The sequence below is a fragment of the Streptococcus oralis genome (genome assembly GCF_019929345.1).
In the GTDB taxonomy this organism is placed as follows: domain Bacteria; phylum Bacillota; class Bacilli; order Lactobacillales; family Streptococcaceae; genus Streptococcus.
Window position 1 is genome coordinate 1 of the sequence record NZ_JAHZPJ010000010.1, and the last position, 84,031, is coordinate 84,031.

84 protein-coding genes are annotated in these 84,031 nt (G+C 39.9%); 71 read left to right on the forward strand and 13 right to left on the reverse strand.

Annotated features, from left to right (window positions below):
* From K1I97_RS06995 to K1I97_RS07125, 27 genes are all read left to right on the forward strand, one after another.
* A partial coding sequence (locus tag K1I97_RS06995; protein ID WP_263284072.1) for an FtsK/SpoIIIE domain-containing protein occupies positions 1-1,293 on the forward strand: 1,293 nt, incomplete at its 5' end.
* Positions 1,294-1,313: 20 nt separating this feature from the next.
* Positions 1,314-1,988 (forward strand): hypothetical protein, encoded by a 675-nt coding sequence (locus tag K1I97_RS07000; protein WP_223332018.1) that lies wholly within the window; start codon positions 1,314-1,316, stop codon positions 1,986-1,988.
* Positions 1,981-2,370 carry a hypothetical protein gene (locus tag K1I97_RS07005; RefSeq protein ID WP_223332017.1) on the forward strand — a complete coding sequence of 130 codons (390 nt, stop codon included), beginning with the start codon at positions 1,981-1,983 and terminating at the stop codon, positions 2,368-2,370. Before K1I97_RS07000 ends, K1I97_RS07005 begins: the two co-directional genes overlap by 8 nt.
* Positions 2,371-2,382: 12 nt before the next feature.
* Positions 2,383-2,715 (forward strand): hypothetical protein, encoded by a 333-nt coding sequence (locus tag K1I97_RS07010; RefSeq protein ID WP_223332016.1) that lies wholly within the window; start codon positions 2,383-2,385, stop codon positions 2,713-2,715.
* Positions 2,712-3,374 (forward strand): hypothetical protein, encoded by a 663-nt coding sequence (locus K1I97_RS07015; protein WP_223332015.1) that lies wholly within the window; start codon positions 2,712-2,714, stop codon positions 3,372-3,374. The genes K1I97_RS07010 and K1I97_RS07015 overlap by 4 nt, the downstream gene beginning before the upstream one ends.
* A 1-nt stretch (position 3,375) precedes the next feature.
* Positions 3,376-3,819 (forward strand): hypothetical protein, encoded by a 444-nt coding sequence (locus tag K1I97_RS07020; RefSeq protein ID WP_223332014.1) that lies wholly within the window; start codon positions 3,376-3,378, stop codon positions 3,817-3,819.
* Positions 3,816-4,226 carry a hypothetical protein gene (locus tag K1I97_RS07025; protein WP_223332013.1) on the forward strand — a complete coding sequence of 137 codons (411 nt, stop codon included), beginning with the start codon at positions 3,816-3,818 and terminating at the stop codon, positions 4,224-4,226. The genes K1I97_RS07020 and K1I97_RS07025 overlap by 4 nt, the downstream gene beginning before the upstream one ends.
* A complete protein-coding gene (locus K1I97_RS07030) occupies positions 4,198-5,904 on the forward strand; it encodes a hypothetical protein (RefSeq protein ID WP_223332012.1) in 1,707 nt (568 codons plus the stop codon). Before K1I97_RS07025 ends, K1I97_RS07030 begins: the two co-directional genes overlap by 29 nt.
* Positions 5,905-5,920: 16 nt before the next feature.
* A complete protein-coding gene (locus tag K1I97_RS07035; protein ID WP_223332011.1) occupies positions 5,921-6,397 on the forward strand; it encodes a hypothetical protein in 477 nt (158 codons plus the stop codon).
* Positions 6,398-6,491: 94 nt separating this feature from the next.
* The gene (locus K1I97_RS07040; protein ID WP_399557017.1) at positions 6,492-6,743 is read left to right on the forward strand and encodes a YwqH-like family protein; all 252 of its coding nucleotides are present in this window, start codon (positions 6,492-6,494) and stop codon (positions 6,741-6,743) included.
* Positions 6,744-6,809: 66 nt separating this feature from the next.
* The gene (locus K1I97_RS07045) at positions 6,810-7,160 is read left to right on the forward strand and encodes a hypothetical protein (protein WP_223332009.1); all 351 of its coding nucleotides are present in this window, start codon (positions 6,810-6,812) and stop codon (positions 7,158-7,160) included.
* Positions 7,161-7,179: 19 nt separating this feature from the next.
* Positions 7,180-7,530 (forward strand): hypothetical protein, encoded by a 351-nt coding sequence (locus tag K1I97_RS07050; protein ID WP_223332008.1) that lies wholly within the window; start codon positions 7,180-7,182, stop codon positions 7,528-7,530.
* Positions 7,531-7,709: 179 nt separating this feature from the next.
* Complete coding sequence (locus tag K1I97_RS07055; RefSeq protein WP_223332007.1) at positions 7,710-9,344, forward strand: hypothetical protein; 1,635 nt, start codon at positions 7,710-7,712, stop codon at positions 9,342-9,344.
* Positions 9,345-9,361: 17 nt separating this feature from the next.
* Positions 9,362-10,006, forward strand: coding sequence for a DUF6572 domain-containing protein (locus tag K1I97_RS07060; RefSeq protein ID WP_223332006.1), 645 nt, complete (start codon positions 9,362-9,364; stop codon positions 10,004-10,006).
* A gap of 159 nt (positions 10,007-10,165) precedes the next feature.
* Entirely contained in the window at positions 10,166-11,929 is a 1,764-nt protein-coding gene (locus K1I97_RS07065) for a hypothetical protein (protein ID WP_223332005.1), read from the forward strand.
* An 11-nt stretch (positions 11,930-11,940) separates the two neighbouring features.
* Positions 11,941-12,672 carry a PoNe immunity protein domain-containing protein gene (locus K1I97_RS07070; RefSeq protein WP_223332004.1) on the forward strand — a complete coding sequence of 244 codons (732 nt, stop codon included), beginning with the start codon at positions 11,941-11,943 and terminating at the stop codon, positions 12,670-12,672.
* A 465-nt stretch (positions 12,673-13,137) separates the two neighbouring features.
* Positions 13,138-13,461 (forward strand): hypothetical protein, encoded by a 324-nt coding sequence (locus K1I97_RS07075; protein WP_223332003.1) that lies wholly within the window; start codon positions 13,138-13,140, stop codon positions 13,459-13,461.
* Positions 13,462-14,100 carry an NAD glycohydrolase inhibitor gene (locus K1I97_RS07080; RefSeq protein WP_223332002.1) on the forward strand — a complete coding sequence of 213 codons (639 nt, stop codon included), beginning with the start codon at positions 13,462-13,464 and terminating at the stop codon, positions 14,098-14,100.
* A gap of 192 nt (positions 14,101-14,292) precedes the next feature.
* The gene (locus K1I97_RS07085; protein WP_223332001.1) at positions 14,293-15,108 is read left to right on the forward strand and encodes a hypothetical protein; all 816 of its coding nucleotides are present in this window, start codon (positions 14,293-14,295) and stop codon (positions 15,106-15,108) included.
* A 13-nt stretch (positions 15,109-15,121) separates the two neighbouring features.
* Entirely contained in the window at positions 15,122-15,637 is a 516-nt protein-coding gene (locus K1I97_RS07090) for a hypothetical protein (protein WP_223332000.1), read from the forward strand.
* Positions 15,638-15,651: 14 nt separating this feature from the next.
* Positions 15,652-16,194 carry a DUF3592 domain-containing protein gene (locus tag K1I97_RS07095; protein ID WP_223331999.1) on the forward strand — a complete coding sequence of 181 codons (543 nt, stop codon included), beginning with the start codon at positions 15,652-15,654 and terminating at the stop codon, positions 16,192-16,194.
* 772 nt (positions 16,195-16,966) lie between these two features.
* Positions 16,967-17,821 (forward strand): TPM domain-containing protein, encoded by an 855-nt coding sequence (locus K1I97_RS07100; protein ID WP_223331998.1) that lies wholly within the window; start codon positions 16,967-16,969, stop codon positions 17,819-17,821.
* Positions 17,822-18,380: 559 nt separating this feature from the next.
* Positions 18,381-19,088, forward strand: a complete 708-nt coding sequence (locus K1I97_RS07105; RefSeq protein WP_223331997.1) for an IspD/TarI family cytidylyltransferase — start codon at positions 18,381-18,383, stop codon at positions 19,086-19,088.
* A gap of 4 nt (positions 19,089-19,092) precedes the next feature.
* Complete coding sequence (locus K1I97_RS07110; protein ID WP_223331996.1) at positions 19,093-20,115, forward strand: ribitol-5-phosphate dehydrogenase; 1,023 nt, start codon at positions 19,093-19,095, stop codon at positions 20,113-20,115.
* Between the two features lie 16 nt (positions 20,116-20,131).
* The gene (locus K1I97_RS07115) at positions 20,132-20,989 is read left to right on the forward strand and encodes a phosphotransferase (RefSeq protein ID WP_223331995.1); all 858 of its coding nucleotides are present in this window, start codon (positions 20,132-20,134) and stop codon (positions 20,987-20,989) included.
* 1 nt (position 20,990) lies between these two features.
* Positions 20,991-21,869, forward strand: coding sequence for a DMT family transporter (locus K1I97_RS07120; RefSeq protein ID WP_223331994.1), 879 nt, complete (start codon positions 20,991-20,993; stop codon positions 21,867-21,869).
* Positions 21,870-21,880: 11 nt separating this feature from the next.
* Positions 21,881-22,570, forward strand: a complete 690-nt coding sequence (locus K1I97_RS07125; protein WP_223331993.1) for a sugar phosphate nucleotidyltransferase — start codon at positions 21,881-21,883, stop codon at positions 22,568-22,570.
* Positions 22,571-22,767: 197 nt separating this feature from the next.
* On the opposite strand, the gene K1I97_RS07130 is transcribed toward K1I97_RS07125, so the two are convergent.
* From K1I97_RS07130 to coaB, 3 genes are read right to left on the reverse strand one after another with little or no spacing between them, the layout of a single operon-like run.
* Positions 22,768-23,331, reverse strand: a complete 564-nt coding sequence (locus K1I97_RS07130) for an ECF transporter S component (RefSeq protein WP_223331992.1) — start codon at positions 23,329-23,331, stop codon at positions 22,768-22,770.
* Positions 23,315-23,866 (reverse strand): phosphopantothenoylcysteine decarboxylase, encoded by a 552-nt coding sequence (gene coaC, locus K1I97_RS07135; protein WP_223331991.1) that lies wholly within the window; start codon positions 23,864-23,866, stop codon positions 23,315-23,317. The genes K1I97_RS07130 and coaC overlap by 17 nt, the downstream gene beginning before the upstream one ends.
* A gap of 11 nt (positions 23,867-23,877) precedes the next feature.
* Complete coding sequence (gene coaB, locus K1I97_RS07140) at positions 23,878-24,567, reverse strand: phosphopantothenate--cysteine ligase (protein ID WP_223331990.1); 690 nt, start codon at positions 24,565-24,567, stop codon at positions 23,878-23,880.
* 229 nt (positions 24,568-24,796) lie between these two features.
* Between coaB and K1I97_RS07145 the strand changes: the two genes are divergently transcribed.
* From K1I97_RS07145 to radC, 3 genes are all read left to right on the forward strand, one after another.
* Complete coding sequence (locus tag K1I97_RS07145) at positions 24,797-26,467, forward strand: formate--tetrahydrofolate ligase (protein ID WP_223331989.1); 1,671 nt, start codon at positions 24,797-24,799, stop codon at positions 26,465-26,467.
* 181 nt (positions 26,468-26,648) lie between these two features.
* On the forward strand, positions 26,649-28,940 hold the full coding sequence (gene pcrA / locus K1I97_RS07150) for a DNA helicase PcrA (protein ID WP_223331988.1): 2,292 nt from the start codon (positions 26,649-26,651) through the stop codon (positions 28,938-28,940).
* 42 nt (positions 28,941-28,982) lie between these two features.
* A complete protein-coding gene (gene radC, locus K1I97_RS07155) occupies positions 28,983-29,663 on the forward strand; it encodes a RadC family protein (protein WP_223331987.1) in 681 nt (226 codons plus the stop codon).
* On the opposite strand, the gene K1I97_RS07160 is transcribed toward radC, so the two are convergent.
* The 7 genes from K1I97_RS07160 to K1I97_RS07190 all read right to left on the reverse strand — a co-directional run bounded on the left by K1I97_RS07160 (position 29,660) and on the right by K1I97_RS07190 (position 34,384).
* Positions 29,660-30,349 (reverse strand): gamma-glutamyl-gamma-aminobutyrate hydrolase family protein, encoded by a 690-nt coding sequence (locus tag K1I97_RS07160; RefSeq protein WP_223331986.1) that lies wholly within the window; start codon positions 30,347-30,349, stop codon positions 29,660-29,662. The two genes, radC and K1I97_RS07160, sit on opposite strands and share 4 nt — an antisense overlap.
* A 15-nt stretch (positions 30,350-30,364) precedes the next feature.
* Entirely contained in the window at positions 30,365-31,006 is a 642-nt protein-coding gene (locus tag K1I97_RS07165; RefSeq protein ID WP_000653419.1) for a redox-sensing transcriptional repressor Rex, read from the reverse strand.
* Between the two features lie 88 nt (positions 31,007-31,094).
* On the reverse strand, positions 31,095-31,304 hold the full coding sequence (locus tag K1I97_RS07170; protein ID WP_223331985.1) for a DUF4649 family protein: 210 nt from the start codon (positions 31,302-31,304) through the stop codon (positions 31,095-31,097).
* A 6-nt stretch (positions 31,305-31,310) separates the two neighbouring features.
* Positions 31,311-31,658 (reverse strand): DUF1831 domain-containing protein, encoded by a 348-nt coding sequence (locus tag K1I97_RS07175; RefSeq protein WP_000863524.1) that lies wholly within the window; start codon positions 31,656-31,658, stop codon positions 31,311-31,313.
* 4 nt (positions 31,659-31,662) lie between these two features.
* Positions 31,663-32,778, reverse strand: a complete 1,116-nt coding sequence (locus K1I97_RS07180) for a cysteine desulfurase family protein (RefSeq protein WP_223331984.1) — start codon at positions 32,776-32,778, stop codon at positions 31,663-31,665.
* A 9-nt stretch (positions 32,779-32,787) separates the two neighbouring features.
* Positions 32,788-33,747: a ribose-phosphate diphosphokinase gene (locus K1I97_RS07185; protein WP_223331983.1), complete on the reverse strand. Its 960-nt coding sequence runs from the start codon at positions 33,745-33,747 to the stop codon at positions 32,788-32,790.
* 67 nt (positions 33,748-33,814) lie between these two features.
* Positions 33,815-34,384 carry a CYTH domain-containing protein gene (locus K1I97_RS07190; RefSeq protein WP_223331982.1) on the reverse strand — a complete coding sequence of 190 codons (570 nt, stop codon included), beginning with the start codon at positions 34,382-34,384 and terminating at the stop codon, positions 33,815-33,817.
* Positions 34,385-34,512: 128 nt separating this feature from the next.
* Here K1I97_RS07190 and K1I97_RS07195 point away from each other — a divergent pair, with 128 nt between their 5' ends.
* The 9 genes from K1I97_RS07195 to K1I97_RS07235 all read left to right on the forward strand — a co-directional run bounded on the left by K1I97_RS07195 (position 34,513) and on the right by K1I97_RS07235 (position 43,026).
* Positions 34,513-35,184 (forward strand): GTP pyrophosphokinase, encoded by a 672-nt coding sequence (locus K1I97_RS07195; protein WP_223331981.1) that lies wholly within the window; start codon positions 34,513-34,515, stop codon positions 35,182-35,184.
* Positions 35,168-35,986 carry an NAD kinase gene (locus K1I97_RS07200; RefSeq protein WP_223331980.1) on the forward strand — a complete coding sequence of 273 codons (819 nt, stop codon included), beginning with the start codon at positions 35,168-35,170 and terminating at the stop codon, positions 35,984-35,986. Before K1I97_RS07195 ends, K1I97_RS07200 begins: the two co-directional genes overlap by 17 nt.
* The gene (locus K1I97_RS07205) at positions 35,983-36,879 is read left to right on the forward strand and encodes an RluA family pseudouridine synthase (protein ID WP_223331979.1); all 897 of its coding nucleotides are present in this window, start codon (positions 35,983-35,985) and stop codon (positions 36,877-36,879) included. The genes K1I97_RS07200 and K1I97_RS07205 overlap by 4 nt, the downstream gene beginning before the upstream one ends.
* 42 nt (positions 36,880-36,921) lie before the next feature.
* The gene (gene pta, locus K1I97_RS07210; protein ID WP_000451592.1) at positions 36,922-37,896 is read left to right on the forward strand and encodes a phosphate acetyltransferase; all 975 of its coding nucleotides are present in this window, start codon (positions 36,922-36,924) and stop codon (positions 37,894-37,896) included.
* 85 nt (positions 37,897-37,981) lie between these two features.
* Positions 37,982-39,160, forward strand: coding sequence for an A/G-specific adenine glycosylase (gene mutY / locus K1I97_RS07215; protein WP_223331978.1), 1,179 nt, complete (start codon positions 37,982-37,984; stop codon positions 39,158-39,160).
* A gap of 56 nt (positions 39,161-39,216) precedes the next feature.
* Positions 39,217-39,924 (forward strand): response regulator YycF, encoded by a 708-nt coding sequence (gene yycF / locus K1I97_RS07220; RefSeq protein WP_000723165.1) that lies wholly within the window; start codon positions 39,217-39,219, stop codon positions 39,922-39,924.
* Complete coding sequence (vicK, locus tag K1I97_RS07225) at positions 39,917-41,266, forward strand: cell wall metabolism sensor histidine kinase VicK (RefSeq protein ID WP_223331977.1); 1,350 nt, start codon at positions 39,917-39,919, stop codon at positions 41,264-41,266. The genes yycF and vicK overlap by 8 nt, the downstream gene beginning before the upstream one ends.
* A gap of 1 nt (position 41,267) precedes the next feature.
* Positions 41,268-42,077 carry an MBL fold metallo-hydrolase gene (locus tag K1I97_RS07230; RefSeq protein ID WP_038806131.1) on the forward strand — a complete coding sequence of 270 codons (810 nt, stop codon included), beginning with the start codon at positions 41,268-41,270 and terminating at the stop codon, positions 42,075-42,077.
* Positions 42,078-42,093: 16 nt separating this feature from the next.
* Positions 42,094-43,026: a hypothetical protein gene (locus K1I97_RS07235; protein ID WP_223331976.1), complete on the forward strand. Its 933-nt coding sequence runs from the start codon at positions 42,094-42,096 to the stop codon at positions 43,024-43,026.
* Positions 43,027-43,449: 423 nt separating this feature from the next.
* Here the strand turns inward: K1I97_RS07235 and K1I97_RS07240 are convergent, their stop codons facing one another.
* Positions 43,450-43,797: a PedC/BrcD family bacteriocin maturation disulfide isomerase gene (locus tag K1I97_RS07240; RefSeq protein WP_070800487.1), complete on the reverse strand. Its 348-nt coding sequence runs from the start codon at positions 43,795-43,797 to the stop codon at positions 43,450-43,452.
* Positions 43,798-43,908: 111 nt separating this feature from the next.
* Entirely contained in the window at positions 43,909-45,627 is a 1,719-nt protein-coding gene (locus K1I97_RS07245; protein WP_223331975.1) for a phospho-sugar mutase, read from the reverse strand.
* A gap of 531 nt (positions 45,628-46,158) precedes the next feature.
* Between K1I97_RS07245 and K1I97_RS07250 the strand changes: the two genes are divergently transcribed.
* From K1I97_RS07250 to K1I97_RS07310, 13 genes are all read left to right on the forward strand, one after another.
* Positions 46,159-47,316 carry a DUF4352 domain-containing protein gene (locus K1I97_RS07250; protein WP_223331974.1) on the forward strand — a complete coding sequence of 386 codons (1,158 nt, stop codon included), beginning with the start codon at positions 46,159-46,161 and terminating at the stop codon, positions 47,314-47,316.
* 79 nt (positions 47,317-47,395) lie between these two features.
* Positions 47,396-49,297, forward strand: a complete 1,902-nt coding sequence (abc-f, locus tag K1I97_RS07255) for a ribosomal protection-like ABC-F family protein (protein WP_223331973.1) — start codon at positions 47,396-47,398, stop codon at positions 49,295-49,297.
* A 3-nt stretch (positions 49,298-49,300) separates the two neighbouring features.
* The gene (locus K1I97_RS07260; protein ID WP_223331972.1) at positions 49,301-50,164 is read left to right on the forward strand and encodes an Rgg family transcriptional regulator; all 864 of its coding nucleotides are present in this window, start codon (positions 49,301-49,303) and stop codon (positions 50,162-50,164) included.
* Between the two features lie 80 nt (positions 50,165-50,244).
* Positions 50,245-51,423, forward strand: coding sequence for an MFS transporter (locus tag K1I97_RS07265; protein ID WP_223331971.1), 1,179 nt, complete (start codon positions 50,245-50,247; stop codon positions 51,421-51,423).
* 89 nt (positions 51,424-51,512) lie between these two features.
* Complete coding sequence (ligA, locus tag K1I97_RS07270) at positions 51,513-53,471, forward strand: NAD-dependent DNA ligase LigA (protein ID WP_223331970.1); 1,959 nt, start codon at positions 51,513-51,515, stop codon at positions 53,469-53,471.
* A 65-nt stretch (positions 53,472-53,536) separates the two neighbouring features.
* Positions 53,537-55,822 carry a type I pullulanase gene (gene pulA / locus K1I97_RS07275; protein ID WP_223331969.1) on the forward strand — a complete coding sequence of 762 codons (2,286 nt, stop codon included), beginning with the start codon at positions 53,537-53,539 and terminating at the stop codon, positions 55,820-55,822.
* 196 nt (positions 55,823-56,018) lie between these two features.
* Positions 56,019-57,443 (forward strand): NADP-dependent glyceraldehyde-3-phosphate dehydrogenase, encoded by a 1,425-nt coding sequence (locus K1I97_RS07280; protein ID WP_223331968.1) that lies wholly within the window; start codon positions 56,019-56,021, stop codon positions 57,441-57,443.
* 274 nt (positions 57,444-57,717) lie between these two features.
* Positions 57,718-59,646, forward strand: coding sequence for a 1,4-alpha-glucan branching protein GlgB (gene glgB, locus K1I97_RS07285; protein WP_223331967.1), 1,929 nt, complete (start codon positions 57,718-57,720; stop codon positions 59,644-59,646).
* On the forward strand, positions 59,636-60,778 hold the full coding sequence (locus K1I97_RS07290; RefSeq protein ID WP_223331966.1) for a glucose-1-phosphate adenylyltransferase: 1,143 nt from the start codon (positions 59,636-59,638) through the stop codon (positions 60,776-60,778). Before glgB ends, K1I97_RS07290 begins: the two co-directional genes overlap by 11 nt.
* On the forward strand, positions 60,768-61,907 hold the full coding sequence (gene glgD / locus K1I97_RS07295; RefSeq protein ID WP_223331965.1) for a glucose-1-phosphate adenylyltransferase subunit GlgD: 1,140 nt from the start codon (positions 60,768-60,770) through the stop codon (positions 61,905-61,907). Before K1I97_RS07290 ends, glgD begins: the two co-directional genes overlap by 11 nt.
* Positions 61,904-63,337: a glycogen synthase GlgA gene (gene glgA, locus K1I97_RS07300; protein WP_223331964.1), complete on the forward strand. Its 1,434-nt coding sequence runs from the start codon at positions 61,904-61,906 to the stop codon at positions 63,335-63,337. The genes glgD and glgA overlap by 4 nt, the downstream gene beginning before the upstream one ends.
* A 61-nt stretch (positions 63,338-63,398) precedes the next feature.
* Positions 63,399-64,043 (forward strand): phosphoserine phosphatase SerB, encoded by a 645-nt coding sequence (serB, locus tag K1I97_RS07305; protein ID WP_223331963.1) that lies wholly within the window; start codon positions 63,399-63,401, stop codon positions 64,041-64,043.
* A 9-nt stretch (positions 64,044-64,052) separates the two neighbouring features.
* Entirely contained in the window at positions 64,053-65,168 is a 1,116-nt protein-coding gene (locus K1I97_RS07310) for a glycerate kinase (protein WP_223331962.1), read from the forward strand.
* Here K1I97_RS07310 and K1I97_RS07315 read toward each other — a convergent pair.
* On the reverse strand, positions 65,165-65,611 hold the full coding sequence (locus tag K1I97_RS07315; protein ID WP_125441000.1) for a DUF1694 domain-containing protein: 447 nt from the start codon (positions 65,609-65,611) through the stop codon (positions 65,165-65,167). The two genes, K1I97_RS07310 and K1I97_RS07315, sit on opposite strands and share 4 nt — an antisense overlap.
* 162 nt (positions 65,612-65,773) lie before the next feature.
* Here K1I97_RS07315 and eno point away from each other — a divergent pair, with 162 nt between their 5' ends.
* From eno to K1I97_RS07410, 19 genes are all read left to right on the forward strand, one after another.
* Entirely contained in the window at positions 65,774-67,078 is a 1,305-nt protein-coding gene (eno, locus tag K1I97_RS07320; protein WP_000022821.1) for a surface-displayed alpha-enolase, read from the forward strand.
* A gap of 175 nt (positions 67,079-67,253) precedes the next feature.
* Positions 67,254-67,748, forward strand: a complete 495-nt coding sequence (locus tag K1I97_RS07325) for a YkgJ family cysteine cluster protein (RefSeq protein ID WP_223331961.1) — start codon at positions 67,254-67,256, stop codon at positions 67,746-67,748.
* Positions 67,749-67,950: 202 nt separating this feature from the next.
* On the forward strand, positions 67,951-68,787 hold the full coding sequence (locus tag K1I97_RS07330; RefSeq protein WP_223331960.1) for an AraC family transcriptional regulator: 837 nt from the start codon (positions 67,951-67,953) through the stop codon (positions 68,785-68,787).
* 184 nt (positions 68,788-68,971) lie between these two features.
* Positions 68,972-69,886: a peptidase gene (locus tag K1I97_RS07335; protein WP_223331959.1), complete on the forward strand. Its 915-nt coding sequence runs from the start codon at positions 68,972-68,974 to the stop codon at positions 69,884-69,886.
* Positions 69,887-70,017: 131 nt separating this feature from the next.
* The gene (locus K1I97_RS07340; RefSeq protein ID WP_223331958.1) at positions 70,018-70,560 is read left to right on the forward strand and encodes a ClbS/DfsB family four-helix bundle protein; all 543 of its coding nucleotides are present in this window, start codon (positions 70,018-70,020) and stop codon (positions 70,558-70,560) included.
* Between the two features lie 284 nt (positions 70,561-70,844).
* A complete protein-coding gene (locus K1I97_RS07345) occupies positions 70,845-71,348 on the forward strand; it encodes a hypothetical protein (RefSeq protein WP_223331957.1) in 504 nt (167 codons plus the stop codon).
* Positions 71,349-71,434: 86 nt separating this feature from the next.
* Complete coding sequence (locus K1I97_RS07350) at positions 71,435-71,851, forward strand: Imm70 family immunity protein (protein WP_223331956.1); 417 nt, start codon at positions 71,435-71,437, stop codon at positions 71,849-71,851.
* Positions 71,852-71,917: 66 nt separating this feature from the next.
* Positions 71,918-72,610: a YjjG family noncanonical pyrimidine nucleotidase gene (locus tag K1I97_RS07355; RefSeq protein ID WP_223331955.1), complete on the forward strand. Its 693-nt coding sequence runs from the start codon at positions 71,918-71,920 to the stop codon at positions 72,608-72,610.
* A gap of 23 nt (positions 72,611-72,633) precedes the next feature.
* Positions 72,634-72,927, forward strand: coding sequence for a hypothetical protein (locus K1I97_RS07360; protein ID WP_044020765.1), 294 nt, complete (start codon positions 72,634-72,636; stop codon positions 72,925-72,927).
* A gap of 122 nt (positions 72,928-73,049) precedes the next feature.
* A complete protein-coding gene (locus tag K1I97_RS07365) occupies positions 73,050-73,805 on the forward strand; it encodes a DUF4336 domain-containing protein (RefSeq protein ID WP_044020767.1) in 756 nt (251 codons plus the stop codon).
* 11 nt (positions 73,806-73,816) lie between these two features.
* The gene (locus K1I97_RS07370; protein ID WP_223331954.1) at positions 73,817-74,470 is read left to right on the forward strand and encodes a uracil-DNA glycosylase; all 654 of its coding nucleotides are present in this window, start codon (positions 73,817-73,819) and stop codon (positions 74,468-74,470) included.
* 9 nt (positions 74,471-74,479) lie between these two features.
* Positions 74,480-74,944: an NUDIX hydrolase gene (locus K1I97_RS07375; RefSeq protein ID WP_033629751.1), complete on the forward strand. Its 465-nt coding sequence runs from the start codon at positions 74,480-74,482 to the stop codon at positions 74,942-74,944.
* 12 nt (positions 74,945-74,956) lie between these two features.
* Positions 74,957-76,225, forward strand: a complete 1,269-nt coding sequence (locus K1I97_RS07380) for a dihydroorotase (protein WP_223331953.1) — start codon at positions 74,957-74,959, stop codon at positions 76,223-76,225.
* Between the two features lie 41 nt (positions 76,226-76,266).
* Positions 76,267-77,607: an MATE family efflux transporter gene (locus K1I97_RS07385; RefSeq protein ID WP_223331952.1), complete on the forward strand. Its 1,341-nt coding sequence runs from the start codon at positions 76,267-76,269 to the stop codon at positions 77,605-77,607.
* Positions 77,608-77,786: 179 nt separating this feature from the next.
* Positions 77,787-78,755: a thiamine pyrophosphate-dependent dehydrogenase E1 component subunit alpha gene (locus K1I97_RS07390; protein WP_000105349.1), complete on the forward strand. Its 969-nt coding sequence runs from the start codon at positions 77,787-77,789 to the stop codon at positions 78,753-78,755.
* Between the two features lie 16 nt (positions 78,756-78,771).
* Complete coding sequence (locus K1I97_RS07395) at positions 78,772-79,764, forward strand: alpha-ketoacid dehydrogenase subunit beta (RefSeq protein ID WP_223331951.1); 993 nt, start codon at positions 78,772-78,774, stop codon at positions 79,762-79,764.
* A 335-nt stretch (positions 79,765-80,099) separates the two neighbouring features.
* Positions 80,100-81,143, forward strand: coding sequence for a dihydrolipoamide acetyltransferase (locus K1I97_RS07400; RefSeq protein ID WP_223331950.1), 1,044 nt, complete (start codon positions 80,100-80,102; stop codon positions 81,141-81,143).
* A gap of 44 nt (positions 81,144-81,187) precedes the next feature.
* The gene (gene lpdA, locus K1I97_RS07405) at positions 81,188-82,891 is read left to right on the forward strand and encodes a dihydrolipoyl dehydrogenase (RefSeq protein WP_263284073.1); all 1,704 of its coding nucleotides are present in this window, start codon (positions 81,188-81,190) and stop codon (positions 82,889-82,891) included.
* Between the two features lie 58 nt (positions 82,892-82,949).
* Positions 82,950-83,939: a lipoate--protein ligase gene (locus K1I97_RS07410; RefSeq protein ID WP_223331949.1), complete on the forward strand. Its 990-nt coding sequence runs from the start codon at positions 82,950-82,952 to the stop codon at positions 83,937-83,939.
* Positions 83,940-84,031 lie beyond the last annotated feature (92 nt).

The following is an 84,031-nucleotide window of genomic DNA, read 5'->3' on the forward strand; positions in this document are numbered from 1 at the left end:
GCGCCCTTGTCCAAGCTTCCGCAGGTGGCAGACACCATGCTTTTGGATCAGGCAGAGAAGATTTCTAAGTTTGTGCGAATCATGGAGCGCGAGCTCAACCGTCGTAAGAAACTCCTTGCGGACTATGGTGTAGGGACCTTGGAGCTCTACCGAGAGGCTAGTGGACAGCAAGAGCCGGCTATCGTTATTCTCTTAGACAGCTATGAGGCCATCAAGGAGGAGGCTTATGAGGCAGAACTCTTTAAACTCTTGGTGCGCATCTCTCGTGAAGGTCTCAGCATCGGGGTGCATCTCTTGATGACAGCGGGTCGACAGTCCAACCTTCGGGCTCAACTCTACTCGAACTTCAAGCACCAGTTGAGCCTTCCACAGAATGATGTGAGCGAGGTGCGGGCAATCGTGGGCTCTACGCCCCTTGCCATGACCATGGAAGACATCAAGGGACGGGCACTGATGAAGCGTGACGAGGTTGATGTCATCCAGCTAGCTCTGCCAGTAGCGGGTGCCAATGATGCGCAAGTCCTCAACAACCTGCGTCAAGAAGTCGCTTCTCTCCAAGAAGCTTGGACCGGACAGCGCCCAAGTGCCATTCCGATGGTGCCAGAGGAGTTGACCATGGATGTATTTCTCAATTTGCCTACGACTCAAGAAGCAATTCAGAATCGTGAGTTGCCGATTGGTTTGGAGTTTGAGACAGTTCAAACGATGAGCCTGCCATTTGATAGGTTTAAGCACTTACTTGTTTTATCGGACAAGGATGTAGCTATGAGTGTTGTGACGAATCATATAATCAAACTCCTCCCCCATCTATTTGATAGAGAAATTATTACAATTTTTGATCCTATTGATGAATATCATTCATGCTCGGACAAGGTAGGTCATTATATAGGAAGTGGTATGTCTTATCGTTCTACACTTGATACTCTGAAGGAACAAGTTCTTTTAGCTAGGAAACAGCGTAGAATGTTTGAACATGTTGTTGTAATCACAGATGTTGGACAGTTTGTGTCCGAAAGTAATATTGAACCAAATGAACTTGCGCTTTTGATGGAAGAAGGACAGAGAGTGGGACTTCATTTCATCTTTGTAACTCATAAGACATACTTATCTAGCTTCACAGATATAGCTAAATATATGAAATCACGGTTAGATACGGCTATTATAGCCATGAAGATGGGGGAACAGTCAATCTTTAATCGTTCTGCAACAGGGCGTGAAGAAGCATTGCTGGATGATCAAATTTACTTCCACTATCAAAATATGCAAACAAAATTGAAAATTACAAAACAATAGGGAAAAGAGGTAATAAGTAGATGACCCAAGAAGACTACCTGTGGATAAAAAAAGAATATAAAATTCGCTTAGCATTAGTGATAGTTCTTTTTACTATATTTGCAATACTGAGCATAGTGCTTATTTTTAACCTTTCCAGATTTATCCCACTTGCAGCAACAGCTATGGGAACAGTTGTGCCTTTTAACCACTTTCTACTTGTTCCGCTATGGGAACAGAAAAAAGAGATAGAAAAAGAGCATCCTGAATGGAGAAATCTTAGCACCAGCGGTGTCAAAATTCCCTCATCAGAATCGAGTAAAAGAACTTTAGCAGCCATTGGAACTATATTGGTCTTGTTTTTCACTTTTTCGATGCTTTATAGACCGGTTAAAGTGAATAAGCCAATACCTAGTGTTGAAGAAATCAATAAGATACCCAAAATCGATTTTAAAATACCTAGTACGTCCAGTTCCTCTAGTTCCAAAGCACCTGGCTCCTCAGAATCGGATGCATCATCTTCTACTGAAGAGAGTTCTAAAACAGAAAGTTCAGGAACGGAGACTTCAAAAAGTGGGACCAAAAGTAATCGTTATCAGATTCCTGGGCTGGATGATGAGCAACTCGATAGAATCATTGATAAATCCTTGAAAGGTCTGAGGGAGCAGCAAGCGAAAGAAAAGACTGGAGAAGAGACGGAGGAACAACATGAGTGATGAAAGTTTAAGAGCCCAAATTGATAGCGATAAAGCAAAAAAAGAAAAGTACAAGCGGGTTCGCAATTCGATCCAATCACATGGTCTAAATTCAGATGTGGACCTTAGTCGTTTTGAAAGTTATGTTGAACTTTGTGACAAAACCATTACGAAGATAGATAGTAATGAGGGATACCATTATCTCTCAAATCTAAAATCTAAACTAGAATCTGATAAAAAAACACTCAAGGAATACATTGACTTTGTCAAGGATGCTAATTCGTCATTTAAAGATTTATATACAACACTTGGTGAAAAGATATCTGACTTAGATAGTGCCATAGCTAGCAATAGAGCAGCATATAATGAAGGAAAACCGTGGTGGGAACAACTTTGGTGGTAAAAGGAGGTGTCTATGGATACAAATATTAATACTATTGATAGTAGTTATACAAGTGATACAGTGACATATGATGATAGTCAGATTAGTACAGTTATCAAAGAGCTGAATGAAATCGTGAGTCTCCTTTCTAGTATAGATACTGAGATATCTAGTCTAGACTCAAATGATACAGAGTGGAAAGGAGAAAGCAAAAATCAATACTTGGATCTAAAGCTATTTCTTAAATCCTATCATTCAGACTATGGTAAGAGTATAAACGAACTTAAAAAGGTAGTATCAGGTTTAGAAACGTTGCTGGGTTCTATCTCTACTTCCAATGTCATAAAGGAGATTGACAACGCATGATATTTACATTAGAAGCCTTATATACGTTGCATATATTTAATGATTACTCAGATGATCTAGTATTCCTCCCACTCCCAACTACTGTTGAAGGGAGTGGACATAGAAAAGAAAATCTTTTGAAGGTAATAGAGAAAGGATTTGAGGATTTAAAGACGATGGGGCTTATCGTTGATAATCAGCCTACGGAAGAATGTGCTCAATACGGAGCTTATCTGAAGGAATATCACGATGCTAACTATCATTGTCAGGTTGATCAGAGATTATCCTATGCACCAGGAGTAGATGAATTTAAACGAATGGCTGTTGTTATCATGGAAGTCGGAGACAACCAATTTCAACTAGACCGAGCAGGCAGTGCTGTTTTTCTAGCCTTCTTGATGGAGACGCATCCTGTCTTACAAGAAGTTGATGATACCATCAAAGATTATATTCATTCAGAATGGGAAGAGGAAGCATTTATGCGTTTGATGGTCCAACATGGAAATGATGAGGCCATTCGTATTCGAATTAATGAGTTTTCAAAGGATACACAAGACATCATCTATCTAACAAGTGATCAACATTTATATGAATACGATGTATCGAATCAAATGCGCCGTTCGATTGATAGTGAGCAACTAAAAACACAACTGATAAAAAAATTGAAAGTGAGGATGTGATATGGGGGTAGATATCAAACTTGTTTTAACAGATCAAGAACAACTCATTTACCATTGTCTTAATTTGGTCAACCTTACAAATCAGGTTTCGACTAAGATTCAACATGTCATTTCAACTCTTCCGGATCTTTCTTCTGAGGGGGCCTATCATGATTTGATTAGTAACAATAAGAGCAATATGGGCTTGGGGCTATTTTATCTGAAAGCGCAGGAGTTTGAAACTCTCAGCAATGTGCTTTATAGGCATGTGCAGAATACTTATGATAAAATGATCGATACGGATAAAGTTTTAGCTACAATGATTGCGGAGAAGATTCTGAATGATCCTACGTCAAGCGCCGAAGATAAGGAAACCATCAAAAGGGATCCTAAAGGCTCAGTTGAATGGATTAAGCAACAAGGTCAAGAAGGGGCGAAACGAGCTCAAGAAAGTGGGGAAAGATGACGAAGTATTATAGTAATAAACCCGATTTTCCTGGAGATCCAGCCTATCCTCTGATTTCCTCCAGCAGTTATTTCAAGTCGATGAGTTCTATCATGGATGATATTGAAGCTGCAGGAAAAGTTGTAAAGGACGAGGGAGTTGAAGATTTTTATGTTCAAAAAGGGGAGGCCTCATTAGGGACGACAAAGGATAGTACGACCTTTGACAAATCCCTGAAGCGGATTTACAACATGCTAACGAGTGAGAAGAAGATTCACTCGGATATCATGCAGAATATAGATAGTAAATTCACCAAGGGGATGGACGCGGCCTTCACCACTTTAAATGATGTTAATGGCGTCAACAAACCCTATAAGAGTAAATACACGAAAAAAAACAGTGCCGAAGAAAGACTTGGTTGGCTATAAGAGTGACAATACAGCAGTCTATATAGAAACCACGCAACAGCAGTCCTATAGTCTAGCAGAAATCCTAGATGGGAAGGCCAGTCCCATTCAAGCTGCTAAGGATGTCTATAATGATCGTATAAAAGCTGTTAAGGAAATGATGGCTAAGAAGGATCAGTTATCAGATGAGCAAATCAAGGCCTTAGAAGGCAAGAGCGCAGAGGAAATCGTGGCTGCACGCTATCCTGGGCAACTACCAGACTACCAGAGACTCAAAGCCAGTCGCTATTACGAAGAGAATAAGGAGAGCCTCCAGTATGTGGATATAGGCATCAAGGCTCTAGCGGTTTTGAGTATGATAGGGGGAGCTGTCTTAGCACCTGCGACAGGAGGTACCTCGCTAGCAGTTACCTATGCGGCTGGAGCTTATATGGCAGCTGATAGTGCTTATTCGGCAGCTACAGGTCATACTATGATTACAGGAACTCAGCTATCAACGGAGGAGCGAATTTGGGCTGGTATTGATGCGGTGGTCACTGTCTTCTCCATGGGTTCGGCCGCCTATCTCAGCAAACTAGCTCAGAGTGGTGCGAAAGGTTCTACCTTATTGAAGGGGCTTGCGACTGCAGGGAAGTATGCGGATGATGCAAATGATGTTTCCAAGGTAGTCTATTCCTTTGCGACAGATCAAGATCCGAACGCGGCACTTCAGAATTTAGTGCTTGGTCAAGTGATGAGGATTGGTGTGAATGCGGCAGGGAATTATATTGGTGGTAAGATTGGGCGTAGTATCCCATCGGTAGATATACCAAGCACCAAACCATCTCATCTGGATGTCTCACTTCAAGGCAAGCAAATACCAAAGCTGGATCCAGCTAATGTACGTTTGAGTAGTAGGCCAGACCTGCATCTAAAAGCCAACCCAGCTGATGGGACTCTGGCTAAGCTGAAAACCCATCCAACAATCAGCGTGGATGTACCGAAGGTCAAGCAAATATCAGGCGACGGCGCAGTCAAGGCTGTTAGCGGAGTCAAGCCAGGTGATGTGGACGTGCCGAAGGTGAAGACTGTATCGGATGTTGAAGCACCGAAGTATGATATTGAACGAATTAAAGAGAATATTAAAGAAAGCAGGCTTGCAAGGGAGAGTTCGAAGTTTAAACAGTATGCAGCGAAGGAATATGCCTTAGCTGAAGAAATTAGGTATAAAAACTATTGGAATGAGCCAATATTAAAAATACCTAAAGGAAGCAGACCAAATCCAAAAACATATGTGAATTCGGAATATCTTACAAAACATTTTGCAGAATTTGATGAAGGAGCAACAGTTATTCAAACCGAGTGGGCTTATACAAACTATTCAGAAGCTAACGGTTTTGTGGGTGTACCTGATGACAATACCCTTTTTGCCATGCCAACAAAGTACGCTGATAAGGTTATTCAAAATTCTAACGGAAACATCAACTATATTGAGGAAAAATTAGGGTTTCCTAAAGGTTATTTTAAATATGGGGGTGGTTTAGTTAGAATTGATATAGAAGATCTGAGTGATTTAGATTTAAGACTCCCTAGTGGGAATGAGACAGGAGCAAATTCATTGTGGATCCCTGGGGGAGAAACTTCAGGTGGAGTTCCTGAAGCTATTTTAAATACTGTTCCATTAGATAAGACTAGAGTTAGTAGGATAGGAATAAAATAAATTGAGAGGAGAACAAATGAATTTTAGAACAAAAATTTTAGAAGCTATTAAAGTGGGGGAAGTTGAAAATATTTTACGTGGAAAGCAAAAGTATCGAATTGAACCTCCAACTTTTGTTCCAGATGTTTTCCCTACAGATATTAATCAAGTACTGTTCGAATATTTTTACAAACAAAGTGATATTAAAAATATCCGATTATCACTAGAGAATGCTTTAATTAAATTGACAAAGAGTTCTGCTACAGATTTGTACATTTCAATATTATTTTTCGACTCAATACTATTTATGGAAGATAAAAGTATTGCTACCTTTAAAATTGATACTTCCAAAATAGCAATTGAAATAGTATCTGGAATAAAAAAATTTCGGGAAGAGTTAACGAAAAATATTACTTTTGATAATGGATTAACAAAAAAAGAACCTATGAATGTAGTTGTTCGTTTCAATCAGCGTTATAAAAATAAATATAATTTTTCAATTCTTGATGATTAAAAAGAAATTTTAGTCAAATAGTACGAATGCGAATTTGTTTCCAAGTATCTACGTAATAAACAATAAAAAGGTTCACAATATCAAGTATCCCATCATGCACCGAAACATTCAACCTGAATGGCAAGGGAAACAAAAAGATGACTTCACCAAGCAGTGGGAAACCTTCTCCAGTGACTACACGAGTTTCCAAACGGAGATGAATACCTTCTATGATGCCATCTGTGATGAAATCACTAGACTAGAGAATCAAAAGAACGAAGAAAACGGCATTATTGGCTGGTGTCAGAGTCAGATTAACAGTCTGGGAAATTTCATCGAGAAGCTACTACATACGAAGGAGGGGTAAGGTCATGTATGGAACGATTCAATTATCCGAGGTTCTGTTTAACTCACACAATAGGAGAATTTTGGTATGCAATTAAATGAAACAGAGACTATGGCGGTACAAACAAGTAGAATAATTCGAAATGTATTTGGTGATAGAATGTATGGTTCTGGAATTTATGATGTTATTGATGAACCAAATCATCATACATTTAAACTTAAGTTTCGTATCTATAATTTTGCCGGGGTAAAATTTCAGTACGAGAATGATTTCTTCGAGATTTATGTTTTTTTCAATGGTGGTGAGGGTTTGCTGCTGTCTAAGGAAAATAGTCGTTACAGTGAAAGAAGCGATTGGGACAGTTATTTAAAAGAAATCATGACAAAAATCGAGTCGTATATCCCAGAGAAATATCTAAAAGCCAAGGGTTGGCGATAAAAAAGAAGTAGGTATTGGTATGGTGCGGAAGAGTGTAGAAGAGATAAAATTGGAATTGATTAGACGGATTGAGCGTTCTTTTGGAGATAGAGCCGCTGAAGTAACTATTTGTGAGTTCGTTGATGTCCCAAATCATCATATATTACGCCTCGTATTCAGGGCATATGACTACTATTGGGTTCAATTTAATTACGAAAACGATCTGTGCGGATTCTCTATTGTTTTGAATGATGAATTTGGAGCATCGCTTGAAAGCAAAATGCGTAGCTATATGGGAACAAAGGATTGGGATAACTACTTAAAAGAAATCATGGCAGAGATTGAATTACGTATTCCCGATGAGTTCTTAAAAGCTAAGGGTTGGTTGTAAAACCTGTTTAAACTATGACTTTACAAAGAAATAAGTATTTTCTTTTATGATAGAATAAATGAAGTAAGAGTTTGCTAATGTTTTATTGGTAAACTTTTACTTTACAAGGACAACTACCAGACTACCAGAGACTCAAAGCCAGTCGCCATTACGAAGAGAATAAGGAGAGCCTCCAGTATGTGGATATAGGCATCAAGGCTCTAGCGGTTTTGAGTATGATAGGGGGAGCTGTCTTAGCACCTGCGACAGGAGGTACCTCGCTAGCAGTTACCTATGCGGCTGGAGCTTATATGGCAGCTGATAGTGCTTATTCGGCAGCTACAGGTCATACTATGATTACAGGAACTCAGCTATCGACGGAGGAGCGGATTTGGGCTGGTATTGATGCGGTGGTCACTGTCTTCTCCATGGGTTCGGCCGCCTATCTCAGCAAACTAGCTCAGAGTAGTGCGAAAGGTTCTACCTTACTGAAGGGGCTTGCGACTGCAGGGAAGTATGCGGATGATGCAAACGATGTTTCCAAGGTGATTTACTCCTTTGCGACAGATCAAGATCCGAACGCGGCACTTCAGAATTTAGTTCTTGGCCGAGTGATGGGGATTGGTGTGAATGCGGCAGGGAATTATATTGGTGGTAAGATTGGGCGTAGTATCCCATCGGTAGATATACCAAGCACCAAGCCATCTCATCTGGATGTCCCACTTCAGGCTAAGCAAATACCCAAGCTGGATCCAGCTAATGTACGTTTGAGTAGTAGGGCAGACCTGCATCTAAAAGCCAGCCCAGCTGATGGGACTCTGGCTAAGCTGAAAACCTATCCAACAGTCAGCGTGGATGTACCGAAGGTGAAGCAGATTAGGGCTGATTATAATGATTATGTCGCTCACAAGACGAGCTTGGGAGAAAAACCACTCTCTATGTCAGATTGGAAGCTAAAGGTTAATAACCTGAAGCAGAATCAAACTGCAGGTAAAGAGTTTAAGGTAGCTCAAACTGAAAACTTTAAACAGATTGCTAGCCATGTTGAGAATCGAATTACAATAGCAACTATTATTGACGGACAGATAAAAAAAGTACAAGTTGATGCAATCGGTTTTGATAGTAATGGTAAAATTCGGATCCAAGACTATACTGCATCTAGCAATATTTCTTCTAAACGTCAAGCAATCCTCGATAATATCGAAAGAAATGGCGGAGTCATTGTTGGTAAGGGGAAAGGCAAATTTGTTGGTGGTGTAGAAATTCCGAAAGGAACTAGGATTGATGTAATCAATAGTAGCAATCAAAAAATTGAAAACTTTAAGATGGAGCTGGAAAAACTACCACATGCTAAACTCAGTGCGGAAGATAGTGCTTCAATACTTGAATTGAAAAATGGAGAGCGTCCAAAACCAGAAGAGATATATTCTAAGTCTGATATTGAAACTCATTTATCCCTGTTTGATGATGGAGTTGTTAAAGTTATGAGTAAAGAATCATTTAATGATGCAAATAAAAGATTTGGTGGTAGTATTGGTCACCCCAATGGGCAGTATGTGCTACCTAAATCTGTATATGAGCAAGCATTGAAGGCTTCAAATGGGGATCCTAGAGTGTTAGAAGAGTTGCTAGCTTTAGAATCTGGATATTTAGGTGATTCCCCAGTATTGATTGATATAAAAAATTATCAGAATATTAGAATGCCATCCGGGAATGAACCGGGGGCATGGGATGGATTATGGGTACCTGGTGGTTATACAAAAGGGGGAATACCAGAAGCGGTTATTGATCAAATTCAAAAAGGTGATTATTTGATTTCTAATATATTCCAGTAAAGAAAGGATGTATCAACGTGAGAATAATAAAAGGAAATGGGTTCATTATAACTGAAGAAAATGGCAATTATACAATGTCCTGGATGACAGGAGGTCTTCAAGATAGAGAAGTTACTTATCCAGTTAGTAAAGAATTGGTAGAGAAGGCTTTGAAGTCAGAACAGGATGCTTATGAGGTAGAACTATTCTTAGAGACTGGAGAATGGGTAACAAAGAAAAGTAATGAAGTAGCTAGACAAAATTATTTTAGGTCATCACCTGTTCGGATTTTAGTAAATCCTTCAGCTATTAAAGATCTATTCTCTGATCAAGAATTTGAAGAATTGTTATATAAAGCCATATCTTCAGAACTAAAACCAACTGAACTTGATGCAATTGGTATAGTTGATAGTCATTTAGAGCTTCTTCTGGTGGATCCGGTTGGCTGGGAGGAAGAGATAGAAGCAGTCCATCTGGAAATTCTGCAAGAAAAAATTAATAATTACATTCACTTCCTCGAAAGCAAGCAGTATGTGGAGCAATATGGTGATAAGTTTGACAAAAAAGTCATCCATATCACATTCCAGTATTCTCCATCTGATAATGGTTTAGCCTTTCTCGCAGCGGTTCAGAAGGTGTTACAACCCACAGATATGAGCTTGAAGATAGAATTGCCAGAGTAATAAAGGGAGCGGAAACGCTCTCTTTTTGTGGTATAATGTAATATAGAAACCACACAACAGCAGTCCTATAGTCTAGCAGAAATCCTAGATGGGAAGGCTAGTCCCATTCAAGCTGCTAAGGATGTCTATGATGATCGTATAAAAGCTGTTAAGGAAATGATGGCTAAGAAGGATCAGTTATCCGATGAGCAAATCAAGGCCTTAGAAGGCAAGAGCGCAGAGGAAATCGTGGCTGCACGCTATCCTGGGCAACTACCAGACTACCAGAGACTCAAAGCCAGTCGCTATTACGAAGAGAATAAGGAGAGCCTCCAATATGTGGATATAGGACTCAAGGCTCTAGCAGTTTTGAGTATGATAGGGGGAGCTGTCTTAGCACCTGCGACAGGAGGTACCTCGCTAACAGTCACTTATGCGGCTGGTGCTTATCTAGCAGCTGATAATGCTTACTCTGCGGCTACGGGTCATACTATGATTACCGGAACTCAGCTATCGACGGAGGAGCGGGTTTGGGCTGGTATTGATGCGGTGGTCACTGTCTTCTCCATGGGTTCGGCCGCCTATCTCAGCAAACTAGCTCAGAGTGGTGCGAAAGGTTCCACCTTATTGAAGGGGCTTGCGACTGCAGGGAAGTATGCGGATGATGCAAACGATGTCTCCAAGGTGATTTACTCCTTTGCGACAGATCAAGATCCGAACGCGGCGCTTCAGAATTTAGTTCTTGGCCGAGTGGTGGGGATTGGTGTGAATGCGGCAGGGAATTATATTGGTGGTAAGATTGGGCGTAGTATCCCATCGGTAGATATACTAAGCACCAAGCCATCTCATCTGGATGTCCCACTTCAGGCTAAGCAAATACCCAAGCTGGATCCAGCTAATGTACGTTTGAGCAGTAGGAAAGATCTGCATCTGAAAGCCAGCACAGCTGATACGACCCTCGCCAAGCTGAAAAGCCATCCACCAGTTAGCATGGATGTGCCAAAGGTCAAGCAGATATCAGGCGACAACGTATCCAAGACCATTAGCGGAGTCAAACCAGGTGATGTGGATGTGCCGAAGGTGAAGGACATCTATAAATCAGGGGAGACGTCAGTTCCTAAAGATCTAGATGTACCGAGTGGGGCAACGAGTAGAAAAGCTCATGTAGAAGATGTTGAACACTACACCACTTGGGATCAAATGAAAGCTGAACATTATCGGACAGTAACAGAGTTTGTTCAAGCTAATAAACCAGAAGGTGCTTCCCACCCACGAGAATGGCTCAGTAAACCTAATCATGAGTTTAAAATCGAACATATGTCTGATGGGACTCAAGTTTGGAGATACACGGATGACATTGGTGTTGAAAAAGTTTATGTAGATGGCGTTCTTCAAGGTGGAGGTGTTCCCAATCCAAAAGTAACTCAACACTTCGAGCAACTGAACCCTAAGATTAAAGATTTTGACCCTGAAGTTGCTAGTACTCTTCAAAAGTCAAATGCTGGAGAGATACTGGCTGATGATAATATGCGGATAGTGAGAGAAAATGTAGGTGCTAACGGGAATACATACACACTTGAGAGTATTGGTAGACCAGCACCAAGTGGAATCGATGATCCAATTGTCAAGGGGATTGATGGAATCTATGAAAACCAAACTCCACCACCTTCATATGTTATTAATGAAACTAAGTGGGGGAGTTCTCAGATTAACCAGCATACGCTTGATGGGCCTCAGATGTCTGAAAGATGGATAAGAAATCGCTTGGACAAATTAAGTATGATGGAACAAGTTAAGATTAATAAGGCAATTAAAACTGGCGATGTGGAGTTTGTCATCAGTAAAGTAGATACAAGTGGGAAAGTTTCAACCTATTATGCTACATCTGTCACAGATTCGACTGGTCAAGTCACGCAAGTAAAAGAAGGCGCTATATGGCCATAGGAGGATAAGTGGTGAAAAGAGATAATATATTTATAGAAGAAAAAATCAATGAATTAATTAAATTTAATGAAATGATGATTAACGAATGGCTACAAGAATTAAACCAGCTTAAACTAGGAATTAATCCTTATAAACGTCCAACTGACGAAGTAATTAAACTAACTCAAGAAGATATATCTATTTATCAAGAAAAGAAAATGCTAGCTACCTATACAGCAGGATATTCTATTGAAAAGTTTAAGGAGGAATACCTTAAATTTGTTGATAGCTTGTTTCCAGTTTGGCATAGCAATTCTGGCTATCTTCAAATGGTTCGGGCGCTTTCTATAGGTATCTTGTTAGAGGTTGATGAAGAGATTTTTGATAAGTTGGTGGATTTGGTCAAGAAAGATGATCCAGAGGATTATTTGATTGATTACTTGATTCAATCACGTCAACCAGATTGGAAAATTCGGATAAACTATAATTTTCCAAGACCCTATGGCTTTACTAGGAAAATTATTGAAGAAGAGAATTCTGAACAGGCCCTCAAACTGCTGCAAGAATATGTAACTAAGAAATGGTATCCTGGACATCGGGATACTGGTTGGTATGACTTGCATAAAGCGAATATTGATAATTATTATGGTTACTGGTCCTTTGAATCTGGCGCTCTCTGCAAACTCAAGGGCTTGGATTACAAGGAATTGGAAGGTGTCCAGTATTTTCCTTATGATTTGGTTGCTGAAGGAGCGAAAGACTAGTGTACACTAATAGTTTTGCAAGAGTCTGGAACAAAAAGATTTTTTAGGAATTCCTTATTATAAATTTTTAAAATCAATAGATTAGACAAAAAAGCGAACAAGACAGAATTCTGAGTGTCAGATAACTCGTTTTGTTCGCTTTTTATATTTAAGGTTAGACTTTTGTCCCAGACTCTTTTTTACACCTCCTCTCTCCACCTTGCTATTCTCCAAAAGTTTCCAGTTTTTGTCCTAACCTTCCTTTCTTATGCTATAATAGCCTATAGAAAGTCGAGGGAATGATGAAGAAAATATTAAAGGTTCTTCTGTAGGGCGTGTAACTAAAGATGGGATTGGCCAAGGAAACTTCACAACAAGTATTGTAGAAGATTCTGTCCTCTTGTATGATAAAAATGGGGTTCTGAAATCAGGTTCAGAGATTGCGACAGTAAAAGGAGTTCGTAATGATACATATGAGATTCAGGTATGTTTCAATATGAGTACAGTCCAGAACTTGTCAAGAATATGGATAAAAAAGGCTGGATACAATTTCCAAATGGTGATACGCCGGGTTCTTCATCTTTAAATATTCCAGGTGCCAAAACCTGGGCTGGTTCTGACATTAATATGTCTGAGAGCGAACTACTTATGCCAACGATTGACACAACGGGGCATTCTTACGATGATTTTCTATCTGCGATTGAACGTCAAGGCTATTATGAAATCAAGAATCCACGTGTCTATAAGCCTGGCACTAATGAAATTGTTCAAGTTGAGGGGATTTTTAGAATAAATCAATGGAGTAAATAAATGCAGACATATAAATTGAAAAATAAAGAGAATTATAAATATTTTGTCAAACATTATCTAGAGGTGATGAAGGAAGGGAAAGAAGCAGAAGCATTTCTAGGAACAGAAGCTAAGTATCGTTTTCGGCAACGAGATTCTTATGAAGTGGATAGTACAGATATTGGAGTATTAATGGAATATTGCTTATACCCTTTGTATGTGGAAGGTGATAAGGATATAGCGCGCAGAACCTTTGAAATCTTGAAAGATTTTAGCTTATCAGTTGACCTAGTCAAATTAGATAAGGTGACTGATTATATTTTCATTCAAAATAGGCGTTTGCAAAGATATATTAGCCTTCCCTTTGTTATTAAGACTGATGAGTTAGTAAGAAATATTATAGAGAGTATTTCTAATCTATCAGATGAACAGAAGAAAGATTGGTTATATCAAGGGCTATGTAATGCATTAGACCGTGATCCTTTATACAGACAGTGTGACGAAGAAAAGGTGGAGAAGATTCTTAAGGAATTTAAGGAAAAATACTACAATCCACCAAAGATAGTAAAAACCATTAAAACAGTTGAGAAAATTGAACTAGACGTTACAAGTATCGATGCGATGGGTGTTTCAGATGACCATCTAGAGTTATTGAGATAGATTAAAAAAAGAAGAGACTCCGCTCAACAATTATCAAGAGTATCCGGAATGGTATGAGAAACACGTAAAATAGATTTGAAAGGAATCCACTAGGGAGTGGAGACTGTCAAGAGTGTCGGCAAGAATGTTTCTGATTTTTTCAATGGTGGTCTGAAGGCAGCCTCATCCCTGTTTGGGTAATAGGAGAAATAAATGGATAAGATACAAAAAGATATTAATGATGCACTCGATTCAACTCGAAGATTAAACTTAGTAAAGATAATTTTTGTAGCGCCTTTTTTTTCATTGATGATTATGTTTGGGACATCTTTACCGATAAACCTATTTCGAATGGCTAGTGAAGCTGGACATGAACTAGTTACGCAATTGACATCAGTTGAAAAAGGTTTCATTCCCCCAGATAGTTTCTTTGGTTTTCTATTCTTGTTTTGTTGGTGTTATTTTATTTGTTGTTATATCATTACGAAAAGAAATCGCATTAAAGCCTATTTAATGACTCAGATTTTTCAATTGTTTTTGCTCGTAATTACATATTATAGTTGGTTTGTAGCCATCTTGTATTTAATCCCTCTAGTAGCAGTTCGTATCGTTTACTGGATTGGGTTTGTCTTATCACTGATTTACCTTATCTATATCCTTGTTACAAAGCAACGCGCTAGAAAGGATTATTTCTCCTCAGAATATTATAAAAATTTTTTGAATGTGATTTTATTCTTATGGTTGTTGATGTATGGAATCAATCTCTTCACCAACGGACTCAATCATTTCCTAGCGTATCTCTTGCTTGCTTTATTACCTATTGCACCTATTTTACTAGGACTATTTTTGGTATCATTTTTCAAGTCCAATGTAGTAACTCTAGAGAACTTGAATGCAGTCAATAAAAACCAAGAGAAATACCGTGAAGAGTATGGATATACCATCGAAGAATGGTATGGGAAAAAGTCAAAAATGTACAAGGAACATGTAAAAAATCTAAAAAGAGATAAAGGTTTATTTGATTTTTAATAAAAGGAGAAAAATGGAGAAACTAGTTGTCATCATCTTGCTGTTGATTCTTGGAGCTTGCTCTAATGGAAAGGAAGCAGGGAGAGCAGAGAAAAGTACACGCGAGGCAGCTATAAAGAAAGAGTTGAAATTTGTAGTAGCACCTCAATATGAAGGCCAAACGTCAGATTTAATTGAACTTGGTAAAAAATTGACCAAAGAACATCCAGAAATTGGAAGTAAGGGAAATATGGCTATCTACTTTACAGGAGCCGTCTCAGATGGTAGGGCAGCACTAATGCTCGTCAATAAAACTGATGTAGACATCAAAAAAGATTTGGAGTTTTCACTGAGCTGGTCCTACGATGGCAAGACCATTTTTGATAATCAAAAGATTAGCTATATTATCAAGGATAGTGGTAAGTTACCTTCTTACACAACTACATTAATTTTGTTACCACTTAATTCAGAGCAACTGGAGATTGTTGATTCGATGTCAGATCCATCTAAGATGACACTTTCAATGTCCGATGTGAAGAGCGTAGAATAAGATAGGAGTTGAATATGACAACAGAAACTATTTTATTTTTATTTGCTACCATCGTTATTCTTTTATCCTTGATCTTTTTATCTGGTACATATCTCTACCTTTATTTTCGGGATAAAAAGATGGTACGTCTTGACAAATCGTCTGTTAAGGGAACGGTTGTAGGCTATAGTAATTTTCAGGCTGGGAATCCTCCGATTGTTGAATATACGGTTAATGGAACTACTTATAGCAAGCCATTACGGTATTTTATAATCAAAACGATTTCGCTTCCATGGGGTCCTATAAGTACATCTGATAACTTTACAAGAGAGGATATGTTGGCAAATTCTCTAACCTTTTATCGTAATTCTTTTATATCGTTTAATAACTTAATGCGAACGCATTTTCCTGTCTATTCGAAGATGACGGTATGGTATGACCCTGAAAGACCAAACAGGGCTTATGTGGAACGATACTGTGGGATCAACAAGCTTTATAAATGGTTGGGGATTGGAAGTGCTATATTGTTAACCATGGCCTACGCCGTTGTAGTGCTTGCTTATTTGTTAGGGAGATGAGGTATAGATGCCAAAAGTTTGTATAGTTGTAGCAGAAGAAATGAACCTAAGTATATCTGATATTCAGATGAAGTAGGGGGACTGTGTGACGGATTTAAAACTTTATTTTTTGTTGCTATTTTAAAGTTTATTGCCCTGTTCACTTGTATTTTTCTTTTTCCGTTATTTTTACAAAAGAGAACTAAGAATTTAAAATTTATCTACTGCATGTGTTGAGGGGGTTGTAGTAGGATACAAGTATTCACAACCAGCAGGACCTCCTATTATTGAGTATAAAGTTGATGGGCGGACTTATCGAGGGAATCTGGACTATCTTAGAGTCACTCTCATGTCAGTTCCTTGGAAGAGTGGACAAGATACCTCTAAGTCGAATCAATTAGCTCAAAAGTTAGTCAATAAGCTACAATTCAATCCGTAGAACTATATCATGAATCAGCAAAATTTCGCATGGTAGAAGGATTATTACACCTGTAGACAATCTGATTTCGTACTTCAATTCTAGTATGAAGACTATGGAAATATGATTTTATTGTTCAAATTTGAAAGTAACATTTAGTGCTGAGCTACGATATTGTTAATAAAAATTTAGTACAAGTTTTCCTATATTTTTACGTTGATTAAGTGAGATAAATAGCTTATAATGAAACTACCTTTTACAATGGATTGATAGAAAGATGACTTTATCGAAGTAATTCTATTTAAAAAAAGAATATCGTTTATTCATATTCTTATTGAAATTGTAAATTTTCAACAGAAGGAAGGTTCTACTTTCATGATGAAAAAAATAACTTTAATCCTAATATCTTTTTTGACAATCCTGTTATTTTTTATTGGACCAGCTCAAGCAGATCTAGTGGTACCAGATAGACCTTCTAATGGTATTTATGATCCAAATCATTATTTATCAGGGGTTGTTTCGGATAAATTACAGGAACTAAATAGTAAATCGGAAGTTCAAATTGGCATTTATATTGTTGAGAGTCTAAATGGTGAATCTTTAGAAGAATTGTCAAATACTATAGCCAGATCTTGGAAAATCGGTTACTCGGATTCCAATAAGGGGGCTTTATTACTGATTGCTATAAAAGACAGAAAGTTCCGTATTGAAACCTCTAATAACCTATCCATTACATTGACTGATACAAAGGCTAAGAAAATATTAGATGCCTCTCGTGATAAGATGCGAGCCAAAGATTATGACGGAGCTGTTATTGATATAATACAAAATATTTCCAATCAAGAATATAAATTAGCTGGCGCACCTGTGGTGGAGAGAAATTATTTACTTGAAATCGCAAAAGTATTATGGGATACGCCAATAGGAATTATTTTGTTATGTGGCGGATATTTTATAATTTCTTATTTGATTAATCTTTTTAAGAATGGTACTGTTTCGGAAAGAAAACGAAAATCTAATAAATCGTATAAAGGTAATGATAAATTATTCCCCTATGATGCTGCCTTTATTAATGATGGTTCATGGTCGAAAAAAGCATTAAGAGACTTCCGTAGCAAAAATAGAGATAAGTATCCTGAGGAAAATAGCAGTGATTCCTCATCGTCTTGGTCAAGTGATGATTGGTCTGGCGGTGGTTTTGATGGTGGTGGATCATCAAGTGATTGGTAATTTAGCATAGTTCATAGCGATTTATCTACCTAGATGAATTAACTTGATTATTGTAAAACGAGATGGAATATAAGATATAATTGAATAAAAAAGCATTTAATTAGAGAATTTTGCCCTAGAAGTTAGATTTTTTTGCCTAACTTATGGGGTGTTTTATTATCCAGTTCTTACAAGGGCTTAATAGAGTTTTTGCTTGCTATTCTTAAGTTTGAACATTTTATGGAGATGAGAGAGTCAGTCGAAATCGAAAGCTTGTTTTGAGGGTGCACAAGAATTCTATCTAATGGAAAAGAATTTAACTGTCTTGTCTAACGCATCTCTAAAGGAATACAGAAAACGACTTCAAAAATTCGCTTTCATCAAAAATGGATAAATAATTATTCAAAGAAAGCTTGATTTACAAGTCACATAGTAGGATTATTCAGATTATCTAATTTGAATGTGAAATTCACTGAGTCAATTTAACGAAATCACTATCAGTCTTTTTTTCATGATAGGCTTAGATTGTGATATAATAGATGAGAATGAGTTTTTTAGAACAAACTAAAGGAGAATATATATGATCTATGCAGGAATCCTAGCCGGAGGAACTGGCACACGCATGGGAATCAGTAATTTACCAAAACAATTCTTGGAGTTGGGTGATCGTCCTATTTTGATCCACACAATTGAAAAATTTGTCTTGGAGCCAAGCATTGAAAAAATTGTAGTTGGAGTTCATGGAGATTGGGTTTCACACGCTGAGGACTTGGTTGACAAGTATCTTTCTCTTCACAAGGATAGAATCATCATTACCAAAGGTGGTGCTGATCGTAATAGCAGTATTGAGAAGATTATTGAAGCCATTGATGCCTACCGTCCAATTACTCCAGATGATATCGTGATTACGCATGACTCTGTTCGTCCATTTATCACGCTCCGCATGATTCAGGACAATATCAAGCTCGCTCAAGATCATGATGCAGTTGACACAGTAGTAGAAGCGGTTGATACCATTGTCGAAAGTACCAATGGTCAGTTTATCACGGATATTCCAAATCGTGCTCACCTCTATCAAGGTCAAACACCTCAGACTTTCCGTTGCAAGGATTTCATGGATTTGTATAGTTCCCTATCAGATCAAGAAAAGGAAATTCTGACCGATGCATGTAAGATTTTTGTCATCAAAGGGAAGGACGTTGCCTTAGCAAAAGGGGAATATTCAAACCTTAAAATCACAACTGTGACAGATTTGAAAATTGCAAAAAGCATGATTGAGAAAGACTAAGGCTATGATTAATCAAATTTATCAACTGACTAAACCAAAGTTTATCAATGTAAAATACCAAGAAGAGGACATCGATCAGGAGAATCATATCCTTATTCGTCCAAATTATATGGCGGTTTGTCATGCAGATCAACGTTACTATCAAGGGAAACGCGATCCAAAGATATTGGCTAAAAAGCTTCCTATGGCGATGATTCACGAGTCTTGTGGAACTGTTATTTCAGATCCAACTGGTACTTATGAAGTCGGTCAAAAGGTAGTTATGATTCCCAATCAACCGCCTATGCAGAGTGACAAGGAATTCTACGAGAACTACATGACAGGGACCTACTTCCTATCTAGTGGTTATGATGGCTTTATGCGAGAATTTGTCTCTCTTCCAAAAGACCGAGTCGTTTCTTATAATGATATCGAAGATACAGTTGCTGCCATTACCGAGTTTGTGAGTGTCGGTATGCATGCCATGGATCGTTTCTTGAATCTCGCTCATAGCAAGCGAGAGCGCATCGCAGTTATCGGAGATGGCAGTCTGGCCTTTGTGGTTGCAAATATTATCAATTATACCTTGCCAGAAGCAGAGATTATCGTGATTGGTCGCCATTGGGAAAAACTGGAGCTCTTCTCTTTTGCAAAAGAGTGTTACATCACGGACAATATCCCAGAGGATTTGACCTTTGATCATGGGTTTGAATGTTGCGGTGGTGATGGTACAGGCCCAGCCATCAATGACTTGATCCGTTATATTTGCCCTCAGGGAACGATTCTCATGATGGGAGTCAGTGAATACAAGGTCAATATCAATACACGAGATGCCTTAGAAAAAGGCTTGCTCTTGGTTGGTTCATCTCGCTCAGGACGCATTGATTTTGAGAAGGCCATCCAGATGATGGAAGTCAAGAAGTTTGCGAATCGTTTGAAAAATATTCTTTATATCGAAGAACCAGTGAGAGAAATCAAGGACATTCACCGTGTTTTTGCCACCGACCTAAATACTGCTTTTAAAACAGTATTTAAGTGGGAAGTGTAGGAGATGGAGGCTAATTGTGGAGAAACTCATTAGAGAAAAAATTTCTTCTTTGCTATCTGATGAAGAGGAAGTCCTTAGTGTTGAACAGCTAGGCGGTATGACCAATCAGAATTATTTAGTTAAAACAACCTTCAAACCCTATATTGTTAAGTTCTTCGGAAAAGGAACTGAAAAGCTCATCAATCGTCAAGATGAAAAATACAATCTTGAATTGTTGAAAGACTTGAATCTTGATGTCAAGAATTATCTCTTTGATATAGAGTCAGGAATTAAGGTCAATGAGTACATCGAATCAGCAGTAACTCTTGATTCAACATCAATCAAGTCCAAGTTTAAAAAGATTGCACCAATTTTACAAACTATTCATGCTTCAGGAAAAGAGCTAAGAGGAGAGTTTGCTCCATTTGAGGAAATCAGAAAATATGAATCCTTGATTGAGGGAAATATCCCTTACGCCAACTATGAAGCTGTGAGAAAAGAAGTATTTTCACTAGAGAAAAGATTGGCTGACTTAGGTATTGACAAAAAGTCTTGTCATATTGATTTGGTACCAGAAAATTTCATCGAATCACCACAAGGACGCATGTATTTGATTGACTGGGAATACTCTTCTATGAATGACCCGATGTGGGATTTGGCAGCTCTCTTTTTGGAGTCTGAATTTACAAAGCAAGAGGAAGAAAACTTCCTTTCCTACTATGAGAGTAACAAAACTCCAGTATCTCGCGAGAAGATTCGAATCTATAAAATCTTACAAGATACCATCTGGAGTTTGTGGACAGTGTATAAAGAAGCTCAAGGGGCTGATTTTGGAGATTATGGTGTCAATCGTTACCAAAGAGCTGTCGAAGGTCTGACTTATTATGGAGGTTAGGATGAAGAATAAAAATGGTGTTTCTTTTGGTCTGCTCTCTGGTATCTTCTGGGGGCTAGGTCTGACAATTAGTTCTTATATCTTTTCAGTTTTTACCAATCTTTCGCCTTTTGTGGTGGCTGCCGCTCATGATTTCTTGAGTATCTTTATCTTGTTAGCTTTTCTTTTGGTAAAAGAAGGGAAAGTTCGACTCTCTATTTTCTTAAATATTCGAAATGTCAGTGTTATTATCGGAGCCTTGCTAGCTGGACCTATTGGTATGCAGGCCAATCTTTATGCGGTTAAGTATATCGGTAGTTCTCTAGCCTCTTCAGTATCAGCTATCTATCCAGCAATTTCAGTTTTGCTCGCCTTCTTCATTTTGAAACACAAGGTATCTAAGAATACTGTGTTTGGTATTCTGTTGATTATCGCTGGTATTATTGCCCAGACTTACAAAGTTGAGCAGGTCAATTCTTTTTATATCGGAATTCTTTGTGCCCTTGTCTGTGCCATTGCCTGGGGGAGTGAAAGTGTTCTCAGCTCCTATGCTATGGAAAGTGAATTAAGTGAAATTGAAGCCTTACTAATCCGCCAAGTAACTTCATTCTTGTCCTATCTTGTTATTGTGCTCTTTTCTCATCATTCATTTGCAGAAGTGGCAGATGGACAATTGTTTGGTCTATTGCTTATCTTTGCGGCCTTTGATATGATTTCCTACTTAGCTTATTATATCGCAATTAATCGCTTACAACCTGCGAAAGCGACAGGTTTGAATGTGAGCTATGTAGTTTGGACTGTCTTATTTGCAGTTATTTTCTTGGGTGCACCGCTAGATATGCTGACAATCATCACTTCACTTATTGTTATGGCTGGTGTTTATATTATTATTAAAGAATAAAGGAGATTCGTGTGAAAGCGATTATTTTAGCAGCGGGCTTAGGAACTCGCCTGCGCCCTATGACTGAAAATACCCCAAAAGCTTTGGTCAAGGTTAATCAAAAACCCTTGGTAGAATACCAAATCGAGTTTCTGAAAGAGAGAGGAATTGATGAGATTATCATCGTTGTTGGTTACCTCAAAGAACAATTTGACTACCTAAAAGAAAAATATGGAGTCCGTTTAGTTTTTAACGACAAGTATGCTGATTACAACAACTTTTACTCACTTTACCTCGTAAAAGAAGACTTGGCAAATAGCTATGTCATTGATGCAGATAATTATCTTTTTAAAAATATGTTTAGAAACGATCTTAAACGTTCAACCTATTTCAGTGTTTATCGTGAAGACTGTGAAAATGAATGGTTCTTGGTTTATGGTGATGACTATAAAGTTCAAGACATCATCGTTGACAGCAAGGCTGGCCGTATTTTGAGTGGGGTTTCATTCTGGGATGCTCCAACTGCTGAAAAGATTGTTGGTTTTATTGACAAAGCATACGCAAGTGGTGAATTTGTTGATCTCTATTGGGACAACATGGTTAAAGATAATATCAAAGAATTAGATGTGTATGTCGAAGAACTAGAAGAAAACAGTATCTACGAAATTGATAGTGTAAAGGATTACCAAAAATTAGAAGAAATTCTCTCTTCTATTAACTAATACGACAAAAATAGGAAGGTTTATAGCCTTCTTTTTTTACTCTTAGATTCTTAGAAGGTTTAAATACTATAATTATTGCTACAATAATGAATAAATTAAGGTCAAATAAAAAGGATTTAGCTTCGTTTAATATTAAACTAAATCCATTGAATAAATTATTTGTCGATTTTTTATGGTCAGTAAAATTTAAAGTGGAGTTATTTCTTTAAATTTTCGAGACGTGGGACAATTGCTACTGTTAGAATGGCAGAAATGACAAGCTCGGCAATTGAGTTTGTAGAAATAACTGTTGCCAGGAGTTTTTGGATATTTCCATCAAAAACATTTCCAAAAAGGAAGAAGATTCCCCCAAGGACAAAGACGGTATTAGTAAGGGAACCGAGAGCACCAGCAAAGATGAGACCCGTTCTGTTTTTTAATAATTTATAAACCAAGTAAGGCGTCAGACCAATCAAAACGCGAGGGACAATAGCGATAATCGCAGAATAGATGTTTCCGTTCGGTACGAATGGTGAGAAGAGGTAGCTGGTTGGAAGGATGGTAACCGTGTTAACCGTTAAGCTCAATAGCCCCATAAGAAAACCAAGTGTAACTCCAACTCGAGGACCATAGATGATACTAGCAATGATTACTGGAATATGAACGATAGTTGGTTTAATCGGGAATGGGAAAAGGTTAAATAGAAGAGAACTCAAAAAGTGGATAACGAGCATAACTGCAAAAAAGATAGCAATCGGTGCAATATTAGAGCGTTTGTTCATCGAGGGTTTCCTTTATTCTTTCTAAAATAGTATTCAGATCAGCTAGGGCGCCTTTGCCGTGATCGCCACAGGCTAGTAGAGATTCCTTGGGAGAAATTATCTGATAATCATAGGTCTCTAATGTTTTTAGATTAGCTTGAGTTGCCGGATGGTCATACATTTTTGTATTCATGGCTGGTGCGACCAACTTTTTGACGTAGTCTGGCAAGGCAAGTGCTGTACTTGTCACCATGTTGTTAGCAAATCCGTGTGCTAGTTTGGCGATGGTATTAGCAGTAGCAGGGACAACGACAAAAAGATCAGCTTTTTTGCCTAGTTCAATATGATTGACTTGATCAGGATAGGGCTCCTTCATGACATCAAGATGGACAGGATTCTGTGAGAGGACTTGTAGTGTCAACGGTTGGATAAACTTTGTAGCAGCATGAGTCATTATTACAGTGACATCATGGCCCTGTTTCTTCAAGGAACTGACCAGGTCAGCTGATTTATAGGAGGCAATGGAACCTGTCACTGCAATGAGAATATTTGCCATGGCTTTCCTTTCTATGAATCATATGCTTGAATTTTTTCAAGGAGGAGGTTTGCTATTTCCTCTTTGGTTTGAACGGTTTGGAGTTGCTCTTTCTTAACAAAGATTGCATGATGCTGATTTGCTGAAATTTGAGTGAGGTCATTTGCAATGATCAAGTCTGCTTGGTTCTTGATAAGACTCTGTCTAGCAATTTCTATGAGATAATCTTCAGAGACATCAACCAGCAGTTTAAAACCAATCAGATGAATAGCTGGATTCCATTCCTTGACTAGAGAGATGATTTTGGGTGTTTTTTTCAGAAATAAAACCTGAACCTCATCAGTTGAAGAAATCTTAGCTTGATGATTCTGCTTGTTTAAGAATTCTTCTAGATTGGAGCTAGCCTGAACTTCCTCAAGCCCCGTCATATAAACAGGAGTATAGTCTGATACAGCCATTGAGTGGATTAAGACCTGATATTTCTTAACAAGTTCTTGCATCACAACAAGAAGGTCGTTGGTATTGTCAATTTCTCGAATGCTTAGGTTGGGATGAGTTTCTGGCTTCACAGCTCGGTTTGTCGTTATCAAACAAACTTCATGTCCCGCAGCAAGCAAGGTTTCTGTGATGATTTTTCCCAAGCGACCAGTTGAATGGTTAGTGATAGAGCGGACGCTATCGATAGCTTCACTCGTACCGCCCGATGTAACTAAAATTTTCATAGAACTATTGTACACAAAAATAAACGGTAAGTAAAATGAAAGCGATAAATTCTTGGGAAAACGGAGATTTATTATAGTTTCAAACTATAAAGCCATATAAAATTTAAGAAAAGGCTCTAAAAACCTCAAAAAATTGCAATATTTACGAACATTAGCAAGCTTAATGGGTGTTAAAAATCTTATTTTGTGTTATAATGAATTATCATATAAGAGGTTAGAGGAGTTTTGAATGAAAACAGATATTGAAATCGCACAGAGTATTGAGTTAAAGCCAATCGTGGATGTTGTAGAGAAACTTGGTATTTCTTACGATGATTTGGAGTTGTACGGAAAGTACAAGGCTAAGCTCAGTTTTGATAAAATTCGTGCAGTTGAGAACAATCCAATTGGCAAATTGATCTTGGTGACTGCCATCAACCCAACACCTGCAGGTGAAGGGAAATCAACTATTACCATTGGTCTTGCGGATGCCTTGAATAAGATTGGTAAGAAAACCATGATTGCTATCCGCGAACCATCTCTTGGTCCAGTAATGGGAATCAAAGGTGGTGCAGCCGGTGGTGGTTATGCTCAAGTTCTACCAATGGAAGATATCAACCTCCACTTTACTGGAGATATGCATGCCATTACAACTGCCAACAATGCTCTTTCTGCTTTGATTGACAACCACTTGCACCAAGGAAATGAGCTGGAAATTGACCAACGTCGTATCCTCTGGAAACGTGTTGTGGACTTGAACGACCGAGCTCTTCGTCATGTGACCGTTGGACTTGGTGGTCCTCTAAATGGTATTCCACGTGAGGATGGTTTCGATATTACCGTTGCTTCTGAAATTATGGCCATTCTTTGCTTGGCGACGGACATCGAGGACTTGAAACGTCGTCTGGCTAATATCGTTATCGGATATCGCTATGATCGTACACCTGTTTCTGTAGGTGATTTGCAGGTTGAGGGTGCTTTGGCTTTGATCTTGAAGGATGCTATTAAGCCTAATCTCGTTCAGACAATTTACGGTACACCTGCCTTTGTACACGGTGGTCCATTTGCCAATATCGCTCACGGATGTAACTCTGTCTTGGCAACAAGCACAGCCCTTCGTTTGGCTGATTACACAGTTACTGAAGCTGGTTTTGGTGCGGACCTTGGTGCTGAGAAATTCCTTGATATTAAGACACCAAACTTGCCAACTTCTCCAGATGCGGTAGTCATCGTTGCAACCCTTCGTGCCCTTAAGATGAATGGTGGCGTTGCTAAAGATGCTCTGACAGAAGAAAACGTAGAAGCAGTTCGCGCAGGTTTTGCTAACTTGAGACGCCATGTTGAAAACATCCGTAAGTTTGGTATTCCTGCAGTTGTCGCGATTAACGAATTTGTCTCTGATACAGAAGCTGAAATCGCAGCCTTGAAAGAACTCTGTGCTTCAATTGATGTGCCAGTTGAACTAGCAAGTGTCTGGGCTGATGGCGCGGAAGGTGGAGTAGCTCTTGCTGAAACGGTTGTTAAGACTATCGCAGAAAATCCAGCTAACTACACACGTCTTTATGACAACGACCTTTCTGTCCAAGAAAAGATTGAAAAGATTGTTACAGAGATCTACCGTGGTAGCAAAGTGAACTTTGAAAAGAAAGCCCAAACGCAAATCGCACAAATCGTTCAGAATGGTTGGGACAAATTGCCAATCTGTATGGCTAAAACTCAATATAGTTTCTCAGACAATCCAAATGCACTTGGAGCCCCAGAAAACTTTGAAATTACCATTCGTGAATTGGTACCAAAATTGGGGGCGGGCTTCATCGTTGCCTTAACTGGTGATGTCATGACCATGCCAGGACTTCCAAAACGACCAGCTGCTCTCAATATGGACGTTGAAAGCGACGGAACTGTTCTAGGATTGTTCTAAAATTTAGATGATATTAAAAGAGTTTGGAAATGCTATCCAAGCTCTTTTTCATGTCTAGATATAACTAGTTGTCTTCAGCTGATGAAAGCTTTGCCTCCTAGACGCAATCAGTCTAGCTAAAGATATTTTCCCTGATTTTTGATATAATAGAAACATTGACTTCAAGAGTAAGGAAGAGAAAATGAACGCATTATTGAATGGAATGAATGACCGTCAAGCTGAGGCGGTGCAAACGACAGAAGGGCCCTTGTTAATCATGGCGGGGGCTGGTTCTGGGAAGACTCGTGTTTTGACCCACCGAATCGCCTACTTGATTGATGAAAAGATGGTCAATCCTTGGAATATCTTGGCCATTACCTTTACCAACAAGGCTGCGCGTGAGATGAAGGAGCGTGCCTATGGGCTCAATCCAGCAACCCAGGATTGCCTGATTGCGACCTTTCACTCCATGTGTGTTCGTATTCTGCGTCGTGATGCGGATCATATTGGCTACAATCGGAATTTCACCATTGTAGATCCTGGTGAACAGCGAACCCTCATGAAGCGCATTCTCAAGCAATTGAACTTGAATCCGAAAAAATGGAATGAACGAACTATTTTGGGGACTATTTCCAATGCTAAGAATGACCTAATTGATGATGTGGCTTATGCTGCCCAAGCTGGTGATATGTACACGCAAATCGTAGCCCAGTGTTATACAGCCTATCAGAAAGAGCTTCGTCAGTCTGAGTCCGTTGACTTTGATGATTTGATTATGTTGACCCTGCGTCTCTTTGATCAGAATCCTGACGTCTTAACCTACTATCAGCAGAAGTTCCAATACATCCATGTTGATGAGTACCAAGATACCAACCATGCCCAATACCAACTGGTCAAACTCTTAGCTTCGCGCTTTAAAAATATCTGCGTGGTTGGAGATGCGGACCAGTCTATCTATGGTTGGCGTGGGGCTGATATGCAGAATATCTTGGATTTCGAGAAAGATTATCCTCAAGCCAAGGTAGTTTTGTTGGAAGAAAATTACCGTTCAACCAAAACCATTCTTCAAGCAGCCAACGATGTCATCAAAAACAATAAAAATCGCCGCCCAAAGAATCTCTGGACCCAGAATGCTGACGGGGAACAGATTATTTACTATCGTGCAAATGACGAACAAGACGAGGCTGTTTTTGTAGCCAAAACCATCGACGAACTTGGTCGTAGTCAAAACTTCCTTCATAAGGATTTTGCAGTTCTCTACCGAACTAACGCCCAGTCCCGTACCATTGAGGAAGCCCTGCTCAAGTCTAACATTCCTTATACTATGGTCGGCGGAACAAAGTTCTACAGCCGTAAGGAAATCCGTGATATTATCGCCTATCTTAATCTTATTGCTAATTTGAGTGATAATATCAGTTTCGAGCGTATTATCAACGAGCCAAAACGTGGAATCGGCCCAGGAACGGTTGAGAAAATCCGTGATTTTGCTAGTATGCAAGATATGTCTATGCTAGATGCTTCAGCCAATATTATGCTGTCTGGTATCAAAGGAAAAGCAGCCCAGTCTATCTGGGATTTTGCCAATATGATTCTGGATTTGCGGGAGCAACTGGATCAATTAACCATCACCGAGCTGGTGGAGGCTGTTCTAGAAAAAATAGGTTATATCGATATTCTTAATGCTCAGGCAACCTTGGAAAGTAAGGCGCGGGTTGAAAATATCGAAGAGTTCCTATCTGTTACCAAGAATTTTGACGACAATCCTGATAGTCAAGAAGAGGAAACAGGTTTGGACAAACTCAGTCGTTTCTTGAATGACCTTGCCCTGATTGCGGATACGGATTCAGGCAGTCAGGAGACATCAGAAGTGACCTTGATGACCTTGCACGCAGCTAAGGGACTTGAGTTCCCAGTTGTCTTTATCATTGGGATGGAGGAAAATGTCTTTCCCCTTAGCCGTGCAGCTGAAGATCCAGATGAGCTAGAAGAGGAACGCCGTTTGGCCTATGTCGGTATCACACGAGCAGAAAAGATCCTCTATCTGACCAATGCCAACTCTCGCTTGCTTTTTGGTCGTACCAGCTACAATCGTCCGACTCGTTTTATCAATGAAATCAGTTCGGACTTGCTTGAGTATCAAGGTTTGGCCCGTCCAGCGAATACTAGCTTTAAAGCCTCTTATAGCAGTGGTGGGATTGCTTTCGGTCAAGGTATGAGCTTAGCTCAGGCCCTTCAAGAACGGAAACGCAATGCCGCACCAAGCTCTATCCAGTCAAGTGGTCGCCCATTTGGACAGTTTGCGGCTGGAAATAAAAAAGATTCAAGCAATACCAACTGGTCTATTGGAGATATTGCCCTCCACAAGAAATGGGGAGAGGGAACGGTCCTTGAAGTCTCAGGTAGTGGCGCTACTCAGGAACTAAAAATCAATTTCCCAGAAGTAGGGCTAAAAAAACTCCTAGCCAGTGTAGCCCCAATTGAGAAAAAAATCTAATTTTCCATCCTTCTCACGAATAATAAAGTGAGGAGGATTTTTATGTACAGTATTTCATTCCAAGAAGATTCACTCTTGCCTAGAGAAAGACTAGTTAAAGAAGGAGTAGAAGCCCTGAGCAATCAAGAATTGTTAGCCATTCTGCTCAGAACCGGAACGCGTCAGGCTAATGTTTTTGAAATCGCTCAGAAAGTCTTGAACAATCTGACCAGCTTAACTGATTTGAAAAAAATGACTCTGCAGGAATTACAGAGCCTTTCAGGTATTGGACGTATTAAAGCCATTGAATTACAAGCTGTGATTGAACTGGGTCATCGTATTCATAAACACGAAACCCTTGAGATGGAAAGTATTCTCAGCAGTCAAAAACTGGCCAAGAAAATGCAACAGGAACTTGGCGACAAAAAACAAGAGCACCTAGTGGCGCTCTATCTCAATACTCAAAATCAAATCATTCATCAGCAAACCATTTTTATCGGCTCTGCGACACGTAGTATTGCTGAACCGAGGGAAATCCTTCACTATGCTTTGAAGCATATGGCCACCTCTGTGATTCTCGTTCATAACCATCCATCAGGTGCCGTATCTCCTAGTAGAAATGATGACCATGTCACTAAGCTAGTAAAGGAAGCTTGCGAACTGATGGGAATTGTTTTCTTGGACCATCTGATTGTCTCGCACTCGGATTACTTTAGTTACCGTGAAAAGACGGATTTGATTTAGAGTTCGTTAACAACATAGTCAAATAGCGTTTTATCCTTGGGGCGGTTTTCAAAGAGAAATTCAGGATGCCATTGAACACCAAGATAAGGGAAGCCGTCCGTAGTTGTCACAGCCTCAATTATTCCATCTTTAGGATCATGTGCTACAACCTTAAGATTAGGAGCTAGATCTTTAATACTCTGATGGTGGAAGGAGTTGATATGAGAGATTTCTCCGTAGATTTCTCGGAGAATTGTATCAGGCTCCGTTACGAGGCGTTGGGTCGTGTATTCGGCTGAACAGTCCTGCCAATGATCATCGATATCCTGGTGAAGCGTACCGCCCATAGCGACATTGAAAAGCTGGGTACCCCGACAAACAGAGAAAATTGGTTTCTTCTGCTTGATGGCTTCTCTGATAAGGGCTAATTCAAACTGATCTCTTTGAAGATGGTAGTCATCGCTGTCAATGGTTTTAGGTTCATTATAGAATTTTGGATCAACATTTTGCCCACCTGTTAGGATGAGTTTATCAATCATAGCGACGTAATGGCTTGCCATTTCTTGATCACCAATCGGTAGGATGATTGGAATTCCGCCAGCGTCCTTGACTCCTTCAACAAAGCCCTTTGCTGCATAGCTCATCATGATGTCATCATCTGGATGAGCTTTTTCATTTCCTGTAATCCCAATAACTGGTTTTTTCATAAATGCTTTCGCTTTCTAATCCTCTTTCCGCATAAAATAGAGGAGAGTTTGGAGTTCGCTAGTCAAATCAACATACTGAACGACCACATCTTTTGGAAGGTGAAGGTGGACGGGCGAAAAACTGAGAATACCTTTTATACCTGCATCGACCAAAAGATTGGCAACTTCTTGTGATTTAACACTTGGAACTGTTAGGATAGCAGTTTTGACATCTGCTTCTTTGATCTTTTCCTTAATCTGAGAGATACCATAGATTGGAATCCCGTCAGGTGTCTGGGTGCCAACTTCTGGATGATCATCTAGGTCAAAGGCCATGATAATTTTCATCTTGTTACGTTCATGAAAGCGATAGTGGAGAAGGGCATGACCCATATTTCCAATCCCAACCAACATAACATTGGTAATGGAGTTATCATTTAGGAGGTCAGCAAAAAATGTCATTAGTTTTTTGACATCATAGCCAAATCCACGGCGTCCAAGTTCACCAAAGTAGGAAAAATCACGGCGGACAGTCGCAGAGTCAATACCAATGGCCTCTGCAATTTGCTTGGAGTTGGCACGTTCGATTTTTTCTGCATGAAATCTCTTGAAAATTCGATAGTAAAGAGAGAGTCTTTTTGCTGTTGCTTTTGGAATAGCAGACTGTTTATCTTTCACAAAATCACAACCTTTCTATTCTTCTATTTTATAGAAACATTGTGAAAAAATCAACAAAAACAAGAAAAAACTAAGAAAATTCTTAGTCTTAATCTGAAAAATTAGCTTGTGAAAGAAATCGGTAGAGATCGCCAACCAATCCTTGATAAATCACTTTATCATTTAGTGTTAAGGAGCTGATTAGGAGAGTGTCCGGTAGGGTCACACAGCCCGATAGGGATAACATGAGTTCTTCGTAATCCTTATATTCAAGTGTACGTTTTACGTGATAGTTATCTTGATAGGTAAGTCGATACATAGTCAATTATCTTTCTTCTTTAGTAAAGATACCGCGTTCTACTAAACTGTCCATGAGGAAGTAGAATTTTTCTTGGTGAATATGGTGATCTTCTGATTTAAAGATATTCACCAAACGAAGGCCAGATTTGTCAGTGATGTTGAGTTTAGCACCTGTAAGGTCTTTATTGATGATGATTTTTAGGTTGAAACCTTCACCACTGTTGGGTACTTTTTCAAGTAGACGAGTCAGTTCGAAGTTTCCAACTTTTGTTTCAAAGAAAGTATTATCTTTCAGTGTGAACTTTTTGACAGTTGGGCTAAGTGTATAGTCGTAGCGGCAGTTTTGTAGTTTAATGGTTTTTTCGAATGCCATTAGATTAATCTCCAATAATATTTTTTAAGGTTTGTGCCAGTTGCTTCAGTTCTTCCTCAGTATTAAGAGGGGATAGACTGATACGAACAGATTCTTTTAAGCGATGGGAATTGGCTCCATAAAGGGCCTCTAGGACATGGCTAGTTTGCACAATACCAGCAGTACAAGCTGAACCAGTAGAAATTGAAATTCCTTCAAGATCTAACCGTAGCAAGAGCAAATCATTTTTTTGACCAGGAAAGCCAATGTTGACAACATAAGGGAGTTGGTGTTGACTTTCATTGAGATAGTAGTCGAGACCTGCAATTTCTTCTAAAAAAGTAGATTTGAGTGTGCTTAGTTTTTGGTAATGCTCAACTTGGTCATTTAAATCTTCTTTGAGAGCAGCGACCATACCTACAATGGCAGCAAGATTTTCTGTTCCAGCCCGTTTCTTTTGTTCTTGGTCTCCACCATGAAGATAGGAATCAAAGTCCGCGGAAGAAGCGTAAAGAAATCCGACTCCTTTTGGTCCATGGAATTTGTGAGCAGAAGCGCTGAGGAAATCAATTCCTAACTCCTCGGGATGGATAGGGAGTTTCCCGATAGCTTGAACAGCATCTACATGATAAGCAGCAGGATACTCTTTTAAAATACGTCCAATCTCGGCGATAGGTAAGAGACTGCCCGTTTCATTACTAGCATACATGGTAGAAACGAGAATGGTATCGTCACGTAAGGCTTCTTGAATTTGCTGGGCAGTTATTTCTTGATTTACTGGTTGGATGATGGTCACTTCAAAGCCAAAATGTTGCACCAGATAATCAATAGTCTCAAGTACAGAATGGTGTTCAATAGCTGTCGTGATGATATGTTTTCCACGTTCTTGATGGCGGAGACAATAGCCGATAATAGCTGTATTGTTACTTTCTGTACCACCAGACGTGAAAAAGATATGTTGAGGTTTGGTTCCTAGTAAGTGGGCTAAGTCCTGACGGGCTTCACGGAGCAGTTTACCAGCATGGCGACCATGACTATGAATACTAGAAGGATTACCATGAGTTTCTTGCATGACTTTGGTCATTTCTGAAATAGCTACTGCTGATATAGGAGTAGTAGCAGCATTGTCCAAATAAATCAAAGAATCACCTTATTTCTTTTTGTTGTATGCAAAGAGTGGGCTGACTGGCTTTCTTTCATGGATGCGGACGATAGCATCACCGATCAGTTCGCTAGCGGTAATGTAGCACACATTTTTCGGAGTTCTTTCTTTTGTGGCTACTGAGTCTGTCACGAGGATTTCTTTGATGTTGGTAGCATCAAGAAGATCAGCAGCGCCTTCAACAAAGAGACCATGACTGGATACCGCATAGATTTCAGTTGCACCTTCACGCTCTACGATTTGTGCTGCTTCTGAGAAAGTACGGCCAGTGTTCAGGATATCATCAATTAAGATAGCTTTCTTGCCCTCAACATCTCCAATGATATAGCCTTGGCTCCGCTCTGAATCGTCTTGAGCATAGTCGATGATTGCGATTGGTGCATCTAGGTATTCAGCTAAGCTACGAGCGCGCTTGACACCAGAGTTTTTAGGACTAACAACAACGACATCTGGTCCAAGCAAGCCCTTGTCACAATAGTGTTTAGCAAAAAGAGGAATTGTATAAAGATTGTCTACAGGGATGTCAAAGAAACCTTGCACCTGAACGGCGTGTAAATCAAGCGTTAGAACACGGCTAACACCTGCTTTGACGAGCATATTAGCAACGAGTTTTGCAGTGAGGGGTTCGCGAGAAGAAGCGATACGATCTTGACGTGCATAACCAAAATAAGGAAGCACAACGTTGATACTATGGGCACTTGCACGTACGCAGGCATCAACCATGATTAATAATTCCATCAAATGGTTGTTGACAGGGTAGCTGGTTGATTGGATGATGTAGACATCATAACCACGAACACTCTCCTCGATGTTGACTTGGATTTCTCCATCAGAAAATTGACGAGAAGATAATTTTCCGAGAGGTACACCAACCGTTTCAGCAATTTTTTGCGCAATTTCATGATTGGAGTTAAGTGCGAAAAGTTTCATGTTGTTTCTATCTGACATTATAGACCGTCCTCTGTAAACTCAAATTATTTTATCTTTATTATTCTACCAAAAAAAGGAGATTATTTCAGCTTTTTTTCATGCTTTTAATAAAACGAATTAATTTTGATGGAGCTTTCTGATAAGTTATCTGATTGTCATCTAAAAATCTCTGAAAATCTTCTTTCCCTTTTTCATGGTCGGTGACTTCAAGCTCGAGTTCATAGTCCGTCTGGTCAAAGTATTGACTTTCATCTAAGGCTATTAAGCCAATTTCAGTTTTCGTTTCATAACGAAGGGTTGAAAGACAGCCTAAAACAAGCCAGTCATGACTTTCGATGCCAATCTTAGCGAGCTTTTCTAGAACGAGCCCTTGAGGTAGTTTTTGTTTTTCTAGGTATGATTCGGCATCTGGAAGAGTTAGTTTCTGGTTGTATTCCATATTTCCCACAGTTTGAGGTACTTTTAAGGTCAACTCCGCCCAATCTGAAAAAGTGCGAATGCGCATGGCAACCTTCTTTTCACGCAATTGGAAATCTGGTGTGTCAATGTAGTAGTTTTTCTGAAAGACGGGTTGGATATGGGAAAACTGTTTTTTTAGATGATTATATTCCTCTTTTTTCAGAAGTGTTTTCAATTCTATTTCTAAATGTTTCATTTTTTCAACCTTTTCTATATCTTTGAAAGCGATTTATGGTATAATGGACAATGTATTTATTGTATACGAATGTACTGAAAAAATCAAAGATTTTCGACAGAGCAATCAAACATTACAAGGGAGAAAGTATGACCATAGAATGGGAAGAATTTTTAGATCCTTACATTCAGGCTGTTGGTGAATTGAAGATTAAACTTCGGGGGATTCGCAAACAGTATCGTAAGCAAAATAAGCATTCTCCGATTGAGTTTGTAACGGGTCGTGTAAAACCGATTGAAAGTATCAAAGAAAAGATGGCTCGTCGAGGAATTACTTATGCAAGTCTGGAACATGATCTGCAAGATATTGCGGGATTACGTGTCATGGTTCAGTTTGTTGATGACGTTAAAGAGGTAGTTGAAATTCTACGTAAACGCCAAGACATGAGAGTCATTCAAGAACGGGACTATATCACTCATCGTAAGGCATCAGGTTATCGTTCTTATCACGTGGTTGTCGAATACACGGTTGATACAATTAACGGGGCTAAGACGATTTTGGCGGAGATTCAAATCCGGACATTAGCCATGAATTTCTGGGCTACGATTGAACACTCACTCAATTATAAGTATCAGGGTGATTTTCCAGAGGAAATTAAGAAAAGACTGGAAATTACGGCAAAAATAGCTCATCAACTGGACGAAGAAATGGGTAAAATTCGTGACGATATCCAGGAAGCGCAGGCGCTTTTTGATCCTTTGAGTAGAAAACTAAACGATGGTGTAGGAAATAGTGACGATACAGATGAAGAATACAGGTAAGCGAGTTGATCTCATAGCAAACAGAAAACCGCAGAGTCAGAAGGTTTTGTACGAGCTGAGGGAAAAACTCAAGAAACAAAATTTTATACTGAACGATACCAATCCCGACATCGTCATTTCGATTGGTGGCGACGGAATGCTTTTGTCTGCTTTTCACAAGTATGAGAATCAGTTAGACAAGGTTCGATTTGTAGGTGTTCATACAGGGCATTTGGGGTTTTACACAGATTATCGTGATTTTGAGCTGGATCAGTTGGTGACTAATCTCCTACTCGATACTGGTGCTAAGGTTTCCTATCCTGTTTTGAATGTCAAGGTGACACTTGAAAACGGAGAAGTTAAGACCTTCCGTGCATTAAACGAAGCCAGCATCCGCAGGTCTGATCGCACCATGGTTGCGGATATCATTATTAACCACGTTCCGTTTGAGCGATTTCGAGGAGATGGAGTAACTGTTTCAACGCCAACTGGAAGCACTGCCTATAACAAGTCCTTGGGGGGGGCTGTCTTGCATCCGACCATTGAAGCCTTGCAGTTGACGGAAATAGCAAGTCTTAACAACCGAGTCTATCGCACTTTGGGTTCATCAATCATTATTCCCAAAAAAGATAAGATTGAACTATTACCGACACGCAATGATTACCATACGATATCAGTCGATAACAGCGTCTATTCATTCCGTAATATCGAACGGATTGAGTATCAAATCGACCATCACAAGATTCACTTCGTAGCGACTCCAAGTCATACTAGTTTCTGGAATCGTGTCAAAGATGCCTTCATCGGCGAGGTAGATGAATGAGGTTCGAATTTATCGCAGATGAACATGTCAAAGTCAAAACCTTTCTTAAGAAACACGAGGTTTCTAAAGGGTTGTTGGCTAAGATAAAGTTTCGAGGTGGAGCTATCCTGGTCAATGATCAACCTCAAAATGCGACTTATCTCTTAGATGTTGGAGACAGGGTTACCATTGATATTCCAGCAGAGGAAGGCTTTGAAACTCTTGAAGCCATTGATCGTCCTCTAGATATCTTGTATGAGGATGACCATTTTCTGGTTTTGAATAAGCCTTATGGAATAGCATCCATTCCCAGTGTCAATCATTCCAATACCATTGCCAATTTTATAAAGGGCTACTATGTCAAGCGGGAATATGAAAACCAGCAGGTTCATATAGTGACCAGGCTTGATAGAGATACATCTGGTTTGATGCTCTTTGCCAAGCACGGCTATGCTCATGCACGTTTAGACAAGCAACTGCAACGAAAGTCTATCGAAAAACGATATTTTGCTTTGGTTAAGGGCGATGGGTTTTTGGAGCTAGAAGGGGAAATTATTGCCCCGATTGCGCGTGATGTGGACTCCATTATCACGAGACGGGTCGCCAAAGGTGGGAAATACGCCCATACATCTTACAAAGTTGTAGCGTCTTATGGAAATATTCACCTAGTCGATATTCGCCTGCATACTGGTCGAACTCATCAGATCCGAGTGCATTTTTCTCATATTGGCTTCCCCTTGTTGGGAGATGATCTCTATGGAGGTAGCCTAGAAGATGGTATTCAACGCCAGGCCTTACATTGTCATTCCTTATCCTTTTATCATCCCTTCTTAGGGCGTCAGCTGGAGCTGGAAAGCCCTTTGCCAGATGATTTTAACAATCTTATTATTCAGTTATCAACTAATACTCTTTAAAATCTATTTTGAGTATAATTAATTATCTTAAAGGAGAAACTCATGGAAGTTTTTGAAAGTCTAAAAGCCAGTTTAGTTGGCAAAAATGCTCGTATTGTTCTACCTGAAGGGGAAGAACCACGCATCCTTCAAGCAACAAAACGCTTAGTAAAAGAAACGGAAGTTGTTCCTGTTTTGCTTGGAAACCCTGCAAAAATTAAAATTTATCTTGAAATCGAAGGGATCATGGATGGTTATGAAGTGATTGATCCACATCATTATCCTCAATTTGAAGACATGGTGGTTGCACTCGTAGAACGTCGTAAAGGAAAAATGTCGGAAGAAGAAGCACGTCAGGTCTTACTAGAAGATGTCAACTACTTTGGTGTTATGCTTGTCTATATGGGCTTGGTAGATGGAATGGTATCAGGAGCTATTCACTCAACAGCTTCAACAGTTCGTCCAGCTCTTCAAATTATCAAAACGCGTCCAAATGTAACTCGTACTTCAGGAGCTTTTCTTATGGTGCGTGGTACAGAACGTTACTTGTTTGGTGACTGTGCCCTTAATATTAATCCTGATGCAGAAGCTCTGGCTGAAATTGCTATTAACTCAGCAATTACTGCCAAAATGTTTGGGATTCAACCCAAAATCGCTATGCTAAGCTATTCTACAAAAGGTTCTGGTTTTGGTGATAGTGTTGATAAGGTGGTTGAAGCAACTAAATTAGCACACGATCTACGTCCAGACCTTGAGATTGATGGGGAATTGCAATTTGACGCAGCTTTCGTCCCAGAAACAGCAGCCCTAAAAGCTCCAGGTAGTAATGTAGCAGGTCAAGCAAATGTCTTCATCTTCCCAGGTATCGAAGCAGGAAATATCGGCTACAAAATAGCTGAACGTCTAGGTGGTTTCGCAGCTATCGGTCCCGTTCTACAAGGATTGAATAAACCAGTCAACGACCTATCACGTGGATGTAACCCAGATGATGTTTACAAATTGACGCTCATCACAGCAGCTCAGGCGATCAATCAATAAAGAAATGGAGTCTCTTCCTCTAGTAGAAGAGGCTTTTTAGCACAAAGAAAAGGACAGTTAGAAGCTTCTATGTTATACTAGATATATGTTAGATTTGAAAGAATACGGTGTTGACATGTGGACGGAGGAGAAGATTTCCTCTTTCCGCGAGAAGCTCCTCAACTGGTACGATGAAAACAAACGGGATTTACCATGGCGTAGAAGTAAAAATCCTTATCATATCTGGGTTTCTGAAATTATGCTCCAACAGACTAGAGTAGACACAGTTATTCCCTACTATGAACGATTCTTGGACTGGTTTCCGACAGTAGAAAGTTTAGCTACGTCACCTGAGGAACGCTTGCTGAAAGCTTGGGAGGGGCTGGGCTATTATTCCCGAGTGCGTAATATGCAGGCTGCGGCTCAGCAGATTATGGCTGACTTTGGAGGAAAATTTCCAGACACTTACGAAGGAATTTCTAGTTTGAAAGGGATTGGCCCTTACACTGCGGGAGCAATTTCCAGTATCGCTTTTAATTTACCCGAGCCAGCAGTTGATGGCAATGTCATGCGAGTTTTGTCTCGCTTGTTTGAAGTCAATCATGATATCGGAGTTCCCAGCAATCGAAAGATCTTCCAAGCTATGATGGAAATCTTGATTGATCCAGAACGACCAGGAGACTTTAACCAAGCTCTGATGGATTTAGGCTCTGACATAGAGGCGCCAGTTAACCCTCGACCAGAAGAAAGCCCTGTTAAGGATTTTAGCGCAGCGTATCAGAATGGAACTATGGATTCTTATCCAATTAAAGAACCCAAGAAAAAGCCTCTCCCAATCTATCTAAAGGCTTTGGTTGTACGCAATAATCGAGGACAATATCTACTCGAGAAAAATGAAAGTGAGAAACTATTAGCTGGTTTTTGGCATTTTCCTTTGATAGAAGTAGAGGAGTTTTCACAGGAAGAGGAACAGCTGAATCTGTTTGCTCAGGTTGCTGAAAAAAGCGTTACTTTCGGTCCAACACCCCAAGAAAACTTTGAGCAAGATTATGATTTAGAAGTTGATTGGTCCCATCAAGTATTTGATCAAGTCAAGCATGTCTTTAGTCATCGTAAATGGCATATTCAAATCCTAGCAGGTCAGGTGACAGATTCGAAACAATTTGATGACAGAGAAATTCGCTGGATTTCTCCTCAGGAGTTTTCTGATTATCCACTTGCTAAACCTCAACAAAAGATTTGGCAGGCTTATAAAACAGTTCTTAAAGATGAGGGCCGATATTAGCCATTTGTGCCTTCTTTACATTTTTTTGTTATAATAGATAGAGAAAAGGTGAACATATGAAAAAAATATTAGTTGTAGATGATGAGAAACCAATCTCGGATATTATTAAGTTTAATATGACCAAGGAAGGCTATGAGGTTGTAACAGCCTTTAATGGTAGAGAAGCTATCGAGCTATTTGAGGCGGAGCAACCAGATATTATTATCCTGGATTTGATGCTTCCTGAAATCGATGGTTTAGAAGTTGCTAAGACCATTCGTAAGACGAGCAGTGTGCCTATCATTATGCTCTCAGCCAAGGATAGTGAGTTTGACAAGGTTATCGGTTTAGAACTTGGGGCAGATGATTATGTGACCAAGCCATTTTCAAACCGTGAGTTGCAGGCGCGTGTAAAGGCTTTACTCCGCCGTACAGACCTCGCTTCAGTGGATAGTCAAGAAACTGATGAAAAGAAATCCCAACCCCTTCAGATTGGCGATCTGGAAATCGTTCCAGATGCTTATGTGGCTAAGAAATACGGTGAGGAACTGGATTTGACTCATCGTGAGTTTGAGCTCTTGTACCACTTGGCCTCTCACATTGGTCAAGTCATTACTCGTGAACACTTGCTTGAGACTGTTTGGGGCTATGATTATTTTGGTGATGTTCGTACAGTGGACGTGACCATCCGACGTTTGCGTGAAAAAATCGAAGACACTCCAAGCCGTCCAGAATACATCCTAACCCGTCGTGGTGTAGGTTACTATATGAGAAATAATGATTGAAGATATTAGACAAACGATTCTGACCAGTGATTTTATCTTTATCCTGATTTTACTTGGCTTTATCTTGGTGGTAACCTTGTTGTTACTGGAAAATCGTCGGGATAATATTCGGCTAAAGCAGATTAATCAAAAGGTCAAGGATTTGATTGCAGGGGATTATTCTCGAGTTTTGGATATGCAAGGAAGCTCTGAAATCACCAACATCACCAATAATCTTAATGACTTGTCTGAGGTCATTCGTCTAACGCAGGAAAATCTGGAGCAAGAAACAAAAAGGCTTAACAGTATTCTTTCTTATATGACAGATGGAGTTCTTGCAACCAATCGCCGTGGTCAGATTACCATGATTAACGATATGGCTAAGAAACAGCTGGGTATCGTAAAAGAAGAAGCATTGAACAAAAGCATCCTAGAATTGCTTAAGATAGAGGATGAATATGAACTGCGTGACCTCATTACACAGATTCCTGAATTTATGATTGATTCCCAAAATGCTAATGGAGAATATCTTAGTCTTCGTGTGCGTTTTGCACTCATTCGTCGTGAGTCTGGATTCATCTCTGGTTTGGTTGCCGTTTTGCACGATACGACTGAACAGGAGAAGGAAGAGCGTGAACGGAGACTCTTCGTGTCCAATGTTAGCCATGAGTTGAGGACTCCTTTGACGAGTGTTAAATCTTATCTTGAAGCCTTGGACGAGGGAGCCTTGTATGATCCTGTTGCTCCTGATTTTATCAAGGTTTCGCTTGATGAAACCAACCGTATGATGCGGATGGTGACAGATCTTTTGCATCTCTCTCGTATTGATAATGCGACCACTCGGCTGGACGTGGAGTTGATTAACTTTACGGCCTTCATCACCTTTATCCTCAACCGTTTTGATAAGATGAGAAGTCAGGATGAGGAGAAAAAATATGAGCTGGTTAGAGATTATCCTATCAATTCAGTTTGGATCGAGATTGATACCGATAAGATGACCCAGGTGATTGATAACATTCTTAACAATGCCATCAAGTACTCACCAGATGGCGGGAAAATCACTGTCAGCATGAAAACGACGGATGATCAGATGATTTTATCCATCAAAGACCAAGGTCTAGGTATTCCAAAGCAAGATTTGCCGAAGATTTTCGACCGCTTTTATCGTGTGGATCGTGCAAGAAGCCGGGCTCAAGGTGGAACTGGTCTAGGTCTGGCTATTGCAAAGGAAATCATCAAACAACACAATGGCTTTATATGGGCTAAAAGTGAATACGGTAAGGGTTCAACATTTACCATAGTGCTCCCTTATGATAAGGATGCCGTAAAAGAAGAAATATGGGAGGACGAAATAGAAGACTAGAATGAGTGAAATAGGCTTTAAATACAGTATTTTAGCATCAGGTTCCAGTGGAAATTCCTTTTATCTGGAAACCCCAAAAAAGAAAATCCTAGTGGATGCAGGCCTGTCTGGTAAGAAAATTACCAGTCTGCTAGCTGAAATCAACCGCAAACCTGAGGATCTAGATGCGATTTTGATTACGCATGAGCATTCCGACCATATCCATGGAGTCGGTGTGTTGGCTCGTAAGTATGGTATGGATCTTTACGCTAATGAGAAAACTTGGCAAGCTATGGAAAATAGCAAGTACCTCGGTAAGGTGGATTCATCGCAGAAGCACATTTTTGAGATGGGTAAAACCAAAACCTTTGGCGATATCGACATTGAAAGTTTTGGGGTCAGCCACGATGCCGCAGCGCCACAGTTTTACCGCTTTATGAAAGATGACAAAAGTTTTGTCATGTTGACCGATACAGGTTATGTAAGTGACCGTATGGCAGGGATTGTCGAGAATGCGGACGGTTACCTCATCGAGTCCAACCACGATGTGGAGATTTTGCGAGCAGGTTCTTACGCTTGGCGACTCAAACAGCGAATCCTATCTGATCTTGGTCACCTCTCTAACGAAGACGGTGCTGAGGCCATGATTCGTGCAATGGGAAATCGGACCAAGAAAATCTACCTCGGGCATTTGTCCAAAGAGAACAATATTAAGGAGCTGGCTCATATGACTATGGTCAACCAGCTAGCCCAAGCGGATCTGGGAGTCGGAGTAGACTTTAAAGTTTACGATACCTCACCAGATACCGCAACACCATTAACGGATATATAGACTGGAAATATAAAAAATGGTAAAAGTAATAGGATTTTTAAAATTTTCAGATTTTAAAATTGAAAAAGGTTGTAAAAAAAATCATTTTGAAAAATTGATAGACGGTGAGCTGTTTTTTGCAAATTATTCATGGTTTGGTGAAAATGGTACAAAAGCACAGATGGCAAAAGAAGGAAGTGCTGAAAGAGTTGAATTTTTAAAAGTAGCTGGAAGTTCTGTAACTATTAATCCAAGATATTCAATGGTAAATCCTATTGGAATCAGATATAAAAGTTCTGAAGAAATTATAATTAACTCTGCAGTGCTATATTCCTTAAAAGAAAGAGATTTAGTTAAAAAGGATAGGGTGAAATCAATTATGAGTACTCTCTTCCCAGATAGTGATGTTGTTATTTATCCTGAAGTTTATAAAAAAAAAGACAAATCAAAAACTCATTATGAATTCGATAAACTTAATATTAAGTTTCAAAGTGATAGTGCTAATTGGAAGATATGCTGTTTTGTTATGATTACTGAGAATGATGTAACACAAGATAGAAAATTAAAATCGGAGTTTTTGGAATCTTTAAAAGAAAGAGATTCAGAAAGAGGAAGTATAGCCTATGATGAAAATGGGGAAGAAAGACCTTGGATAATGTTGCCACCAAATCTTTTAGATAAACTGTTTCAAAAGTATCCCAATCTTAATTACGGTGCAATAGAGTATTATGCGAGGGATAAGTATCCCTTTACCATTAATCAAATTAAACAAGATCCCAATTATTTATTACTGGCAAAGGAGGATTCTTATAAAAATCAAAGAGAATTTAGGATTTTTGTTGGTGGACCAAATAATAGCTTTAGTTCAATTGAAGGAAATATACTAAAAACTAATTGGCGGAAAAACATTACTTATGGGACAAACTTTAAAAAACTTGAGAATATGACTCTTAATGCTAATTATAGATAATTTATTTTTTGTAATACCATTATTTAAAATTTAATGGCGTCTGTTCTATTGGGGAATTCAAGATAACAAAATTTAATTTTGATAATACGAGGTTCAAAAAAGTCTTCGTAATACTAAAAACGCATAATATCAGGTGTTTACCGCTCTGATGTTATGCGTTTTATCGTGAATATACTTATTAGATTAATACTCAATTAAAATCAAAAAGAGCAGAAATTTTCACCGAGCAAACAGATATATTATATTTTTTGCTAAAAACCTTTCGTTGATTTTCTAGAATACAGCAGAGTACATTGATTAGCTGGTGAAATTCCAAGGTAATACTTGGACCACGATATTTCTTAAACAAGTCTGTTAACAAAAAAGTGCACTTTGATTTTAATTTGAGTATAATTTCAAAAAGTTGAATTATCACCCAGCCTTTTACAATCCTGCAAATTCTTTGATTTCTTGTGCTGACATTGAAGAGTCGCAACGGACATTGATTTGTCCATCTGCGATGTGAACAAAGCCTGGTACAGTTGGGATTCCATAGCGTGAGCGGAATTCTTGTAATTCATTGAGTTGGCTTGGTTCTTCACTGTTGATGAAGTAGATGTGGGCTTTAGTTTCAGCTACGACACCTGCCAATGTGCCAGCAAATTTACGGCAGTAAGGGCAAGTTTTGCGACCAATAAAGAAGGTTGCAGTTTCCTTCTTATCAAGTGCTTCTTGTGCACGCGCAACTGTAGTGACTTCAAGGTCTTTGATATTTTCTAAAAATTGTTCCATGAGATTACCTCGCTTTCATTGATAAGTCTAGTATGCCATAAAGTTTCTAAAAATGCTTAGATTTGATACGAAAAAAAGATGAGATTGGTTGGTCTCATCTTTTATAGTTTCTTATTTCACAAAAGCATTGATTTCCGCTTCGATGTTGGCAATCTTAGCTTGTGAATCTTCGTTGCTTTCACCCACAACAGCAATGTAGAATTTGATTTTTGGTTCTGTACCTGAAGGGCGAACAGCAATCCATGAACCGTCAGCAAGTGTATATTTCAATACATCACTTGGAGGAGTTGTCAAGTTTGTAACAGTGCCATCTGCAGCAGTAGCAGTTTGAGCCTTGAAGTCTTCTACGACAGTGATAGCTGTTGCGTTCCATTCTTTTGGAGCATTGTTACGGAACTTAGCCATGATTTCCTTGATTTGTTCTGCACCATCGACACCTGAAAGGGTAACAGAGATAGTTTTTTCTGCGTAGTAGCCGTATTCTTTGTAGATTTCTTCGATACCATCGGCAAGCGTTAAACCACGTGAACGGTAGTAGGCAGCAAGTTCAGCAACGACTAGAACAGCTTGGATAGCGTCTTTATCACGTACGAATGGTTTAATCAAGTAACCGAAGCTTTCTTCAAATCCCATCATGTAAGTGTGATTGTGTTTTTCTTCGAATTCTTGGATTTTTTCAGCGATAAATTTGAAACCTGTCAAAACGTTGAACATGGTTGCGCCGTAGCTTTCAGCTATCTTCGTTACCAAGTCAGTTGAAACAATAGATTTGCAGAGGGCCGCATTTTCAGGAAGAGTTCCAGCATTTTTGTGGGCTTCCAAGATGTATTTAGCCATGATAGCACCAATTTGGTTACCTGAAAGGTTGAGGTAGCTACCATCTTTTTGAAGGACCTCAACACCAACTCGGTCAGCATCAGGGTCAGTTGCAACAAGAACATCCGCACCAACTTGACGACCAAGTTCTTCAGCAAGGGCAAAGGCTGCTTGGCTTTCTGGATTTGGAGATTTCACAGTTGAGAAGTCAGGGTCTGCAGTTGCTTGCGCTTCAACAACTTGAACAGAGTCAAATCCTGCTTGGGCAAGAGCACGACGAGCCAACATTTCACCAGTACCATGAAGTGGTGTGTAGACAATCTTCATGTCTTTACCGAATTCTTCGATCAAAGCTGGGTTGATGTTTACGTCTTTGACTTCTTTGAGGTATTCTGCATCAACAGCTTCGCCGATGACTTCAATCAAACCAGAAGCTTTTTCAGCTTCCACATCAGCAACTTCAACTGCAAATGGGTTTTCGATTGCACGGATGTATGTTGTCAAAGCGTCCGCGTCATGTGGAGGCATTTGTCCACCGTCTTCTCCGTAAACCTTGTAACCGTTAAATGGAGCAGGGTTGTGACTGGCGGTAATCATGATACCTGCGAAACAGTTGAGGTGACGAACTGCAAATGAGAGTTCTGGAGTTGGACGAAGGCTTTCAAATACGTAAGATTTGATACCGTGTTTAGCAAGAACTGCCGCAGATTCAAAGGCAAACTCAGGTGAGAAGTGACGGCTATCGTAGGCAATTGCTACACCACGTTCTTTTTCATTTCCGTCTTTAGACTCAATCAAACGAGCCAAACCTTCGGTAGCTTGACGAACAACATAGATATTGATACGGTTTGTACCAGCACCAATCAAACCACGCATACCTGCAGTACCAAATTCAAGATTTGTATAGAAGGCATCTTCCTTTGTTTTTTCGTCCATATTTTCCAAATCTTGACGAAGGTAGTCAGGAAGGTCAGCAAAATCGACCCATTTTTGATAATTTTCTTGGTAAGTCATAGAGTGTCTCCTTTGTTTATTTGCTTTAATCGCTTTCATTATATCACGATTTGACATTTTAGTAAAACGTTAGCATAACTTTCTGAAAAAGCTTGAAACTTGTTTTTGAATGCTTTATTGTTTGACATAATAGATACAGTATTGTTCAATTTATCTATAATTCTGTTGGGAACGTACATTCAGAGTTGTTCTCTGTATACCTCTGGAAATAGGTTAGACAAACAGTTGACTTCTTCCAAAATAATCTTCAGAGTTTGATTAGTCTCTTTTTTATTTATAGAATAGTATGGAGGTGGTTTCTCCCATTATTAGTCTGCATCCATTTGACAAAAAAGTTTCTTACTCTATTTAGGATGAAGATTTTATCTTAATTTAATTGGAAAATTCAGATTTTACCAATTGATATCTCACCTTATCATAGGATTATTCATAATCTAATCATTCAAAAAAATTTAAGTCTCACCTATAAAAGGTTGATTTTTTTTTATTAATATGGTAAAATATAATAAATAATTAAAGGAGAATTCTATTATGAAAAAGATTCTTAAGCACTCTGCTTTGCTTTTATCAGCTTTAGTACTTGTTGCCTGTGGGGCTTCGAAAAAGGCTAGTGATAATGGAACAGCTTCGAACTCGAATTTCGAAGTTTCAGTCAAAGACGGTATGTACATTTTACCGAAAGATGAGGATTCCTCTTCACACTATCTTGCGCTTCAAGTAGAAATAAAAAATAATCGCGATAAAACATTTAGTTTTACTAGCCGCGATATTACACTTTATAATGAAAAAGACGAAAAAGTAGAGCCACTCCAAATATACGAAACAGACAGTAAGACTAAGTTTATGTCTTATGGAGATAGTATTTCTAAAGGTAAGAGTGTAGCTGGTTATGTTGTGTATGAAATCGACAAAGATGCTAAATATGAGCTTCACTTTGCACCAAGTCTTTATGAAGATATCAAAGAACAATCAAAAAACAAAAACAATGATATTGCAATCAAGGTTGACCCTTCTAAATATGAAGACCATATTGATGAAGCCAAAGATGCGATGAAGAAATATGTTGATAGTGTTTTCTTAGATGGTGAAAATACTGGAGGGGGATCGAAGCTAAGTGTCACTGATAATAAAAATCAGATTATTGCACTTGCTGATGATAAGAAATCTTCTGATAAAGTTGATGAAATTTCAAATGATATTAAGGCAGATAAAGAAGAGTTCATTAAGAAGTTTGTAGAGTCATTTGGAAAAGGGTTCTATAACTACAAACCTTCTGATGCAGAACTTAGAACGTTCGCAGATGCTTACATCAAAGCAAACGCTAAGAGAGCAAAAGTTGATTACAAGGTGAAGACATACTTGCCAGATTATGCTGTCGTTTATGTAAGACCAGAGACAATTGACTTGGATAACTTGGATATTCATGAATTGAGCCGTAAATTCTACGAAGAAAATAAAGGAAAATACAGCAACTACTCAGAAGCTATGAAAGCTGGTGAGAAGTACATTTTAGAAAATGCACCAAGTCAATTTGATTCAACTCTACTAGACACTAGTGATAACATGAAGAAAGAGGGTTATGAAATTAAAATGACCAAGAAAGATGGAAAATGGACCATCGATACCTCTTCTAAAAACTATGACTTAAAAGATATGGCTCGCACATTCCGTGGAGGCATTGGATATTAAGGTTAAAAGTTCGAGTTTACCACTCGAACTTTTTTTCATTGCAATTGTGCAAAAATGAAAAAGATAGTAAAATAGATATATGATTATTTTACAAGCTAATAAAATTGAACGTTCTTTTGCAGGTGAAGTCCTTTTTGATAATATCAATCTGCAAGTCGATGAGCGAGACCGAATTGCCCTCGTTGGGAGAAATGGAGCAGGTAAGTCTACTCTTTTGAAGATTTTAGTTGGGGAAGAGGAGCCGACTAGTGGAGAAATCAATAAGAAAAAAGATATTTCTCTGTCTTACCTAGCCCAAAATAGCCGTTTTGAGTCTGAAAATACCATCTACGATGAAATGCTCCATGTTTTTGATGATCTACGTCGGACAGAGAAGCAACTTCGTCAGATGGAGTTGGAGATGGGTGAAAAGTCAGGTGAAGATTTGGATAAACTGATGGCGGATTATGATCGCTTATCAGAGAATTTTCGACAGGCTGGTGGTTTTACTTACGAAGCTGATATTCGAGCGATTTTGAATGGATTCAAGTTTGACGAGTCTATGTGGCAGATGAAAATAGCCGAGCTTTCTGGTGGTCAAAATACTCGTCTGGCTCTAGCAAAAATGCTCCTTGAAAAGCCTAATCTCTTGGTTTTGGACGAGCCGACCAACCACTTGGATATCGAAACCATTGCCTGGCTAGAGAATTACTTGGTGAACTATAGCGGTGCCCTCATTATTGTCAGTCACGACCGTTACTTTTTGGATAAGGTTGCGACGGTTACACTCGATTTAACCAAGCATTCTTTAGACCGTTATGTGGGAAATTACTCTCGTTTCGTTGAACAAAAAGAGCAAAAGCTAGCTACTGAGGCAAAAAACTATGAAAAGCAGCAGAAGGAAATCGCTGCTCTGGAAGACTTTGTCAATCGCAATCTAGTCCGAGCTTCAACAACCAAACGTGCTCAATCTCGCCGTAAACAACTAGAAAAAATGGAGCGTTTGGACAAGCCTGAAGCTGGCAAGAAATCAGCCAATATGACCTTCCAGTCTGAAAAAACGTCGGGAAATGTCGTTTTGACTGTTGAAAATGCTGCTATTGGCTATGATGGGGAAATATTGTCAGAACCTATCAATCTTGACCTTCGTAAAATGAATGCTGTTGCCATCGTAGGACCAAATGGTATTGGTAAGTCAACCCTTATCAAGTCTATCGTGGACCAGATTCCTTTTATCAAAGGAGAGAAGCGTTTTGGTGCCAATGTTGAGGTCGGCTACTATGACCAGACTCAAAGCAAGTTGACACCAAGTAATACTGTTCTGGATGAACTTTGGAATGATTTTAAACTGACACCAGAAGTTGAAATCCGTAACCGTCTTGGCGCTTTCCTCTTCTCAGGGGATGATGTTAAAAAATCAGTTGGAATGCTGTCTGGTGGCGAGAAAGCTCGTTTACTGCTTGCCAAACTTTCAATGGAAAACAACAATTTCTTGATTTTGGACGAGCCGACCAACCACTTGGATATTGATAGCAAGGAAGTGTTAGAAAATGCCTTGATTGATTTTGATGGAACCCTTCTTTTTGTCAGCCACGACCGTTATTTCATCAACCGTGTAGCCACTCATGTTTTGGAATTGTCCGAGAATGGTTCGACTCTCTATCTAGGAGATTATGACTACTATGTTGATAAAAAGGCTGAAATGGAAGTCAGCCAGACAGAAGAAACTTCAACAAGTAATCAAGCAAAAGAAACAAGTTCAGTTAATGACTACCAAGCCCAGAAAGAAAGTCAAAAAGAAGCCCGCAAGCTCATGCGACAAATAGAGAGTTTAGAGGCTGAAATCGAAGAGTTAGAAACTCAAAGTCAAGCCATTTCTGAACAGATGCTGGAAACCAACGACGCCGAAAAACTCATGGAATTGCAAGCTGAACTGGACAAAATTAGCCATCGTCAAGAAGAGGCTATGCTTGAGTGGGAAGAATTATCGGAGCAGGTGTAAAAAATGGAACATCTTGGAAAGGTATTTCGTGAATTTCGAACAAGTGGAAAGTATTCCTTAAAAGAGGCGACAGGTGAATCATGTTCAACCTCTCAATTATCTCGCTTTGAGCTTGGGGAGTCTGAACTAGCAGTTTCTCGTTTCTTTGAAATTTTGGATAATATTCACGTGACCGTTGAAAATTTTATGGATAAGGCTAGAAATTTCCATAATCATGAACACGTTGCCTTGATGGCGCAGATTATTCCGCTTTACTACTCAAATGATATTGCAGGTTTTCAAAAGCTTCAAAAGGAACAGCTCAAGAAAGCGAAGAGTTCGACCAATCCCCTCTATTTTGAGCTGAATTGGATTCTGCTACAAGGTCTGATTTGTCAAAGAGATGCTCATTACACGATGAGTCAGAGTGATTTGGAAAAGGTAGCAGATTATCTTTTTCAAACAGAAGAATGGACCATGTATGAGTTGATTCTTTTCGGAAATCTCTATACTTTCTACAATGTGGACTATGTTGCTCGGATTGGCAGAGAAGTCATGGAGCGAGAAGACTACTACAAAGAAATTGGTCGGCATCGTAAACTTGTTTTGATTTTAGCTCTTAACTGTTACCAGCATTGTTTGGAAAACCGTTCTTTTGCGAATGCGGACTATTTTGAGGCCTATGTGGAGAAGTTGATTGGAAATGGTATCAAGCTTTATGAGCGCAATATCTTCCATTATCTCAAAGGTTTCGCCCTCTACCAGAGAGCCTTGAAAGAAGAGGGTTGTAGTCAGATGCAGGAGGCTATGCATATTTTTGATGTGCTTGGACTTCCAGAGCAAGTGGCTTATTATCAGGAACATTATGAAAAATTTGTAAATGCTTAAATTTCCCAAATAAGGGAAGAATAAAGAGACTCCTTTCAGTTTTGATACAATAGTTTCAAAATTTGAGAGGAGCTTTTTATATGAATCGACATGCAATCCAGTTGATTAGTCGTGGTGCGATTAATAAGATAGGAAATATGCTCTATGATTATGGAAATAGTGTTTGGTTAGCATCAATGGGAACGATAGGACAGACTGTTCTTGGGATTTATCAAATTTCTGAACTCGTCACATCGATTCTGGTCAATCCCTTTGGCGGAGTGATTTCAGACCGTTTTTCGCGTCGCAAAATTTTGATGACGACGGACTTAATTTGTGGCGTTCTTTGCTTAGCTATTTCTTTCATCAGAAATGATAGCTTGATGATTGCTGCTCTGATCTTCGCCAATATTGTTCAGGCGGTTGCCTTTTCATTTTCTCGTACAGCCAATAAAGCCATTATAACTGAGGTTGTAGAGAAAGACGAGATTGTGACCTATAATGCTCGTTTAGAGCTCGTTTTGCAGGTTGTAGGCGTTAGCTCCCCTGTACTTTCTTTCCTCGTTTTACAATTTGCTAGTCTTCATATGACGCTTGTTTTAGATGCCATTAGTTTTTTCATTGCATTTACCTTAGTAGCTTTCCTTCCCCAAAAAGAGACTTTGGTACAAGAGAAAAAGACTTTCAGCTGGAAAAATATTTTGGCTGATATGAAAGAAGGAATTCGCTATATTTGGCGCCAGCAAGAGATCTTTTTCCTTTTGTTAGTAGCTTCCAGTGTTAATTTCTTTTTTGCAGCTTTTGAATTTCTCCTCCCTTTTTCAAATAAACTATATGGAGTAGAAGGAGCTTATGCGACTATCTTAACCATGGGTGCTATTGGTTCGATTATCGGAGCTCTTCTAGCTAGTAAAATAAAGGCAAGTGTTTATAATCTTTTGATTTTATTGGCCTTGACTGGAGTTGGAGTTTTTATGATGGGATTACCACTGCCAACTTTTCTTTCCTTTTCTGGAAATTTAGTTTGTGAACTGTTTATGACGATATTTAATATTCACTTTTTTACTCAGGTGCAAACCAAGGTTGAGGGGGAATACTTGGGGAGAGTGCTAAGCACAATTTTTACCTTAGCCATTCTATTTATGCCGATTGCAAAAGGCTTTATGACAGTGCTGCCAAGTGTTCATCTCTTTTCTTTCTTGATAATTGGAAGCGGGGTTATCATCCTATCTTGTCTATCTCTCGTTTATGTGCGAAGTCATTTAAAAAAAGAGTTATAATTTCTCTTTTTTAGAAAATATTTCTCCACAATCCATTTTTCAGTCCTTCTCTATTGTGAGGAGGGCTTGATTTATGGTAGAATAGTTTTATGAATGAAAGAATGAATGAGTTAGTTGCCTTGCTCAACCGCTATGCGACCGAGTACTATACGAGTGACAATCCCTCGGTGTCAGATAGCGAGTATGATCGTCTCTACCGAGAGTTAGTCGAGTTGGAAGCTGCCTATCCAGATCAAGTTTTAGCGGACAGTCCGACCCATCGTGTTGGTGGTAAGGTTTTAGATGGTTTTGAAAAATATAGTCATCAGTATCCTCTTTATAGTTTGCAGGATGCTTTTTCACGTGAAGAGTTAGAAGCTTTTGATGCGCGTGTTCGTAAGGAGTTAGCCCATCCCACTTATATCTGTGAGCTAAAAATCGATGGTTTGTCTATCTCGCTTACATATGAAAAGGGAATTTTAGTAGTCGGTGCGACACGTGGGGATGGTTCTATTGGAGAGAATATCACAGAAAACCTCAAGCGTGTCAAGGACATTCCTTTGACCTTGCCAGAAGAACTAGATATCACCGTTCGTGGGGAATGTTACATGCCACGCGCTTCGTTTGATCAGGTCAACCAAGCTCGCCAAGAAAATGGAGAGCCTGAATTTGCTAATCCTCGTAACGCAGCTGCAGGAACCCTCCGTCAGCTGGATACAGCAGTAGTGGCCAAACGTAATCTTGCGACTTTCCTCTATCAAGAAGCCAGCCCTTCTACTCGTGATAGTCAAGAAAAAGTCTTGGAGCACCTTGAGCAGCTTGGTTTTGTAGTTAATCCTAAACGAATATTGGCTAAAAGTATAGATGAGATATGGGATTTTATCCAAGAAGTAGGACAAGAGCGGGAGAAACTTCCTTACGATATTGATGGAGTGGTAATCAAGGTCAACGACCTAGCAGGTCAAGAAGAACTCGGCTTTACCGTTAAAGCACCTAAGTGGGCAGTCGCCTATAAATTTCCCGCTGAGGAAAAAGAAGCCCAACTCCTTTCAGTTGACTGGACAGTTGGCCGTACGGGTGTTGTGACCCCAACTGCCAATCTGACTCCTGTTCAGCTCGCTGGAACAACAGTTAGCCGAGCGACCCTGCACAATGTAGATTATATTGCTGAAAAAGATATCCGCAAAGACGATACAGTTATCGTATATAAGGCTGGAGACATCATCCCTGCTGTTTTGCGTGTAGTAGAGTCCAAGCATCTTTCTGAAGAAAAACTAGATATTCCGACTAACTGTCCAAGTTGTGACAGTCAATTGCTTCATTTTGAAGATGAAGTGGCTCTTCGTTGTATCAATCCCCGCTGTCCTGCTCAAATCATGGAAGGTTTGATTCATTTTGCCTCTCGAGATGCCATGAATATTACAGGTCTTGGTCCATCTACCGTTGAAAAACTTTTTGCTGCCAATCTTGTTAAGGATGTGGCGGATATTTACCGTTTGAAAGAAGACGATTTCCTCCTTTTAGAGGGTGTCAAGGAAAAATCTGCTTCTAAACTGTATCAGGCTATTCAAGTATCAAAGGAAAACTCTGCTGAAAAGCTCTTGTTTGGTCTGGGAATTCGCCATGTCGGAAGCAAGGCTAGCCAACTCTTGCTCCAACATTTCTACTCTATTGAAAATCTAGCCCAAGCTGATCCGGAGGAAGTAGCAAGTATTGAAAGCTTGGGTAGTGTGATTGCTCAAAGTCTTCAGACTTATTTTGCTACAGAAGGGTCGAAGATTCTCTTAGACGAGTTGAAAGAAGCTGGAGTCAATCTGGACTACAAAGGACAGACAGTAGTGGCAGATGCGGCCTTGTCAGGTTTGACCGTTGTACTCACGGGGAAATTGGAACGCCTCACACGCTCAGAAGCCAAAAGTAAACTCGAAAGCTTCGGTGCCAAAGTCACAGGCAGTGTATCTAAGAAAACGAATCTTGTCGTAGCAGGAGCAGATGCAGGAAGCAAGCTCCAAAAAGCACAAGAACTAGGTATCGAAGTTCGAGACGAAGCTTGGTTGGAAAGTTTGTAAAGAATAGTTGAAAACTAGATGTCAGATAGTTTGAATAAAAAATTAAATTAGAAATTAGGAAAAAAATGTATAATTACCCTGTAGTCATCCATTTTCATCGAAAAAATGGAGATTATGCTGCTTGTTCATTTAGTAAAAAACAGGCAGACAGTAAAGAAAGTTTAGATTATGAGAATAACTATTTTGGAGCACAGTTCTCCTTTACAGTCGAAAGTGTTGAAAAACTGGAGTCTTTGACTTTTTCTGTTGAGATAGACGAAAAGCCCAAAGATTATCTTGTCCGTTTCAACCATTATCCACTTTTGACGGAAGTTTGGATCTTAGAAGGAGACGATACGGTTTACTATTCTGAAAATCCAGCTATCGCAAGTCCTTACTACAAAGACCAAAATCCTTTTGCTTTTGATAAAGCTATCCACAGCGCTAGTTTTGACCATCATTGGGGATACCAGGGAGAGTTGGGTTATAGTATCTCAGACTACCAGACAAGCTTTAAACTCTGGGCTCCGACGGCTACAGCTGTTCAAGTGGTTGTTTATGAAAATACAAGTAACGACGCGCCTGTTTGGAAAACCTTTAATCTTGAACGTGGGAATAGCTATTCATACAGCCATAAGTACAATACTATTGGTGTTTGGAGTCTAGATCTGGATGAAAATCTTGCAGGTAAAGCCTATCAGTATCAGATTGAGTTTCCACACCACCAGACTTTGACACGAGACCCTTACACTATCGCTACAAGCCCTGACGGAAAACGTTCTGTAATTCTATCTCATGAAGAGAGACAGGTAGAAGGCTTTGAAGTCAAACATGGTACGAAAGCTCCTTGGCGTTTGGAAAATCCTTGTAAAGCAGTTATCTGTGAGATGCATATTCGTGATTTTACAAAATCACCAACATCTGGTGTTCCAGAAAACCTTCGAGGAACTTTCCTTGGGGCTGCCCAGACTGGAACGGTTAACCAGTTTGGTCAAGCAACAGCCTTTGACTATATCAAAGAACTCGGCTGTAATTATGTTCAGCTCCAACCAATCTTTGATCGTCATAAGGAATACGACGAGGATGGAAATGTAACCTATAACTGGGGTTATGACCCTCAAAACTACAATGCTCCAGAAACAAGTTTCTCTAGTAATCCAGATGATCCTGGACAGGTTATTCGAGACCTCAAGACCATGATTCAGGCTTATCATGATTCAGGAATTGGTGTCATTATGGACGTTGTTTACAACCACACCTTCTCAACGGTTGACGCACCCTTCCAAACAACTGTACCTGATTATTACTACCGCATGAACCGAGATGGAACCTTCCAAAACGGCACAGGTGTAGGAAATGAAACCGCAAGCGAACACGAAATGTACCGTAAGTATATGATTGACTCACTCCTTTATTGGGTGAAAGAATACAATATTGACGGTTTCCGTTTCGACTTGATGGGAATCCACGATGTCAAAACCATGCAGGCAATTCGTTGGGCACTTGATGAAGTTGATCCGCGTATTCTCACTTATGGAGAAGGCTGGGATATGGGGACAGGTCTTGCACCTTATGACAAGGCTAAAAAGGACAATGCCTACCAAATGCCAAATATCGGTTTCTTCAATGATAATCAGCGTGATGCGGTCAAAGGAGGAGAAGTTTATGGTACAATCAAGTCAGGATTTGTAAGTGGTGCAGCAACTGAACCAATCGTAGCCAAGGCTATTCTTGGTAGCCGAGAGTTGGGGTCTTATCTCAGTCCAAACCAAGTCCTTAACTATGTAGAAGCCCATGATAATTACAATCTTCATGACTTGTTAGCAACCCTCCATCCAGATCAAAGTTCCGACCAGATTATGCGCAAGGTCGAGACAGCGACAGCCATGAACCTTCTCATGCAAGGAATGTCCTTTATGGAACTTGGTCAAGAGTTTGGACGGACTAAGTTGATTCCAACTGGTGAACACGGAGAACTCACTCCAGCAGACCGAGAACGCGCTATGAACAGTTACAACGCTCCTGACAGTGTCAACCAAATAAACTGGGATTTGATTAATGAAAGACAAGAAAGCATTGCCTTTGTCCGTCAGATTATTCGACTGAAAACACAGACCAGTGCCTTCTCCTATCCTACATACGAAGAAGTTTACCGTCATGTCTTTGTCCACACAGCTGTAGAAAATAGCGGATGGATTGTTTACGAGATTCACGGCGGACCAGAACATCTATTGGTAGTATTCAATGCCAAGGGAACTTCCTTCTACTTTGAAAATGCAGGAAACCTTGAAATGCTGGTGTCTAATAGTCGTTCTAAGGAATCAAATGTGATTGATGATACCAGCGTCGTAGTCTTAAAAGTACTCTCGTAAATTAATGTTCTAAAAAGGTTTAGATTAACTAGACCTTTTTTGTTTTTATTGACAAACTACTATCTATTAGCAGTAGAAGTCAAATAATTTGAATAATCAAGTTTGTGAAAAAAATATCAATATTTTCCCAAAAAGGGTTGTAATTTTCTGAAAATTTGATAAAATAAGTTTTAATCATTTTCAGGAGGAAGAGAATTTGACACATTATCAGAATTTAGTGAATGGAAAATGGAAATCATCAGAGAATGAAATTGCCATCTATTCTCCCATCAATCAGGAAAAGCTGGGGACAGTACCAGCTATGAGTCAGGCTGAAGTAGATGAGGCTATGAAAGCTGCGCGTGCAGCTCTCCCAGCATGGCGTGATTTAGCACCAGTTGAGCGTGCATCCTATCTACATAAGGCAGCAGATATTTTGGAACGTGATAAGGAAAAAATTGGTACAATTCTTGCCAAAGAGGTTGCAAAAGGGATTAAAGCAGCCATTGGAGAAGTAGTACGTACAGCAGATTTGATTCGTTTTGCTGCAGAAGAAGGTCTCCGTATCACTGGACAATCAATGGAAGGTGGCGGTTTTGAAGCTGCAAGTAAAAACAAACTAGCCGTTGTTCGTCGTGAGCCAGTTGGTGTCGTTTTAGCTATAGCGCCATTTAACTACCCAGTCAACCTTTCTGGATCTAAGATTGCTCCAGCATTGATTGCAGGAAATGTCGTTATGTTTAAACCACCAACACAAGGATCTATTTCTGGTCTTTTGTTGGCTAAAGCATTTGACGAAGCAGGAATCCCAGCAGGTGTCTTCAACACCATCACTGGACGTGGTTCTGAAATCGGAGACTACATCATTGAACATAAGGAAGTGAACTTTATTAACTTTACAGGTTCCACACCGATTGGTGAGCGTATCGGTCGTTTAGCGGGCATGCGCCCAATTATGCTTGAGCTTGGTGGAAAAGATGCAGCAATCGTTTTAGAAGATGCAGATTTAGAAAATGCAGCTAAACAAATCGTAGGTGGTGCCTTTAGCTACTCTGGTCAGCGTTGTACTGCTATCAAGCGTGTCTTGGTTGTGGAAAGCGTAGCAGACAGATTGGCTGAATTGCTCCAAGCTGAAGTTGCTAAGCTAACAGTAGGTGATCCATTTGACAATGCTGATATCACACCTGTTATTGATAATGCTTCAGCTGACTTCATCTGGGGATTGATTGAAGATGCTCAGGAAAAGGGTGCCAAAGCGCTCAGCCAAATCAAACGTGAGAAAAATCTCATTTGGCCTGGACTTTTTGATTATGTCACAAGAGATATGAAATTAGCATGGGAAGAACCATTTGGACCTGTTCTGCCAATTATCCGTGTCGCTGATGCGGATGAAGCAGTAGCAATTGCTAATGAATCAGAATTCGGTCTTCAATCTTCAGTCTTTACAAACGACTTTAAGAAGGCGTTTGAAATCGCTGAAAAACTTGAAGTTGGAACGGTTCATATTAATAACAAAACACAACGTGGACCAGATAATTTCCCATTCCTTGGTGTAAAAGGTTCTGGTGCAGGAGTGCAAGGAATTAAATACAGTATCGAAGCGATGACAAATGTCAAATCCATCGTTTTTGATGTGAAGTAATCTAAAAAATCAGGAATTTAGCTTCCTGATTTTTATTTTCACTCAAAAATCCAGCTAGAAATTGAAAAATAACGAATATTTTGATATTATACTAAGAAAATATATGTAAATCATTTATTTTTTCAACAATTAAATGAAAAATTATATAATGTTAAAATATATTTTCTAAAATTTTCAAGATAATTTTGGTGAAATTCCGTAAATTACTTGAAAGTTATCTTAAAAGAGTGTATAATAGAATTATAGAAAACGCTTACAAAAGAAAGGGGATTGAATGAATAATCAAGAAGCATTAAGAACCTTTACTACAGGTGAGAACTTTCACCTCCAGCATTATTTAGGAGCGCATAGAGAGGAGAAAAACGGAGAAATTGGCTATACCTTTAGGGTTTGGGCCCCAAATGCACAAGCAGTTCATCTGGTTGGTGATTTTACTAATTGGGTTGAGAATCAGATTCCTATGGTTCGTAATGAAGCAGGTATTTGGGAAGTCTTTACGAGTCAAGCCCAGGAAGGTCAGATTTATAAATATCATATTACGCGTGCAAATGGTCACCAGATTATGAAGATTGATCCTTTTTCAGTTCGTTTTGAAGCCCGACCAGGTACAGGAGCTGTTCTGACCACTATCCGTGAAAAGAAATGGAAAGATGGCCTTTGGCTAGCACGTCGCAAACGTTTGGGATTTTTCGAGAGACCAGTTAATATATATGAAGCCCATGCAGGGTCTTGGAAGAGAAATCCAGATGGTAGTCCCTACACTTTTTCGCAACTGAAAGACGAGTTGATTCCATACTTGGTTGAGATGAACTATACACATATTGAGTTCATGCCTTTAATGGCTCACCCACTTGGATTGAGCTGGGGCTATCAGCTTATGGGCTACTTTGCTTTTGAACATTCCTATGGCAGACCTGAGGAATTCCAAGATTTCGTTGAAGAGTGTCATATAAATAATATCGGTGTAATCGTAGACTGGGTTCCAGGTCATTTCACTATTAATGATGATGCCTTGGCATATTATGACGGCACACCAACTTTTGAATACCAAGACCACAACAAGGCTCATAACTACGGTTGGGGTGCACTGAATTTTGACCTCGGGAAAAATGAGGTCCAGTCTTTTTTGATTTCAAGTATTATATTTTGGATTGATTTTTACCACTTAGATGGTATTCGAGTCGATGCAGTGAGCAATATGTTGTATCTAGATTATGATAATGCTCCTTGGACTCCAAACAAAGACGGTGGAAATCTTAACTATGAAGGTTATTATTTCCTTCAACGGTTAAACACAGTGATTAAGTTAGCTCATCCAGACATCATGATGATTGCAGAAGAAAGTTCATCAGCGACAAAGATTACTGGTATGAAAGAAATGGGCGGCCTTGGATTTGACTATAAATGGAATATGGGCTGGATGAATGATATCCTCCGTTTCTACGAGGAAGATCCGATTTATCGCAAGTATGACTTTAATCTTGTGACTTTCAGTTTTATGTATGTTTTCAATGAAAACTATCTCTTACCTTTCTCACATGATGAAGTGGTTCATGGCAAGAAGAGTATGATGCATAAGATGTGGGGTGATCGCTACAATCAGTTCGCAGGTCTGCGCAATCTCTACACCTATCAAATTTGTCATCCAGGTAAGAAACTCTTGTTCATGGGTAGTGAGTACGGGCAATTCCTAGAATGGAAGTCTGAGGAGCAGTTGGAATGGTCTAATCTAGAAGATCCTATGAATGCCAAGATGAAGCACTTCACTTCTCAACTCAATCAATTCTATAAAGAGCATCGTTGCCTTTGGGAAATTGACACCAGCTACGACGGCATCGAGATTATCGATGCGGATAATAGAGATCAGAGTGTCCTTTCCTTTATTCGTAAGGGCAAGAAGGACGAAATGTTAGTCTGTATCTTTAATATGGCACCAGTTGAGCGTAAGGACTTTACGATTGGTTTGCCTGTTGCAGGTATTTACGAAGAAGTTTGGAATACAGAGCTGGAAGAATGGGGAGGTGTTTGGAAAGAGCACAATCAAACAGTTCAGACTCAAGAAGGTTTATGGAAGGATTATGAGCAGACTTTGACCTTTACCTTGCCTGCCATGGGCGCAAGTATCTGGAAGATCAAGCGTCGTTTGAAACCAACTAAAACTGTCGCAAATAAAACTCAAAAAGGAGTAGAAAATGAAGAATGAAATGCTAGCTTTGATCCTTGCAGGTGGGCAAGGAACACGTCTCGGAAAACTCACTCAAAGCATTGCTAAACCAGCCGTGCAATTCGGTGGGCGCTACCGTATCATTGACTTCGCGCTTTCAAACTGTGCTAACTCTGGGATTCACAATGTCGGTGTGATTACACAATACCAACCCCTTGCCTTGAACAACCACATCGGAAATGGTTCGAGTTGGGGACTAGACGGCATTAACACAGGTGTTTCTATCCTTCAACCCTACTCTGCAAGTGAAGGAAACCGTTGGTTTGAAGGGACTAGCCATGCTATCTACCAAAACATTGACTACATTGACAGTATCAATCCAGAATATGTTTTGATCCTTTCTGGTGACCACATCTACAAGATGGACTACGATGATATGCTTCAGTCCCATAAGGATCACAATGCCAGTTTGACGGTAGCGGTTCTAGATGTTCCTCTCAAAGAAGCTAGCCGTTTTGGTATCATGAACACAGATGTCAACAACCGTATCGTGGAATTTGAAGAAAAACCTGCTCAACCTAAGTCTACAAAGGCTTCTATGGGGATTTATATTTTTGACTGGAAACGGCTTCGCAATATGCTTGTTGCTGCTGAAAAGAGCAATGTGGATATGTCAGACTTTGGGAAGAACGTTATCCCTAACTATCTCGAGTCTGGTGAAAGTGTCTATGCTTATGAATTTAATGGCTACTGGAAAGATGTTGGTACGATTGAGTCACTTTGGGAAGCCAATATGGAGTACATTTCGCCAGAGAATGCTTTGGATAGCCGTAATCGTCAGTGGAAAATTTACTCAAGAAACTTGATCTCACCACCCAACTACTTTGGTGCGCATGCACACGTTGAAGATTCATTGGTCGTGGATGGCTGTTTTGTAGATGGAACTGTTAAACGTTCGATTCTTTCAACAGAAGCACAAGTCCGTGAAGGGGCAGAAGTTGTTGATTCTGTTATCATGAGCGGAGCTATTATTGGTCACGGAGCAAAGATTACTCGTGCTATTATTGGTGAGGGTGCCATTATTGCAGACGGCGTAGAGATTGACGGAACTGATGAAGTACAAGTAGTAGGACACAATGAAGTAGTGGGGGTAGCAACAGATGAAGATTGATAAATATTCAGCCATTTTAGGAAACACGGTTGGTTTTCATGATATGTCAACGTTAACGGAACACCGTCCGGTAGCTAGCTTGCCTTTCGGTGGGAAATACCGTTTGATTGACTTCCCTCTTTCTAGTCTTGCAAATGCAGGTGTTCGTAGTATCTTTGGTATTTTCCAACAAGATAATATCAGCTCAGTTTTCGACCATATCCGTTCAGGTCGTGAGTGGGGCTTGTCTACCCTTCTAAGTCACTACTATCTAGGAATTTACAATACTCGTGTTGAAAGTAGCACAGTTGGAAAAGAATATTACCAACAACTTCTTACCTACTTGAGACGTTCAGGTTCAAACCAAACCGTTTCGATTAACTGCGATGTACTGGTGAATATTGACTTGAATCAAGTCTTCCACCTACACAATACAACGAATGGTCCGATTACAGTTGTATATAAGAAACTTCCGAAGAAAGATATTTCAGATGTGAATGCTATCTTGGAAATTGATGAAACAGACCATGTTCGTTCGCATAAACTCTTTGATAACAAATCTACTGATGAACTTTTCAATATGTCTATAGATATCTTTGTTGTGGACACTCCTTGGTTGATTGAACGACTTGAAGAAGAGGCTCAGAAAGAATATCCTGAAAAGTTGCGCTATGTCCTTCGCGATTTAGCTGCAAAAGAAGGAGCTTTTGCTTACGAATACACAGGCTACTTAGCAAACATTCATTCTGTTCAGTCCTATTATCAAGCAAATATTGATATGCTTGAATCTAAAAAGTTCTACTCGCTTTTCTCACCAAATCAAAAGATTTACACAAAAGTTAAGAATGAAGAACCAACCTACTATGCGAATACTTCAAAAGTAAGTACTTCTCAGTTTGCCTCTGGTAGTATCATAGAGGGTGAAGTAGTTCAGTCGGTCCTATCACGTAATATTCACGTTCATAAGGATAGTCTAGTTAAAGACAGTCTTCTCTTCCCACGTGTTGTGATTGGTCAAGGAGCCCAAGTTGAGTATGCAATTTTAGACAAAGGAGTTGAAGTTGCGGACGGTGTCGTTATTCGCGGTACTGCTGAACACCCTGTCGTAATCAAAAAAGGCGAAAAAGTAACAGAGGATATTCATTCATGAAAATTTTATTTGTAGCAGCAGAGGGTGCGCCCTTTTCAAAAACAGGTGGTTTGGGAGACGTCATTGGCGCTCTTCCAAAATCACTGGTAAAGGCAGGGCACGAAGTTGCAGTTTTCTTACCTTACTATGACATGGTAGAGGCTAAATTCGGCGACCAGATTGAGGATGTTCTCCACTTTGAAGTTAGTGTAGGATGGCGTAGACAGTACTGTGGTATTAAGAAAACGGTCTTGAATGGGGTAACCTTCTACTTCATTGATAATCAGTATTATTTCTTCCGCGGTCATGTGTACGGTGATTTTGACGACGGTGAACGCTTCGCCTTTTTCCAACTGGCTGCTCTTGAAGCCATGGAACGCATCGGCTTTATCCCTGAACTTCTCCATGTTCATGATTACCACACAGCCATGATTCCCTTCTTGTTAAAAGAAAAGTACCATTGGATTCAGGCTTACCAAGGAATCAAGACTGTTTTAACCATTCACAATTTGGAATTCCAAGGTCAATTTTCAGAAGGAATGTTGTGGGATTTGTTCGGTGTTGGGTTTGAACGCTATGCTGATGGAACGCTTCGCTGGAATGAATGTCTCAACTGGATGAAATCAGGTATTCTCTACGCGGATCGTGTCTCAACCGTTTCCCCTAGCTATGCGCACGAGATTATGACCAGTCAGTTCGGCTGCGGTTTGGATCAGATTCTTCGTATGGAGTCAGGTAAGGTTTCGGGTATTGTTAATGGAATCGATACTGATCTCTATAATCCAGAGACAGATGCTCTTTTAGACTATCATTTTGATAAGGATGACTTGTCAGGAAAAGCACAAAACAAAGCAAAATTGCAAGAGAGAGTTGGTCTACCAGTACGAGCAGATGTACCTCTAGTTGGGATTGTCTCTCGTTTGACACGCCAAAAAGGTTTTGATGTTGTTGTAGAAAGCTTGCATCGTTTCTTACAGGAGGACGTTCAAATCGTCCTTTTAGGAACAGGCGATCCTGCTTTTGAGCATTCTTTCTCATGGTTTGCTCAAGTCTATCCTGACAAGCTATCAGCAAATATCACTTTTGACGTCAAACTTGCTCAAGAAATCTACGCAGCTTGTGATCTCTTCCTCATGCCGAGTCGTTTTGAACCATGTGGCTTGTCTCAAATGATGGCTATGCGCTACGGAACTCTACCATTGGTTCATGAAGTGGGTGGCTTGCGTGATACGGTTCAATCCTTCAATCCAATCGAAGGAAGTGGTACTGGATTTAGCTTTGACAATTTAACACCATACTGGCTTAACTGGAGTTTCCAAACAGCCTTGGATGTTTATAAGTACCAGCCGGAAGTTTGGAGAAATCTACAAAAACAAGCTATGGAATGCGATTTTTCATGGGATACAGCTTGTAAGTCTTATCTTGACTTGTACCATAGTTTAGTCAACTAATAGATAAAATCGTATGATTCTTTCATACGATTTTTGGGCTGTTTAGAAAAGAGGAGAAGTGATGACTCAAGTAAAGGGACTGTGTGTTATGGATGTTGATGGCACCTTGATAGCAGAAGAAGTGATTGACCTTTTAGGAAAAAAAGCAGGTTGTGAAGAAGAAATATCGCAGATTACAAGTCATGCAATGCGAGGTGAACTAGACTTTGAAACAAGTTTACGAGCGAGAGTGACTTTGTTAAAAGGCCTTCCGATTTCAGTCTTTGATATTGTCTTCAAATCCATCCATCTGTCCAAGAATGCTCAGGAATTTATCTCCATACTTCAAAAGAAGGGCATTCTAGTCGGTCTAGTGTCTGGTGGCTTTACACCAATAGTTGAGAGATTAGCAAAATCCCTTAGTATCTCCTATTTCTCTGCCAACCAGTTGGAAGTCAAAGATGGTTTTTTAACAGGAAGATTAGTTGGTGAAATTGTGACAGCCCAAGAAAAACAAGCTACTCTTGAGAAATGGAGAAAAGAATTAAAACTACCCAAAGAAAGAACGATTGTCATCGGTGATGGTGCCAATGACCTCTTGATGTTAAAGTCAGCAGGACGTGGTATTGCCTTTTGTGCCAAAGAAGTCGTAAAAGCTGAGATAGCTTGTCATGTAGATACGAGGGATCTTTTAGAAGTTCTGCCTTTGATTGATTTCTTAGAATGAGAGGGAACTATGAAAATTGTAATTGCACCCGATTCTTTTAAAGAGAGTTTGACGGCAGAAGAGGTCGCTCAAGCTATAAAAAGAGGTTTCGAACAGTCAATAGCGGATGTAGAATGTCAGTTATGCCCTGTTGGTGATGGTGGGGAAGGAACTGTAGATGCTATTCGACATTCTCTTGACCTCGAAGAAAAATGGCAAGAGGTGACGGGACCTTTTGGCCTAAATGAAGCAATGCGCTACTTTCAGAAAGGAAAAACAGCGCTCTTTGAAGTTGCTGACTTGGTTGGTCTTGGAAAGATTCCGCAGGAGAAACGAAACCCTCTTCACATCCAAACTCGAGGTATCGGGGAGCTGATTCGTCATCTCATTGATCAAGGGATGAAAGAAATCTATATCGGTGTAGGTGGTACGGCTAGTAATGATGGCGGAATAGGCATTGCTACTGGTCTGGGTTATCGTTTTTATGATAAGAATGGAAAGGAATTGCCAGCTTGCGGTCAGACTTTGCTTGAGTTCGAGTCAGTTTCAGACAGCGAGTTGTATAGGATTCCCGAAAATGTGAAGATTCGCATTTTAGCAGATGTCGTGAGCCCTTTATGTGGCAACCAAGGAGCGACCTATACATTTGGCAGACAAAAAGGTCTGGATCCTGCTCTATTTGAGACAGTAGATTTGGCTATGCGGCGGTTCTATGAAAAACTTTCGCCATCAACCCTATCTCTGAAAGGAGCAGGAGCCGGCGGTGGCATTGCTGCTGGGCTATGTGCCTTTGCTGAGGCCTGTATCGTATCTGGGATTGATACTTGCTTGGATTTGATAGACTTTGAGAAGAAAGTTGCAGGGGCCGACTTGGTTATCGTTGGAGAAGGTAGACTGGACAGTCAAAGCTTTGTTGGAAAAGCTCCTATCGGTGTAGCAAAAAGAACCCCTAACGGAGTTCCTGTTATCGCTATTTGCGGTAGTCTTGCTGACGATTTGCCTCCCCTACCATTCGAAAATATAGAAGCTGCCTTTTCTATTTTAGAGAAAAGTGAACCACTAGAAGATAGTCTGAAAAATGCAAGCCTCTATTTGGAGCACACAGCTGCTAATATTGGTCGTTTGTTAAATTTGAGGAAGGATTAACCAAACCATTTCTTCCAAATAGATTTTCTAGGGGCCTCTACCTTTTTCTCCTCCCAAAGACTTGAAAATGCAAGTCTAAGGTCCTTTTCGTCTACTTGAACAGGTTCATTTGTATGAATGACAAGACCGAAAGGAGAGGTGATATGATCATCTGAAACAATAGTCGCCTGACAGTTGCTTTCCTTTGCTTGTTTTAAGTAAAAGACCTGTTTGTCAAACTCGATATTTGGTGAAATCTTCACAAAAAGTGCCTCTACCTTTTCTTGAAAACCCTCTAAAATAGAGAAAAATCCATGTTCTAATTCAGGACTATTGGCAGTGCTGACATCCGCGTAGCCAAGAACTCTTTCCTCGAAAGTGCCGAGATAGCGGCGTTGTTCGTCAGGGTTTAATTTCGGCCCACCATGAGCTTTTTCTAGTAGTTGTTTTGATAAATCTGTCATAAAAACAGTATATCACAAAAATCGCAAGAAAACAGACAAAAGAAAGCGATTACTTTATAAAGTTAAGGAAAATTTGCACAAAGATAACGTTTTTTCTTGAAAAACGCTTATTTTTAAGGTATCATAGAGGTGTAAAAAATTTAACTCAAAGGAGAGTAAAAAATGTCAATTATTACTGATGTTTACGCTCGCGAAGTCCTAGACTCACGCGGTAACCCAACACTTGAAGTAGAAGTTTATACTGAATCAGGTGCTTTCGGACGTGGTATGGTTCCATCAGGAGCTTCTACTGGTGAACACGAAGCAGTTGAACTTCGCGACGGTGACAAATCTCGTTACGGTGGTCTTGGTACACAAAAAGCTGTTGACAACGTAAACAACATCATCGCTGAAGCTATCATCGGCTACGATGTACGTGACCAACAAGCTATTGACCGTGCTATGATCGCACTTGACGGTACTCCTAACAAAGGTAAATTGGGTGCAAACGCAATTCTTGGTGTGTCTATCGCTGTAGCTCGTGCTGCTGCTGACTACCTTGAAATCCCACTTTACAGCTACCTTGGTGGATTCAACACTAAAGTTCTTCCAACTCCAATGATGAACATCATCAACGGTGGTTCTCACTCAGACGCTCCAATCGCTTTCCAAGAATTCATGATCGTACCTGCTGGTGCACCATCATTCAAAGAAGCTCTTCGTTGGGGTGCTGAAATCTTCCACGCTCTTAAGAAAATCCTTAAATCTCGTGGTTTGGAAACAGCCGTAGGTGACGAAGGTGGATTCGCTCCTCGTTTCGAAGGAACTGAAGACGGTGTTGAAACTATCCTTGCTGCGATCGAAGCTGCTGGATATGTTCCTGGTAAAGACGTATTTATCGGATTTGACTGTGCATCATCAGAATTCTACGATAAAGAACGTAAAGTTTACGACTACACTAAATTCGAAGGTGAAGGCGCTGCTGTACGTACTGCTGCAGAACAAATCGACTACCTTGAAGAATTGGTAAACAAATACCCAATCATTACTATCGAAGATGGTATGGACGAAAACGACTGGGACGGTTGGAAAGCTCTTACTGAACGTCTTGGTGGTAAAGTTCAATTGGTTGGTGACGACTTCTTCGTAACAAACACTTCTTACCTTGAAAAAGGTATTGCAGAAGGTGCTGCTAACTCAATCCTTATCAAAGTTAACCAAATCGGTACTCTTACTGAAACATTCGACGCTATCGAAATGGCGAAAGAAGCTGGTTACACTGCCGTTGTATCACACCGTTCAGGTGAAACTGAAGATTCAACAATCGCTGATATCGCAGTTGCAACAAACGCAGGACAAATCAAGACTGGTTCACTTTCACGTACAGACCGTATCGCTAAATACAACCAATTGCTTCGCATCGAAGACCAACTTGGTGAAGTAGCAGAATACCGTGGATTGAAATCATTCTACAACTTGAAAAAATAAAATAGTTCAGTGAACTATTTTATCCCGAACCTTGAAATTCAAAAGTTCGGCCGTTGATTTAACAACGTTATAAGCCCCTCGGATTTTATCCGAAGGGCTTTTTTCTGTTCAGGGGGCAAAAAGGGGGCAGTGTTTATGGTATAATAGACAAAAACACTTGTATTAGAAAGAAACTATGTCTAAAGAAATTGATATTGAGTACTATCACCAACTAGCCTTGCAAAAGCAGAAGGAACATCGTAAAGTTTTAGCTAACCTAAAGAAAAAACCTCCTAAAAATTTAGATAAGATTGCGCAGCAGATTCACCAAGAAGTCTTTGCAGAGATTGATTGTACTGCCTGTGCCAACTGTTGCAAGACTTTGGGACCAGACTTTAAAGAGGCAGACATCACCCGTATCGCTAAGTACTTTAAGATGAAATTACCAGCCTTTGAAGCAGAGTTTTTACAGGTGGATGAAGATGGGGACAAGGTTTTCAAATCCATGCCTTGCCCCTTTCTAGGAGGAGATAATCTCTGCTCCATCTATGACGTTCGTCCCAAGGCCTGTCGTGAATTCCCCCATACAGACCGTAAAAAGATCCACCAAATCAACCATTTTACGATTAAGAATACCTTGACCTGCCCTGCAGCCTATCTCTTTGTTGAGAAATTAAAAGATAAGTTATAGAATTTACACCTTTAAATCTTGTACAAAGATTCTAGGGTGGAAGTATCTTGTATTTGTTAGAATATAGATAGAATTGAACACGGCCTAAAAGCTATGCGAAAAAGAAAAAATTACCTAGAATCAGAAGAACCAGCGTTAATTTTCCAATTTTCACTTTGCTTTTAACGACCTTTGTATCTTGTGGAGGTAAGAAAAGAAGAATATGATGCATCAATTCAATCAAACCATGGATTATTTGGAGCAGCAACTGACTGGAGAAGTGGATATGAAAAGATTTCAGCAGTTATCGGGCTATTCTTATCCTCTTTTTAGCAGAATCTTTTCCATCATGGCTGATATGACCTTGGCAGAATATTTGCGCAATCGCAGGCTATCAGAAGCTGTGACAGACTTGCGGGAAGGCTCTGAGAAAGTCATTGACATAGCAATGAAATACGGCTATGAGTCTGCTGACGCCTTCAGCACAGCCTTCAAGAAATTCCATGGTGCAACCCCCTCAGAAGTTCGAAATGGAAAACCTTATCGGGTCTTTCCTAGACTTCAATTATCCTTAAAAATTACAGGAGGAAAGAACATGGATATCAAGATTCAAAAGAAACCTGCATTTACCGTGGCAGGAGTCCTATTGGAAGCTATTGACAATAGCAAATGCCCGTCTGCTTGGGAGCATCTCTATGCCCATCACAGCTTGGAAAGCCTAGAAAGTTTAGGCAGTGGCCAATCCTTTGGCGTCTGCTCGGATGTCAAAGAAGGCGAAATCATTAACTATATGGCTGCTTATGATGTGACGGATAAAACTAAAGCAGAAGAACTAGGTCTGTCCATCAAAGAAATTCCAGAAGCTGAATATGCCATCGTACCAGTCAAGGGGGCTATACCAGCTAGCATCCACCATGCTTGGAAATACGTCTTAGAAGTCTTTTTCCCTGAAACAGGCTATCGCCACTCAGGTTCACCAGACTTTGAAGTCTATTCCGAAGGAGACATGTCATCACCTGACTATCAAATGGAACTCTGGATACCAGTGATTAAGAACTAGATTATTTTCTGATTTTTTATAAAGATGCAAATCGAACTCTGTAGAAGATATCTTTTACAGAGTTTTTAATTGTTGACATTCATGTCCGTAAATTAAACATACCATATTTTTTGTTTGGATTTTATGGGGAATGTAAATAGTTTTCTCGGTATAATAGTCCCATAGAAGATAAGGAGGCAAGAATATGCAGATGTATTTTGGAGATGTGTCGCTTTGCTATAGCTATTCATTGGCAATGGCACTGGATGGCTATGGCTATGACTTTAAAGCAGACTTTCTAGAGGCAATCATGGTGATGGGCAATGGCGCTAGTATCGTAAAGGAAGATGACCAGCACCCTCTAGTATTCTTTGATAACGGAATGCCAGATCTTTCTATCTCTCATTCTTTAAAAATACTTGGATTTGACTATGAGGATTTCTATCTAAAAGATGGAGTGGAAGTAGATTTGGAAGAGATTAAAAGAAAGTTGGAAACCTTTCTGTCCAATGGGCCTGTCGTACTGGGACCTCTTGATATGGGGCATCTGACTTACAATCCCAATCACACAATCCTTTATGGTGTGGATCATTTTGTAACCGTGTATGGCATTGATCATCAGCACCTCTATTTGCATGACCCAGCTGGTTTTGCCTGTATGAAGGTTGCTTTTAATGACATACTAGAAGCCTGGAAGGCAGAGGCTATTGACTATAAGCGTGGAGCCTACTCCATGTGGGGAAATTTTAAGAGGGTTAAGAGTCCTAGTCAGACTGAAATCTATCAGGAAACAGCAAAGATAATAAAGACCCGATATCTGAATGGTCAAAGCGGTGTTTTGGAATTCTATGCAAAAGCAGTTGCTGAAAACGGCTTAAATACCGAGCAAAAACAATTGCATCAGTATTTCAGCTTTAAACTTGCTGCAGTTCGAAATCTCTATCTCAGTAAGTTCTTAAAAGTTCATGATCCAGAAGGGGCAAGATTAAAAGAGGAGTTGGCTTCTTTATTTGGTCAAGCCCACCTTTCATGTTTAAAAGAAGATTACCAAGAACTATCCCACTTGCTCTATCAGATAGCAGAGGTGGATGGTCGCTTTAGAGATTTATATGTAAAGTAGTGACTATAAGCATAAAAAATAGTTAGTAAAAGCAGTTTTTCGTAAAATGAAGAACTGCTTTTTGATTATGGCTATGGTATAATGAAGTAAGAAAATAGCTTATTCTACTTAAAAATGAAGGGAGAACTCCTATGCCTAGACCAAGAACAAAAGAGGAGCTAGTGCTAGCCTCTAAGGAAAACTATGAAAAGCTCAATCACTTTATATCTAAATTAAGTGAAGAGGAACTACAGACTCCTTTTGATTTTTCAAAAGATGAAAAGAAAAAAGAAGCTCACTGGAAAAGAGATAAAAATCTAAGAGATGTTCTGATCCATCTCTATGAATGGCATCAGTTACTTTTGACCTGGGTACATTCCAATCAAAAGGGACATGAAAGACCTTTTCTCCCTGAACCTTATAATTGGAAAACTTATGGGGAAATGAATGTCGCTATTTGGAAGAAGCACCAGAAAACGACCTTAGAAGAAGCGACTAGGCTACTAGAGCAATCGCATGGAGAGGTTTTAGAGTTGATGGAAGGATTCAGCAATGACCAACTCTTTACCAAAGGTATCTATAAGTGGACAGGTGGGACAAGTCTTGGCTCCTACTTTGTGAGTGCCACTTCCAGTCACTATGATTGGGCTATTAAAAAACTCAAAGCTCATCAGAAAAATTGTAAGAAACGTTAATTGAAGAGTTTATGAAGGTTGGAAAAGCTTCTTCTAAGCTTCGAATAGCTTAGTTCTCGTGATTTTTGAGCTCTTCTAGCTTTAGAATCCTTCAAAAATTAAAATTTAAGGCTATTATAGACTTAGAATAGATCTAAAACATATATATAAATGCAATTCTAAACTTAGAATTGCATTTATATTAAAGTAATTAGGCTGTTCGATAGTTAGAATGACCTGATTCTGAGAAATGTTGACTAGAAAATGGATCGAATGGCTTTTTTCTGATACAGGATGATAGATAGATGGGTGAGATGATGAACATACAAAAAGAGAAAGTTAGAAAAGAGTTGGGGGCCCTCTGTTTGGGAGAACTTGCAGCCATCCTATCCTTTTGGTTGTGTTTTTTTCTTTTGAAAAATCGACTTGGTGATTGGAGGAGTCTAATTACCATTCTCTATCCTTTGTCTTTACTGACATTTATATTGCTTCAAGGCTCGACCTATTGGGCAATTTTGATTAGAAGACTGTCAAATCCCCAGTTCGGAAATGGAAATATTCCAAAAATATATGGTGTTCTCAGAATACTAGACCTTGTTTTACTTATTTCAGGCTTTCCTTTTATTGTCTGGTACTCACAGAGTGTTCGAGTGGCTATTATAGCCACACTAATACAGCTTTTTGCCCTTATCGAATGGGTTAATTATTTCCTCCTACGTTTATCCTATAGTCTGAACCCACTTGTTTTATGGAAACGAATTACTAAGGGAAAACTTGAAAAGAGTAGAATAGCCAAGGAGTTGGGGTAAGGGAGAATGAATGTATGTTTTAGATACTATCAATATAAAACTTTAGTTGACGTTAAATAATATTAAAAATGAGTAGGAGAATATCTATGTCTGTAGGGTTAATGGTTGGTTATAATTGGTGGACTATAGGAGAAGGGAGTCTTTTTAATTCATTCTTTTCGACTATTTATGTTCGCTTAGAAAATAATGAGTGGGGAAGTAGATACCCAGTAATAATGAATAAGCTTTACTGGGGAGATGTTCCTTTTGAATCTGTTGAAAGAGGAATAGAGGAGTTGTTATCTATCCAAGAGGAGTTGAAAAAATTTCTCCCTCAGGATGTTATATGGGATTTTGAAGATTTGTCACTCACTCCTCCTTGGGGAAATAATATCGCAGAGCATATAACAAATTTATCGCATTATTTCATAACGAGTTCCGGAAAAGATTTAATAGAAGTTTTGCTGACTAGTTTTAGATTTGCACTTGAGCACGGTCAAAATGTGAGTGTAAAAAGTATTTGAAACTCAATAAATCAAAGATTCATTTATGCTATAATATTCTTAATGAATTTTCAGAAAGGAAACTCAATGCCCTACAAATTTCTACTCTTCGATCTTGACCATACTCTTCTTGATTTTGATACTGCTGAAAATGTGGCTCTGACACAACTTCTAAAGGAAGAAGGAGTTGCGGATATCCAAGCCTATAAAGACTATTACGTTCCTATGAACAAGGCTCTCTGGAAGGACTTGGAGCAAAAGAAAATCAGTAAACATGAACTGGTTAACACGCGTTTTTCTCGTCTATTTGCCCATTTTGGACAGGAAAAAGACGGTAGGTTGCTTGCCCAGCGTTACCAATTTTACTTAGCCCAACAGGGACAAACACTTTCGGGTGCTCATGAACTCTTGGACAGCCTCATCGAACGTGATTATGATCTGTACGCTGCGACAAATGGCATTACTGCCATTCAGACGGGTCGTCTGGCTCAATCAGGTCTGGCTCCCTATTTCAACCAAGTCTTTATCTCCGAGCAATTGCAAACGCAAAAGCCTGATGCATTATTCTATGAAAAAATCGGTCAGCAGATTGTAGGATTTAGTAAAGAAAAGACGCTGATGATCGGAGATTCCTTAACGGCTGATATTCAAGGAGGCAATAATGCAGGGATTGATACTATCTGGTACAATCCTCATCACCTCGAAAATCATACACAAGCCCAGCCAACTTATGAAGTTCATTCTTACCAAGACTTGCTGAATTTTTTAGATGCTTTGTAGTGATTTCCCTAAGAGGTGTTGATATGGAAACTAAAGTCATTGAAGAGATTGATAACTTACTAAATCTCATCGAGCAGTATCAGTTAAAAGGTGTGGTTGCCCAAGTAAATTCGTTAAAAGAGTTAAAGTATATCATAAGCAATCATATAGAGTTAAGTACTCGAGAGAAGATGAATATCCACCATTCACTCTTTCTTCCTAGGGGTGGCTTATCTGAACTCTACTATATGGATGCTAATTTTGAACGGATGAAGTCTGTAAATAATCAACTTTCCTATGCTATTGATACAATCGAAAAGTTTTTAATGGCTGATTGATACTGTGAATACTAATGTCAAATAACAGGGTCAATAACAGTATATATAAGAACTGTAAAAAGTGGTTTAGATAGCCACTTTTTGCTATAATAGAGGCAGTAAAAATAAAGGAATGGTAAACGATGTCAAGACCAGAACTTTCTCTTTATGAACCATTGTATACACTAAAGGAAGTTGATCAAAATATCTGGATAGCAGATGGTGACTTGATACAAATGGACTTGAAGGTCTTCAAACTTCCTTTTCAGACACGTATGACAGTGATAAAGTTAAACGATGGAAAACTCTGGATTCATTCTCCTATTGCGCCAAATGAGGAGCTCTTTACTGAACTGGACGCTTTGGGCAAAGTCGCTTACCTAATTTCACCCAATAAGATTCACTACGCCTATATTGCAGATTGGAAAAAAAGATATCCTTATGCACAAGCATGGTCTAGTCCAGGAGTTGAAGAGAGAGCAAAAAGTCAGAATGTCATGGTGGAATTTGATGCTCCTTTAACTGATAAGGCACCTGACTTATGGTCTGATGAGATTGATCAACTTATTTTTAAGGGAAGTTCTGTCATCGAAGAGGTCGTGTTTTTTCATAAATCGACTAAAACACTCATTGTAACGGACCTTATAGAGAATTTTGAACCAGAAAAGATAGCTAGTCCAATCCGAAGAAAAATTTATCGTTTAGCCCGTGTAACAGCCCCTGATGGGCAAACTCCTATCGATTATAGGATGACTTTTTTTAGAAGACAAATAGAGGCAAAGGTTTCCTTTTCCCGTATGTTAAACTGGAAACCGGATAAGATCATTCTTGCACATGGTTTATGCTTTTTTAAAAATGGTACGGATGAATTAAGACGTGCTTTTAGATGGATACGATAAAGGAGAGAAAGATGCAACATTCGTCTTGGCATGCTTTGATTAAGGAGCAATTACCTGAAGGTTATTTTGGGAAAATCAATCAATTTATGGAACAGGTCTATGCTCAGGGAACTGTTTATCCACCTAAGGAAAAAGTTTTTCAGGCTCTCTTGACTACACCACTTGAAGAAGTGAAGGTGGTGATTCTAGGGCAAGACCCCTATCACGGGCCAGGTCAGGCGCAGGGCTTAAGTTTTTCTGTACCTGACTCTATCCCAGCCCCGCCATCCTTGCAAAATATCTTGAAAGAATTGTCAGATGACATCGGAGCTAAGAAGTCCCATGATTTAACGTCTTGGACTGAGCAAGGAGTCTTACTTCTCAATGCTTGCTTGACGGTTCCTGCTGGTCAAGCCAATGGTCATGCTGGGCAGATATGGGAGCCATTTACAGATGCTGTGATTCGGGTTGTCAATAATCTAGACAGACCTGTAGTCTTTGTACTCTGGGGTGCTTATGCACGCAAGAAGAAGGCCTTGGTTACGAATCCTCACCACTTGATTATCGAATCAGCCCATCCTAGTCCTTTATCGGTTTATAGAGGATTTTGGGGTTCCAAGCCTTTTTCCAAGGCTAATGCATTCTTAAAAGAGACAGGACAAGTGCCGATCGATTGGCTTAGATAAGGAGAAAATATGCCTCAGTTAGCGACGATTTGCTACATTGATAACGGAAAAGAACTGCTCATGCTCCATCGTAATAAGAAGCCTAATGATGTCCATGAAGGCAAATGGATTGGTGTGGGTGGTAAGCTAGAGCGAGGAGAGACACCTCAGGAATGCGCAGCGCGTGAAATCCTCGAAGAAACAGGGCTCAAAGCCAAGCCGGTTCTAAAAGGTGTTATTACTTTTCCAGAATTCACGCCAGATTTAGACTGGTACACCTATGTTTTTAAGGTGACGGAGTTTGAGGGTGACTTGATTGACTGCAATGAGGGAACCTTAGAATGGGTTCCCTATGATGAAGTTCTCAGCAAGCCAACTTGGGAAGGTGACCACACCTTTGTTGAATGGCTTTTAGAAGATAGACCCTTCTTTTCAGCTAAGTTTGTTTATGATGGGGATAAATTGTTGGATACCCAAGTTGATTTCTATGAATAAAGGAGAAAGCAGATGCTACTAATCAAAAACGGTCGTGTAATGGATCCTAAGTCTGGTTTGGATCAAGTGTGTGATATTTTAGTCCAAGATGGGAAAATTGTCAAAATTGCCCCTGAAATCAAGGAAGAAGGAGCAGAGGTGCTTGATGCTACTGGTCTTGTAGTTGCGCCTGGACTAGTTGATATTCATGTTCATTTCCGTGAACCTGGTCAGACCCACAAGGAGGACATCCATACTGGGGCACTAGCGGCTGCTGCAGGTGGTTTTACAACGGTTGTCATGATGGCTAATACTAGTCCAACCATTTCGGACGTAGAAACTTTGCAAGAAGTTCTCCAGTCAGCTGCCAAGGAAAAAATTAACGTCAAAACGGTTGCGACTATTACCAAGAACTTTAATGGCCAAGACTTGACAGACTTTAAGGCACTCTTAGAAGCAGGTGCAGTTGGTTTTTCTGATGACGGTATTCCACTTGAAAGTAGCAAAGTGGTTAAGGAAGCCATGGAGGAATCCAAAAAACTCAATACCTTTATCAGCCTTCATGAGGAAGATCCAGGTTTGAATGGGATTCTTGGATTTAACGAAAACATCGCTAAGGAACATTTTCATATCTGTGGAGCGACTGGGGTGGCTGAGTACGCTATGATTGCGCGTGATGTTATGATTGCCTATGCAACCAAGGCCCATGTTCACATCCAGCATTTGTCTAAGGAAGAAAGTGTCAAGGTTGTAGAGTTTGCTCAAGGACTAGGTGCGCAGGTCACAGCAGAAGTAGCGCCACAGCATTTCTCTAAGACAGAAGCTCTTCTTTTAACTCAAGGAAGCAATGCCAAAATGAATCCTCCACTTCGTTTGGAGTCAGACCGTCGTGCCGTTATCGAAGGTCTCAAGTCAGGTGTTATCACAGTTATCGCAACGGACCACGCGCCTCACCATGCAGATGAGAAAAATGTTGAAGATATCACCAAAGCACCATCTGGTATGACAGGTTTGGAAACCTCTCTTTCTCTTGGTTTGACTTATTTGGTGGAAGCTGGTGAGTTGAGCTTGATGGAATTGCTAGAAAAAATGACTGTCAATCCAGCCAAACTTTACAACTTTGAAGCAGGTTACTTAGCTGAAAATGGTCCAGCGGACATCACTATCTTTGATGCCAAGGCTGATCGCCTTGTGGACTCACACTTTGCTTCAAAAGCAGCTAATTCACCATTTATCGGGGAAACTTTAAAAGGGCAGGTTAAATATACCATCTGCAAGGGACAAATCGTCTATCAAAACTAGATGGGACTCTGCTCTGAAAATGATAAGAATAGAGAGCGTATATGTACCCAACCCATCAATTTAAAGATAAGTTTATTTTATTTCTTAAGATATTTTTCCCTATCCTGATTTATCAGTTTGCCAATTATTCTGCCTCATTTGTTGATACAACCATGACTGGGCAGTACAATACCATGGACTTGGCAGGAGTATCAACTGCAACGAGTCTATGGAATCCTTTCTTCACCTTTTTAACAGGGATTGTTTCGGCCATGGTTCCCATCATCGGCCATCATCTAGGAAGAGGCAAAAAGGAAGAAGTAGCATCTGACTTTTACCAATTTATTTATTTGGCTTTTGGGCTGTCTTTGGTTTTGCTTGGCATGGTGCTTTTTCTAGCGCCTCCAGTTTTAAACCATATCGGACTAGAAGCCCAAGTGGCGGTAGTTTCAGTTCGTTATCTTTGGTACCTTTCTATCGGGATTATACCCTTGTTGCTCTTTAGTGTCATTCGGTCATTGTTGGATTCTCTTGGATTGACAAAACTATCTATGTATCTCATGCTTTTGTTACTTCCACTCAATAGTGGTTTTAACTATCTCTTGATATATGGAGCCCTTGGTTTTCCTGAGCTTGGTGGTGCAGGAGCAGGGCTAGGAACTTCGCTAGCCTATTGGGTTTTATTGGGGATTTCCCTGCTTGTTTTGTTCAAACAAGAAAAATTAAAAGCGCTACATCTTGAAAAACCGATTCCACTTAATATAGATAAAATCAAGGAAGGTCTCCGATTAGGTCTACCAATCGGAGGAACCGTATTTGCTGAAGTAGCTATTTTCTCCGTGGTGGGACTAATCATGGCTAAGTTTTCATCACTCATCATCGCCAGTCACCAGTCAGCTATGAACTTTTCGAGCCTCATGTACGCTTTTCCCATGAGTATTTCCTCTGCTATGGCGATTGTTGTGTCTTACGAGGTGGGGGCTAAACGTTTTGAGGATGCAAAAATCTATGCTCGTCTGGGGAGAATAACAGCCCTCATTTTTGCTGGTTTTACCCTATCCTTTCTCTACATTTTTAGAGATCGTGTAGCAAGTCTATATGGAAATGCCCCTCAGTTCATTGAAACAACTGCTGTATTTCTAACCTACAGTCTCTTTTTCCAGTTAGCTGATACCTTTGCGGCTCCGCTTCAGGGGATTCTAAGAGGCTACAAGGACACTATCGTCCCTTTCTATCTTGGCCTAATCGGATATTGGGGAGTAGCGATACCTCTAGGATACCTACTAGATCAAGCAACTGACTTAGGGGCATTTGCCTACTGGATTGGGTTAATTGCTAGCTTAATCGTTTCTGGTTGTTTGTATCAATGGCGTTTGCAAACAATCATGAAAAAAATCAACTAATTTTTGGAAAATTACTTGAAAAAACACTTTGTGAAAAAATATTCTAACTTGAGAAAATCCCTGTTTTAACAGGGATTTATTTTTTTTACCTTGTGAAATTTTATTAGCCATATACTTTGACAGTGTATACTAAAAAAGGTAAAATAGTAAGGTAAGAACAAAGTTAGAAAGGCAAGATTATGTCAACTTTAGATAAGAATCTTTTGCTAGAGATGTTCCGTAAGATGGAAGAAATCCGTCGCATGGACTTAAAAATTGCTCAGTTAGTGAAAAAGGGGAAAGTTCCCGGTATGACTCACTTTTCTGTCGGAGAGGAAGCTGCTAACGTCGGAGCAATGCTGGCTCTTAATCCAGATGATCTGATTACCTCAAATCACCGTGGACATGGACAGGCTATTGCCAAAGGGATTGACCTCAATGGAATGATGGCTGAAATCCTCGGGAAATACACTGGAACCTGTAAAGGAAAAGGTGGTTCTATGCATATCGCTGACCTGGATGCTGGTAACCTTGGTGCCAATGGTATCGTAGGTGGTGGTATGGGAATCGCTGTCGGTGCAGCCCTCAGTCAGCAAATGCAACATACTGGTAAAATCGTTGTCTGCTTCTTTGGAGATGGCGCGACCAACGAAGGTGTTTTCCACGAAGCAGTGAACATGGCTTCTATTTGGAAACTTCCTGTTATTTTCTACTGCATTAACAACGGTTATGGAATCTCTGCGGATATCAAGAAAATGACCAATGTAGAGCATATTCATCAACGTAGTGCGGCATATGGAATTCCTGGAATGTTTATCGAAGATGGAAACAATGTCATCGATGTCTATGAAGGATTTAAGAAAGCCGTAGACCATGTTCGTGGTGGTAATGGTCCTGTCTTGATTGAAAGTGTAACCTATCGCTGGCTTGGTCACTCATCATCTGACCCTGGTAAATATCGTACGCGTGAAGAAGTGGAATTGTGGAAACAAAAAGACCCAATCGAAAATCTTCGCAAATACCTCATTGAAAACAATATTGCAAGTGCAGAAGAATTGGAAGAAATTCAAGCACAAGTCAAGGAAGCAGTAGAAGCTTCTGTTAAATTTGCGGAAGAAAGCCCATTCCCACCACTAGAATCAGCATTTGAAGATATTTACGCAGACTAAGGAGAAAGAGATAAAAATGGAAACAAAAACAATGTCGTTCCGTGACACCATTATCCTTGCTATGTCTGAGGAAATGCGTCGCGATGAAAATGTGTTCTTGATGGGAGAAGACGTCGGTGTCTTTGGAGGAGACTTCGGAACTTCTGTTGGAATGCTCGAAGAATTTGGTCCAGAACGTGTCCGTGACTGTCCGATTTCTGAAGCTGCCATCTCGGGAGCAGCAGCAGGAGCAGCCATGACAGGACTTCGTCCAATTGTCGATATGACCTTCATGGACTTCTCGGTTATTGCCATGGATAATATCGTCAACCAAGCTGCTAAAACACGTTATATGTTTGGTGGTAAAGGTCAGGTTCCAATGACTGTACGTTGTGCAGCTGGTAACGGAGTTGGTTCTGCGGCCCAGCACTCGCAATCTCTAGAGTCTTGGTTTACACACATCCCTGGTCTCAAGGTTGTAGCTCCAAGTACACCTGCGGATATGAAAGGACTGCTCAAGTCTTCTATCCGTGATAACAACCCTGTTATCATCCTTGAATACAAGTCAGAATTTAACCAAAAAGGGGAAGTGCCAGTTGATCCAGACTACACAATCCCACTTGGGGTCGGGGAAATCAAACGTGAAGGTACAGATGTAACAGTCGTTACTTATGGTAAAATGCTTCGCCGTGTGCTTCAAGCAGCTGAAGAATTAGCTGAAGAAGGAATTTCAGTTGAAATTGTCGACCCACGTACCCTCGTTCCACTTGATAAGGATATCATCATTAACTCAGTGAAGAAGACTGGTAAGGTGGTGCTTGTCAACGACGCCCACAAAACAAGTGGCTATATCGGGGAGATTTCAGCAATTATTTCAGAGTCAGAAGCATTTGACTATCTAGATGCACCAATCCGCCGTTGTGCAGGAGAAGATGTGCCAATGCCTTACGCACAAAATCTAGAAAATGCAATGATTCCAACCGTTGAAAGCATCAAAGATGCAATCCGAAAAACTTACAACAAAGAATAATATTACATAAATTAAATTACGTAAATTTTAGAGATTTTAACTTTAGTAACTTGAGTTATGTTTTGTATCCAAGTTGTATATAAAGTTGCGACAGTTTTTTGACGAATCGATAATATTCAACAAAAAATTTAGTAAGTCTACTAGGTTGACCGCCTAATAGCGGCAACCGTAGTAACTTGAGACGTGTTTTGTATCCAAGTTACTTGTAGAGTTGCACACGGGCTAAAAGCTCGGAAAAAAGATAAATCTCCTTGGCTTCATCGAAGCCAGCGTCGATTTCCTATTTTTCAGTCGCTTTTTACGCCCTTAGTATCATAATTAGAATTGGAGAGGTCATGGCTGATGACAAGCTAAGAGCGACTCCTGCGGCTAGAAAGTTAGCGGATGATTTAGGGATCAACCTCTACGACGTTTCTGGCTCAGGTGCAAACGGTCGTGTCCACAAAGAAGACGTGGAAACTTATAAAGACACAAATGTGGTTCGCATTTCGCCACTTGCAAAACGAATTGCCCTCGAACATAACATTGCTTGGCAGGAAATCCAAGGAACGGGTCACCGTGGTAAGATCATGAAGAAGGACGTTTTGGCCTTGCTTCCTGAAAATATCGAAAACGACACCATCAAGTCTCCTGCTCAAATCGAAAAAGTGGAAGAGGTTCCTGATACTATCACTCCTTATGGTGAAATTGAGCGTATCCCGATGACACCAATGCGTAAGGTTATTGCCCAACGTATGGTCGAGTCTTACCTAACTGCGCCAACCTTCACTCTCAACTATGAAGTTGATATGACTGAAATGTTGGCTCTTCGTAAGAAGGTTCTTGAGCCAATCATGGAAGCAACTGGGAAGAAGACTACTGTAACAGACCTTCTTTCACTTGCAGTTGTTAAGACACTTATGAAACACCCTTACATTAACGCTTCATTGACCGAAGATGGCAAGACTATTATTACTCATAATTATGTCAACCTTGCCATGGCAGTTGGGATGGATAATGGATTGATGACACCTGTTGTTTACAATGCTGAAAAATTAAGCTTGTCAGAGCTGGTCGTAGCCTTCAAAGACGTCATTGGTCGGACCTTGGATGGTAAATTGGCTCCAAGCGAATTGCAAAATTCAACCTTCACAATTAGTAACTTGGGAATGTTTGGTGTTCAGTCCTTTGGTCCGATTATTAACCAACCAAACTCAGCTATCCTCGGGGTGAGCTCAACAGTAGAGAAACCTGTAGTCGTCAATGGTGAGATTGTTATCCGACCAATCATGAGTCTAGGATTAACCATTGACCACCGTGTCGTAGATGGTATGGCTGGTGCTAAGTTTATGAAAGATTTGAAAGCCCTGATTGAGAATCCGATCTCAATGTTGGTTTAAGTCAGCTATTGTTATTTTAGAGTTTTAGATAAAGGAAGTAAGACATGGCCTTAGAAGTAATTATGCCAAAAGCCGGCGTGGATATGACAGAAGGACAAATTGTCCAATGGAATAAGAAAGTCGGAGAATTTGTAAAAGAAGGAGAAATCCTTTTGGAAATCATGACTGATAAAGTCAGCATGGAATTGGAAGCCGAAGAAGATGGATATTTGATTGCCATCCTCAAAGGAGATGGTGAAACTGTCCCTGTAACGGAAGTTATCGGTTACCTAGGGGAAGAAGGTGAAAACATCCCAACAGCTGGAGCGGCTGCTCCAGAAGCTAGCCCAGCGCCTGCAGTTAGTGCCTCAAACGATGACGGCAAGAGCGATGATGCCTTTGATATAGTTGTGATTGGTGGAGGTCCTGCTGGATATGTAGCAGCCATTAAAGCTGCCCAACTCGGTGGGAAGGTTGCCCTTGTTGAGAAATCTGAACTCGGTGGAACCTGCTTGAACCGTGGCTGTATCCCAACCAAAACCTACCTTCACAACGCTGAAATCATCGAAAACATCGGTCATGCAGCGAATCGTGGTATCGTCATTGAAAATCCAAACTTCACTGTAGATATGGATAAACTTTTAGAAACTAAATCTAAAGTTGTCAATACTTTGGTAGGTGGAGTTGCTGGTCTCCTTCGTAGCTACGGTGTTACTGTTCATAAGGGTGTTGGTACTATTACTAAAGATAAGAATGTCTTGGTTAATGGCTCAGAATTGCTTGAAACCAAGAAAATCATCCTTGCTGGTGGTTCAAAAGTCAGCAAGATCAACGTTCCTGGTATGGAATCATCACTCGTGATGACAAGTGACGATATTCTTGAAATGAATGAAGTTCCAGAAAGCCTTGTTATCATCGGTGGTGGTGTTGTCGGTATCGAACTCGGTCAGGCCTTCATGACATTTGGTTCAAAAGTAACTGTTATCGAAATGATGGAACGTATCGTTCCAGCTATGGATGCGGAAGTTTCTAAGAATCTTCGCTTGATTTTGGAACGCAAAGGTATGACTATCTTAACAGGTACAAAATTGCAAGAAATCATCGAGGAAAATGGTCAACTTCGTATCAAGGTTGAAGGAAAAGACGATGTCATCGCAAGCAAAGCTCTTCTTTCAATCGGTCGTGTGCCAGACCTTGAAGGTATTGGCGATGTTGAGTTTGAATTGGATCGTGGACGTATCAAGGTCAATGAATACATGGAAACTTCTGTTCCAGGCATTTACGCACCAGGTGACATCAACGGTACTAAGATGTTGGCTCACGCAGCCTTCCGTATGGGGGAAGTTGCCGCTGAAAATGCCCTTAAAGGAAATCATGCTATTGCCAAATTGAACTTGACTCCTGCAGCTATCTACACTCTTCCTGAAGTAGCAGCAGTAGGTCTAACTGAAGAACAAGCTCGTGAGAAATACGATGTGGCCATCGGTAAATTCAACTTTGCAGCCAACGGTCGTGCAATCGCTTCTGATGCTGCTCAAGGTTTCGTAAAAGTCATCGCTGATAAGAAATACGGAGAAATCCTTGGTGTTCACATCATCGGTCCTGCAGCCGCAGAATTGATCAACGAAGCGTCAAGTATTATTGAAATGGAAATCACTGTTGAAGAAATGCTGAAGACTATCCACGGACACCCAACCTACTCTGAAGTGATGTACGAAGCATTTGCGGATGTTCTAGGAATGGCCATCCATTCACCTAAGAAAAAATAAAACGAAGATAGACTAGACTGGAAGATTATTTCCAGTCTCTATCGTATAAAGGGATATCATGAAATACATTATCAATCATTCAAACGACACTGCTTTTAATATCGCCCTGGAAGAATATGCCTTTAAACACCTTTTGGATGAGAATCAAATCTTCCTACTTTGGATTAATAAACCTTCTATCATTGTTGGTCGTCACCAGAATACTATCGAAGAAATCAATCGTGATTATGTCCGTGAAAATGGCATAGAGGTAGTCCGCCGTATCAGTGGTGGTGGAGCTGTTTATCACGATTTAAACAACCTCAACTACACCATCATTTCAAAAGAAGATGAAAACAAGGCCTTTGACTTCAAGAGCTTCTCAACTCCAGTTATCAATACCTTGGCTCAACTTGGTGTTAAAGCTGAATTTACAGGGCGTAATGACCTAGAGATTGATGGCAAGAAATTCTGTGGAAATGCCCAAGCCTATATCAATGGCCGTATCATGCACCACGGTTGCTTGCTCTTTGACGTTGATTTGTCAGTCCTAGCAAATGCTCTCAAGGTTTCAAAGGACAAATTTGAGTCAAAAGGTGTGAAATCCGTCCGTGCCCGTGTAACCAATATTGTCAATGAATTACCAGAAAAAATCACAGTTGAAGAATTCCGTGATTTGCTATTGGAATACATGAAAAAAGAGTACCCAGAGATGACTGAATACGTTTTTTCTGAGCAAGAATTGGCGGAAATCAACCGCATCAAGGAGACCAAGTTCGATACTTGGGACTGGAACTACGGTAAATCACCTGAATTTAACGTCCGTCGTGGAACAAAATTCACTAGTGGTAAGGTTGAAGTTTTTGCCAACGTCATTGAATCAAAAATCCAAGATATCAAGATTTACGGTGATTTCTTTGGTATCGAGGACGTTGCAGCTGTAGAAGATGTCCTTCGTGGCGTAAAATATGAACGCGAAGATGTTCTTAAGGCACTAGAAACTATTGACATCACACGCTACTTTGCTGGCATTAGCCGCGAAGAAATCGCTGAAGCAGTAGTAGGATAATAAAAGAATCCATTTTGTACTGACCCCAAAAAGTTGGACAAATAATTATTGAAAGGATTTAGTTCTGTACTGCACAGGACTAAGTCCTTTTA

Excerpts from the sequence above, each read along its gene's own strand:
- K1I97_RS07000 (WP_223332018.1), top strand. The coding sequence starts at position 1,314 with ATGACCCAAGAAGACTACCTGTGGATAAAAAAAGAATATAAAATTCGC.
- K1I97_RS07005 (WP_223332017.1), top strand. The coding sequence starts at position 1,981 with ATGAGTGATGAAAGTTTAAGAGCCCAAATTGATAGCGATAAAGCAAAA.
- K1I97_RS07010 (WP_223332016.1), top strand. The coding sequence starts at position 2,383 with ATGGATACAAATATTAATACTATTGATAGTAGTTATACAAGTGATACA.
- K1I97_RS07015 (WP_223332015.1), top strand. The coding sequence starts at position 2,712 with ATGATATTTACATTAGAAGCCTTATATACGTTGCATATATTTAATGAT.
- K1I97_RS07020 (WP_223332014.1), top strand. The coding sequence starts at position 3,376 with ATGGGGGTAGATATCAAACTTGTTTTAACAGATCAAGAACAACTCATT.
- K1I97_RS07025 (WP_223332013.1), top strand. The coding sequence starts at position 3,816 with ATGACGAAGTATTATAGTAATAAACCCGATTTTCCTGGAGATCCAGCC.
- K1I97_RS07035 (WP_223332011.1), top strand. The coding sequence starts at position 5,921 with ATGAATTTTAGAACAAAAATTTTAGAAGCTATTAAAGTGGGGGAAGTT.
- K1I97_RS07040 (WP_399557017.1), top strand. The coding sequence starts at position 6,492 with ATGCACCGAAACATTCAACCTGAATGGCAAGGGAAACAAAAAGATGAC.
- K1I97_RS07045 (WP_223332009.1), top strand. The coding sequence starts at position 6,810 with ATGCAATTAAATGAAACAGAGACTATGGCGGTACAAACAAGTAGAATA.
- K1I97_RS07050 (WP_223332008.1), top strand. The coding sequence starts at position 7,180 with ATGGTGCGGAAGAGTGTAGAAGAGATAAAATTGGAATTGATTAGACGG.
- K1I97_RS07065 (WP_223332005.1), top strand. The coding sequence starts at position 10,166 with ATGGCTAAGAAGGATCAGTTATCCGATGAGCAAATCAAGGCCTTAGAA.
- K1I97_RS07075 (WP_223332003.1), top strand. The coding sequence starts at position 13,138 with ATGTTTCAATATGAGTACAGTCCAGAACTTGTCAAGAATATGGATAAA.
- K1I97_RS07080 (WP_223332002.1), top strand. The coding sequence starts at position 13,462 with ATGCAGACATATAAATTGAAAAATAAAGAGAATTATAAATATTTTGTC.
- K1I97_RS07085 (WP_223332001.1), top strand. The coding sequence starts at position 14,293 with ATGGATAAGATACAAAAAGATATTAATGATGCACTCGATTCAACTCGA.
- K1I97_RS07090 (WP_223332000.1), top strand. The coding sequence starts at position 15,122 with ATGGAGAAACTAGTTGTCATCATCTTGCTGTTGATTCTTGGAGCTTGC.
- K1I97_RS07095 (WP_223331999.1), top strand. The coding sequence starts at position 15,652 with ATGACAACAGAAACTATTTTATTTTTATTTGCTACCATCGTTATTCTT.
- K1I97_RS07100 (WP_223331998.1), top strand. The coding sequence starts at position 16,967 with ATGATGAAAAAAATAACTTTAATCCTAATATCTTTTTTGACAATCCTG.
- K1I97_RS07105 (WP_223331997.1), top strand. The coding sequence starts at position 18,381 with ATGATCTATGCAGGAATCCTAGCCGGAGGAACTGGCACACGCATGGGA.
- K1I97_RS07110 (WP_223331996.1), top strand. The coding sequence starts at position 19,093 with ATGATTAATCAAATTTATCAACTGACTAAACCAAAGTTTATCAATGTA.
- K1I97_RS07120 (WP_223331994.1), top strand. The coding sequence starts at position 20,991 with ATGAAGAATAAAAATGGTGTTTCTTTTGGTCTGCTCTCTGGTATCTTC.
- K1I97_RS07130 (WP_223331992.1), bottom strand. The coding sequence starts at position 23,331 with ATGAACAAACGCTCTAATATTGCACCGATTGCTATCTTTTTTGCAGTT.
- coaC (WP_223331991.1), bottom strand. The coding sequence starts at position 23,866 with ATGGCAAATATTCTCATTGCAGTGACAGGTTCCATTGCCTCCTATAAA.
- coaB (WP_223331990.1), bottom strand. The coding sequence starts at position 24,567 with ATGAAAATTTTAGTTACATCGGGCGGTACGAGTGAAGCTATCGATAGC.
- K1I97_RS07145 (WP_223331989.1), top strand. The coding sequence starts at position 24,797 with ATGAAAACAGATATTGAAATCGCACAGAGTATTGAGTTAAAGCCAATC.
- pcrA (WP_223331988.1), top strand. The coding sequence starts at position 26,649 with ATGAACGCATTATTGAATGGAATGAATGACCGTCAAGCTGAGGCGGTG.
- radC (WP_223331987.1), top strand. The coding sequence starts at position 28,983 with ATGTACAGTATTTCATTCCAAGAAGATTCACTCTTGCCTAGAGAAAGA.
- K1I97_RS07160 (WP_223331986.1), bottom strand. The coding sequence starts at position 30,349 with ATGAAAAAACCAGTTATTGGGATTACAGGAAATGAAAAAGCTCATCCA.
- K1I97_RS07170 (WP_223331985.1), bottom strand. The coding sequence starts at position 31,304 with ATGTATCGACTTACCTATCAAGATAACTATCACGTAAAACGTACACTT.
- K1I97_RS07175 (WP_000863524.1), bottom strand. The coding sequence starts at position 31,658 with ATGGCATTCGAAAAAACCATTAAACTACAAAACTGCCGCTACGACTAT.
- K1I97_RS07185 (WP_223331983.1), bottom strand. The coding sequence starts at position 33,747 with ATGTCAGATAGAAACAACATGAAACTTTTCGCACTTAACTCCAATCAT.
- K1I97_RS07190 (WP_223331982.1), bottom strand. The coding sequence starts at position 34,384 with ATGAAACATTTAGAAATAGAATTGAAAACACTTCTGAAAAAAGAGGAA.
- K1I97_RS07195 (WP_223331981.1), top strand. The coding sequence starts at position 34,513 with ATGACCATAGAATGGGAAGAATTTTTAGATCCTTACATTCAGGCTGTT.
- K1I97_RS07200 (WP_223331980.1), top strand. The coding sequence starts at position 35,168 with ATGAAGAATACAGGTAAGCGAGTTGATCTCATAGCAAACAGAAAACCG.
- K1I97_RS07205 (WP_223331979.1), top strand. The coding sequence starts at position 35,983 with ATGAGGTTCGAATTTATCGCAGATGAACATGTCAAAGTCAAAACCTTT.
- pta (WP_000451592.1), top strand. The coding sequence starts at position 36,922 with ATGGAAGTTTTTGAAAGTCTAAAAGCCAGTTTAGTTGGCAAAAATGCT.
- mutY (WP_223331978.1), top strand. The coding sequence starts at position 37,982 with ATGTTAGATTTGAAAGAATACGGTGTTGACATGTGGACGGAGGAGAAG.
- yycF (WP_000723165.1), top strand. The coding sequence starts at position 39,217 with ATGAAAAAAATATTAGTTGTAGATGATGAGAAACCAATCTCGGATATT.
- vicK (WP_223331977.1), top strand. The coding sequence starts at position 39,917 with ATGATTGAAGATATTAGACAAACGATTCTGACCAGTGATTTTATCTTT.
- K1I97_RS07230 (WP_038806131.1), top strand. The coding sequence starts at position 41,268 with ATGAGTGAAATAGGCTTTAAATACAGTATTTTAGCATCAGGTTCCAGT.
- K1I97_RS07235 (WP_223331976.1), top strand. The coding sequence starts at position 42,094 with ATGGTAAAAGTAATAGGATTTTTAAAATTTTCAGATTTTAAAATTGAA.
- K1I97_RS07240 (WP_070800487.1), bottom strand. The coding sequence starts at position 43,797 with ATGGAACAATTTTTAGAAAATATCAAAGACCTTGAAGTCACTACAGTT.
- K1I97_RS07245 (WP_223331975.1), bottom strand. The coding sequence starts at position 45,627 with ATGACTTACCAAGAAAATTATCAAAAATGGGTCGATTTTGCTGACCTT.
- K1I97_RS07250 (WP_223331974.1), top strand. The coding sequence starts at position 46,159 with ATGAAAAAGATTCTTAAGCACTCTGCTTTGCTTTTATCAGCTTTAGTA.
- abc-f (WP_223331973.1), top strand. The coding sequence starts at position 47,396 with ATGATTATTTTACAAGCTAATAAAATTGAACGTTCTTTTGCAGGTGAA.
- K1I97_RS07260 (WP_223331972.1), top strand. The coding sequence starts at position 49,301 with ATGGAACATCTTGGAAAGGTATTTCGTGAATTTCGAACAAGTGGAAAG.
- K1I97_RS07265 (WP_223331971.1), top strand. The coding sequence starts at position 50,245 with ATGAATCGACATGCAATCCAGTTGATTAGTCGTGGTGCGATTAATAAG.
- ligA (WP_223331970.1), top strand. The coding sequence starts at position 51,513 with ATGAATGAAAGAATGAATGAGTTAGTTGCCTTGCTCAACCGCTATGCG.
- pulA (WP_223331969.1), top strand. The coding sequence starts at position 53,537 with ATGTATAATTACCCTGTAGTCATCCATTTTCATCGAAAAAATGGAGAT.
- glgB (WP_223331967.1), top strand. The coding sequence starts at position 57,718 with ATGAATAATCAAGAAGCATTAAGAACCTTTACTACAGGTGAGAACTTT.
- K1I97_RS07290 (WP_223331966.1), top strand. The coding sequence starts at position 59,636 with ATGAAGAATGAAATGCTAGCTTTGATCCTTGCAGGTGGGCAAGGAACA.
- glgD (WP_223331965.1), top strand. The coding sequence starts at position 60,768 with ATGAAGATTGATAAATATTCAGCCATTTTAGGAAACACGGTTGGTTTT.
- glgA (WP_223331964.1), top strand. The coding sequence starts at position 61,904 with ATGAAAATTTTATTTGTAGCAGCAGAGGGTGCGCCCTTTTCAAAAACA.
- serB (WP_223331963.1), top strand. The coding sequence starts at position 63,399 with ATGACTCAAGTAAAGGGACTGTGTGTTATGGATGTTGATGGCACCTTG.
- K1I97_RS07310 (WP_223331962.1), top strand. The coding sequence starts at position 64,053 with ATGAAAATTGTAATTGCACCCGATTCTTTTAAAGAGAGTTTGACGGCA.
- K1I97_RS07315 (WP_125441000.1), bottom strand. The coding sequence starts at position 65,611 with ATGACAGATTTATCAAAACAACTACTAGAAAAAGCTCATGGTGGGCCG.
- eno (WP_000022821.1), top strand. The coding sequence starts at position 65,774 with ATGTCAATTATTACTGATGTTTACGCTCGCGAAGTCCTAGACTCACGC.
- K1I97_RS07325 (WP_223331961.1), top strand. The coding sequence starts at position 67,254 with ATGTCTAAAGAAATTGATATTGAGTACTATCACCAACTAGCCTTGCAA.
- K1I97_RS07330 (WP_223331960.1), top strand. The coding sequence starts at position 67,951 with ATGATGCATCAATTCAATCAAACCATGGATTATTTGGAGCAGCAACTG.
- K1I97_RS07335 (WP_223331959.1), top strand. The coding sequence starts at position 68,972 with ATGCAGATGTATTTTGGAGATGTGTCGCTTTGCTATAGCTATTCATTG.
- K1I97_RS07340 (WP_223331958.1), top strand. The coding sequence starts at position 70,018 with ATGCCTAGACCAAGAACAAAAGAGGAGCTAGTGCTAGCCTCTAAGGAA.
- K1I97_RS07345 (WP_223331957.1), top strand. The coding sequence starts at position 70,845 with ATGGGTGAGATGATGAACATACAAAAAGAGAAAGTTAGAAAAGAGTTG.
- K1I97_RS07350 (WP_223331956.1), top strand. The coding sequence starts at position 71,435 with ATGTCTGTAGGGTTAATGGTTGGTTATAATTGGTGGACTATAGGAGAA.
- K1I97_RS07355 (WP_223331955.1), top strand. The coding sequence starts at position 71,918 with ATGCCCTACAAATTTCTACTCTTCGATCTTGACCATACTCTTCTTGAT.
- K1I97_RS07360 (WP_044020765.1), top strand. The coding sequence starts at position 72,634 with ATGGAAACTAAAGTCATTGAAGAGATTGATAACTTACTAAATCTCATC.
- K1I97_RS07365 (WP_044020767.1), top strand. The coding sequence starts at position 73,050 with ATGTCAAGACCAGAACTTTCTCTTTATGAACCATTGTATACACTAAAG.
- K1I97_RS07370 (WP_223331954.1), top strand. The coding sequence starts at position 73,817 with ATGCAACATTCGTCTTGGCATGCTTTGATTAAGGAGCAATTACCTGAA.
- K1I97_RS07375 (WP_033629751.1), top strand. The coding sequence starts at position 74,480 with ATGCCTCAGTTAGCGACGATTTGCTACATTGATAACGGAAAAGAACTG.
- K1I97_RS07380 (WP_223331953.1), top strand. The coding sequence starts at position 74,957 with ATGCTACTAATCAAAAACGGTCGTGTAATGGATCCTAAGTCTGGTTTG.
- K1I97_RS07385 (WP_223331952.1), top strand. The coding sequence starts at position 76,267 with ATGTACCCAACCCATCAATTTAAAGATAAGTTTATTTTATTTCTTAAG.
- K1I97_RS07390 (WP_000105349.1), top strand. The coding sequence starts at position 77,787 with ATGTCAACTTTAGATAAGAATCTTTTGCTAGAGATGTTCCGTAAGATG.
- K1I97_RS07395 (WP_223331951.1), top strand. The coding sequence starts at position 78,772 with ATGGAAACAAAAACAATGTCGTTCCGTGACACCATTATCCTTGCTATG.
- K1I97_RS07400 (WP_223331950.1), top strand. The coding sequence starts at position 80,100 with ATGGCTGATGACAAGCTAAGAGCGACTCCTGCGGCTAGAAAGTTAGCG.
- lpdA (WP_263284073.1), top strand. The coding sequence starts at position 81,188 with ATGGCCTTAGAAGTAATTATGCCAAAAGCCGGCGTGGATATGACAGAA.
- K1I97_RS07410 (WP_223331949.1), top strand. The coding sequence starts at position 82,950 with ATGAAATACATTATCAATCATTCAAACGACACTGCTTTTAATATCGCC.